The following is an 87491-nucleotide window of genomic DNA, read 5'->3' as shown; positions in this document are numbered from 1 at the left end:
TCATGATTCGGCTCCTGCTGGAGAACGAGGCGGATTGCCTCATTCGCCAACATAAAACCGCGTGACCGGCCTCGCCCTGACCTCCCGCGTCGGACCGGAGCCCTCTACCGCGCGAGCGGTTTCGTTCTTCGGCCAAGAGGCGTCATTCGACCCGACCGGTAACCGGCCACATAGCAGTGGCATCCGCCCCGCTAAGCGGCCACTCAACCGCCGGAGACGCACCTTGCTTTCTCTGCATACCGGCACCGTGTTTGACGCGACTTAGGACAACGGCGTCATGGGTTAGGTCGTCCCGCAACAACTTCGCGGATGTATCGCATCTGCGGCGGGAGAGGGTAGCGGTTGTCGCCCCCTGGCAATTGTTCCCGCGTTTTCTTTCGCGGGAACATTCGATCTCGAACTGCCGCGACCGACTCAGAAGCTTGCGCCGTCAGACCTGTACTGACCGTCGTAAGGGCCGGCCGGCAAGCCCTGTCCGGCTTTGTTGACCTAGATCGCGTTTGCCTGCTGAGCCAAAGGAACGTTTGTTACCTGCGTTCGCGGCTTGCGGCGAGTAGACCATGGTTTGTCTGTGGGTCCACAGAGTTTCTGCGGTGGTGCCACTCTTCAGCGCATAGCTGAGTTCGACTGTCACCGATGTCGCTAGAACCGCATACTTCGCATCCCACCGGATGATGGTGACGTACATGATCGAGTCCGCACCGAACATGGGTCATTTTTACATCGGCGCTAACACGAAAGGGAGGGCTTGCCTGCGCATATGACCGCAGCCTTCTCGACGCGACGGCACCAACTGCCAGATGTGGGTTATTATGTGGATAAACATGCGCATTGTTCGCACGGAGAACTCACCATGGCACATGCAGCAACAGGCGGGGCGCGCAAGGCGACGAATGTCACGCTGCCCGTGGACGTGTATGAACGGGCGAGAAGTCTCGGCATCAACTTTTCCCGCACCTGCGAGCAGGCCTTGCGCGAGGCGATTCAGGCCGAAGAAGGCCGTCGCTGGGCTGAGGAACACGCCGAGTTCATCAGGCACACGAACCAGTGGGTCGAAGAGAACGGACTTCCCTTGGCGCAATACCGGATGTTCTGATGGCGCGATTCGACGTCTATGCCAACAGCGGTAGAGGCCGCGCCAGTACACCGTATCTTGTCGACGTGCAAAGCGACTTTCTAGACGGTCTGTCGACCCGCGTCGTCGTACCGCTGATTCAGGCTGATGCTTTTCCGCCCGGGAAGCTCCCGGCGGACTTCTCGCCATCATTCGATATCGGCGGCATCCGGTGCATCCTGCATCCGGCGTTTGTCGCGGCCGTGCCCTTAAGCGAACTGGGGCCGAAGACCGGTTCGCTTGTCGAACACCGTGACCGGATCACGGCCGCGCTGGATCGCCTCCTGGGCGCTTACTGATTATTCTGGACGGTAGACACGCCGGGGCAGGACATTCCCGCTATCTCAGGCGGGGGAATACCAGAGTCGCCGAGCTGCGCCGTCTAGCTTGTCGAGAAGTGTGGCAGCGTGCGAGCACGGTGTTTATGCAACCGGCTGTTGCACAAATTCCCAACGGCGAAAGGCTTGCGCGCGCATGTACGCAGTATTGGCGCACTCTATCGCATCGAAGAGCACATTCGAGGCAAGCCGCCCGAAGAGCGACGGCGCATCCGCCAGGCACACGCCGTTGCGCTGCTTGATGACATGAAGCGGTGGGTTCGAGGCGACGCTTCTCACACTCTCAGCGAAATCGGACACCACCAAAGCGATCCAGTACTCGTTGAATCGCGATACCGCTGGATGCAGAGATAGCCTATCAGCACGACGGCGATCGACACGATCAGCAGTTTTCTCACTTGCTCTCCTGTTTCGATTTTGGTCGGAATCCCATACCGTTTACATCGGGTAGGTCTTGATGTTGATATCGGCTGCAGAGCGATGACGTGCTGATCGTACAGAACGCACAGGAATTGACTGGTTCCGAGACACGCGCGAAGGGGGTGTCTGCCTATATAACGGACGGATCCTGAGCGAAATCAGTGACGTAGTGCCATGCTGAAAAGCGTTCGTCGAGTTGTTTGCGGTAGAGGGCGGCGCAGTGGATGTCTTCGCTCGGCCTACGCTTGTACATCTCGCACCGACTATCCGTAGTACTTGGCATTCTCTAGCCACGCCGCTTAAAGCGCGTCGATGTCAGAAGGCTCGCATGCGCGTCGTCTATCTGAGCCAAGCCGCGCTCGATCAAACGCGGCTGGAGATAACTGAAGCTTAAGCGTACACGGGCTGCACCGCTCGGTCCATGGTGCTTTCCTTCGACGAGTTTCACATTGTGCTTCCGGCGCACCTCGCCGACCAATTCGGCGGAATCGACGCCTTCGGCAAGCGAGACCCAGAACGAAAATCCACCACTCGGAATCTCGTAATCCGGTTTGCAGAATCGGCAGGCCTGTAACAGCCTATGCATTGCGTCGCGCTTGCTCCGGTAGTGCGTCCTTAGGTGTTCGACGTGAGCGTCCAAAGACGACGACTGCAATAAGGCGAGCGCCATATTGCTGACAATGGGACTCACACCTCCATCGCATTTCAGGTGGGCTAGGCGGTCGACAATTTCCGGCTCGGCCAGCACCCAGCCTACGCGAAGCCCGGGGCCTGAGATTTTGGAGAAGCTATGCACATTGATGATGTTGCCACCCGCCTGCAGAATCTCGGGTGACGCGCCATCATAGGGCAACTCGCTATAAACCAGATCCTGCACCAGCCCCACGCCGTTGCGGGACAGTAGAGCCTCCACCTCGACCATATGCCGGTGTGCAAAGTATCGTCCAGTCGGATTGTGGAACGCCGGAGTGGTGTAGTACAACTTGGCTCGCCCCTTTGCGTGCAGCAATGCTTGTTCGAGCAGATCGAGGTCGACACCCGAGGAATCCGCACCTACTTGAACCACCGTCGCCCCCGCAATAGAGAAAATGCGCAACGCGCCGAGATAGGATGGGTCCTCGGTCAGCACGACGTCTCCTGGGTCGATAAAAGCATCGGCGAGCAGTTGCAGGGCTTGTGAAGCGCCGTTCGTCAGAATGACATTGCCACGCGCCATCCGGTACCTTTGGCCAAGCTGTCCGCGCAGTTCGGGAAGGCCATAGGCGTCGGTGTACTGCGGTAGGTCGGAGATGCTGACGCCCGTCTCGACGGAAAGCGGGTTCGGCCATTGCAAGCGGGCGAACGTCAAAGGATCGGGAAGCCCATAGGCGAAGTCGACTGTGTCCTTGCCTGAGGTGTAGTCGAATACCCCATAAGTGAGCGAAGTGCGACTGCGCATCGACATGACTGGCTCCATCGTTGGTTACGCGGCATCGACGGCGCGCTGGAAGCGCGATTGATATTGGCGGATGAACGAGTCGGCAATCGGCATTCCGAACGGCGGAAATTCGGCCGTTGCTCTGGGAGGCGTAGCCAATAGCGTGGCGTTTGCGCCGAGTGCCGGTGTCCAATTCTCGCCAAAGAACACGTTTCCATAGCGTTCGGCCAGCACTGGCATCACGGGATGGAGCATGCTCAGAAAGACGGATACGTGCACCGGCCGCCACGTTTCCGGGCTCGTGCCGAAGCCCGTCGCGACGAAGTATTCGTCAATCAGATCGAGGGCGTTCCAGAAGCGTACCTGGTCCATCGCGGTGATATAACGTTGGACTATGTCGTCGTGCGCCGGCGTAAGACCGCTTCCATCGACATTCGCCGAGTGCAGTGAATCGCGGCGGAGGGCGCTTTCCCACGCAAGGATGTGCGAAGCCGACCGGATCAGTTCGCCGATCTGGAAATCGTTATTGTTGGTGCCGAACGGCTTGGCAATCCGAGCGAGCGCATAGCGCAACACACTCGGGTCGACCTGCCGGGATACTTCATCTGCCCAGAGTGCATGGTCGCGGCTGGTCGAGAATTTCTCGCCCTCCAATTTATAGAAGTCCTGGATCGAATGATTTGCCGGAAGCGGGTAGCCGCGCGCAAGCAGGCTGCCAGTCACGCCGATGGTGTAGTAGAAGCGGTTATCCTGGCCCATGAAAAACAGGAGGCGTGTATCGGGGTCGCGCATCACGGTGTCGTAGTTGACCTCGTCGCGCGCGCACTGCAAGCGGATCCCCGTCTCGAAACACCAAAGCCCTTCGAACCACGTCATCAACGTTTGCCCCGCAATCTTCGCGGGTGCTTCAAGTGTCACACCCCGGTCGAAAATGCGCGACATAGGCAGCGGCCGCAATTCGTCACGCAACCATGCACGCGCTTTACGCTGGATCGTTTGATCCCATTCACTCCCCTTGATCGCATCGTCAAGCATGGCTGCCATGCGAGGGATGTCGAAAACCGCCTGTTCGATGGGGCGAAGCGATAGCGGTTTGCCGCACGACGTGTGGACTGGCGCTCGCAATTTCGAGTGCTGTTGCGCCAAACCGCAGTTTTCGCACAAGTTGCTGTCGGTGGACGCATCGCACGCGGGGCAGAGGCCGACGGCAAGCGAATCGGCCACGAACTCGTCACAGTTTTCGCAGTAGAGTTGATGGCCATCACGCACATCAATGTAGCCTGCAGCTTCCAGCTCGCGAAAGATCTTCAGACTGTTCTGCTTGTGCGTAGCGTCCGTTGTTCTGATGAAGACATCGGGCTCGATGTGCATTGCCCGCAAGCAATCCATTATCTCGTCAATATGCAACTGCGCGACTTCGTCAATCGGACGACCGAGCTTGCGCGCCTTCGCTACCATATAGGTGCCGTGCTCGTCCGCACCTGTGACGTGGTAGGCGCGGTGACCTCTCATGCGTTGAAAGCGAACGAAAAGATCGGTGAGCAGATAGACCCCGCCGATATGGCCGAGATGCAGCTTGCCGTTCGGGCAGGGCGGTGCGGGGCAAACGAAAAAAGTGCGTGTGTTCACGTTAGTCCCACCATATCGATAGAAATTTCAGGCTCGCCGCCGGATCGGCATTGCGAATCGCGTGCTCCTGATTCGGCTCGATATAGAGCAGCGTTGAATCTGCGACTGGCCGCGCCTGACCATTCACCTCGAAGACTCCCTTGCCTGAAACGAGTACCCACAGTTCATGCTCGGAATGGGAGTGCAGATTGACAGCGCCCGCCGGCACGACCTCAACAATCGACGTGCCGAACGCTGTTGTCAGGCCAGCGGGCAGATGTTCGAGCAGCCGGCAAACAAGAACGCCGTATTCCGGCTGCATCATGGATGGGTCAATCTGCTTTGTGTACACGCACATCCTCCGGTGAATTACATTAGGTGCGATAGAAAATGCCATTTGGCGGCTTCAGATCGTGGATATCCGATTCCTTGCCTTCGGGTGGGTTGTAGGCACGCTTCAGTTTGTTGTATTCCGTACGCGTGGGGCCACCAGTTGAGGCGCGCTGGAACACCAGATAGAGCGTGCGGCGCGAACGGTTACTTTTGTTGGGCTGCGAATAGTGCGGCGCGTAGTCGTCGAAGACGAAGATGTCGCCGGCCTTCCAGGGCACGGGTTCCCACTTGAACGTCTCGGCCACTTCCGGATGAATCACGCCGCCGGCGTCCATCGGAAACACACCTTTCTGATGGTTGCCCGGACTGAAGAACAGGCCGCCGTTGTCCGGATCGGAATCGTCGATGCCGATGGCGACCACGGCATGCACCATGCGTTCAGGAATGTTGTGCGGAATGTGATAGATGTCCTGATGCGGACGATAGCCGCCGCTGTCCGGGTACTTGAAGATGAGCAGTTCCTTGAGCATGCGGGTATCTTCATCGAGAAGCGATTCGACAGCCGTCTGGATACGCTTGTCGGCCAACAACAGATCGCGCAGCTCGTTGTTGAAGTCCAAAAAGTTCTCTACCTTTGAAACGATCCTGCGGTCGTCCTCGGTCTTCTCGAACCACATCATCCATTTGCTGTCGCTGATTTCCCAGCGCGAGACATCGTTGACCAGAGCAGAAATCTTTTCGCGGGTGACCGGATCGAAAAAGCCCTCTACTTTTAGATATCCATCTTCGTGCCACTTGGATTTTTGCGTTTCATTCAGCATACGAACCACCTCGTTAAGGAACGGAGTTTTCAAGGAGAAGTCAGGCGGCGAAATGCGCCTTCATTCGCGTGACGCCGAGTAGCACGACATTGGCGAGTACGGCGCCTAGCAGGGCGACGAGCATTGCATCGGCGCCGAAAACGTGAATCAGAACGCCACATAGGAAAGGGCATCCGAACAGACCGATGAAATAGGCAAGCGTAAAGATTTGCGAAGTCACCGGCACCGAAACGGCGTGGTCTCCGGCGAGGTTCACGGCCATGCCGTTCAGGGTCGAGTAGCTCAGTCCGTAGCCCGTGGCGAACAGCGCGGTAGCGACGATATAAAGCGTCGTGCTGCCGTGGTTCAACAGGAACAGTACGAGCGAGGCGCCGGTCAGCAAAAACAATGCGAGCGCCAGTCGCGCGGGCTTGATGCGTCCCATGGTTCTCGCGAGCGACAAGCGCAGTGCCACGCTGGTTATCGTGAACGTCAGGAAGAACAGGTCTGGCCTGAGGTTACGCGAGACGGCATAGGGTGTCTGGTAAGTCGCCAGCCCGGCGAAGACACAGGCTGCCAGTGCGATCATTGCGATCGGCACTGCTGTTGGTGCCCTGAGCAGGGCCAACGTGTCGGTCGCGGTAATGGCCACGCGCGTCATCGGCAAACAGGACCTATCCCTCATCGCCTCGCTGGCGATCTTGACGCAGACTGCCGCCACCGCGCATGCCGCAGCGAACAGAAGGTAGGCCAGCGCGATCGAGCCGGTATGTTGGGCGATCAGGCGGCTCAAAGGCGCCGCCATGCCTAGGCCGGCCATTTGCGTGCCGGAGACGAAGGTCAGGTACTGGATACGCGCGTTGGGGCACAGATGATGGATGATTTGCAGCGGCGCGAGTATGAAGAACACGGACCACCCAGCGCCCAACAGCAAACCGCCTGCATAGACGGCACGAATGTCCATTGGCGCAGCGGCGAAGCAGAGCATGCTGCCTGCCATGACGAGCGAGGCCAGCGCGATGGTCGGCATGACCCCGATATGCTGGGCTATGCGCCCAGCCACGCAGCAGCAGATCATGGTCGAGACCATGCCGCTCGAAATCACGGCGCCGGCGACATCGCTCTTTATGCCCAGGGATTGCAGGTACTCGGGCAGGAGAAAACTCGTCCCGTACGAAGCGGCGATCACCAGTGACGCGATCAGAAACGGAATGAACGCCCGTAATTGGAGGGATGCCGGCAAGTGCTCGGCGTGTGAGATCGCACGCTCGCCAGTCGATAGATAAATGGAGGAGCCAGTCATGCGCTTACGCCACTGCCGGTTGACGCGAGGCCTGAGGCGCGTCGCACAGTACCGATCCTGCTTCAGTCTCCTGATCCTCAAGGCTGTCGAGCAGTTGCCGGTCCGGAACATCCGGATAGAACGCACGACCTAGCAGACTGTTGATGATGCGGCTGTTCCTGTACGCCACCAGCGAAAGATTGACGCTTTGCAGGCCATGCTGCACGCGGCTTTGGTTTTGCAGATACACGGGACCGGGCATTGGCGCATCGAAGCGCACGGCGTAATCGGGATCGAGCGTTGGCAGACCGTCTTCACGGCTTGCGCCGTCGAGCAGCTTCTGAACGAATGGCAAATGGCGCGGCTGAAAACCGGTTGCCAGGATGATTCTGTCCGCGCTTATGCCGTTGCGCTGCGACGTGACGAGCGAGGTCAACCCGATATGCCAGCGACCGCTGCGGCGGGTGATCTCGTCCATTGTCACCGAAGGCAACAGACGAAAGCAGTCGGCTAGCGTGCCATGGACGCTGCGTTCGTACAACGCTTCATAGAGGCGGTTGCACAGGCTGGCGGAGATGCCGTCGCTGGTGAGCTTTTCGCTTTCGACAATGGCCCGGCGCTGCTGGATCGGCAGCGTGTGAAAGCGTTGGCTATAACTGGGCATGTATGCTTCATTGACAAATGCGTTGTCGTCCATCGCAAACAGATTGGCGCGCGACGTCGCCCACGTGATCTTGTCGGGACCTGACTCGGTCAGCATGTGCTCGACGACTTCCGCGCCGCTCTGCCCGCCGCCCACCACCAGCACATGTTCGTCTTCGCTGAACGGTTTCCGGTTAAGGTAGTCGTCTACGTGATAGACCGTCTCGCCAACCACCTGCCGCGCACATGCCGGCACCTTGGGTTCGACGCCGACCCCGACCACTACCGCGCGCGCATGATAGGTGCGCGCGGTAGTGGTCACGCAATAGCCCTTATTGCAAGGCCAGATATCGATCACCTCCTCGCCGAATCGAAGCGTGTCCAGGCATTGCGCGACCCATTGGTAATAGTGGGTGAACTCACGTCGCGACGTGCTGTTTCCACCTTTATTCACGAAACTGTACAGGCGTCGATGTACAGCGAGATAGTTGAGAAAGGAATATGGGCTTGTGGGATTCACCAGGGTCACACAATCCTTGAGCGGCGACACCTGGAGTTGACTTTGGGGCAGCATGAGCCCCGGATGCCAGGAGAATTTGATGCGCTTCTCAAAGAAGAGCGCTCGCAAACCGGTCGGCTGAATGAGCGCCGCGAGGCTTAGATTGAACGGTCCGATACCAATACCGATGACGTCTAGCATGTCCATAGGAACTTGTTCCGCCGTTAGAGGGGAATTGGCCAACCGATATAGTGCAGCGCAATTCCCGTGGACTAAGGTTGAGGCGGTGGTGCCGGCGTACTGCGTAGCCGATGCCCGCTGCAGGAAAACGAAAGCCGTAGATGACGATCGCTTTTCTTCCCAATGGCGGCATTCTGACCAGCACTATGCTTGGTTTGACATTACCTCGGGCCGCCTGAGTGAATCATACGAGGAATTGAGAAGCTGAACACTTTGAACATACGCAAACCTTGCGGTGCGTCAATTGTCCACGCGGCGTTGTCGGATTCAGACGCCGGATCACCCGCAGTCCAAAGAGAGTTGTCACGTTGCTCAGTGGTTCGGATAACATCCGGGACTCAGAACATCGAATCGGTCTATCGTGGTCATCGCTTCCGGCGATCGTCATCAATCGTGTCGTGCGACGGTGAGGCCGGTTGAAAAAAGTGGACGCCAACATTCCGTAAAATTGAGGAATGGAGGCATTGATGAACCGAATCCCAAGGCTGTGTACACGAAGGAATTCCGTGAAGAAGCAGTAAAGCTGGTAATAGCCGATGGCCTCGGCGTGTCCGAAGCCGCGTGTCGATTGTCAATTTCGATGAAGACGTTAGCAAACTGGATTCTGCTGCAAAGGACGGCAAGCTGGAGAATGTTGGGGAGCATCAGAGACCACTGACAGAGGTTGAGGCCGAGCCGGGGCGGGTCAAGCGGGAATTGGCCGAAGTAAAAATGGAGCGCGATCTGTTAAAAAAGTTCGCAATGTACTTCGCGACGGAGTCGCGGTGAAGTACGGCGTAACTGAACAGATGCGACAGCAATATCCAGTGCGTTTAATGTGCCGCTTCCTGGGCGTGTCCAGCGACGACGAATTCAACGCACGACCCCTTGGGGCCGGCCAGATACAGCCATCCCTCATCGGTCGCGACGGACCTGTTTACGGAGAAGTAGTCGGCTATGCGATGAGCGAGCGCATGACAAAACAGCTGGTAATGCGTGCGCTTTTTCGTGCCGTCGCGTCGCACTTATCACCGGCCAGTCTAATTCAGTATACGGACCGCGGCAGTCAGTACTGCGACCATGCCTATCAGAAGCTCCTCAAACAGTCCGGCATGCAGGCATCAATGAGCAGACGCGGAAATTGTTTCGATAACGCACCAATTGAATCATTCTGGGGCTCACTGAAAAATGAGCTCGTCTATCATCGCAAGTTCGCGACCCGCGACCAGGCCCGCAACGAGATCACTGAATACATCGAAATCTTTTACAACCGGCAGCGCACACAGGCGCGTCTGGACTATCTGTCGCCGGCCGCTTTCACGCAGCGATTCCATTTGAGTAAAACCGCTGCTTAACCCGTTGGCGTCCACGAATTCCGACAGACCTCACAGTTGGTCAGGTCGGCCTGTCGCACCAACGGGTGCTTCAGGCTGATCTGCTCTCGCAGCGGCTGGCGGAGAAATCTTGTTTCGGCACAGGCGTCTTCGGACGCATCTGCACCTCGTCGAAAAATGCAGGATTTACGCGTCAATATGCCAGGTTCCCGCAATTCCAACGACACCATTTCGGCCCCAAAGCCATGCCATATAAGGCTCGCCGGATTGTTCAGGCTCGACTGATTAGCCGCCGATTTTCAACTTTAATCTAGAAGGTCGTTCGCATTCCGAATCTAAACACGCGTGCCGTGGAGTTGGGGTATGCCGGTTCCCCGTAATATAGGGCTTGCCCCAACGTGTAAGCGGACCAGTTTTTATTTTTTGTTTGTGCGTACCCGATATATATACTGGTGTTTTTCAAAAGAGAATAAAAAACACCTAGTCCTACAATGTACGAATTTTTTGACTGAGTAATTCCATTCGAGGTGTCAATCAATTTGATAACTTGTGCCATTAATACGGTCGAATGGGTGATTTGGTAGCTCGCCCCAAGATTGGCAATTGCATACCGCAACGAATTATTCAACGATGCTGCGCCAGTTATGATTGAATAGTCATCTTTAGTGTATCCGAGATACACTCTTACCGGCCCAATCGCATAGTTACCGCCGACACCCCATGCTTTGTAATATCCCTGATCCAATCCGTCTCTCTGATAGACATATCCGGCATGAAACGTTACGGGGCCATTGGTGTAATTGATTGCCCCGCTAAAAGTTGTTCCGCCACTTGTAGATTTCGCAACACCGCCGAGACCGTACATCAACCCAACCGAGAATCCATAAATCTTCGGAGATGAGTAAAGAACGGAATTATTAACGCGGCACGTAATGACCTCGGTAAGGAGCGTAGCTTGGACGGTACCATTAGGCAAAGTGCGATCAACGCCCCAGATGCTCCCTCCTAAGCCTCCCAAAAAAACGTCGTTGTCACTCATAGCAAGAAACTCTGGCGAGTATTGACGACCAAAAGTTAAAGTCCCTTCAGGACCTTCGAAGCCAATATACGCTTGCCGGCCGAAAAGTGCACCGCCCTGCTGTATGGTGCCGGCATTAGGCGCGAAACCACTCTCAAGTCTGAAAATAGCTTTGTAACCGTCGCCGAAGACTTCGCTACCCATAAGGCCAAGTCGCGATCCGAACGTGCCGCCATTCGACATTTTAGTTAAGGTTCCTCTGCCCTGATTTGAGATATCAATGAGAACATCTAATGCTCCATATAGCGTAACGCCACTCTGCGCTCGGCTTGAATCGCACGCTAATCCAAAAAATACTCCCATCACCACTGCGTATACCAATTTTATCATTTGGAAGCCGAATTTCTTTTTGCTTCTGATGAGCCAATATCGTGGTCATTGAACAAATCCGACAGAAAGTGGAGTTGGATGGAGTAACAGCCAAATCTATGCCATGCGCACTCCGTTACTATCTTCACGCCTCGATAACTGAGAATTGGGAATCCAGGCCCGGCATGATTCTCCAAGTTGCAGTCGTGAGCCGGGGGGCACCGGGCCTGGCGGGGCAGGTGATCGCTAATAGGAGTTCAGCCGGAACATCGTTAGGCCATCCAGTACGTGAATGCGGAGACTTGCCGCCGATGTTGCAGACCGAGCCGTGCGACGTGCGAAGCCCGCGATGCATGAAAAGCCAACAACATCGCTTAGTCGACCCATTCATGAGCGTTGACGTAGGCAAAGGTCACCATCACCCCGTAGCCCTCGGCCGAACCCGAAAGCGTTGGTACAGTAAAGCGCTGGCCCGACGATGAGGCCAAGCTGTGCACTCATCTCCGAACTGAAGACGTTCGGTGAACTTTTGTTCGTCGTAGATCACCCTCACCATCGAAGCATTGTCCGTGACAGTCGCTCCTGACCTTGGTGTCCTGGTCGCATCCTTACCAGCCTGGCTATGCGCCGCATTGCCGACCTGCTCGATGGCAATGCCAAGATTGATGCGCTCAATGCCGCTTACACTGCGCTGCCTCCGACTGGCTGATGTACTGCTCGCCGAAATCACCATGCTGTGCGGCCGCCACAACCCACGCTGCATGCAGAGGTGTGGAAAGAGGACGCTCGGTTCATCGTCAAGGCCGAGCCTCAAGGGTTCACTCCAACTACAGGCTCCGGTGGCTCAATACGGATGCACCACGCAACGAACTGGAAGATGCTTCGGGCCACTCACGAAGCTGGACGCAACGAATTCGATTTCGCCCGCCGGCTCAATAAGCCGCAACCTCGGGACCAGTTCCTCAAACAAGATGCGCATTTCCATGTTCGCGAGATGCTGACCCAAGCACACGTGGGCGCCGACGCCGAAAGCGAGATGCCGGTTCGGTTTGCGGTCGATATTGAATGCGAACGGCTCAGGGAAGACTTGCTCGTCACGATTTGCCGAGCCATAGCAGAGCATCAGCCAATCGCCCTTGCGGATTGTCCGACCCCGGACGTTGGTGTCGGCAGTCGCTGTACGCATGAAATGACGCACCGGCGATGCGTAGCGAAGGGTTTCGTCGATAAACTGCGGAATCAGCGAACGATCCGCCTGTAGTCGCGGCAGTAGCTCAGGGAAGCGGCTCAACGCCCACATCGCGACCGATATGGACGACGAAACCGTATCATGTCCTGCTGCGGCGATGATCACGTAATAGCCGAGACGGGTCGCTTCATCGATAGGCTGTCCATTGATCACCGCGTTGGCCAGCAAGCTTGCGATATCGTTACGTGGGTTCTTCCGGCGGTCTTCGGTCAGGCGGTCGAAATAATCCTTGAAGTCGGCCACAATGGACAGCAGAGCCTTGCCCATCGCACCGCCCGCATCGCCTTGGCGCTGCACTTCGCGCTTGTATTCGGCATCCTCGCTTCCGAACATCTCCTGAGTCAGCGTCAACATGCGCAGGGAATCCTCCTGCGGAACGCCGAGAATATCCATGATCACGTTCAGTGGGAAATGCAATGCAAAGTCATTCGCAAAATCGATCACTTGCCCGCTGTGATGCAACAGCTTCGCGATCGTCATATTTGCCAGCGATCGAATGCGGTCGTCAAGCTCGAGAATGCTGTTCGGCATGAACCACGACTGTGTCAGCGCACGTAGACTCTTGTGCTCGTCGCCGTCGACGTGCACGAGCGATCGGACGATGTTTGGACTACCGGTGGTGGAAATGACATGCTCAATCGACGCTCTTGGCCTGCAGACGACAGAATAGTCGCCGTTGCGGAACAAGACATTGTCTCGTGAGATCATGGAGACGTCGGCGTGTTTCGTGACCACCCAGAACGGATCATGTCCGTCCGCCATTGCACGCCCGACAGGGTTGTTTGCACGCGCCCAAGTATAGGTTTCATGGAGACGATTGAGGTTGGTATAGGACTGCGGATCAACCAGATGGTTTGCTATGTCTTTCGGTAAGTCGTAATTTGGCATGCTCATGATATTGATAGTGCGGTTTGTTGGTGGACGGGCAGCACCGTCCAGGCAAGAGAAGGGCGCCACTTTCCGCCCCATTTCGCTATTGGGCTCCCCGCGGACTCAATGACTGGTCTCAATTTTTGACGGCCGCTCGCTCGCGTGTACTGAGATCCTTTCCACGGGCTTTGAAGTAGCATTCATGTATAGAGCTTGCTGTCACCCGATATCTGCAGAACGGTCCCCCGTTGGCGTAGGCACTGCAGCGTTCGCATCGGTAATGTGGGTGAACTGGCGTGACGGACGTCGATATCCGCCCGTCGTATTCCTTCATACTATCCGCGGTCTCCCTGAGTACCCTTAATCTAGGTCAACTCTTCTTGGTTAAGTGATCGCTCAGGTGGTCCTTGAGGGCTACTGTTTGTCGGGCCAGTACGCAACAATCTGAGCCGGCCCCAGAGGAGGCGAGGCTTGAGCAGTTTGTGTTCGTGACCAAATGCGCTGGCGCATCGAGCGCGACTATCGGGACCTGAAACAGGAGTTTGGGCTCGGTCACTACGAGGGGCGTGGCTGGCGTGGCTTTCACCACCACGCCAGACTGAGTACCACTGCATATGGGTTTATGATGGCTCAGCGACTCAGGATAGGATCAGATGAAGGCGATAAAAAAACTTCCTTGAACGCACGCTGCCTGTCCTTCCCCCGGATTACATCCCACGGGGCAGTCGAGCGCGCACAACGCCACGTTCCTGATTTGTTACCACGTTGCGTATTCTGCTTGGACTACGCCTCATACAAAGATGGCACTCTTCCTGTGCGGAAATAGAATACACAACTAATTATATGATGCAGTAAGACTTAAGCCTGATGCGATCGGTTTTTTCGCTTCGTTCGCTCCCGCACAAACAGTCTTTTCGTCGAATTGATTGAACATCTACTGCAGCCGCTTCATCGATGCAGATACCCGGACGTCGGGTGTGGACGTTTGCATTCGTAGCCCATCTGGCTGTCACTGTCAGCTTGAGACCGCTGCCAGATAGAATGTCGGGATGAAGAAGAGCAAATCACCGTACCACGGCTTTCATTTCCCGGCGGCGATCATCAGTTGCGCGGTTCGTTGGTGTTGATATGACTTTGCATGTCAGTCACGACATTGGTTTTCAGGTTGTTGCATCGACGCATGAATTTCCTGAGGGCGGCGCAGCAGTATGTCTCGACGGTGGATCACACTTCTATGAGCGAAACTCTGTCAAGACCGCCTATGCCAGAGGTCGGGTGCACATTCGTCAGTTCGCGCACATCTCGCCGAACAGCATCGCCTGGTGACCGAGGCGTTGGGGCGAAGTGGACCTCCTGAATCTTCCAGTGTTAGCAATCGTGGGGAAGATGGCGTATCGGAGAAGCCGGAAGCATCTACCAGGTGACGAACTAAACGGCTCGCTCCGGACCGAACTCGGCCAGATGTTATCTATGGCCGGAACCTGTCCGTGGCCATCGAACTCAACAACCTGGTAAGGCCGCGTAGCTGCCGGCGTGGTCGCCCGTCGATACGCGGCAGCCCTTTAAGGTGCGAGGCGCCGGCAGCGCCTGCTGCCGTGCCGAAGCCGCTCAAAAATTCCACCTTTACGCGCGGTGACAGCGACCGGATAGCGCGGTTTGAGTTGACCCGGTTCGACGGATAGACTGGCAGTCGAGTCTAATGCGGTGCACGCCCGAACAGGTCACCTCGGTGAGCGTTGACATGTCGCCGGCGTTCATCAAGGGCGTGGGCGAACATCTGCCCAATGCGCGGCTGATATTCGACAAGTTTCACGTCGTCGCCCACGCGTCCAAGGCGCTCGATACGGTCCGCCGCCAGCAGCAGAAAGCCGATTCGGAACTCAAGGGGATGGGCTGGACGCTGCTCAAGGACGTGAACAAACTGAATCTGGCGCAATTGACCGACCTCGAGGCGCTGGTCAGGCAGTACGCCACCAAACGCACCGCCCGCGCCTAGCTGTATCGCGAGCAACTGCGCGAGATTCTCGAGCGCAAGCAAATCCATGTTGTTTCCGCGATGTTGCGGCAGTGGTGCACCAACGTCATGCGCTCGAAAGTCGAGCCGATGAAGGACGTGGCACGTCTGATTTGCCGGCACTTCGATGGCATCGTCGCCTGGACTCAGACCCGCCAGACCAACGGCTTCATCGAGGCCATCAAGGCTTGTTTCAAGCTGCCAAGCGCAAGGTTCGCGGTTACACGCGCTTCACGACGATGCTCACCGTCCTCTTTCTCATCGCCGGCAAGCTCGATTTCTCCAGCTTCAACCCGGATGCCTCGTAAGCCCCGTTACCCACTGCATTTTGAAAAGAGCCAAAATTTCCGAGGATGGCATCGAGGTTCCGCGGGTCGATGAGCAACCTCCGCCCGGGATAAGTGCTTGCGAAAATCGAGCCAAGGGCGGCCTGCTGATCGTCTTCGGACCGTAGCGATAGAGCGAGCTGCCGGGACAATTGACGGCGTCGTACTGACCACTGAGCTGCAACGTCAGCGATCTTCGAACGGCGACGTAGCGAAAAGTGTTTCGTCGACTGACGGCGACAGACCAGTCCTGGTCAGTAACAAACCATCGCACCACACACGTTCGACGCGTCCCCACGCACAGGCAGAAGCAGCGTCCGGGAAGAATCCTCGTCCGTGATAGTTGGCGCTCGTGTTGCAGAGCAACGGAATACCCGTCAGTCTTTCGTATTCGACCAGAAGTTGCGCCACCGGATGCTCGGAAGTTCTTGAAATGGTCTGCAATCGGGCAGATCCGTCGAGATGCACGATGGCAGGGATTTTTTCTCGCCATTCCGCGCACGTCTGATGATCGAACAACATATAGGGATCAGGGCTCCCCGGGCTAAAAATGGTCGGCGCACGATCCTCAAGGCAAATTGGCGCCACGGGACGGAAGTGCTCTCGAAACTTGATGTCGTTGAGATGATCCTTCATTGTGTGCAAAGTCGCGGCGGCCAGAATGCTTCTGCCCCCCAATGCTCGTGGTCCGAGCTCGGCTCGGCCGGCAAGGAAAACGACGGGCTTGCTACTGGCGAGTATGCTGGCGAGTTCTGCAATGGAGCAAGTAGACGCCGTCCATCCGGGCGGTACTTGGCAACCTTTTAAGGCCGGTCCGCTATATACCGACCACTCCAGCGGCACGAAGCCCTTCTCGGCTGCCAGCGCGCAACAAGCGGCGCCAATCGCCGACCCGCTATCGTTGGGAAACGGCGGCACCCAGATTGCGTCGAACAAACCGCTCGCGCGCAGGGCGCTGTTCCATTTGATATTGAGTCCGCATCCGCCAGCGATGCACAAATTTTTCGGGCCCGCAATCGAATGGCGCTGCAGCGCGATACCCATTTCATGAACGAGAAGACGCTCGAGGAATACATGGAACGAGGCGAGTACGTCTTCGGGCGGCTTGGCTTCCAGTCGCAGCGCGCTTGCTTCGAAGAACTCTCCCACAGCCGCTAGTGACGCGTCCGCGCTGTGGATGTTCTCGCGATAAGCTTGCGCACACTCCGTGTCGCCAGCAAAGCGTGCCTGATAAAGCCCGCGAAATACCTCAACGATATCTTCGTCAACGGAGCCCAGCGCGATGTAAGCCATCAGCTTGCCGGCCACACCCAGATCCCACCGGGCGCCGCCCGGCTTCTTATAAGGACCAAAGTGATGACCCGCCGCAGCATAGATGTGACCTATCACGGGGAACAGGCAGTCAACATGGCGGGCGTGGTGGCGTTCTACATGATAGAGGCGTGGGACGATGCCACCATCCCACACCAAACAGAATGCAGGTTGCCCGCTTTGGGCAAAGGGACTGGTGCAGTACGCGGAGGCCACATGGCCTGACACGTGAGGATAGCTTTTATAAGGAAAGGACTGGCCGCCGACAAGCAGTCCGGAGCCGTCGAGCGAAGCGAGAAGATCATCGGCTCGGCGTTCGGCATAAGGGGCCCCTTTCAGGCTGACGGGAATCGACCCACTGAGGACCCGAAACTCCGACTCGACTACTCCGTCCCAGCCGTCGATGACAAACTGATCGATATCGTGCGCATCGAAACCATGCTCGGCCAATGCGATCGCGATCGCGTCGAGGTCGTCGATCGCCTGATACCGCGGATTGTTGTCTAGCTTTTCCTGCTCCACGCAAAAAACCAGTTTTCCATCCTCGACAAGGGCGATCGCTCCGTCGTGCGTCAGTTTGATCCCACAGATGCGCATAATATCTCCCGGCCTAAGGCTGGTAAGTTGGTCCACACGAAGGCGAAGCCGCGTTTCGAAAACAGGCGAGCAGACAGTCTTCATTCGACGACTGACCGACGCACCTCAAGCGATCGATTTCAACCAGCTCTTCTTCCAGGATGGCTATGACCGTCTCGGCTCCGGCAATGTGGCCCCATCGCCGGCAATTGGCGTCACGTGCCGATCCGAAAACCAGCTGTCCAGCGGGCGCAAGCATCCGTGCTAAATTGCGGACAGCCGCGCGCACCTCGGCGCTGCCGTCGAGGTAATAGAGAACCTCCGCCACCACGATCAGATCGAACTGTTGCTCAGTCGAAAAATGCTGGACATCGGAGACGATCCAATTGATGTGTGGTGAGTCCATCATGCGTTCGCGTGTCCTGGCAATTGCGCTTGGCACGATATCGATCACGGTGAGCCGTTGGCAGTGCGGTGCCAATTTTTCCGTGAAGGCTCCGCCTGCGCATCCGACTTCGAGCGCATTTGTGACGGATCCCTGCGAAAGTGCCATCCGAAGCATTTGCCTGTGGCGCTCGTGCTCAAAGGGATTGCTGTCGAGCCGCCATGGATCGTCTGCGTCCAATTCCCGACGCAGCAATTCGAAGTTCGTTTGATGTGTCAATTCCGTCTACCTTTATGGTGCGCCGCTGCAAGTGTCCGGACCTTGGGCCGGGACTGGTGCTCCGTTGAAAGCCGGCGTGTTGGTACAAGAACTGCACGGCGGCCAAACGCTATTGTTTAACGTTCTGGAAAAATAGCTCGCGAGTGCTGTTACCTAGTTTCAGACCTTCAGCAACTCATTGGAGGCGCGTCGTTACCGTGACAACGCCCGTGAGGGATGTAGCCGAACCCGACGCTGTTCCCACAATCCGCGCAGCTCCTTGACGAGGGCTTCACGTCGAGTCTGCTCAGGCGTAATTGAATCGAGAAGATGTCCGAGCACGGCTTCGCCTTCGATCCGCATCAGCAGATCGAACAACTCATGTGAAATACGCACACTGTCATAGTTGGAGCCGCCGGTGCGAATTTCGCACACCGTCTCCTGACGATCCAGCGCTGTGTGAGCGCGGACCCGATAGAGCGATGCATAGGGCGGCAGTGAAACCGCGAGCGCAGTCCAATGTTCCTGCGTTGCGAGCCGCTTTTTGACGAGGAACGGCCCGACCACAAGTCCATCCAGCTCTGTCGTCAGAAATGTGGCAATTGCGTCTGCAACCGAATCTACGATCGGCTCAGCGTTGTTATTAAAGGAAGTATTGAGCAGAATTGGGATTCCTGTCCGCTTTTTGAACGCATTAATAACCTCCCAGTAGGCGGGATTGGTCTTGCGCGATACTGTTTGCAGCCGCGCTGTACCGTCAATGTGCGTGATGGCGCCGAGCAAGGCACGCTTGGAGTCGCGCACGCGAACTACAAAATTCATAAAAGGGAATTCGCGGGTGCCCTCTGGGAGGTCAAAAAATTCGCGCGCATCGTCCTCGAGCACTGATGGCGCGAACGGTCGGTAACCCTCACGCTTTTTGACCATGGCGTTGATCCGGTCCTTGTTTGCCACCGGCCTGGGATCGGCAAGAATGCTGCGGTTGCCAAGCGCGCGTGGCCCGAACTCCGAACGACCCTGCACCCAGCCGATCACGGCGCCATTGGCCATCCAGTCCGCTGCTCTGCCTGCCACGTCATCACTGCGTTCAACGTCGAGGTGTCCGGCCCACGCATTCAATTCTTGCTCCACGACCAGATCGCTCCCCAGATCGGGCCCCCAATAAACCTCCTGCAATCGCTCACGCGGCGCGGGCCGACCGAAGTCGTTTGACATCATAAGGGCAGCGCCTAATGCGCAACCGGCGTCATGCGCTGCGGGCTGCACGAAGATGTCTTCGAAAAGTCCCGAATACAGCAGCTTACCGTTCATGGTGCAGTTATGAGCTACTCCTCCGGCTATACACAGCCGCTTCATACCGGTGACCTCGCGATGATGGCGGAGAATGTGAAACACGATCCGCTCCAGCGCTTCCTGCAATGAAGCACCCACATCTCGATGCTGCTGTGTGAATGGCATTCCCTTTCGCCGGACCTGGATGCTGCGGAGCAACGTCGGACCGATGTGGTCCAGGTGGACGCGGTACTCACCGTTGGCGGACAGTTGATAGAATTGCTCGAAGAGCCCGCGATAGGGAGCGGGATCCCCATAAGGTGCAAGCCCCATGACCTTGTATTCGTCGAACAAGCCGTAACCGAGATACCGGATTGTTTCGAGATAAAACAGCCCTAGAGAATTATGCTCTGAGAAAGTCGCGAGTTGCGTAATTTCGGTTCCAGATCCGAGCGCCAAGAGCCCCGAGAGGAAATCACCGCCGCCATCGACCGCGAGGATCAGACTTTGCTCGAATCCAGACATCGCAAACGCGCTCACGGCATGCGCCAGATGGTGACTCACGAATGAGACTCGCGAAGGATCGACCTCGGTACCGAATTCCCGCATTAGTAAGTTACGCAGAAACAGCTTGGCATCCACCGGAATGGAGATGTTCGGCTGGGACAGGAACAGGCGTTCGAGCATGACGTTGCAATAGGCCTCGGTAGCGTAAAACGCGATGTGGTCGATATCGCTGAGCTGAATCCCTGCGGATGCGAGGCAGTATCGAATTGAACTGCTCGGGAACTTGTTAGAGTGCTTGATCCGGTTGAGGCGCTCCTCTTCGACGGCCGCTATTACGCGTCCGTCCCGGACAAGCACCGCAGCGCCGTCGTGCAGAAATGTGTTCGGCAGTTCGAGTGAATTTTCATGAACTTTGTCTAGCCCGCCGCTCACTCCTAAGCACAGCATGTCTCTCTCCTTCATCGTGGTAGGAAGCCCCTACTGGCAAGACTCGAACCCCTACCACCTAAGTAAGGTAGGGTATCGCTCGCCGCTGCGAACACCGGTCAGACGTCACCAGCCCCAAAGAATCTCGCGTAGGGTCCGTCTGCAAAATGGCGCCGCAATTCATGAAAATTCTGTACCGTTTGGTCCAGGGTCGCGTTTCTTGGCGCTGAAGGATGGCGCGACCAGAAAGCTGAAGCTCTGGAACCTCGAGGAAATCCCCAATCGTTGCCAAACATGCGGCGGGTTCGCGAGGAGGGCTCCCGATGCATGTGATTGATCGACAACTGCTGCAACGTCATTTCCTCGGCTTCGCTCAGTTCCACGACACACTTCATCCACTATCCCGGCACCACGAAGGCGCCAGCAGGTTGCGAAATTGAAACGGATCTACCAGGAACACTATCCTCCATGCCGTACAATTCGTAAAATCGATTGTTTTGATGGAACACATCTACATTATGGATAACTTGAGATCATGCGTTTCAAGGGCCTCGATCTAAATCTCCTCGTCGCGCTCGATGCTCTGATGACCGAGCGTAACCTCACCGCGGCGGCACGCAGCATCAACCTGAGCCAGCCGGCCATGAGCGCGGCCGTCGCCCGGCTACGCGCCTATTTCTGCGATGAACTATTTACGATGAGGGGCCGGGAACTTGTCCCAACACCGCGTGCAGAAGGGCTCGCTGCGCCAATCCGGGAGGCTCTGGTGCACATCCAGCTCTCCGTTATTTCCCGGGACGTCTTCAACCCAGCCAAATCGGATCGCCGCTTCAGGATCATCCTTTCCGATTTCATGACAGTCGTATTTTTTCGAAAGATCGTGGAGCGTATTGCACGGGAAGCTCCCGCCGTCAGCTTCGAGTTGCTGCCACTTGCCGATGACCCCGATGAGGTTCTCCGGCGCGGCGAAGCCGATTTTCTTATCTTGCCGGAATTGTTCATGTCGAGCGCGCACCCTAAAGCGAAGCTGTTCGAGGAGACGCTCGTGTGCGTAGGCTGCCGCAGGAACAAGCAGCTATCAGGGCAGCTCACATTCGAGAGATATATGTCGATGGGGCACGTTGTGGTCAAGTTCGGACGTACGCGGCAGCCCTCCATCGAGGAATGGTTTTTGCTTGAGCACGGTCTCAAGAGACGGGACGAGGTCATCGTGCCGAGCTTTAGCATGATCCCGCCTATGCTATTAAACACTGACCGTATAGGGACGATGCCCTTGAGGCTGGTCAAGTATTTCGAAAAAACGATGCCTCTGCGGATCGTCGAACTTCCGCTGCCACTTCCCGCATTCACCGAGGCCGTCCAATGGTCTGCCCTTCACAACAGTGATCCGGCAAGCAATTGGATGCGGGAGATAATATTGCAGGAGGCGTCACGCATGACTCCTCCGCGTGAGACCACGCGAAGACCAATCCACCCAAGTTAGAAAATGGCATTTTTCAGCAAGGTTTTTGCGGCATGGATTTGTGGGGTTTCGAGGGTTTTGTGGCGATATAACGTATATCGTCACACCACGCCTGATTCAGCACGGTGACGGCAAACGCCTGATCGAGCAGGTTCGGCGCGATCGGCAAGCTGTGTGTCAATCTGGTTGTTGCTTGAATGGCGCCGCGGTGATGGACAACGCTGCAACTGCGCGATCGCTGGGTGCTGAAGATCATCATTAATGAAGTCTATCGCTCACAGTACGCGTGCGGTGTGCCACGGGGACTGTCGCCGGTCGACGCTAGCGGCCGTTATGTGATAGAGGTTTCTCGGACGGTTGTGAGTGATCGCGATGGTTCGGCAGCCTGCCACCACTCCGTGCACCGAACTCACGACTTAACGCCGGACTTCCACGGCCAGCGGGCGCTGGTTTCAACATTTTCTCGGTCCTTCTGGATCTGCTCGCCGTTGAGCCTGGCTTCGCTGGGGGCCGCAACCTGGTTCGTCGAGATTCGGTCGGCGTCGGCTTCAGTCGATGCCGCATGCACCTCCTCGCTAGCCCTCAACAACGGCAGGCCGACGCCAAACCGCGAAACTTCGCCCTTTAACGCGGCGATATCCGCCCGCCATGTCTCCGCGTTACCGACAAGCAGACTGCGCTGGACTGTGGAAGTGAGACGCTTGCGATTCAACTCAGGCGCCAGCTTCACTCCCTACAGGGAACAAATACTTGGTAATTTGTTCCCGAGTATGTTCTATCTCGATGACATCGGTAATCAGCCCATTAATTTTCAACAGTTCGGGGTTTTCAATCTCGTCGGTCAGTTTTCGCATTATTGATCTGGTGGTCTCATCAGATTCAGACATTACTTTCTTCATCGTGTCCGGGCTGAAAACCCCGATGTGGGCCTGCGGATACGCGAGTACTGCCACAGGGTCAAATCCAGGACCACACATGGCGTACACGCCTCCCGTATACGCTTTTCTGGCAACGAGCAGTAACTTTGGTACCTTGCATCGAACATGTGCTCTGAATAATTCCGCTGCAGCCGAAAATATGCCACTATTTTCAGCTTCTTTGCCGATCATAAATCCCGGGATATCGGCAATGAATATGATTGGCATGTTGGTTTTTGCGGCAATATTTATCATTTTTATCATTTTTGAGGCGGATTTCCGATAAATTGCACCTCCATTATGTCGGGGGTTGTTGGCAATAATTGCAGCGAAATTTCCTTTGATGCTCGCGTAGGCGGTCAACACTTCCTCCGCGTATTCGGCGCTTATTTCCGTAAAGCTGCCTTTGTCGATAAAGGAATGCAGCAAATGATGCATATCATAGGGTGCGCGATGATCTGATGGAATTAATTTTTCAAAATCAGCCGCGTCGGGTTCTTCATATTCAAGACCACGGGGTGCCTTGCCTTTGAAACTTCCGTGCAGTAATTTTCTTATGCACTCGAATAAACCTTCTTCATCTTTGAATACCAGCTGAACCGAGCCCGAGCCCTTGCTGTGAACGTCTGTTCCACCTAGCGAATAGAGATCGGACTCCTGGGCCAGCATTGCCTTCACCATATCCGGACGTCCCATACATAGAGCGCCTTTCTCAGTCATCAACACCAGGTCTGCAAGCATCAACGGTAAAGCAAGTGGACCTGAGGTCGGACCGAGTATGGCGGAAATTAGGAAATTCCCTTCTGCAAATTCGGCGAGGGATGCACTGACCCTGCCCATTCCAAATGGGGATAAAAGTAGTCTGGCCATGTCCGGCGAGAGCACTTTCGTGGTGTCGAAACTGCCTGTCCCTCCTGCCTTGTCCTGAATGTAGATTAAGGGGGCGCATTTATCCCGGGCCTGAGTTACTGTGCTGATGATCTGCTCGGCAGTGCGCCACTGTCCGCCTCCCTGAAATTCACAGTCCCCTCCGCGATTCATGACCAGAAACGTTTTTACCGAATTTATGGTCCCTTCGCCGCAGATGAAATGACTTTTTGCGGCAGGTTGACGGTCAACAAAACTATCTGCGTCAAAGAGCACGTTTATTCTTTTCAACGAAATTTGCATTAGCTATCTGCCTCCTGGCAATGCGTATGAATGTTTGCTGTTATCGGTGCCGTGCGTCTGTGCGGTGTTGAATAGCAGCCTCATTTTCAGGAAGCCAAAATGTCTTCTATAGACGTTGCTGCGGCCAGAAGACGGCGGTCCTGACCCCGCGCGGCGTCAATACTCAACCCCACCGGTAATGCATCATCGGGAGCAACTGGAAGGGTGATAGAAGGTATCGCGGCGTTGCTGGCCAGGTCGGTGTTACGTATCACTTCGGCAAACAGTCCCGGCCTGCTGGCATCGCTCAGATGAGGGACGCTACGCGGAACTGTCGGGTACACGAGAAAATCGATGCCTTGAGTGCTGAACAGCGAGTCTATTTGTAGACGTAAGACGCCTATATTCTGGATCGCTGATGAATAATCTGCGGCAGAGATAAGCTGTCCACCAAGATTGGCGTGAATGATGTCGCGGACAATTTTGTCGCGAATGTTATCAAATACGGCATTTATCCTGTTTCCCCATCCTAGGGAAAGCAATGTGCGGGGAAAGTCCGTGAAGAATTCGTAAACCGGAATGGTGAAGGTTCCGGTTCTATTCAGGTCAGCAACAACCGCGTCATCCAGTTCAACGCACTGGAAACCAGCGCGGGTCAATCGCTTGACGGCATGCCAGCAATACTTTCGGACATCATCCTCCAGGTCAGTCCACATGGAGGCCGGAAGGCCTATTCGGCCGCGAGTATTTTTCTGTTTTGTCGGAAGGTGGCTATCGGGGGACAGCAGATCATACAGAAGCAATGCATCTTTCGCCGTCCGCGTCAGAAGGCCCGGCGAATCCTTCGTGCGAGAAACTGGAATGATTCCGGCCGAAGACCAGCGACCACTTGTGGGCCTGAAGCCGGTGATACCACAGAAGGCGGCCGGTATCCTTACGGAGCCGCCGGTGTCCGTTCCGATCGCCATCGGAACGATACCGGCTGCCACGGCAGCGGCACAGCCGCCACTGCTGCCACCAGCCAAATGCCCTGGAGCCGCTGGATTTCCGACCGTTCCCCATTGAGGATTGACCGATGTGATACCAAAGCTGAGTTCATGCATGTTGTTCTTGCCGGCAACGACAGCACCGAGCGATCTCAGCTTTCTGACAACAAGCGCATCGCGCGTGGCTATACAACCTTCCATCCCCGGTGTCCCGGCGGTGACAGGGAGCCCCTTAACACAAATATTGTCCTTTAAGGAAAAGGGAATGCCGTAGAGCGGTGCGCCTTTCAGGGCATCATTCGCTTTAGCGAAATGCGCGTCCGGGTCGCAAGCACGGATGAAGCAGTTGAGCTTTTTCAGATGCGCATCAGCGCTGAGTGCACGCTCCCGAATTTCAGCCGCAGAAAGTGCACCGGTACGTATGCCACCGCAAAGCGATTCCACAGTGTTTTTCGAAAACATAAAATTTCCACGAATAGGAGGTCATCGTGTGCGATATCAGTAACGATAAGCACTGCGGATCTCGTCAAGAGGATTGCCCGGTAAAAGATTTCCTCCTGCGCTGCGTATGACGGCGCAGGCGCTATTCACAGCCGTCTGCACAGCTCCCTCAATCCACCCTCCGGTAAAAGAGCAGCCACATCCTGCCAGATAAAGGCCGGAATCCCATGCGGGATCATTCGCGGTCTTGAACTGAAAGAAGAGACGCTGCGAGTAAACATCTTCGCCCGGATAGTTGAGCTTAAAGGCACCCGAAGAATGCGGATCGGTCAGCCAGTCATGGTGCAGGACGCTACGTTCATAGTCATCATCGGCGGGAACAAGGTGGCGCGCAAGTTCTGGATGGAATGTTGCAAGGTCGTCAACAAAGCACTCACACCGCTGTTTTTTGTCGGGAACACTCAGTAGCTTGTGAGCGTCATCCTCCCAAGTGTAACTAAGCAGAACCACACCCTGACCATCTGGCTTATCGGGTTCGTAATCAAGGCAATATACTCCTCTCGCAAAACTGTCAGACTGGATGGTGACTGGCAGGTCTTTCGTGATCCAGAACTTGTCGCGGGTGAGCATGAACAGCTTTGAGGAACCCGTAAGATGCGTTTCCCTGACGGCTCGTGAAACGTCGCGGCTGAGAAACGTTTCGTCGTCGGTCAGGCAATGAACCATCTGCATTGCCCTGTTGTTGCTAGTGACGATTACTCGGTCGAAAACCAATGCCTCGTCTTCATCAGTTACCAGCTTTATCTTTCCATTTTCTTTGTAGATGCGACCCACGCTATTGAAGCGAACCCGTTCAGCAACGGAGCGCCCTGCGATCTCCGCTTCCGCCAGGCGCTCAGCCAGTGTAGAGATTCCGCAGGAAATCAGGCGTTGATCATCCAGATAGCCGTTAACGACCAAGCGCAGTATTTCGGTGAATCCGGCCTGATAAACAGGTAGGAAACCGCCGGATCCTATTCCCAGAGAGCCAAACAGCTCAAAGTCATAAGGCCTTTCCCAAGGGACGCCTCCGGGGGGGCGAGGACCAGTGAAAATCGCGACAATGGCGGCATAGAAAGAACTGTCACGGAAGACATCGAGCCACGTTTGCCATGCTGCACGCGCTTCCTGAAAGCGATGTGACTTCAACATGACCGTGATTTCTGCCGGCGCTACAAGAGATGTGCCATTGATCACGCACCCATCCTGCAAAAAGGCCCTCCAGCCTTCATGAACGTGCCTGAACAAAGGCGGCGGCGAATCCCCCGCCGGCCAGGTATGGCGAGTGCCGCGATAATGCAATTCGGTATCAACCACTCCTGGATCGGGGAAAGACGCGGTCGTGGAAATGCCGTGTTTGTTCAAATAATGGAAAAGACCGGTTGCACTCGGAGGGACCCGCATTGCGCCCATTTCAGCAATTAGGTGCGGGTAGCGCGGATCAAATACTTGTGACCATATTCTTCCTCCAATGCGATCGCGGGCCTCAAAGACCGTAACGTCGTTTACGCCTGCCCGCATCAGTTCAGTGGCCGCCACAAGACCGCTGATACCGGCCCCTACGATGGCAACGCGCGGAGTTGGGGTGCGTGATGAAAAGGAGCCGATCCCCCCTTCAGACTCGCAGAGCTGGAGGAACGGCGCGTAGTCATACAATAGGTCAACAGTCGGTGATGGACTTTGTGAAGATGCGACATGATTCTTCATGGATTTTCTCCTTTATGGTGATGCATCCACCTGAGGAACGATCATGGCTGGAAATAGCGCAGGGACCTCTTCCGGCGGCGATTATCGGGACGCGGACTGTGCGAGCAAGGCTTCCACGACGTCCAAGCCTATGCAATCGATCGGGTCCAGCCTGCGCAGCTTGGCGATCAGCTTCAGTGCAACGGCGCGCTCACCGCGCCGCACGCTAATGAACGCGAGTGCCTTCAGTGTGAAGAGCCAGAAGCGGCCCGGACCAGGAATGGTGAAGTCGGTGTCGCCCGGCTGTACCGCACACCAGTCGCTGTCGAGCGACGCTTGCCGGGCGGCGACCGCCAAAGCCTTGGCCGCGACCTCCTGCGCCTCGCCAAGTTCACCCCGGTTCGCATGGAACTTATACAGCAGATAGTAGGGTGGCAGGCAGCGCGGGTACGACAGGACCGCAGTCCACAACGCGGCGGCCACATCGTCATTGCTGCCGCCGCGGGTTCTCTCGATCAGCTGTAGCACGGGGGAGGGAACGTTGCCGCCGAAGAGATCGGTCGATTCGATCCCAGTAATGAGATTCATCAATTTGCTCCGATATGGTGAGTGGTGAGGCGTCCGGCCGCTTTTGCGGCGCGCGGAAGCCGATGTGACGATGGATGTGTTTGTCTACGCGAACCTGAACTGGATGCGATGCCCGCCGCGCGGACACGCCCATTCGAGGTTGTGATGGTCCGTGCACAGAATGCGGCAACTACGGGTCAATGTTCAGCTCGGTGCAGTCGGCGGTGAGGCCGGTCAAGAGCGTCGTTGCGACAGATCCGGCGAGATCCCGGGCCATCGAGGTTGCACCGAGCAGCAGAATCTCGGAGCGGTACTTGTTGACCGGGTCGGTCAGCCCCTTCGTGAACGGTTCGTTGCGATAGCCGAGCGACACAGGGTCGTGAATCACATACGCTTTGTCCGCGCCGAAACTGAACGCCTCACTGGCAAACTGCTCAAGCGGCTCGTCGGTACCGCCGAGCACGGCCACAGCGACACGAGTGCCGAGTTTGTCGGCGGGCTTGCGCGCCTCACCGGGCAGCTCCCACGACACGCTATGCACGTGGCCGCGGTCGTGCTCGAGAAAGACCCAGACGCCCTGGTAGGCTTTCAGACGTTCGGGCAGATCGAGGTTACGGCCGGCGGCCCGATTGACCGGCGCGGCCGGCTTCTTTTCCGAGGCAGCGGGCGAGTTCATGGGGCCCTCTTCATCAACAGGTCCGCCTCCAATGTCGGATGGCGAGCGAATATCTTGTGCACGAGTTTCAGCGACACGTCGCGCAGGCTGGACGCTTTGAAGACCTTTTGCTCCGCGGGCGTGGATACAACGAAGTCGTTGTCGGCCTTCTGCAGTAAGCATCGATAGACGGCGAGCACGGCCGTCGCGTTGTTACGCGGCAGTTCTTTCTGTTGCTCGATATACTGAAAGAAGCGCTTGAGGATGTGCAGGCGGCTCACGTTCACCACCTTCTCGTCGAATGTGATGTCGAAGAATTGCAGGAAATCCTCGGCCGACGAAAGGTGACGCAGTTGTTCGATAACTTCTTGCATGTCGTTATTTCTATTGGACAAGTTTGGCCGCCATAACCACACTCACGACACCTTCACCCGCGTGCTGTGGGCTTGGGTCAGGAAGCGGCGCAGATCGCTTGCATTCGGCGCCTGCTTGTGCTGCGTGACGAAAGAGCGGATGCGCGCAAGCAGAAGCGGGATGAGCCGCTCCGACACGCTCACGCCTAGAGCGTCGTAGGCCTCACGCACACTTTGAGATCCAGAATGTTTCCCGAGTATCGTCGACCGGTGCCGGCCGAGCTCTGCTGGATCGAATCCCTCGTAGGTCGTGGGGTGCTTCGCGAGGCCGTCGGTGTGAATGCCCGACTCGTGAGTAAAGATGCTCCTACCGATGATGCTCTTGTTGAAGGAAACTGCGCGGCCTGAGGCTTGTTCGACCAACGACGAAATGTCGGGCAGCGCTCTGGTGTCGACGCCAGTGTCTCGTCGCAGCAGGTGCCGCGCGCCCATCACGACTTCTTCCAGCGCTGCATTGCCGGCGCGCTCACCCAACCCGTTGACGGTGGTGCTCGCATGGGTCGCGCCGGCCCCAAGGGCGGCCAGTGTGTTGGCTGTGGCGAGCCCGAGGTCGTCGTGCGCATGGATTTCGATCTCCAGATCGACGGCGACGCGCAGCGCTGCAATGGCGTAGAAGGTCTTAAAGGGGTCCAGGATACCGACAGTGTCGGCAAAGCGCACGCGCTGGGCCCCGTGCTGCTGCGCGCATTGAGCCACTTCTATGAGAAATGAGGGATCCGCGCGCGAGGCGTCTTCCATGCCGAGGGAAATCTTGGGATGGTTTTTCGCTGCCTCGTCGACGACGCGTGCGATCTGCGCTAGTACCCAACTGCGCGACTGCCGCAGCTTGTGTTGCAAATGAATATCCGAAACGGGAACCGAGAGATGAACGATATCGGCATCGCAGCGCAATGCCGCGGTGAGATCCTCGTCGGTGAGGCGCCCCCAAACCGTCAGGCGGGCGTCGAGGTTCAGGTCGACGATTGCAGCGATGCACGCCATTTCGTCTTCGCCCATGGCAGGAATTCCGATTTCGAGTTCGGCCACGCCGGCTTGCGACAGTGCGGCGGCGATCGCGCATTTTTCCTCGGTGCGAAACGCGACGCCGGCGGTCTGTTCGCCGTCACGAAGTGTCGTGTCATTGATGATCGGATTGAGCATGTCAGGTCTCTTGAGTTGTCGGCGATGGATCGCAAGCGTTGTGCCAAGCGAGCATCTACAGTCGGAGCACAATTTGCGGAATGTTGACCGGCACAATGTCGGGTTATGGCGGTGCATCGTCCGATTGTTCGTGTTGCGAATGTTACGTTCCGGACACTGCGGTTCCGCGCTGGAGGTGGCTCGATCGGTTCCATCCGCTAGTGGACAGAATGTCGGACTGATGTCGGTGGCGTCCCGCAGCGTTTTCGGAATTTCCGGTAGCTCGGCATCCCGATACGCGTCGCCGACAAGCGGGTCTGGCAATGCCAGCTTCTCGTCGATGCCCGCAAGACCTGCCGCGATCAGGGCCGCAAAAGCGAGATACGGATTGAGATCCGCACCGCCAATGCGGCACTCCACGCGGACGGCGTCCGAGCCTTCGCCGTAAAGGCGGAAACCGACCGTCCGATTGTCTTGGCTCCGTGCGACCTTGGTCGGCGGAAACGTACCGATCTGGAATCGCTTGTAGGAGTTGATGTGGGGCGCCAGAAAGAGGGTGATGTCCTTCGAATATTTCTGCAGGCCTCCAAGGTAATGGTGCATCAGATTGAGACGTTTATATGCGGATGCGGTACGAACGCTTTGCCGCGCGGCAACGTTTCACAGGGGAATCTTCCTGTCCGTGCAAAATCTGGCGGTGGGCGAGTGCCGAGCTGCTTGCGGTAGGGCTCAGCAGCTCCCAGTTTTCACGGAGTCGACGGATGCACAAATCGTTAGTCGGTAAGGGATTTCGATCAACCCGGTCAACCAGGTGTCGCTCCGGTTGCTGGCGCTCAACTGACCCATGGCCGCGCCGATCGCTGGATTTTGCATTTTCAATGCAAGCTTCGTGACCTCGTCTGAGCCGATTATCGTGTCCGAGTCGACGTTAAGCACCAAATCTCCTACGAGCGGCGTATCGAGATTCGCAGAACCATCATCAACCACATAGACGCGCAGTTTTCCGGCGTAGTCCTGGTTTGCAATGGACTCCAGGCATGCCGAGAGCGTGCGCGGGTCCTCGTTGAAGCAGGGAACGATGACATCCACGCGCGGCAGAGTGTCGGAGTCGACCAGGCCGTCCGACAGCGATGACACGTTTGTCGACTGAGCATAAAGCGCCTGCGTGCTTTTATAGACAGTCGAGAGCAGCGCATAAAACGGGACAGCGACAGTGCTAGTTGCGGCAAGCATGTTCATAGGGTGTCTGGTTTGTCCGGTTAGGTTGAGGAAGCGATCGGATTGCAAAGCCCCGGTCATGCAATGCTGGAATCATGAGGGAAAGCGCCGTGAGGGTCTGCTCGCGCCGACCAGCGTGAGTGCATCGTCCCAGCTCATCGGGAGGGCATCCGTCGTGCAAGAGCACAATTGCACCCGGCCGGACAGAGGCCAGCACCGCACTGACAATCGCGTCCACGCCGGGACGAGACCAGTCTCGCGGGTCTACCGACCAGTGGAGGGGCGCCAGACCAGCGCTCGCTGACGTAGTGAGCACTGCTTCACTCCACATGCCATACGGGGCACGCATATACCGCAGCGAAGCATGGGGGCTCGCCATCCTGATGACCCGGCTTGCCGTTAGTATTTCCTGTTGCACTTCGGTGGGTTCGCATCTGGACAGGTCCGGATGAGTCATCGTGTGGTTTGCGACCTCGTGCCCTTCTGCGATCATCCGTCGGATCAGCTTCGGCTGGTCCGCTGCGTACGCACCGATGACGCAGAAAGTCGCTGGCACCCGGTGTTCCGCCAGCACATCGAGGACGTCCGGTGTGCAAAGTGGATTAGGGCCGTCGTCAAACGTCAAATAAACGCTGCGACGTCCGGTGGTGTCAGCGCACTCGCTGCGCGCTTCGGATAAGCAGTGCCTCACAGCTCTGGCCCGTTCCGATCAATTATCGTTCCGGTCGGCCAATCGCTCATTGACCGTCCAATCGGTAAGACGACAATGAGCACGTCCTCGATGCGCGTGGGCGGCCTGTCGAGATGCACTTCTCGAAGGGTCGACCTCACGCGAACTCCAGACACAATAGTCGCCAGACCGGGTCGGCCGAGCAGCCTTGCAATATGTTGCCGCAACGCGAGGCGAACCGTGCCGAAGCCGAATGGAACGTCAAGTTCCTGCAACACGGGATACATCACGCGCATTAATTGAGGGATTCCGAGTCCCTCAAGATCCGGACGTACCGCGTACAGTCCTAGTTCGGCCACTAGTAGATCGACTGCGCCAACCTTGATGAAACGACGCAGTGCGCCGACATGAGCCGCTACGCCGCGCGCGTCGTAGCCGATTGCACGGACCTCTGGCCTCGCACCAGCCCAACTGTGATTGCCTTCGAATGGTTTTGCATTAAACGCCCCGGTCGGTCCGTAGGTCTTTCGGAAGAACTCGGACAGTTCGATGTGGTCGGCGAGTCGCAACTCATTTTCCCAAACCAGCCTCCACCGCACCTGAGAGCGCATGGAGAGAGGTCCTCTATCTGTGGACACGGCCAAATTCACGACTGCCTCCTATGCGCCGTCCGGCCTTTGAGGATGGACCTGACACACGCGAAGGACTTGCTGAGAAAGCGGTGCGATTTCAAGAAATCATCTGCACTCTGGAACAGTTCTGGGATGAAGCCCGAAGAAAAGAGTATTTCCGTCAACACTTCACGGACCGATTGAACCTCTTCCACGATGGAGATTACATCGAGTGCGCGTGCCTTTCGCACCGGATCTACCAAAGACTTCCCCCGCATCTTCCGCACGATCTGACCGCGATTGACACGAGGTCCATTTAACCGGGTCGCTGAAGCATTTGGCACCTGCAATCGGCTGCTCCCGATTTGTCGCGAAGCCCAGCCGAAGTCGAGGGTTGCCTCAACTGTACGAAGGTAAGCGGCCGATATAGAAAGGGTTTGGAGAACTATGCGAAGTTTTGCCGGTAGTAAGCGCCTACGCGACCTGCCAGACGCTTGTCGCGTCGTGTCGGCGCGATCCAGCTTGCCCACGCCGCCAAAGACCGTGCCCGCATTGGACATGTGCCTCGGTTGATGCTCGGCGTACCCCTGAGGATTTTTCTCGGCGTCAGGGCAAAGATCGACAACCATCTTGATATGCCCAAAGTCTATTTCTCCGGCCCGACGTTTTGCTACAGTATTCATGAGAGCGTCCACGAGAAATTGACTTGAGATTCGGTGCCGTATCCGTCGAGAAAGTTCAGCGAGTTCGGGATCTGCGATTTCCTTCGTCCAGGTGATGAAGCGTCGCCAGTGGTGCTTCATGTGCCCACCGTTATGGCCGCCCATCGGGCCGGACACGCCGCTGTTGCGCCATGCGTGAGCCAGTCACAGATCGACTGCCCGCTTACGCCGAGTTGCTCGGCGGTGAGCTTGCGCTTGATCCTGTGTCCGAGCGGCGACAGGGCCGCCGCTCGCGTGCGCGAGTCCCGATGCATGTGATTGATCGACAACTGCTGCAACGTCATTTCCTCGGCTTCGCTCAGTTCTACGACACACTTCATCCGCTACCCCGGCACGACGAAGGCGCCAGCAGGTTTGCGAAATTGAAACGGATTTACCAGGAACACTATCCTCCATGCCGTACATTTCGTAAAATCGATTGTTTTGATGGAACGCATCCACACTATGGATAAGTTGGGATCATGCGTTTCAAGGGCCTCGATCTAAATCTGCTCGTCGTGCTCGATGCTCTGATGACCGAGCGTAATCTCACCGCGGCGGCACGTAGCAAGGCCCAACTCAACGTCGTTCGCTACACCGATGACTTTATTGTGACCGGTATGTCGAAAGAAGTGCTCGAATTCGAGGTGCTTCCGGCGCTCAGGCAGTTTATTGCCGCTCAAGGTCTGGAGCGCTCGGAAGAGAAGACCCGGATCACGAACATTGCAGACGGTTTCGATTTCCTTGGCCAGAACGTGCGCAAGTACGACGGCTACTGGCCCAGCGCCTGTGAAGATACTTGGGGTTGCCAAAACAATAGAGGTAGTGAGGATGGCTGGCACCTGGAGCCCGGAGGGGCTTTTTTTTGCACTTGAAACGTTACGCTAACGCAGCCATGACTTACCAAACCAGATTAATCGGACCGATAGGCTCGGATCTGACGATCTGAAAACAGTTTCCCTACGTCCTCGGCCAGTTCAAGACGGACATTTTGTCGCCCGGCACGGAAGCGCTTCTTGTGCCAAATATCCCGCTGCGCCGGGCGGGCACGCCCGAAGCGGTCGCAAAGATAGATCATCTTCGTCCTATGCTCGGATGCGGCGAGTTATCTCACGGGCACCGAGGCAGCAATCAATGATGGACGACACCTGTAATCGGCTGCACCTGGAGTAGACAAATCGCAGTTGATTTGAGCGACATCAATGGAACTCGCGTTCCTAACGGAATCCACGCAGCGAAATCGCAAAAGCAGAAAATAAGTACATCAAGGCACTACAGTTTCACCGTCCTTCCATGAAAGGGCATTATCTTTTGAAGTCAGCCCGTGAAATTGGGCGCTAGATCGAGGATGATATGCAACACAATGCCCGCAAATCCGAACAAGGTGACGGGGAGCACGGTCCCCACAACGGGGACGTCGTCATGCTGCATATCGCTTCCGTACGCGAAAGGCCTGGCTCAAAGTCCGAGACGGACCACGCGGTCCCTATTGTGCAGTGGCACGAGAGCGTGCTTACCGGCATTTTCGAAATATCGAAGGTACTCACCGCCCCCTACCGGCTCGAAGTCACGTTGGCCAACGTCATCGATCTCCTGCAATCGTTTGTTCAGATGCGGCTCGGTATCGTCTCTCTCTTCGACGATGATGGCGTACCGGACATTACCGTTGGCGCGGACTGGAGCGAAGGCAGCGATGAGCACTACCGGATGCGCCTGCCGCAGAAGGCAATTGACCAGATCATGGCGACGGACAGGCCGCTCGTCGCCGAGAACATAGCGGTGCATTCGGGCTTCAGTGCTGCCGACATGGGCGTGCTCGGTGCCTCCGACGACATGCGAGTATCGTTCATTGGCGTCCCTATTCGCATCGACGCGAAAGTCATAGGCACGCTGACCATCGACCGCATCCTGGACTATGGGTCGAACTTCCGGCTCGATTACGACGTGCGGCTGCTTACCATGGTCGCCAACCTGGTGGGGCAGACGGTGAAGCTGCATCGCTTTTTCAAGAGCGACCGCGAGCGATTGATGGCGGGGAAGGACGGGCTGCAAAAGCCATTGTCCGAGCTCAAGCACCCTGCAGGTGAGCGTGAGAAGTTTCAGATCGAGGGGATCATTGGCGACAGCCCGGCGCTGCGCGGGCTGCTCGCGAAGATCGCGGTGGTAGCCGAATCGAACAGCACAGTTCTGTTGCGCGGCGAATCCGGTACCGGGAAGGAGCTGGTCGCCAAGGCCGTTCACGAGCTGTCGCCGCGCGCCAAGCGGCCCTTCATCAAGCTCAATTGCGCGGCGCTCCATGAGACGGTGCTGGAATCCGAATTGTTCGGTCATGAGAAGGGTGCCTTTACCAGCGCCTTCAATTCGCGCAAGGGGCGCTTCGAGCTCGCCGACAAGGGGACGCTGTTTCTGGACGAGATCGGCGAGATCTCGGCCTCGTTCCAGGCAAAGCTGCTGCGCGTCCTGCAGGAGCAAGAATTCGAGCGCGTCGGCAGCAACCAGACCATTAAGGTCGATGTTCGCGTGATTGCCGCCACGAATAAAAACCTGGAAGAGGCGGTGGCAAGCAACGAGTTCCGTGCCGACCTTTATTATCGCCTCTGCGTGGTTCCCTTGCTGTTGCCGCCGTTGCGTGAAAGGCGCAGTGATATTCCGCTCCTCGCCGTTGAGTTTCTCAAGAATTTCAACAGCGAGAACGGCCGTACGCTGACCTTCGATGCGAGCGCGATTGAAGTATTGATGAACTGCGGTTTTCCCGGCAATGTCCGCGAGCTCGAGAATTGCGTGCAGCGGAGCGCGACCCTGGCGCCGGGACCAGCGATCGTGAGAAACGACTTTGCCTGCTGCCACGGCCAGTGCCTGTCCGCGATGCTGTGGAAGAGCCGATCGGACGAAATTGCGCTGCAGCCCGGGCGAATCGTACCAGTGCCCGTGAAGCCGGCTACGCCGCGGGCTGACGCTGTCACGTCGGGCGCAGTTGCGGTCCAGCCTGTCGGCAGCGAGCGGGCTCCGTTAGCGGCTGGCGGCGCAGTCCTCGGAAGTGATGCGAAGATGACCAACCGCGAGCGTCTCATCGCCGCCATGGAAAGATCCGGCTGGGTGCAGGCAAAAGCGGCGCGGCTGCTTGGACTGACGCCGCGCCAGATTGGCTACGCGCTGAGGAAATACGGTGTCGAGATCAAGCGTCTCTGAAAGTACTGTCGGACTTGCGGCGTGTCGGGGCCGCGACATCGCGACTGAGGCGAATGGCTCGGAGAAGTCAAATCTGGATTTGGCGCGGACCTTGGCACGATCACGATCGGAAGCGGCCCCCGTGTCGGTGCTAATTCGGTAAGCGTCGAGAACAGCACGTTCGACCTTAGGGGGCGGCGCACGGTCGACTGCTGCCACGCCGCCGGCTGCCAGAATGTCGCCGGCCAACGATGCGATGGCGGCCTGTTTGGACATCGTGTGTCTCCTCGACGGACCGTTGCAGCAACACTTCCACTACGCCGAAGCCGAGCTGATCCGCCGGATCGAGCTGCCGTAGTTGTGCAATCAACTGTGTGGCGGTTTCGCGTTCGCCGCGCCGCAGGCCGATGAAGGCGAGCGCCTTTAGCGTGAACAGCCAGAAGCGGGCGGGACCGGGCGCGTGGAAGTTCGCGTCGCCGGCTTGTACCATCTGCCAGTTCTCATTCAACCCGGCGGCATGCGCAGCTGCTATTGGTCCCAGATGGGCCGCGCGGCGGCGGCCGGTTCTCGGTGCAAGCAAACACATGTCGTTCTGGTCTGGCAATGACGATGTTCCTCAACCGAACTTGAACAGGATGCCGTGACCACCGCGCGGGTAGTCCCACTCGATATTCTGGTGGTCGGTACAGAGGATGCGGCAACTGCCGCATTCGAGGCAGCCGTCGGTGATCAGCGTCACCGCGCCGTTGCCTTCGGCCTTGTAGCACGAGGCCGGGCAGACGAAGGTGCAACTCTTCGCGCTGCATTCGCTCTGGCAGACGTCGGCATCCTTGATGTGGACGTGCGGCCGTCCTGCATCGACGCGATAACGGTTCTGGAACAGCTTTTCCTCTACGTTGACGGGTAGGGTGTTCATCGGAAGGCCCTCAGGAGTTTGTAGGCGTCACCCACGATGCCGGAAAGCGAACGGGCTGTGCGGAAGTTCGAAAAAATCTCGCGCTCCTTGCTTTTCTTGTCCTTACCGTCGACCGTGATCATCGTGCGCGCGGCGCGCGCCATGAGGTCGGGGTAGGTCGTGAAGAACTGCGGATTCTGGTGCAGCACGGCCGGCATGTCGCGGTACTTGTGCAGGTCTTTCATCACGAAGCTCTGATCGAGCGCGGCCTTGTAGGCCTTGAGCGTGCCGGCGCGGTAGCCGTGGCCCGCGGCTTTCGCGTGGATCACCGTTTCGGCGGCGAGGCGTCCCGTGGTCATCGCAAGATTCGATCCTTCTCGGTGCGCGGCGTTCACGAAACCGCCTGAATCGCCAACGATCATCCAGCCGTTGCCGTAGACCTGCGGGATTGCGTGAAAACCGCCTTCGGGAATCAGATGCGCGCAATACTCCTTCATCTCGCCGCCCGCAATCAGCGGTGCGATCGACGGGTGCTGCTTCATCTTTTCGAGGAGCACGTAGGGGCTCGTGCGGTTGGGGTTTTTCTTGAAGTCGCTCAGCATGCAGCCCACGCCTATGGTGAGCGATTCCTTGTTGGTATAGAGGAAGCCAGTGCCCATCATGCCGTCGGTGATCCTGCCGACCATCTCGATCACGACGCCGTCGTCCTCGCCGACGTTGAAGCGCTGGCGGATCGTCTCCTCTGGCATGAAGAGAATCTCCTTGACGGCGAGCGCAACGTTGCCGGCCCCGATCTCTCCATGAAAGCCCGCCTTGCGCGCGAGCGTCGAATTCACGCCGTCGGCGAGCACCACCACGTCGGCATAGACATCGCCGTGCTCGCGGTCGCACTGCACGCCGACCACCACGTCGCCGTCCATGATCAGTTCCTTCACCGTGGTCTCGCAGAGCAGCAGTGCGCCGGCTTCGCGCACTTTCGATGAAAACCACTTGTCGAACTGCGCGCGGATGATCGTGTAGCGGTTATAGGGCGGCTTGTTGTAATCCTCGCTGCGCACATGTGTACCGACAAACGACGTATCGTCGAGCATCCACATCCGCTGCTCGATGATGTGGCGCTCCAGCGGCGCATCGTCGCGGAAGTCCGGGATGATCTCTTCGAGCGCCTTCGCGTACAGGATCGCACCCTGAACGTTTTTGCTGCCCGGATATTCGCCGCGCTCGATCTGCAGCACTTCCAGACCTGCCTTGGCCATCGTGTAAGCGGCAGCGTTGCCGGACGGACCGGCGCCGACCACAATCACATCGAACTGTGAAGGTTTTCTCATCGTGATTCTCCTCAGGCAGCCTGCTTGCGGCGCCGGCTCAAATGCTCCACAAAAGCCTGCTTCAGCGCGGGCAACACTTGCAACGCATTGCCGACAATCCCGTAGTGTGCGAAATCGAAGATGGGTGCGTTCGGGTCGGTGTTGATCGCCACGATCACATCTGCGCTTTCCATGCCCACGCGGTGCTGGATCGCGCCGGATATGCCGGCGGCGATGTAGAGCTTGGGCCGCACCGTCTTGCCGGTCTGTCCCACCTGGCGCTCCCCCTCGACCCAGCCGGCCTGCACGCATGGCCGGGTCGCACCCACTTCGCCGCCGAGCACGTTCGCCAGATCGAACGCCAGCTGGAAGTTTTCCGGACTCTTCAACCCCTTGCCGCCGCTCACAATCACATCGGCATAGGGCAGGTTGATCCGGTTGCTGCTCGCATCCGGGATAAAGTCGAGCAGCCTCGTGACGATGTCCGTCTCGATCATCCCCAGCGTTCCATGGACGATGTTGCCGGTGCGTTCGGCGTCGCGCAGCGGCATCGGCATCACGCGCGGGCGCACCGTCGCCATCTGCGGACGGTACGCGAGCGTCATGATCGTGCACAACAGCGAGCCGCCGAAGGTGGGGCGCGTCGCCGCCAGCGCCCGCGACGCGGGATCGATGTTGAGTTCGGTGCAATCGGCGGTCAGCCCGGTCAACAGGGTCGTCGCCACGGAGCCGGCGAGGTCGCGGCCCGTCGACGTCGCGCCCAGCAGCAGGATCTCGGGCTGATGCCGGTTGACGAGGTCGGTCAGCCCTTTCGTGAACGGCTCGTTGCGATAGCCTTGCAAGACCGGGTCGTGGACGATGTACGCATCGTCCGCGCCGTAAGTGAAGGCTTCTGCGGCGAACTGTTCGAGCGGTTCATTTGCGCCACCGAGCACCGCGATGCCCACTCGGCTGCCGAGCGTGTCGGCCAATTTGCGCGCCTCACCGAGCAGTTCCCACGAGACGCTGTGCACGTGTCCACGGTCGTGCTCGATAAAGACCCAGACGCCTTTGTAGGCCTTCAGGTGTTTCGGCAGTTCGAGATTGCGTCCTGCGCGGCCGGCGGGTTTCTTCGCGGGGGCGGCGGGTGCGTTCATGAACCCTCCTTCATCAGCAGGTCAGCTTCCAGGGTAGGATGGCGCGTGAAGATCTTTTGCAGCAGGTTCACCGACACGTCGCAAAGACTCGATGCGTCGAGGTCGAGCATCTCCGCTTTCTCGCTGCGCGGCGTCGGTCCAAAGACTTTGCTGACCACTGTCGGTGAGCCCTTCAGGCCGATCTTGCTGAGATCTTCGATGCCGGCCTGTTCGCAGTTCCATTTGTGCACCGGATAGCCGGCCGCATGAATCATCGCGGGCAGCGTCGCAAAGCGCAGTTCGTTGGTGTTCTCCAGCATTGTGATCAGGCACGGCAGCGCAGTCCTGAGCACGTGCACGCCGCCCTCGGCGCGGCGCTCGACGGTGATCGTGCGCGCATCGAGAGCGGTCTCGACGATGCGCGACACGTAGGTCAGCAGTTGCAGTCCGAGGCGTTTGGCGATACCGGGGCCGACTTGCGCGGTGTCGCCGTCGATCGTCTGCTTGCCAGTGAACACGATGTCCACCGCCTGCTCCTTCGCGATCTGCTGGATACCCGCTGCCAGCGCGTACGACGTAGCGAGCGTATCCGCGCCAGCGAATGCACGGTCGGTGAGCAGCACGGCGTCGTCCGCGCCGAAGCTGATGCACTTGCGCAGCGCTTCCTCGGCCTGCGGCGGGCCCATGCAAAGCAACGTGACCTTGCCGCCGAAGCGGTCCTTCAGTCGCAGCGCCTCTTCGAGTGAAAACAGGTCATACGGGTTGACGATCGCCGGAACACCCTGGCGCATGATCGTGTTGGTGACCGGATGAACGCGGATCTGCGTCGAGTCCGGGACCTGCTTGATGCAGACGACAATGTGCATGGTCTTAACGATGTGCATGGTCTTGCTCCACCTGTCAGGCAAGGGTGCGCGCGGGCAGCGACGCGCGCAGACTGTCGAGTGAAACGTGCTGCTGCCCATTGGTGTCCCGGAACACCTTGAACACTTTTTCCTGCGCCGGCGTGGAGGTGACGAAGTCGCCGTAAGCCTTCAGCAGCAGCGCGTGATATGACGCGAACAGGGCGGGTTCGTCGCCTTCCGGCAGCGCGTCCTGTTGCTGGATGTACTGAAAGAAGCGCTTGAGGATGTGCAGTCGACTCACGTTGACGACCTTCTGGTCGAACGGAATGCCGAAGAACTGCAGGAAGTCCTCGGCTGAGGACAGCGCCTTGAGTTGCTGGACAAAGCTTTCCATCGCGTTTTCTCCTTGCAAGCGGATGAGGATAGGTGTGGACAGAACGTCGGCTCGGCGAAGTACTTGTCGCAGGCGCCGCTGGTGGCGCACGGCGTCGTCGTGCCCGACTGTTCGGGTTTCGCGACGCACTTCGTGAAGCCGACCACAGCGCCGCTCATGACAATTCTCCGACGGTGTAGCGCACCTCGATCAGGAAGCGATACAGGTCGGCGGCGCTGGGCGTTTGCTTGTGCTGGGCGGCATGGTGGCGGATCCGGGTCAGCAGCAGCACGAGCAGTTTTTCACTGACGGCCAGGCCGAGCGCGTCATAAGCCCGGCGCACGCTTTGCGAACCCGAATGCTTGCCGAGCACGACCGAGCGTTCGCGACCGAGTTCGACGGGATCGAAGCTCTCGTAGGTCGATGCATTCTTCGCGAGCCCGTCTGTGTGGATGCCGGACTCGTGCGTGAATACGCTGGCCCCGACAATACTTTTGTTAAGCGCGACCGGGCGTCCTGAAGCCCGTTCGACAAGCCGCGAGATGCTCAATAGCGCGGTCGTGTCGACGCCGGTGTTGCGACCCATGATATGGCGCACGCCCATCACGATCTCCTCCAGCGCGGCATTTCCGGCGCGTTCGCCGAGACCATTGACAGTGGTGTTGGCGTGGGTTGCGCCGGCGCGCAGTGCGGCAAGGGTGTTCGCGGTCGCGAGCCCGAGGTCGTTGTGCGCGTGGACTTCGATTTCCAGATCGACCGCGTCGTGCAATCGCGCAATCGCTTCATAGGTCGAAAATGGATCGAGGACGCCGAGCGTGTCCGCAAAGCGGATGCGTTGCGCACCGCACTGTTGCGCGTGCCGCGCCACGTCGGCAAGGAACGAGGGGTCCGCGCGCGAGGCATCCTCCGCGCCCAGCGAAACCTTGCGGCCGCTTTTGACGGCGGCGCTGATCACGCGATTCACCTGCGCGAGCACCCACGAGCGCGGCTGGCGCAATTTGTGTTGAAGTTGGATATCGGACACGGGAATCGACAGGTGAATGATGTCGGGATTGCAGCACAAGGCCGACGCCAGGTCCGCGTCGGTGAGACGGCCCCAGACCATCAGATCGGCGTCGAGATTCTGTGCGACGATGGCCTGGATGCAATCGATTTCCTCGGCACCCATCGCGGGGATACCGATTTCCAGTTCGGGTACGCCGGCGCTTGAGAGCGCCTCGGCAATCGCGCATTTTTCGGCAACCGTGAATGCGACGCCAGCGGTCTGTTCGCCGTCGCGCAGTGTGGTGTCGTTGATGATCGGATTCGACACGGGAAGTTGTCCTTTAGGCATTTGATCATACGGTTTGCAAGTACTGCGCCATGCACGGTTAGTGCGAATAGACGCTTGCCGCGGGGCTTTCCGGTGTTCGCTGGCGCTGTGATGAAGCGGTTCCAACGAAGACCTGTCGCGAATGTCCTGTTTCGAACAGCCAGGTGTAGCGATGAACACGGCGCTGCAGAAAGCGATGCGCGATGCGATGGGCGTGGTCAGCCAGGATGTGCGGATGCGGTCGGCGCGATGCAAACGCTGTAGGGATTGGCTATCCATCGGCTATCCAAGGCCCCACGCATTGTCGAACTGGTTGTTCTCCTCGTCGTCGGGAGGCGCCAGTCAGTGAGATTTCATGATTGCCTCACACGGAAAACGAACTGCCGCAGCCACAGGTGCTCTGCGCATTGGGGTTGTGAATGACGAAGCGCGAACCTTCCAGACCGTCTTCGTAGTCGACGCGCGCGCCGGGCAGGTATTGCTGGCTCATCGAATCGACCAGCAGCGTGACGCCGTCCGTGACGATCTGCACGTCGTCGTCCGCCACCTGGTCGTCGAACGCGAAGCCGTACTGGAAGCCCGAACAGCCGCCGCCGGACACGTACAGCCGCAGCTTCAGGTTGGGATTGCCTTCTTCCTCGATCAGCGAGGCCACTTTCGCAGCGGCCTGAGGCGTGAATTCGAGTAGGTCGGGCATGACGCCGGGTGTGGCGGAAGCCGATTGGGTGAGCGTTTCCATGGAGGTTCCTCTCAGGCTTGAATGGACTCACTTCGGGTTAGACGAGCAGGTCGGTTGCTCGGCGAGTTACAGGTCGTCGGCTGCTGCGCCTCGAATCGTCTGGCGCGAGCGAAAGTCAGACACGGCCGCCTTGATCGCGTCCTCGGCGCGAGAATCGAGCAGTGGATCTCGACCGGCGGCAATGGCAGTTCCTCGACGATCTGATGCGTGCACAACGTCCCCGAACGCATGCCGCGCTCGTGGACGCCGCCGTGCATTTGGCACGCGATCCGCATGCGCGTCCGGAGCCCCACGAGGTCCAGACAATCTCGTGCGGGTCCCCGTTGACGAGCGAGCTGACCTGCTCGCGGGCCAGTTCCACCGCTTCTTCGCCGACCCAGCCATAGGCATGCGAACGGCTGGCGGGATTGCCGTACATCTCGGTCAGGTAAGGCAGCATGCGTCTGATCACGCGCGGATCGACCGGCGTGGTGGCGGCATGATCCAGATGCACCGGGTTGGCGCCGCGCGGATGGAGGCCGGTACTCACGCGTTGGAAATCCGACATCGCAGGCTCCTGAAAGCGGGGTAATGCGACCTTCAGGGCAACTTCCATGCCAATGGATTTTCACGCTCTAGTGGCCTCTTTCAACTGGGCCGCTGTTGTTTCGCTGTTGTTTTTGTGTCGATGCGCCCGACGAGTGAGGATTGCCGCCGTTCTTTTTGTCGGATTTGTCGTTACGCGCGCGGGATTGACACGCGCGATGGCTGAATCGTCAGGCGTAGAAATGCGCTTACTTCAAACGCTGTGTCTTTGGGTCGATCGTGCGCCTTGCGCTGGTACATCGAAAGCGCGCAGCGCACGACGGGGAAGTCAACGGTGAACATTCAGGCAAGCGTTGGACGGCAAGCGTTGGACGGCGTCTACGAGGTGAGCAAGACGCTGGTTTCGTCGCTCGATGTGGCGAAAGCCTTCCGCGAGTCCCTGAACTATCTTGTGCAGACGATGGAGTGGCGGCGCGCCTTTGTGGTGCTGGCCGAACCGGAGGGGCAACTGCGCGGCCTGAGCGCTACGGGTCTTTCGCGTGACGAGCAGCAGCGGACGATTACACGTTCGCGACATCGCAAGCCGGGGAAGCCGGAGGGTGAACGCGAACGATTGATCTGGTTTGTGCGGGTCCATCTCGCTGGTTCGGAACATGCTGTCCGGGTCGTGTGAGATTTGTCGCAACACCGACACGACGCAACGAGATTGTAGGGATACGTCGCGCGCCGGGATCAAACAGAACTGCGAAATATATCCTAACCCGTTGATTCCTGGCGTTCTTGTCGAGTGGCATGGATCTGGCTCTATGGCTTGCGCGCGGCCGCCGTTGGTTGCGAGGAGATATCCATGCAAGCGAGTTCAAATGCGAGCGACTTGCCCGCAGCGGCCTATATCAGCATTGGGCAGATTAAACCGCTCGGCGTGAAGATCGAAGACCCGTCCACCGGTGGCGGCTGCGGCACGCACGGTGGCGAGGGTAAGGCCAGCTGCGGCGCGTCGGGTAGTCTCGACGACATGCCGCCGGACATCCGGGAGAAGGTCAAGAATCACCCATGCTACTCGGAAGAAGCCCATCATCACTATGCGCGCATGCATGTGGCGGTGGCGCCGGCTTGCAACGTCCAGTGCAACTACTGCAACCGCAAATACGACTGCGCGAACGAGTCGCGTCCCGGCGTGGTCTCTCAGAAGCTAACGCCGCAACAGGCAGTGAAGAAGGTCGTGGCGGTCGCAAGCGAGATTCCACAGATGACGGTGCTTGGCATCGCCGGTCCCGGTGATTCGCTGGCGAGCCCGAAGAAGACCTTCGAGACGTTCCGGATGCTGCAGGAACAGGCGCCGGACATCAAGCTGTGCCTGTCGACCAATGGCCTGGCGTTGCCCGACCTCGTGGACGAAATCTGCAAGTACAACATCGACCACGTGACAATCACCATCAACATGGTCGACCCGGCGGTGGGCGAGAAAATCTATCCGTGGATTTTCTGGAAGCACAAGCGCGTGACCGGTTACGAAGCAGCCCGCATCCTTCATGACCGGCAGATGAAGGGTCTCGAGATGCTCACCGCACGCGGCGTGCTGACCAAGATCAACTCGGTGCTGATTCCCGGCATCAACGAGGAGCACCTGATCGAGGTCAACCGCGACGTCAAGAAACGCGGCGCGTTCCTGCATAACATCATGCCGCTGATTTCGGAGCCCGAGCACGGCACTCACTTTGGCCTGAGCGGCCAGCGCGGACCGACTGCGCAGGAACTCAAGGCCGTGCAGGACGCCTGCATGGGCGGCGCCAACCTGATGCGTCATTGCCGCCAGTGCCGCGCGGATGCGGTTGGCCTGCTGGGCGAGGACCGCAGCGAGGATTTCACGCTCGACAAGATCGAGCAGATGGAAGTGGTCTACGACCTCGACCGCCGCCGTGAATACCAGCAGCGCGTCGAAGCCGAGCGTCAGGCGCAGCACGACGCGAAGCAAGAAGCGCTGGCTGTCTCTCGCGAGATCGACGTCGCCGACGACATGAAGGTGCTGGTCGCGGTCGCAACGAAGGGCGGCGGCCGGGTCAACGAGCACTTCGGCCACGTCACGGAGTTTCAGATCTTCGAGGTCTCGGCGGCCGAAGCGCTGTTCGTCGGCCATCGCCGGGTGGACCTGTATTGCCGGGGCGGTTACGGCGACGACGAGCAACTACCGTCGGTCGTGCGCGCGCTTCGCGACTGCCACGCGGTGCTGGTCGCGAAGATCGGCGCCTGCCCGAAAGACGAACTGGCGCAAGCGGGCATCGAGCCGGTCGATCAGTACGTCGGCGAATTTATCGAAACAGCGGTGCTTGCCTGGTTCAACGACTACCGCAGTCGCATCGCCAGCGGCGCCATCGAGCACCGGGACCGCGGCGATGCTTCGATCCGCCAGGGTGCTTACACCTCGTCAGCCTCAGCGGCGTGACAACCCACACCCTTCCAGACAGGACAACAGGAGAGCCTCCATGCCTCTGAAGATTATCGCGTCCACCTGTACGGGATGCTCGGCCTGCGAACCGGAATGCCCCAATGTCGCGATCAGCGACAAAGGCGGCGTGTTCGCGATCGACCCCAAGAAATGCACCGAATGCGAAGGCCACTTCCACGACCCGCAGTGCGTCGCCGTGTGTCCCGTGGACGGCTGCATCGTTCAGGTTTGAGTCTGGCTCGTGGCCGGGCCGGCCATTCATCTATCAGGAGACTACGCATCATGCTGTCCAACGTAACTGTTACGAGCGCCGCCGAGAAGTTCATGCGTCGTATCGTGCGCTTTTCGGGCCTGCCGGCTGGGGCCGGCTTTCGTCTGGTGGTGAGCGCCGGCGGCTGTTCCGGCTATACCGCGAAATTCACCGCCGAGCCGGCGCTGCAACCAGGCGAACAGGAACTCGACATCAACGGCCTGCGCGTATTCCTGCCGGCTGAGAGCCGGCTGATGCTCGAAGGCATAACGATCGATTTCGCCGACACGCCAACCCAGTCCGGCCTGATCTTCTTCAATCCGAACCAGGCCGCTTGTGGTTGCAGCAGCAGTGCGGAGTCGGCGCCGCCGGGCGTGGCGACCATCGATGTCAGCGCGATTGGCCGTGGGCGGCCGCCGCTGCCGCGTCAGATCTCCTGAAGAGGAGCGATGGCAATGGAGTCCGGCGACCGTGCCCTCGACGACGTAATGACCGCGTTTGCGCAGAGCGCGATTGGCGGCGGCTTGCCGTCGGGCGTCAATGCATTGATCGCCGAGGCGGGTCGATTGCGCGAGCGCCCCGACGAGGCGCTCGCGCTGTTGCAACGCGCCCGCGCCGCCGCGCCGCGCCATCCGGTGCCGTTGATCGCGCTGTACCGCTTTTACTTCTACGGCCATCAATTGGCGCAGGCGCGTGCGATCGGCGAAGACGCGCTGGCGGTCGCCCGCACCGCGCTGGGCTCAGATTTCGGCGACGAACCACTTGCGGCCGCGATCGTGACCACGCGTTATGACGCGGCCGCGCGTTTTTATCTGTTCACGCTGAAGGGCCTCGCGTACCTCAACATGCGTCTCGGCGACTTTGAAGAAGCGCGCATGCTGCTGCGCGAATTGCGCCGGCTCGATCCCGAAGACCGGGTGGGGGGCGCGCTGCTTTCGCAAGTCTTGGATCGTCATGAGACCGGCGTCGGGTCCGACGATGTAATGAATGCGCTGAGTGCGTATCCGACGCGCGGCTGGACAGGGACGCAACCATGAGCGTACAGAACGTGCGCGAAGAGGTGCGCGCGCTCGCGCGGCAGCGCCGGCAGTCGGGCGAGGTCGCTAACCTGATGACCACCGGACAGACGCAACGATCAGCAGGAGTGAAGCATGGCTGACATCAACCGCGACGACGACCTGATCGAGGTCGCGTTTCCCCCGCGCTTCAACTACGGCGAGCGCGTGATCGCACGCGCGGTGATCCGCAACGACGGCACCTACAACGGCAAGGACATCGGCGAAGTGCTGGTGAACAAGGGCGAGATCGGCTACGTCACCAGCATCGACACCTTCCTTCAGCAGTTCTATATCTACGCGGTGTATTTCGTCGAGAGCGGCCACCGTGTCGGCATGCGCGCGAAAGAGCTATGCACGCTCGACAACCTGCCGGACGACGTGCTGCAAGGCTTGGGCGAGCGGGCCGAAGCGCTGCACAAGATCGGCACGCGGGTCCAGCCGGAAACGTCGCAACCGCAGGAGCCGTCAGCATGAGTATCGAACCGGTTCAGCCTGCTTATCAGTGGGGCATGCGCGTGATCGCGCTGGATGACCTGTGCAACGACGGCAGCTTTCCGGAGCGCGGCCAGGACGATTGTCTGGCCGAGGCGGGTACGGTCGGCGAAATCGTCAACGTCGGGCAGGTGGTTGAGAGCGGCGAGCCGGTCTATCTGGTGGAGTTCGGCAACTGTGTCGTCGGATGCACGGAGAATGAAATTGCGCCCGCACCCGCCGGCCTGCTACCCGAAGAAGGAGCCATGTCATGACGGTTCAGGCGAGCGCGCCAGAAGCGGCGCCGCCGCGCGACGGTTTGCGCGCGGGCCGCCCGTTCGACCTGACCCAGCGCCAGATCGAGCAAGCGTTGCGCGAGCGTACCCGCTACCGCTATGTGCTGCCGCGCGTGCTGCGCGACGGGCAGGGGTTCCGTGTCGAGAGCCCGTGCTGCTCCCGCAATGTCGACGCGAATGGCGGGCTGATCGACATAGCCTGGCTCACGCGCGATGAAGACGGTATGTGGCACCTGAGCGCGCGCGATCATGCGTCGCACCGATGGATGCCCCAGCATGAGAGCACCGATCTGGCCGAGCTGCTGGATACGCTGTGCATCGATCGCGAATGCGTGTTCTGGCCGTGAAGCAAACTAACGGAGCCGGGCGACGATCTATCTCGACCACAACGCGACCATGCCGCCAGCCTCCGCCGTGGCAGGCGATGCTGTCCATCCTGACGGATGTGTGGGGCAACGCGTCGTCGCAGCATGCCGTCGGGCAGCAGGCGAAGGGCACGCTCGCTGCGGCCCGCGCGACGATCGCGCGAGCGCTCGATTGCAAGCCCGCAGAGTTGATCTTCGCCGGCGCAGGCACCGCGTCGGCCCGGCACCAGCTACCTGCGCTTCGGCGAGCTTCCCGCCGAGGTCGTGTTGCAGCGGTGCGGCTGTCGCTCGGCGAAATCACTACGGCGCAGGACATTGAGTACGTGCTCGCCCATCTACCGCCGTTGCTTCGTCCACTGCTGGAGGAAGCAGCGCATCCCGCTTGAAGCTGGTTTGAACCTGTCATCAATCTCCGGAGTCCGCAACCATGAAAGTCATGATCCGCAAGGACAGCAAGGGCGCGCTGAGCGCCTACGTGCCAAAGAAGGACCTGGAAGAGCCCATTGTCGCGATGGCGCAGCCCGGGATGTGGGGCGGTCTCGTCACGCTCGCGAACGGCTGGCAGCTCGAATTGCCCGCGATGGCCGACGATACGCCACTGCCCATCACGGTCGAAGCGCGGCGCATTGCTGGCGTGGAGGAGTGAGATGAGCCTGAACGCCGAGCAATTGGACTTCGCGGCGGACCTGCTCCGCACGGCACCGACGCTACGCGACGCTGCCGCGCAATGGCACGAACGTTATCCCGAGGTGCGCACAATGCATGTCAGCGCAACGGTGATGCGCGACGAGACAGCAGCGCTCCGGTTCAGTGTGCGCAGTATCTATTTCGCGATATCGGCCGGGTATTACAGGACCATCACGCAGCGGCCTGAAGAGGCCGATGCGTTGATCCTGACTGAGGACAAGGCGCATGGAAATCGATGAGATCGCGCTGAGCGAACCAACTTGCGCGGCGCGCGAGATCGATCTCGTCAACGCGGTGCTGCAATCCTCGCGTTGGAGCGACGGGCCGATGCTTGATTCGTTCGAGCGCGCGTTTGCGGGCTGGGTTGGCCGGGAGTATGCGGTCGCGGTCGCGAGCGGCACGCTCGCCACCTGGATTGCGTTGCGCGCGACGGGGATCGGCCCGGGAGACGAGGTGGTCTGCGCGTCGCACACCTGGCATCAGGTGGCGCAGGCGATCACGCTGGCGGGAGCCGTGCCGGTGTTCGCCGACATCGACTACTGGAGTGGTTGTCTGAGCGCCGAAAAAGCCGCGCAGAAGATCGGCCCTCGCACGCGCGCGATCCTCGCCGGCAATACCAACGGCCACCCGGCCGCGTGGGCGCTGCTGCGCGAACTGGCCGACGCGCAGCGCTTGCGGCTGATCGAAGACAGTACTGAGGCGTTGGGCTCGCGCTACCGGGGCCGCAACGTCGGCTGTTTCGGCGACGTATCAGTGTTCGACTTCTCCAGCCCGTCCGCGCTGTGCACAGGAACGGGCGGCATGCTCGTCACCGACGATGACGAACTCGTCCATGAACTGCGCTATCTGCGCGAGCGGCGCGTCACGGACCGCGCGTCCGTCTCGGTCGGCTCGCGGGTGCCGCTGCAGGCGGGCATCAGTGATCTGACCGCCGCGCTCGGTCTCGCGCAACTGGCCGAACTCGACACGCGCCTCGCGCAGCGAAAGCAGGTCGAGACCTGGTATCACGAGGAGATGCAAAGCTTCGAAGGGATCAAGCCGGCCTACGTGGCCGAGGACGTCGAAGAAGTGCACTGGATGCTCTATGTTGTGCATTTGGGCAAGCGTTTTACGCAGAGCGCGCGCGCCCAGATGATCGACGACATGAAATCTTGCGGCATTGAGACGGTGGCCTACAGCCATCCGCTGCATCAGCAGTTCCACTACATGAACGCGGGCGATGCGATCGGCCGCAAGAGCGGCATGTTGCCCGACACCGAGCGCATCGGCGATCGCGCGCTGGCGCTGCCGCTGCACACGCTACTCGACACCGACCAGGTCAAGTACATCGTCAAGACGCTGAAAGACACCGCGACCAACGTGGGCGCCGGCGCCGCCATTTATCTGTGAGGCTGCCCGACGAACCGACGCGTATGGAGGCGCGCTTTCCCGAAGAGCAGGGCATCACGTGCATCGCGATGCCGCTGGGCGGGTTCGCCGAAGCGTTGGTGGATGCCTTGCAACCCGCACTGGCCGCGTGAAGCGTGGCCGCTATCCATCGTTCTTTATCCGTAGCCCTTTATCAAGATCGCCGTCATGACCACATTGACCGTACTGCCTTCGGGCAAGACCTACGGCGTTGCCGCCGGCGCGACCCTGCTGCAGGCAACTCGGCCTCGCGCTGGCGCGCGTACTGCATGCGCAGGACGTTTCCGTCGTGGTCATCGAAGCGCGCGAGCGCGAGGAGGGCGGCCGTGCTGACGCAATGTTGCGAAGCCACGCGTCGAGATACGGGCAGATGCCCTTCGCGCGTTCCAGCAGGCTGTCGGCGGTGGCCTGATCCAGCGTGCCGGCCATCAAGACGGTGAGACTGAGTGCCATCCCGTAGGCGCCCTCGAGGTTCATATACATCGACAGCGCGATTCCCCGTTGGGCTCAGCGCAGCAGCTTGCGGCGCTCGGCCGGCGAATAGTTGCTGAGGTGCCCTTCGCGCGCCGCCTGACGCCGCGCGCGGGAGATGATCGCGCGGCTCTTGCCGGGCGAGGCCGGCGCGCTGACCTGCTTGTCCAGCGCGGTGCCGCCGCATTGCGGGCAGACGGGCGTGTGGCCGGCGCGCACCAGCGTTTCGAACGCGTGGCCGCAGGCCGCGCAGCGGTAGTCGTACAGGGGCATAGTGATCAGATCTCCGTTTCAGGTGGATGGGGCGCAGCGGATCGCCCGTTGGTGCGAGCTGTGGTCTGTCATTGCGCGCTCGCTAGAACTTCATCCCGACGCCTATTCCCAGTACCAGTGGGTCGATGTCCAGCCGGCCCAACGAACTATCGCCGAGCGAGACGTCCGTGTGCATCCAGATCTTCTTGATATCCGCGTTGAGAAAGACGGTCTTCGTGATCTGCACGTCGACGCCAGCCTGCACCGCCGGACCGAAGCTGCTGCGTGACACCTGGATGCCTACGGGGCCCGCGCTCAGGCCGTCGTTGTAGAAGTACGTGTAGTTGACCCCCGCGCCGACATACGGTCGGATCATGCCAGCATGGTTGAAGTGATATTGCAGCAGCAGCGTCGGTGGCAGCACGTTCACGCCACCGAGATCGCCGAGGTCGGACGTCACGTGGTGCCGCGAGGTGGCGAGAATCAGCTCGATGCCGATCGCGTCGCGGATCATATAGGTCAGGTCCAACTCCGGCACGAGTGCGTTATTGACACCCACGCCGAGCGACGACAACGTGCCGCTGGTGTGTACTTCGGGCTGGATCGAGATGGCACGCAGACGCACGAGCACGTCACCGGCGTGGATCCCATCCGCCGGCACCTGGCCTGCCATCGTGCTTCCGTTCGCGCTTACGTCATCCGCGTATGCCAGCACTTCGAACAAACCGGTAGTGCACAGGCTTGCCACGATCATGACGGCCTTAATCATGTGCTTCATCGCTTTCCCCTTGTTGACGTATGCGGGGAATTGTCGACGCGCAAATCAGGGCTGCCCTTGCGCAGGATCAACCGGTCCCGATCCCGAAGTCAAGATGCGACATCGGGTCACGCGTAGGAATGTCGAGATAGCGGGAGCCTTGAGGCCGGACTGGCTGCAGCCGCCGAACGGCACGCAGATCACTCTGCTACTTCTGCGCATGCAACAAGGTCATTACGCACGACCATGGCTGCAGCGCCAGATATCTGAGCTACCTCGTTCGTGAGATGGACCTGGTCGCGTCACATCTCGGACCTGACCGGCGAACCGTGCAGCTGCATCTGGGAGATGGAACGCCGACCTTCTTCCCTGTTGCCGAACTCGAAGAGCTTGTCCAGCAACTGCAGAACCGCTTCGCGTTCTCGATCGACGCAGAACTTGCGATCGAAATTGATCCGCGAACCGTCAGCACCAAAACGCTTTCACCACTCGCGCGCCTCGGCTTCAACCGAGCGAGCTTCGGCGTACAGGACTTTGCTACCGACGTTCAGCAGGCTGTCAATCGCATCCAGCCACTCGATGTGGTGGAACGCGCACTCAGCGGCGCACGCGATGCGGGATTTCTCTCAATTAACGTCGACCTGATCTACGGTTTGTCGCAGCAGACTGTCGCCTGATTTAGCCCGCGCACTGCGTCAGTGCACCGCACCCCGCCGCTTTGTTCGTCCTTGATCGACATCAATCACAAAGCTGGCCGGTTGTCGGACCATGATGCTGCGAGTGTGATGCCGCATGCGTCAAGCCAGCTTCAGGTCAAAAGTGCCACAACCCGGACTTAACCACTATGACAGACAGAAAAGCCTTAAGGAAACGGTCGATAGCCATCGTCACGACATTGAGCGCCTGTCTATCGGGATGTGATCTGACTGTGCTTGATCCAAAAGGGAGCGTCGGCGCGGCCGAGAAGTCGCTGATCGCCACCGCCACGTGGGCGATGCTGATCGTCGTGATCCCGGTGATCCTGCTGACGCTGTTCTTCGCGTGGCGCTACCGTGCGTCGAACCGTCACGCGGTCTATGCACCCAAATGGGCGCACTCGACGGCGATCGAGATCGTCGTCTGGACTATCCCCGCCTTGATCATCCTGTACCTCGGTATCCTGACGTGGCGCACCACGCATGAACTCGACCCGTACCGGCCGCTGCAGTCGAGCGTGAAGCCGATCGACGTCGAGGTGGTCGCGCTCGACTGGAAGTGGCTCTTCATCTACCCGGACCTCGGCATTGCGTCGGTGAACCAGCTCGCCGTGCCAGTCGATACGCCGGTGAATTTCCGGATCACGTCGGACTCGGTGATGAACTCATTCTTCATCCCGCAACTCGGCACCCAGGTGTATGCAATGGTCGGCATGCAGACCCGTCTGCACCTGATCGCGGATGCACCGGGAAATTTCGAAGGCATGTCCGCCAACTTCAGCGGCAAGGGATTCACCGACATGAAGTTCCGCACGCTCGCGACGAGCGCCACCGGCTTCGACGCATGGGTGCGGAAGGTCAAGGCTTCGCCGGACCGCCTGAGCATGGACGAATACGCCGAAGTCGCGAAGCCGAGCGAGAAGCAGTCGGTACGCTACTTCTCATCGATCGACCAGTACCTGTTCCGCAACATCGTTGCCCGATACAACAACGGCAACGTCACGGCCTTCCGCGACGCCGCCTGTCGCACGCAGACCACGGAGTAAGCCATGTTTGGAAAACTCACGCCCGGCGCGATTCCGTTCGATCAGCCGATCATCATGGGCGCGGCCGCGTTCATGGCGCTCATCGTGCTGGCGGTCATCGTCACGCTCACGAAGCTCGGCCGCTGGAAGTGGCTCTGGACCGAGTGGCTGACAAGCGTCGATCACAAGAAGATCGGCATCATGTACATCATCGTCGCGGTGCTGATGCTCGTGCGCGGTTTTGTCGACGCCGTAATGATGCGGCTTCAGCTCGCGATCGCGTTTCACGGCCCCGGTTACCTGCCGCCGCACCACTACGACCAGATATTCACCGCGCACGGTGTCATCATGATCTTCTTCATGGCGATGGCGCTGATGGTCGGCCTCTTCAATCTTGTCGTGCCGCTGCAGATCGGCGCGCGCGACGTCGCCTTCCCGTTCCTGAATTCGCTGAGCTTCTGGATGACGGCGATCAGCGCGATCCTGATCAATCTGTCGCTCGTGATCGGCGAGTTCGCGCAGGTCGGCTGGCTCGCGTATCCACCGCTGTCGGAGCTGCAGTTCAGTCCCGGCGTCGGGGTCGACTACTACATCTGGAGTCTGCAGCTCTCCGGCGTCGGTACGCTGATTACCGCAATCAACTTCTTCGTGACGATCGTCAAGCTGCGCGCGCCCGGCATGACGCTGATGAAGATGCCGGTGTTCACGTGGACCGCGCTGTGCTCGAACGTGCTGATCATGGCAACGTTCCCGATCCTAACCGTGACGCTCGCACTGCTCGGCCTCGACCGCTACGCAGGCATGCACTTTTTCACCAATGAGCTCGGCGGCAACGCGATGGTGTACCTGAACCTGATCTGGGCGTGGGGCCACCCGGAGGTGTACATCCTCGTGCTGCCCGCGTTCGGCATCTACTCGGAAGTGATCGCGACCTTCGCGAAGAAACCGCTGTTTGGCTACAGAACGATGGTCTACGCGTCGTGCGCGATCACGGTGCTCGCATTCCTCGTGTGGGCGCACCACTTCTTCACGATGGGTTCCGGCGCGGACGTCAACGCGTTCTTCGGCATTATGACGATGGTCATCGCGATCCCCACGGGCGTGAAAATCTTCAACTGGCTGTTCACGATGTACCGCGGTCGCATCGAGTTCACCGCACCCGTGCTGTGGACGATCGGCTTCATGGTCACGTTCACGATCGGCGGCATGACGGGCGTGATGATGGCGATCCCGGGCGCGGACTTCGTGCTGCACAACAGCCTGTTCCTGATCGCGCACTTTCACAACGCGATCATAGGCGGCGTCGTGTTTGGCTATCTCGCGGGCTTCCATTACTGGTTCCCGAAGGCGTTCGGCTTCAAGCTTAACGAGAAGCTCGGCAAGCGGGCGTTCTGGTGCTGGTTCGTCGGCTTCTACGTGTCGTTCGTGCCGCTCTACGTGCTCGGCTTCATGGGCATGACCCGGCGCCTGAATCACTACGACAACCCGAGCTGGCATCCCTGGCTGTTCGTCGCCGCATGCGGCGTGGTGCTGATCGCACTCGGTGTCGTGCACCAGATCGCCCAGGTCGTCGTGAGCGTGATCCATCGCAACGAGCCGGAATACGGCGACCTGACGGGCGACCCGTGGAACGGCCGCACGCTCGAATGGGCCACCTCGTCGCCGCCCGCTGTCTACAACTTCGCGCGCATACCGGTCGTCCAGCAGCTCGACGCATTCGCGCACATGAAGGAAAGCGGCGCAGCAAATGCCGCACTGGCGCATTACGAGGACATCCACCTACCGTCGAATACCGCGGACGGGTTCCTGATCGGCGCATTCAGCCTCGTGCTCGGCTTCGCCGGCGTCTGGCACATCACGTGGCTCGCCGTGCTGGCCTTCCTCGCGATCGTCGCCGCGCTGATCGCGCGTAGCTTCCGCGACGACCATGGCTACGTGATTCCGGCGTCGCGCGTGCGCGAAATCGAAGCACGACGCGGCAGCGCACCCACCCCGGCCGCCCTTGAATTACCCGAATCCGCGGAGACCTGATCCATGACGCAAGCTGCATTACTCGTCCATCACGGCAGGTCGAGCGCTGACCACGGCCCAACGCCCACCGTATTCGGCTTCTGGCTGTACCTGATGACCGACTGCATGCTGTTCGCGTCGCTGTTCGCCGTGTTCGCCGTGATGGCGCACCAGTTCGCGGGCGGCGCGTCCGGACGGGACCTGTTCGACATCCCGGGTGTTGCACTTCAAACCGGCGCGCTGCTGCTGAGCAGCACCACCTACGGCTTCGCGATGCTCGGCGCGCAGCGCCAGGGGCGTGGTGCCGTGATCGGCTGGCTCCTCGTGACGTTCGTGCTTGGCGCGCTGTTCCTCGCGTTAGAGCTGCGCGAGTTCTCGCACCTGGTCGCCGACGGTGCTGGGCCCAGTCGCAGCGCCTTCCTGTCGTCGTTCTTCACGCTGGTTGGCACCCACGGCCTGCACGTGACAGCCGGCCTCGTCTGGATGGCCGTGCTCGTCGTGCATGTCGTCCGCTCGCCTGAACTGTCCGGTCGCGACCTCACGAGTCTGACGTGCCTGAGCCTCTTCTGGCACTTCCTCGACATCGTGTGGATCTGCGTGTTTTCGTTTGTCTATCTCGGGAGCATGCTCTAAATGGTCCATTCACACTCGACGTCCACGACCGCCTCGCGTGGTGACGTCGCCGGTTATATCACCGGTTTCGTGCTTGCCGTGGCGCTGACTGCTGGCTCATTCTCGATCGTCACGCAACGGTTGCTGCCGTCCGGCTCCGCGATTATGGCGCTCGCGTTGCTGGCGTTCGTGCAGATCGTCGTGCAACTGGTGACGTTCCTGCATCTCGACCTGTCGCGCGGCCAGCGCTGGAACGGGCTGGCGTTATGCTACACCGCGCTCGCCGCGCTGTTCCTGATCTTCGGCACGATCTGGGTGATGCACAATGTCAGCATGAACATGATGTCGCGCTGACTCGCCACCAGCGCGAAACGGTCTGGTCACATCATCGCGGACACGGCATGCAGCCGTCGGCCGCGTGCGTAGTATTGTGCTGCACCGTTCTACCGGTCTTTCTTCATGAACAGTCCGAATCACCCCGTTCCCGCCAATGAGCCATTGCCCCATCGCAAGGTCATCCGCTCGTGGCTGACACCGTTCGCCGAACGCCGCACCGCCTACGCGCTTCTGCTGCTCGTGTTCGACTACGTTTTGCTATTGTGTGCGCTCGCCGCGAGCGTGTTCGCGCACGGGTTCGTGCTGAAGACCGTATTCGGATGCATGGCGGGCTTCGTCATCGGACGGCTCTTCGTCATCGGTCACGACGCATGTCATGAGAGCCTGACCCGGCACCGCACGCTCAACCGCTGGCTGGGCCGGATCGCCTTCCTGCCGTCGCTCACGCCGTACAGCCTGTGGCAAGTGGGTCACAACGTGGTGCATCACGGCTACACGAACCTGAAAGGCGTCGATTTTGTGTGGGCACCGCTGACGATCCAGGAATATCGCGCCTTGAGTGGGCCACGGCGCGCACTGGAACGTATCTATCGCAGCGGCTGGGCGCCCGGTCTCTACTACATGATCGAAATTTGGTGGACGAAGATGCTTTTCCCGTCGCGGGCCGCCATGCCGACGCGGCGCCCCGTGTTCTTCCGTGACTGCACGCTGGTATCGGTGTTCGCACTGCTGTGGATCGGCGCGCTCGCGTGGATCGCTCGCGCGACGCAGCGGGGGGTGGTCCCGTCAATCGCATGCGGGTTCGGGGTGCCGTTCCTGTTCTGGTGCGCGATGGTGGGTTTCGTCGTGTACGCGCACCACACGCATCCGCAAATCCGCTGGTATGACGATCGCGCGAAATGGGGGCGTTCGGATCCGTTCGTATCCACGACGGTGCACTTGACCTTTTGCTGGCGTGTTGGCGCGCTGTTTCATCACATCATGGAGCACACCGCGCATCACGTCGACATGAGTCTCCCTCTATACGGGCTCGTCGGTGCTCAGCGAACCCTCGAAGCGATGCTTCCGGAACGGATCGTCGTGCAGCGGTTTTCGTGGCGTTGGTACTTCGACACCGCACGAAACTGCAAACTATACGATTTTTCGACTGATCAGTGGACCGATTTCGCTGGTCGCGCGACGCACGTTCCTTTTACTAATTGAGTTCGTTACGTGCGGCCACTTCAGGTCGCGTTCAATGCAATTTGAATTTAATAGCGAGGGTAAAAATGCCGGATATCAGCGGAAATGCGACAGCAATTGGCGATGCAAACACTCAGCAAATGCGTGCTGCCCTGACCGTTCAAACCTATGCAAATAGCGTTCTCGAACAGCCCCAGGTGGATTTTTCTGGCATCGACGGTCTGTCGCAATACCAGACACAAATCAACGACGGGCTCACCACCGCGAAAGGCCATGCGATCTATTATCTGGACACGCTGCAGCCCAGCCTGATCGAAAACATGGCAAACATCGACAACTACTACCAGCTCAACAAAGCACTACCGGCGACGCTGCCGGCAGGCTCGACTGTTGCTGAGTGGACAGCCGCCCTCACGGCGGTGCAGCAGGAGTCGGTGAAATACCAAGGCGCCGCGAACCAGATTGTCACCAACCTCCAGACGCTTGGCGGGAATCTAACGACGGACTCAGCGGACTTCACAACCACCGTTACCAATATGAATAGTGCGGTTGGCGGAGCAGACGGGATTCTCGCCACCATCATAGGGGAACTCAGCAAAGCTCAGGCAGAAATCGACGGCGCAATCGCCGGAATCGTTCTGAGCGGGCTGACTGTCGTAGGCGGCGTATTTGTCATCTGCGTAGGGGCGATCGCTGAGTTTGTCACCGCTGGCACGTCTACCACTGCAGTCATCGGCGGCATTGGCATTGTCGTGGCGGGAGTCGGCGGTGAAGCCGGCTCGGCAGCCGTGCTCGTCGCAGCGAATAAGGCGAAGGCGTCGCTGCTCACCGAACAAGCGGACCTGAAGGAAGAGGTAAAGCTCGCTACGGCGATTAGTGGCGGCTACACATCACTTTCTACGCAGGTCAATGGTGCCATTACTGCAGCATCGGCGATGGCAAACGCGTGGGAAAGCATCACATCTGATCTGGGCGACATCATCGCCGATTTGAACAACGGGATTTCGGGTGCGGACGAGATCCGCACCCTGTTCATAAACGCGGCAAACGGCGAAATCAAGACGCTCCTGGCGGACATCCAGACGGTCAAGGGCCAAATGGCTGGCGTAACCGTGCAATCGGCCGCCGCGCATCAGACCGTAAGCGATCTCATCGCGAAGGTCGCCAATCTGCCCGCCTCAGCAGGAGTGGCGTAACGCGATCCGCTAGCCCGTGCGGCCTCCGTCGGGATTGATTCCAACGGAGGCGGCCCCGTCATACCACAACGAAGGAAAGAGACAACATGGGTCCTTTTTCACAGACTTTGGCCGCCCTGAACAGTAGTGTCTCCAAATTGCGGTCCATCCAGGAATTGCCCGGCGACGCGGTGCCAATTCAGAACTCCGTCTGCAATTCTCTTATCGGCATTCTGAAGGACGCCGCTCCTTTTCAGACGGCCCTGCTCGGCTATACCGGTTCGGCAATCACCGCGCTGAATGGTGCGCTCGCTGACCTTAAAAGAGGTGCAAGTCCGGGCTCGATAGCCAAAACTGTCTCGGACGTCGCTGCCACCATCAGTACGTACCAACAAAGCGCGACATCACTACTCACCCAATCGAACGCTGCCGCGGCTCTCATGTCGTCGTCGTTTACGCAGCTAGCCCACGTCGAAGGCTCTATCCAGAGTCAGATGACGACTTTGCAGGCACAGGAAGGCGCGGCACGGGGCCAATTGGCTGCCGCACAAAAGCGTTACTACTATCTCCTTGCACTGGGGCCATTCGGTCTACCGGGCCTTGCGGCTGCGCTTGGTCTTTATCTCAAATGGAAAAGCGATGCTGCCGCGATTCAGAATCGCATCAACTCGCTATCGAGTCAGATCGGCGTGCTGCAGGGTTTGGTCACGGCGTGCAAGACATTGGCCACCGCCGAGGCCTCCAGCCTTAGCGACCTGACAAATCTGAAGACCGCGATCGATGACACTGCCGCAGACTTCACCGTGATCATTAACGATCTCAATCAGGACCCGTCTCCCTCCGTCGTTGAGCTTCGTTTAACCACTTGTATCGCAATGCTCGGCGTTCTACAGGCCGACGCTTCCTGATAGTTCGAAGCTTTCGCGCTGCTCAATCGGTGGCGGAAGCCACCGATGAGTGGCAGCCAGCGTGCCATACTGAACGCATCTCAAGATGCGCCACCGGGGCTCGGGGTGAACATACCGTGTTTACGCCGACCGAAAATTCGGCCACATGTAGGGATCGCGCCGACTGAAAATTGAGCCGGGCAATCAACCTATCCTGCTAGTTTTTCTGGCAGGGTGTTTGGGGATGATCCCGATGACGATGATTGGCAAGGTGCGGCGGATGTTCCACCGCCAGAACAAGTCGGTACGCGAGATAGCACGTCTCACAAGCCTGTCGCGCAACACGATTAGTAAATATCTGAACATGGATGTTCAGGAGGAGCCGAAGTATCAGCGGCGCTCCCAGCCGACCCGGTTGACGCCGTTTCATGAGGCGCTGGTGCAGGCGCTCAGTGTCGACGCGCGGCGGTCGAAGAAGGAGCGGCGCACCGCCTGGATGCTGTTTCAGGAGATCAAGGCGGGCGGCTACGACGGCTGTTACTCGCGGGTGACCGATTTCATCCGGGGCTGGCGGCAAGGCGAAGGCAAGGCGGTTTCGAAATCGGCGTTTGTGCCGTTGCGATTCGAACTGGGCGAGGCATTCCAGTTTGACCGGTCCGAGGAAGGACTGGTTGTCGGCGGCATTTACCGCAAGCTGCAGGTGTCGCACATGAAGCTATGTGCGTCGCGGGCGTTCTGGCTGGTTGCCTATCCGAGCCAGCGGCACGAGATGCTGTTCGATGCCCATACGCGCTCGTTCGCGGCCTTCGGCGGGATGGCCCGCCGGGGCATCCACGACAATATGAAAACGGCCGTAGACAAGGTTCACAAAGGCAAGGGTCGCACAGTAAATCCGCGTTTCGCAGTGATGTGCTCGCACTACCTGTTCGATCCGGACTTCTGCAACGTCGCCAGTGGCTGGGAGAAAGGCGTCGTCGAGAAGAACGTGCAGGACAGCCGTCTGCGCATCTGGATTGAGGCGCGTGCGCAACGCTTCGGCAGTTTCGCTGATCTGAATGCATGGCTGGCGACCCGGTGCCGGTCGTTGTGGGATCAGGTGAAGCATCCGGACTATCGTGACCTGAGCGTCGCCGACGTGTTCGAGCAGGAGCGCGCCCATCTGATGCCGATGCCGACACCGTTTGACGGTTACGGTAAGACTCGCTAACAAAGCCTGTCATCCGAAAGCAGGCAGCAGTTGCAGCCCGAGGTCGGCTGCCATGTCGAGCGCGCTGCGGCCATCCGGTGCGCACAGTTCTGCGTTCGCCCCATGCGCAAGCAGCATCTGCAGGACGTCGAGGCGAGCGCTCGCGGCTGCCTGCATCAGGCATGTGATGTCGTCGTCGTTCACATGGTCGATCGGCGCGCCGGCGTCGATCAGCCGCAGGATGGTCGCGGGGCCGCCGTGCAGGCACGCGAACCAGAGCGCATGGTTGCCGTCGTCATCGAGCGCGTCGGCGCGTGCGCCGAGTGCGAGCAACGCTTCGACCACCGCGTCCTCGCCATGCTGCGCGGCGCGCATCAACGGGGTTTCGCCGTTCACGCAGCGCGAATGCGGAGCAGGGAAGCCGTGGTACGCCAGCCAGGTGGAAAGTGCGGCGGGCACGATCGTTTCGAGTTGTGCATCGGGGTTCCGGACAACGCGCGAGGCCAGGCGTTCGCGGACGACGAAAGCAGTGTCGGTGTGCATGATCATGGTCGCGTTCGGGTGCAAGGGAACATCGGTTGGCGCAGCCACGCGGGCGGCGGCCGCAGGGACCCGAGCCTCAGACGGGCCGGTTCTCGTTGGGGTTGCGCACTGGCCCCATCAATTCAAGTCCTTCGCTGTAGGTGATCGTCTCGAAGGTCACGTCGAACTTGATGGCCGCGTCCGCTACCGCATCCAGCTTGCCGCCTGAGTCCTTTTTCTTCAATTCGTTCTTTTCGAGGTACAGCAGTTCGAGCATCTCGTTGTAGACGGTGGACTCGAGAATCGGCAGCACATAGAACATCGCGCCCTTGTACGGCACCTGATATCGCTTGCTCAGGTCGATGTTGTCGCAAAACAGAAAGTACTTGCCATCCGCCGAGAGCGTGTCGCTGAGCACCTCGGCCACGTCCTTCAGATGCTCGAAGCTCAACAGATACCCGGCGAAGAACGGCAAGTGCTTATGGCCGATCGTCGCGCATGCCATTACCTGATCGCAGGTCAGCTCCGGCGGCCGCGCTTCGTCGGCGAGCTTTGGGGCAAACCGCAGCGCAAGTTCGCCGCGGAAGCCGACCCGGCCGAACTTGTTCGTCAGCCCCTTGAGAACCGGGTTGAGCAGACGGCCTTCATGTTCGAGACGGGCGAACGCGGTGTCGTCGATCTCCTTGTGCGCAAGCGTTTCGGTCATCACAGATCCTTGGGTTAAACAGCGTTGAAGAGGGATTCACGTCTGCGTATTGCGCATCCGGTCGGCGATTTTGAAAAACGCCTGCATCAGTTCATCGCGTAGCACCGGATCGACACCCGTCTCGTCGAACGCGGCGCGCATGCAAGCTAGCCACGCATCCCGTTCGGCGGTGCCGATCGCGAATGCGGCATGACGCGTGCGCAGCCGTGGTTGGCCGCGCTGTGCCGAGTACCGCTTGTCGGCGCCGAGCCATTCGCACAGATACAGCACCAGCACGGCCTTCGTCGAAGACAGGTCCGGGTGATGCATCGCGCGAATGCGCTGCGCGTCGGCCCGCGTATCCATGTGTCGATAGAACGCATCGACCAGGCGGATGACGGCGGTCTCGCCGCCTAGACGGTCGAAGTGCGTCTCGCGCGGCACCGGTCGCGAAGCTTGGGTGGCTGGTGTGTCCATGGCGCGATCAACGCAATAACCGAACCAGGCCGCAACCCGGCGATTGTCCGGCTGCACGCAGGCCAATGCGACAGAAATCGCACGACAAACGCGCCCGAATGGTTTCATTGGCGACGAAGTTCGCGTGGTTTGTCGCGAAATCGACAAGACAGAAGAGGAGTCCGCAAAAGTCCCGAACCAACCGCCGCAGCGCGGCGGGGCGGACGCGTCGCAGTACCGCTGGTGACGTGGCACAGAAGCTGCGTTTGGAGTCCAGCGCGGACACAGGTCCGGCCGATGCGTGACTCGATATAAGAAGACCCATACAGGCACGACAGGCTGACATGGTCGCGGTTACGCAACCCTGATTTCAACCCTTCTTCCTGAATGGAGAAATGCAATGTCTAAACTTCGGCAAATCGCGTTCTACGGTAAAGGCGGTATCGGCAAGTCGACCACCTCGCAGAACACCCTGGCAGCCCTGACTGAACTCGGGCAGAAGATCCTGATCGTCGGCTGCGATCCCAAGGCGGACTCTACCCGCCTGATCCTGCATGCAAAGGCGCAGGACACCATCCTGTCGCTAGCGGCCGAAGCCGGCTCGGTGGAGGACCTCGAACTCGAGGACGTGATGAAGATCGGTTACCGCAACATCCGTTGCGTGGAGTCCGGCGGTCCGGAACCGGGCGTGGGCTGCGCGGGCCGTGGCGTCATCACGTCGATCAACTTCCTCGAAGAAAACGGCGCCTATGACGGCGTGGACTACGTGTCGTACGACGTGCTCGGCGACGTGGTGTGCGGCGGTTTCGCAATGCCGATTCGTGAGAACAAGGCGCAGGAAATCTACATTGTGATGTCCGGCGAAATGATGGCCATGTATGCGGCCAACAACATTTCAAAGGGCATTCTGAAGTACGCGAACAGCGGCGGTGTGCGGATCGGCGGGCTCGTGTGCAACGAGCGTCAGACCGACAAGGAACTCGAACTCGCCGAAGCGCTGGCGAAGATGCTCGGTTCGAAGCTGATCCACTTCGTGCCGCGCGATAACATCGTGCAGCACGCCGAGCTGCGCCGCATGACGGTGATCGAGTTCGCGCCCGAATCCAAACAGGCGGAAGAGTATCGCCAGCTCGCCACCAAGGTGCACAACAACGCGGGCAACGGCACGATCCCGACGCCGATCACGATGGATCAACTGGAAGACCTGTTAATGGAGCACGGAATCATGACGTCCATCGACGAATCGCAAGTCGGCAAGCCTGCAGCGGAACTGACCGCCTAAGCGAGCGCCGCTGCGCGCGGCCCGGTGTTCTTCTTCACGCGATGAACCGGGCCGTGCCGGCTACCCGCTGCCAGGCTTGATACTCACCCTATGGAGCATTCCCATGAGCGTCACTGTTGAAGAGCGCAAGGCCGCGAACAAGGCCCTGATCGATGAAGTGCTGAAGGCCTATCCGGAGAAGATGGCCAAACGGCGCGCCAAGCATTTGGGCACCTTCGAGGACGGCAAGCCCGACTGTGGCGTGAAATCAAACATCAAGTCATTGCCGGGCGTGATGACGATTCGCGGTTGCGCGTACGCCGGCTCGAAGGGCGTGGTCTGGGGGCCCATCAAGGACATGATCCACATCAGTCATGGTCCGGTCGGTTGCGGCCAGTACTCGTGGGCCGCGCGTCGCAACTACTACATCGGCACTACCGGTATCGACACCTTCGTGACGATGCAGTTCACGTCGGACTTCCAGGAAAAGGACATCGTCTTCGGCGGCGACAAGAAGCTCGACAAGATCATCGACGAGATTCAGGAACTGTTTCCGCTGAATAAGGGCATCTCGATCCAGAGTGAATGCCCGATCGGCCTGATCGGCGACGACATCGAGGCCGTCTCGAAGACGAAGAGTGCGCAGTATGAAGGGCACACCATTTTGCCGGTGCGCTGCGAAGGTTTTCGCGGCGTCAGCCAGTCGCTGGGCCACCATCTGGCTAACGATGCGATTCGAGACTGGATATTCGACAAGGCCGATCCGGACAAGCGGCCCGAATTTGTTTCGACGCCTTATGATGTTGCGATCATCGGCGATTACAACATCGCCGGCGATGCCTGGTCGAGCCGGATTCTGCTCGAAGAGATCGGCCTGCGCGTGATCGCGCAATGGTCGGGCGACGGCTCGATCGCCGAGCTCGAGAATACGCCCAAGGCCAAGCTCAATTTGCTGCATTGCTACCGCTCGATGAACTATATCAGCCGGCACATGGAAGAGAAGTACTGCATTCCGTGGGCGGAATACAACTTCTTCGGCCCGTCGATGATCGAGAAGAGCCTGCGCGAGATCGCCAGCCACTTCGACGACACCATCAAAGCCAACGCGGAGAGGGTGATCGCCAAGTATCGTCCCCTGGTCGATGCGGTGAACGCGAAGTTCAGAGCGCGCCTGCAGGATAAGACCGTGATGCTGTTCGTTGGGGGCCTGCGTCCGCGCCACGTGATCGGCGCCTACGAAGACCTCGGCATGAACGTGGTCGGCACCGGCTACGAATTCGGCCACAACGACGACTATCAGCGCACCACGCACTACGTGAAGGACGGCACACTGATTTACGACGACGTGACCGGCTACGAGTTTGAGAGGTTCGTCGAACAGGTCCAGCCCGATCTGGTCGGCTCCGGCATCAAGGAAAAGTACGTGTTCCAGAAGATGGGCGTGCCGTTTCGCCAGATGCACAGCTGGGACTATTCCGGTCCATATCACGGCTACGACGGCTACGCCATTTTCGCGCGCGACATGGACATGGCCATTTCCAGCCCGGTGTGGGGGCTCGCCAAGGCGCCCTGGAAGAAAAACCCCTAACGCCGGCCACCGGACTGATCACCGGACGGCAGGCCATTGAATTGAATATCAGGAGCATCCCGTGCCCCAATCCGCAGACCAGATTCTCGACCAGGAACTCCTGTTCCGTGAGCCCGAGTACCAGAAAATTTTTCGCGCGAAAAAGGAAAATTTCGAGTTCAACCATTCAGACGAGCAGGTCAAGCAGATCGTCGAGTGGACCAAGAGCGAAGACTACCGGCAAAAGAACTTTGCACGCGACTCGCTCACCATCAACCCGGCCAAGGCCTGCCAGCCGCTCGGCGCAGTGTACGTGGCCAACGGCTTTCACAAGACGCTCAGTTTCGTGCATGGCTCGCAGGGCTGTGTAGCGTTTTACCGCTCGCACTTCTCGCGTCACTTCAAGGAGCCGACCTCGTGCGTCAGCTCGTCGATGACCGAGGACGCGGCGGTGTTCGGCGGCATGAACAACATGATCGACGGCCTCGCAAATGCGTACAACCTGTACAAGCCCGACATGATCGCGGTCTCCACGACCTGCATGGCGGAAGTGATCGGCGATGACCTCGACGCGCTCATCAAGAGCAGCAAGCAGAAGGGCAGCGTGCCGGAAGACTACGACGTGCCGTTCGCGCACACGCCGGCCTTCGTCGGCAGCCACGTGACCGGCTACGACAACGCGCTGCTCGGCATCCTCAGGCACTTCTGGGACGGCAAGGCCGGCACAGCGACGCCGCTTGAGCGCGTGCCCGACGACAGCGTCAACTTCATCGGCGGCTTCGACGGCTACGTGGTCGGCAACATGAAGGAAATTCGCCGCATCTTCGATCTGTTCGGCGTGACGGTGAACCTCATCTGCGACCCATCCGAAACGTGGAATACGCCGACCGACGGCGAGTTCCGGATGTACGAAGGTGGCACGACCAAGGAGGAAGTCGAGCGCGCGTTGAACGCGAAGGCGACCTTCGTGTTCCAGGAATACTGCTGCGAGAAGACCAGCAAGTTCATTGGCGAGCATGGCCAGGAAGTGGTGGTGCTGAACTCGCCGGTTGGCGTCGCGGGCACCGATCAGTTCCTGATGGAAATCTCGCGCGTGACCGGCAAGCCGATTCCGGCGCAACTGGAGAAGGAGCGAGGCCAGCTCGTCGACGCGATGGCCGACAGCCAGGCTCACCTGCACGGCAAGCGCTTTGCACTCTACGGCGACCCGGACCAGATGCTGGGCTACACGCGGTTCCTGCTGGAACTCGGCGCCGAGCCGGCTCACGTGCTGGCGACCAACGGCAACGAAACCTGGGCTGCGAAGGTGCAGGCGCTGTTCGACGCGTCGCCCTACGGCGCCGGCTGCAAGGTGTATCCGAAACGCGATCTGTGGCACATGCGCTCACTGCTGTTTACCGAGCCGGTGGATTTCCTGATCGGCAACACCTACGGCAAATATCTGGAGCGCGATACCAAAACGCCGCTGATACGCATGGTGTTCCCGATCTTCGATCGCCACCATTACCATCGCTTCCCGACCTGGGGCTATGAAGGTGCGTTGCGGGTGCTGGTCACGCTGCTGGACGAGTTCTTCGAAGCGCTCGACGCCAACACGATCGACGTGGCGAAGACCGACTACAGCTACGACATCATTCGCTGAGAGAAACGTCCATCCATCAGGAGCACGTCATGTCTGCTTCGCTCAATGCCCAAATCGCCGAAGTTTTCGACGAGCCGGGTTGCGACAAGAATCAAGGCAAGAGCGAGAAGGAACGCAAAAGGGGCTGCACGAAGCAGCTTTCGCCGGGTTCGGCCGCAGGCGGGTGCGCGTTCGACGGCGCGAAGATCGCTTTGCAGCCGGTAGTGGACGTCGCACACCTCGTGCACGGGCCGATTGCCTGTGAAGGTAACTCGTGGGACAACCGGCACGCCGCTTCGTCCGGTTCGCAACTCTATCGCACCGGCTTCACCACCGATATCAACGAACTCGACGTGGTGTACGGCGGCGAGAAGCGCCTGTTCAGGAGCGTGCGCGAAATCATCGCGAAATACGATCCGCCCGCAGTGTTCGTCTACCAGACCTGCGTCACTGCGCTGATCGGCGACGACATCGAGGCAGTCTGCAAGCGCGCCACCGAACAATTTGGCAAGCCGGTGATTCCGGTCATTTCCCCCGGTTTCGCCGGGCCGAAGAATCTGGGCAACAAGCTTGGCGGCGAGGCGATCCTCAACTATGTGATCGGCACGCGCGAGCCCGAGTACACGACGCCGTATGACATCAACGTCATTGGCGAATACAACCTGTCGGGCGAACTCTGGCAGACCAAGCCGCTGCTCGACGCGCTGGGCATCCGTATCCTCTCGTGCATCTCCGGCGACGGGCGCTACAACGAGATCGCAAGTTCGCATCGCGCCAAGGTCAACATGATGGTCTGCTCGAAGTCGATGATCAACGTCGCGACAAAGATGCAGCGGCGCTACGGCATCCCTTACTTCGAGGGCTCGTTCTATGGGATCGGCGACATGAGCGACACGCTGCGCCATATCGCCAGCCTGCTCGTGCAGCAGGGCGCGCCGGACGATCTGCTCGAGCGGACCGAGCGCCTGATCGCCGCCGAGGAAGCGCGCGCGTGGGAGCGCATCGCGCACTACAAAGCGCGCCTTACCGGCAAGCGGGTGTTGCTCATCACAGGTGGCGTGAAGTCTTGGTCGGTGGTTTCTGCGCTGCAGGAAGCAGGGCTCGAAATCGTCGGCACCAGCGTCAAGAAGAGCACTAAGGAAGACAAGGACAAGATCAAGGAGATCATGGGCGACGACGCCCACATGATCGACGGCATGACGCCGCGCGAGATGTACGCGATGCTCAGGGACGCGCGGGCCGACATCATGCTGTCGGGTGGCCGCTCACAGTTCGTCGCATTGAAGGCCCGCATACCGTGGCTCGACATCAATCAGGAACGCCACCACCCTTATGGCGGCTACGAGGGGATCGTCGAACTGGTGCATGAGATCGACCGCGCGATCTACAACCCGGTGTGGCAACAGGTGCGCATCCCTGCTCCGTGGGGCGACGACGGGGGAACGCCCGGTGTGGTCCAAGTGCAAGCCGTGCGCCCGCTGTCGAGCGCCGCGGGGTGGGGGCGATGAGCCTCGAACCCGGTATACCGACCTGACGCCCCCGAACTCGAGAACATGCCATGGCCGATGTCGTTGAATCTATGAAAGCCTGTGCGGTCAATCCGCTCAAGATGAGCCAGCCGCTGGGCGCGAGCCTCGCGTTCCTTGGGCTCGATGCCTGCATGCCCGTGATGCACGGCTCGCAGGGCTGCACGTCGTTCGGCCTCGTGCTGCTGGTGCGCCACTTCAGGGAGGCGATCCCGCTGCAGACGACAGCCATGGACGAAGTCACCGCGGTGCTCGGCGGCTACGAGAACATCGAGGCCGCGCTGCTCAACATCCGCAAGCGCGCTGCGCCGAAGGTCATCGCGATCTGTTCAACAGGTCTCACCGAGACCGAGGGCGACGACGTGGACGGCTATCTCGTTACCGTGCGCAAGCGCAAGCCCGAACTCAACGACACCGAGATCGTCTATGTGTCGACCCCCGACTATGTCGGCGCATTCGAAGACGGCTACCGGCATGCGATTACCGGCATCGTCAACGCGCTGGTCAAGGCGTTGCCAACGGTGGCCAATCAGGTGACGCTGCTGCCCGGCAGCCATCTGTCGCCTGGCGACATCGACGAACTGCGCGAGATCATCGAAGCGTTCGGCTTCGATGTCATCGTGCTGCCCGACATTTCCGGCTCGCTCGACGGCCATATCGCGCCGGACTGGCGCGGCACCACACTGGGCGGTACCACGCTCGCGGAGATCCGGGCCGCGGGCGCATCGGCATTGACGATCGGCGTGGGCGAGCAGACGCGCGACGGCGCCGAGGCATTGCATGCTATCGCCGGCACACCGTTCGAAGTGTTCGGGCGGCTCACCGGACTGGAACCCAACGATCGTCTGCTGCAATTGCTCGCGCAGCGCTCCGGACGACCCGTTCCCGCGAAATACCGGCGTCAGCGCAGCCAATTGCTCGATGCGATGCTAGACGGCCATTTCTACACCGGAGGCATCAAGGTCGCGATCGGCGCAGAGCCCGATCTGCTGTTCGCGCTCGGCAGCATGCTGCACGAGATGGGCGCGCAGTTGCGCTGCTGCATCAGCACGACGCGATCGCGCGCGCACGCGTTGCTGCCCGCTGATCAGGTGGTGATCGGCGATCTCGAAGACATGGAGCGCGCCGCGGCGGACTGCGACCTGCTGATCACCCATTCGCACGGCAGGCAGATGGCCGAGCACCTGCAAAAGCCGCTCTTCCGGATCGGTTTTCCGGTATTCGACCGGGTTGGAAACGCACATCGACGCTACGTCGGCTACCGCGGCACGATGAACCTGATCTTTGAGATCGCCAACCTGATGATCGAGCAGATTCCGCATCACGATCCGGGCGACTGGCCGCTGCCGCAGGCCGCTATCGATCTGGCCGCGCGCGATCCGGCGCGCGAAGCGAACATTCCTGTCGTCGCGGCCGGTGCTTGACCCACCTAAAGGAGCACACGGCATGAAGATCGCGTTCGCCACCCAGGACAGGCAGTTCGTCGATGCGCATTTTGGCTGGGCGAGGAGCATCGTCACCTACGACGTCACACCGGACGGCTACCAGTTCGTCGAGGCGTTCGACTTTGGTGGCAAGCTCGAAGAGGACGGCGACGAGGACAAGCTCGCGCCCAAGCTCGAAGCCGTCAAGGATTGCGCGATCCTGTACGTCGCCGCAATCGGCGGCTCGGCCGCGGCTCGAGTGGTTGCGCTGAAGATTCACCCGATCAAGGTGCCGCGGCCCGAGTCCATCGAGGAGACTCTCGGCAAGTTGCAACAGGTGCTGAAGGGCACGCCGCCGCCGTGGCTGCGCAAGGCGCTGGCGAAGGATGGCGAACGTGTATACGACTTTGAAGACGATGAGGTATCCCATGGCTGAAACATCCGCAATTCCGTCCAAGGCCAGCGACGAAATGCTGCTGGTCGCACCGTTCGTGCAGCAGCTCGTCAAGCAGTTGCGCGCGCAGGACACCCACGGCGTGTGGGACGGAAAGACCGACCTGCAACTGCTCAAGCCGTACATCCACACGCCGGAGGAACGCCGCGCGATTCCGATCATGGGCGACCCCGACCCCGAAACGCTGTGGCGGCTCGAGCTTTTCTATAGCGCGATTGCGGTGGCGATCGAGCGTGAGACCGGCCAAATGGTTTCGCCGATGATGAAGATGAGCCACGAGGGCTTCGGCCGCATGGTGTTGATCGCGGGGCGGCTCGTTGTCGTCAACACGCAGTTGCGCGACGTACACCGGTTCGGCTTCGCTTCGCTGGAGAAGCTCGCCCAGGCGGGCGCAAAGCTTCTCGACGAAGCGGTCGAGGTGATCCGGATGTACCCCGCCGTCGCACAGTACGGCGCCTGAAGGAATCGCGAGGGGACCGAGACGATGAGCACCGATGCCGATGAACTCAAGGCGCACCTGAAGAAACTCAACGCGCAAGCGACCCGGGCGAAGTTGGACCTGCACGACCTCTCAGAGGAACTCCCGACCAACTGGGAGAACATTCTCGCTGTCGCCCAGCGCTGCCATGACGCCCACGCCGCGCTGATGGCAGCCCGCAAGGCTGCCGCTGCGGCAGCGGCCTGAACCAGCGAAGCCATGGAGCCACATCATGAGCGATACCTTCAGCGTTACGCTGCCGAGCGGCGCCACCTGGACGCCGACGTTCGTCAACAGGCTCGACGAAGAAAAATGCATTGGTTGCGGACGTTGTTTCCGTGTCTGTCCGCGTGGCGTGCTGCAACTCGTCGGGCTTAACGAGGACGGCGCGCACATCGCACTGGACGGCGACGACGAAGACGACGACGAGTACGAGAAGAAGGTAATGATTATCGTGCATCGGGAACTGTGCGTCGGCTGCACCGCGTGCGCGAAGATCTGCCCGAAAAAGTGCTACACGCACGCGGCGGCCGTTCTCTGAGCGATGCCGCGATGGACGCCTATGCAACCCTGATGGCGTGTGCGGTGGATGCGGGCGATCCCACCGTGCTGGCACTGGCCGGCGTGCTGTCGAGCGGGTTCGAGCACCACGGCGTCGATGTGCTGCCGATGCGCGGACTGGACGCCGATCAGACGCGCCGAATGCTCGCGCGCTGGTTCCCGGGTGCCGGGCCGGCGCTCGGTCTTACGTGCGTCTTGTCGGCCGCCACGATGCCGCGTGACGACGAACTGGAAGACCTCGTGGCATTGCTCAATCACCATGCCGATCCGCGCGCTGGCCCGGCAGACGAGGCGAACTGCGTGGCCCATGCATTGGCCTGCGCGAGCCTCGGGCAAAACCACCTTTGGCAAGACCTGCTTCTGCCGTCGCGGCGCGAGTTGTCCGCATTGATCAGCCACTGGTTTCCGCGGCTGGCCGCGAAGAATACGCATGACATGAAGTGGAAGAAGTTCTTCTACAAGCAACTGTGCGAGCGCGAGGGCCTGTCCATCTGCAAGGCGCCGAGTTGTGGCGTCTGTTCGGACCACGCGCTTTGCTTTGGAGCGGAGTAGGCAGCACGCGTCGGTCACCGCTTCGATTGTGTCGCGTCGCGGGTGGCCGACTTCGTGGTCGAGTCCCGCGGCGGGCTGCTGTATTACGGCGAGCGGCATGCGCATCTGCAGGCGGGCTCCGGGCCGCCGTTGCTGCTTGACGAAGAGGGCCGCGAACCCTGGCTGATTCAACTTTGGCACGCGTTCGACGACGTCGGTTTCCCGCCCGCGCTGCGCGCCGACTTCTGGGGCTGGGCGAAGCCGCTGTCCGAGCATCGGCTGGCGCCGCACGCGCGTCATGCCGGCCGGACGCGCTACACGAACGACGCGGTGCGTAGCTGGTTTCTCACCCCGGCAGCGGGCGAACGGTTCGCGGGCCATGTCACGAGGCGCTCTCCATGAGACCCATGCCGCCTGCCGTTGCCGTAACGGTGCGATCCGAAGCGCAGCCCGTCATGAATCAGAACCGCGGCACATGCCTGTCGCTGGAGCGCGCGCGGGCACATGTCGCGAGCCTGCGGCACGAGTTGTTCGCGGTTGAGCAGGCGCTGCTCGACGACCGCGCATTGACGCGCGCATTGAGCGGGCGTCGATGGGTTTATGTGGGCGGGCGGCCAAGCATCAACGCCGTGCTGCGTGCGCTGGTGGAGGCGGCCGGAGGCGAGTTCGTTCATCACACCGGGACCATCGACGACGATAGCCGTGCCGAAGGCTTCGAGGCTTTGCTGTCAGGCGCCTACCGGGTGCTGTGCCCGTTGGATCTGATCGACCCGGACTCGCTGGTCGCGCTGCGGCGATTGTGCGCGCGTCACCGCGCGCCGTGGTCCGCTTTGCGTTCGTCGAGCGTGACGAGCTTCATCGCGGGCGTGTTGCGGGCTCGGCCTGCCCAGCCGCACGGCGGCGTGGTCGCAGCGTCGCGGTTCTGCCTGAGGCATGGCTGACGTCGTCATGACTTTACGTACCGCGAGATGTGGGCGCAAAACTTGCCTTTGACGTGGCCTTTCCACGAGAGGGCCTGCCATGTCGGATTCCGCACAACGCTACGGCCTTTTCCTCAACGTCGAGAACCCCGACGGCGACGCGCGCGATGCGCTGACGCAAACCGTGCGTAATGCGCCGGCTGCCCAAAAGTTCGGCTGCCACGAGGTGTGGCTCGCCGACCATCACTGGCATTAAGACATGAGGCGTCGACGTAACAGCGCCACCGACAGGAAGAACGGCAACACCGTGCAAATGCAGAGAGCGCCAGTATGCACGGCAACACTGCCCACCGGGCGTCCGAGCATCGCGGGACGGATAAGGTCGACGGAATGTGCGAGCGGCAAGAAGCGCGCTACGTCGCAAAAAACGGCAGGTAGCTTACTGATCGGGAAGATCACGCCGCTCAGGAGCACCATGGGCGTGAGAACGAGCGTTTGATAGAACACGAAGTAATCGTGACTGGGTGCAAGCGCCGTGAGGATCATCGCCAGACTCGCGAAGGCGAGGCCAGTCAGGGCGATGGCAGGCAATGCATAGAGAATGGATGACCACGCTGCATAACCCAGCACGGTGGCTACCACCATGACGGCGATGCCGGCAAAAAAGGCCCTGGTGGCGGCCCATGCCAGTTCACCGAGAACGATATCGCCGAGCGTGAGCCGTGTACACAGGATCGCTTCCCACATGCGCTGAACATGCATGCGAGAGAAAGCTGCGTAAATCGTTTCGAAGGTCGCGGAGGTCATCGCGCTCGTGGCGACCATACCCGCCGCGAGAAACGCGATATAAGACGCGCCGTCGACGCGACCTACCATTATCCCGAAACCAAAGCCGAGGCCGAACAGATAAATCATAGGATCGGCAAGGTTACCGAGAATCGAGGCAAACGCGACTTTTTTCCATGCCAGATAGTTGTGGCGCCACACTGCAACCCAGTTCCACACGTTCGCGGGCAGGGCCGCTGCATAAAACTCTCTCATCGTTCACTCCTTCATCCCGCGCCCGGTTAACTGCAAAAAGACATCCTCGAGATTTGCTGGCCGCTGTAAAAGGCGCAGCGCCGCGCGCCCGCGCAACTGTACACACACCCGTTCCGGATCGGACACATAGCAGAAGAGGGTCTCACCACTGACCTCGATACGCTGCGCGTGCGGCGCGATCAACGCGCGCAGCTCATGCGGATTGCCGCCGTGGACCTCGACCACGTGGCTCCCGATCTGTTCTTCGATCAGCACGCGAGTCCCGCCTTCGGCGATTTTTCGCCCCTCCTCCAGCACACATAGTCGGTCGCACAAGCGCTCCGCTTCTTCCATGAAATGGGTGGTCAAGAGGATCGTCTTGCCGCGCGCCAACAGGGAACGCAGGCTTTCCCAGATCAGGTGGCGCGCATGCGGGTCGAGACCCGTTGTAGGCTCGTCCATGACCAACAACTGTGGATCGTTGATCAGCGCGCGTGCCAGCATCAGCCGCCGCTTCATGCCGCCGGATAGTTCGGTGACGCGCGCATCGACCTTGCTTTCGAGGCAAGCGAATTCGAGCAGCGACGGCACGACCGCTTCAATTTCACGTGTGCTCATGCCGAAGTAGCGCCCAAACACCAGAAGGTTCTCGCGCACGGTGAACCCGGGCTCGAGGTTGTCGAATTGCGGCACCACGCCAATGCTCATACGTGCCGAGCGAGCGCGCGCCGGCACTGGCTCCCCGAGCACGATGATCTTGCCTGCGTCGGGCGGCGTCATGCCGAGAACCATACGCACCGTCGTGCTCTTGCCCGCGCCATTTGGCCCTAGCAGACCGAAGCACTCTCCAGGCGCGACGCTGAACGACAATCCGTCGACTACGATCTTGTCGCCATATGACTTCCTTACGCCGGTGAAGCTGATTGCTGCTTTGGACATGGAGATAAGAAGGAAAATTACGCACTCGTCTTAGAGAAAAAGAAGCCGTTCTGCTGCCGCGGCCCGATTGAAAACGCCCTGGTCGATAGAAGATCCTTGCCTGCCACGCGCGAGAGTTACTGACAATGGAGTACCAGGATTTCGGTGAATGCACTGGCGTTGGGAAGACGACAATCGAGCCTTTGCGTGAGACGATCGCACTCAAGCGGACCAGTGCCGATGGTGGGCGGTTCTGGGTTGGCGCAATACTCGAGATCTATATGTACGATTAACTAATCGCCATCGAATGCTTCGTCAGACGTCGCTAATGTTGAAGACTCGCACGCGTGATCCTGCCGACGGCGTGGAGTCGCAGATCTTGACGCTGAAGTCGCGTTCGGCTTTGTAACCGGATTCGGAGTATCGACCTGTTTTTCACGAACGTTCGATACGTTCCCTGCAGAGCCACGGGACAGCCAATCGCTATTGCTCAATGTACACAGCGCATAGACTTTCAGGGGGAGCAAGAGAAAGAGGTTAATGGGTGTGTGAAAAGAAAAGCCAAGAAATCGAACCTGGCGAGCGCGAACCGATGCCACGCTACAGCGGATCATGGTCGATGATGCGATTATCAGGGCAGTCCACCACGGCACTGTCGCTGTCAATGCGAGCTGCGCGAGACCCGCTAGTAGCGATAAGCCGAGAAATAGCGAGCCCAGATTGTGTCCGATCACGTCCAGCGTAAGGTAACGATCGAGACGAGGCAGCAGGCGCAGCGAAAGCAACGTGTCCCGATACGTACTGCGCGCCCAGCGCAGTTGTTGGCGCAGATACGCCCCCAGTCTGTCTGGAACGACTGTCGCCGCAATGGCGTCGTGAACGTACACGGTCCGATAACCTGCCGTCAGCATGAGAATCGTCAGATGACGGTCCTCGCCGAAGTCGCTCGGCTTCCCGCGAAAAAGTTGCGTCTCGTACTGATCTAGCAGCAAAAGGAGCGCGGACCGGCGGTACATAGCACATGGACCGCAGCAACACATAACAGCGCCGAAGCGAGCCTGTGCGGCGCGTTCTTCATTGCAAGCCAACCAGTACTCCATATCGATCAGACGGGTCAACCAGGTGTCGCTGCGGTTGCTGGCCGTCAACTGCCCCATGGCGGCGCCTATCGTCGCGTCTCGCATTGTCAATACGAGCTTCTTGACGACATCGGGCGCCAGCGTCGTGTCCGAGTCGACGTTGAGTACCAGTTCCCCGGATGAAGAGCGTATCGCGGCGATCTGTGCCTTGCGCTTTCCCATATTTTGGGGGAGCGTAATGAAGTTGAATCTGGGGTCGCGCGTGTGCGCATCGTATACCGGCCTCACGGCGTCGAGATTCGCAGAACCATCATCAACCACATAGATGCGCAGTTTTCCGGCGTAGTCCTGGTTTGCGATGGACTCCAGGCATGCCGAGAGCGTGCGTGGGTCCTCATTGAAGCAGGGAACGATGACATCCACGCCCGGCAGAGTGTCGGAGTCGATCAGGCCGTCCGACAGCGATGACACGTTTGTCGGCTGAGCATAAAGCGCCTGCGTGCTTTTATAGACAGTCGAGAGCAGCGCATAAAACGAGACAGCGACAGTGCTAGTTGCGGCAAGCATGTTCATAGGGTACCTGGTTCGTCCGGTGAGGTTGAGGAAGCGATCGGATTGCAAACTCCCGGTCATGCAATGCTGGAATCATGAGGGAAAGCGCCGTGAGGGTCTGCTCGCGCCGACCAGCGTGAGTGCATCGTCCCAACTCATCGGGAGGGCATCCGTCGTGCAAGAGCACAATTGCACCCGGCCGGACAGAGGCCAGCACTGCACTGACAATCGCGTCCACGCCGGGACGAGACCAGTCTCGCGGGTCTGCCGACCAGTGGAGGGGCGCCAGACCAGCGCTCGCTGACGTAGTGAGCACTGCTTCGGTTCACATGCCATACGGGGCACGCATATATGGCCCGAGTAAATCGAGAAAATTCGGTATGAAAAAGGTATTGGTACTGTCGTCAAAGGTTAAGTAGACGTCGCGACATCCGGCGCGATTGTGGCACTCGTCGCGCGCCGCGGATACGCAATTGAGGACCTTCACAGCTCTGGACCGTTTCGTTCAATTATCGAGCCAGTATGCCGATCCACGGTCGATAGTCCCAACCGAAAGGCTGCGACGGGCACGGTTCCGGTAAGCTTAGGTGGCGCGTCGAGAGATACATCTAAAAGTATGATCATCATGGAGACACGTCTAAACATTGTCGTACTACTTATAAATTTGAAGTATTCGATCAATCAACTTCGATTCCGATTTCCGCAACGAGAGGCTTCACTGTGCAACACAAAAATTGATTTGTAAAATCGATTGCGTTGATGCCTTGCATCTATAGCGTGGATATGTTGAGAAATGGGCTTTAAGGGTTTCGATCTGAATCTGCTCGTTGCGCTCGAGCGCATACCGACGATGCCGGCTCATCGGACAACCATGCGCAAAATCAAGGAAGTACTCCGCCTGAAGTGGGCATGCGATCTCACGCACCGCCAGCGTGCAGGGCGTCCTCAGCGTCGGTCTGGGGACGATCACGCAGTATCTTCAGCTTGCCGCAGCGGCAGGACTGGGCTGGGCGTCGGTCGAACATCTGGAAGAAGACGAGCTTGAGCGTCGCGTCCTGTCGCTCGCGTCGTCACCTTTGCGGTACTCGACTGCGAAAGTCATATCAGTATCTGGTCGTGGTCATGCGCAGATTGCTCTGTCACAAAGGATCATTTAGGCGCGACACGACAGGTAGAGCACACTTGCAATGATTATGACCGTTCCGAGTGCTACCTGTAGAGAAATGACCTCCCCCCAAATCAAATAGTCGAAAATGATTGCCCATACAATGCTAAGGTAACCAAATGAGGCGACGATTGGGGTGGCTACAGTCGCGACTGCGATCGTTAGCATAAGTTGCGCTACACCTGCAGTCAGCCCAAATAGAACCATGTACCCGAAATCCCTTAGATCTGGCGTTACCCAAGCGACGGGAAGTGACACTCCGCTAACAATCGTCGCTATGATTGTGTAATAGAAGACGATTGTCGCTGGCTCGTCAGTTCGCGAGAGTCTCTTGACCTGGATGACTGAACCGGCGCTAAACATAGCACTCAGCAGAATCAGAATCATTGCGCGCAGCGACGCACCATTGGCGCTAAATGGTGAGGAAGCCACCGCGACTCCCGCGAATCCGGACATCGACGCTATCGCCGTAGGTAGACGAAAACGCTCACGCAAGAACACGATGCCGAAAAAGCAGACAAAGATTGCTTCGGTCTCCTTCAGCGTTACAGCGGTTGATAAAGGCAGATATGGCACGCCGGCAATGAAAAATCCTACTGCGGCAAGCCCTGTGACGGCTCTGATGAAATGACCGCCTAAGCGATATATCGTGAGTTCCTTCCATTGAATGCGGCGAGTCCCGAACACGAACGCGGCGGGAATTAATCCGGATAGCATCCGAAAGAACATCATCTCGTTCGCCGGATATCTTGCCGGAATGAGCCTCGCAACCGCATTGCTTATTGCGAAGAGAAGAATCGCGTAGAACATGAACGCAATCCCGCGCAGCTTTCTAAATCGTGTGCGAAAAAGCCGATTTTCGGTTGCCAACTTGTAGCCAGACTGCTCCGATGTCTCAAAAGAATCGTGACTTATATGAGGATTTCTTAACGTGACACGATTCAAACCGACATACCGCAGAAGGCAGAATTTCGTTGTGCGCGTCATCACGAAAAGTTTTCTCATGTTGCGAAGGTCCCGCGAAAAAGGAGTGCCAGCGCGATCGCGTGTGGTAACGAAGCCCACACGGCGCATATCGGCTAACTGTCGGGGCCATTTCAGCGTGGACGGAATTGAGCCGCGTTACGGGACGTCGCGGTTTGTCGAAATATCCCAGGTCGGATAGCTGTCTGCATGCAGCTTTCGCACCATGTCGGCCTGAAAGCTCGAAATCCCCGGTGAACGAACTTTTGGCGCATTTCGCGAAATTGCCTCGGCTGATATGGCCGACGTCGGATTCCCGACAAACGGCGCGCGGTTTGTCGCAAGCGGTGCCTTCGTGTCCCGTCCTGGCGCGCGATTGGGTCTGTAACACTTCACGACGGATGACCCAGTCGCGCAGCGTCGGCTACTACGCGACGACAAATGGAATGAACGCCCCTACGTACAGAGTGGGAGGCTCTATTGGAGGTGTTCGCGGGCCTACGGCACCAGGGCGCCAAATTGAAGATCATTGAGATGTATCCGTCAGCGGAACTCGTGTTGTAAGAAGCTCGCACCAACATACCTACGCGATCCGAGTGCCAAAACACCGTTTTGGCCTTATAACCTTTCCGCACAGATGATTGTTCAACGGTGGTTAATACGCATTGCCTTACAAACACGTCGAGATTCGGACAGATCTAACTCAAGATGCTGGATTTGTAACGTTCGCGACATGATCTGCACTGGACGAGGAATCGCGTCTTGTTCTCCTCACCACATTAACCGGTATATGAGCCGTTTAAAGAGGTGGCCTCGTTCCGCGGTGGCACGTTCGTTGCGTGCCGTCGTCGTGCTAACGCACAACTATTGATCGGCGTTCAGCCTTGCATGACGTCGCAATATTGGGTGGCGTCACAGAAAACTTCTGTTTGTTTATGCGGAGAGGACATGCCATTAAGGTTTCCAGTTTCAATCATCGGTGCCGGAAATTGTGGATGCGCTTTCGCGGCCGATTTGGCTAGTCGTGGATTCGAAGTTCTCCTTTACGGGAAGCCAGATCATCGTCGTAATATTGATGCGATCCGAGCGAACGGTTGCTTGTTGGCTAGCATGGCTATCACGGGTGAGTTTTATCCGACTGTAACTACTGATATGGATGAGGCCGTAAACTTCTCGCGTTTTCTCGTGATTGCTGTTCCAGCATACGCGCATGACGATCTCATTGGTGATCTAAAAGGTTTCGATTTGAGTCGACATGTCATCATAGTCAATAATGCCAATTTTTTTTCCCCAATGGGTTCAAGAGAGCTAAACCCGCAGGCAGTTCTGGAGACAAATTCCTCGCCCTATGCGTCGTCGGTCAGGGACGGCGAAGTCCGGATCACTGGAATTAAGAATTGTTTGCCGATTGCTGCTTTTTCGAACGCCATGGATGAGAAACAGTTATCGCAAATCACCGCAATCTTTCCGGAAAGGCTCTTGTGGTGGGATAACATTTTCGCAATTGGAATGCAGTCGAATAATGGTGTCATCCATCCTGTCGGGGGTATTTTAAATACGGGATGGATAGAAAGTACAAAAGGAGATTTTTTCTTCTATCGTGACGGGATCTCACCCTCTGTCGGAAGGGTCATAGAGGCGTTGGACAATGAGCGATTGAAAATCGGAGAGGCTTTCGGTTTTCGACTGCCGACAGTCCTCGAGGAAATGATCGGCTTTTACGGCGGAGATTGTGCCAACTTCTCCGATTTCGCTTTCCAATCGAAAACTCATAACTCCACGAAGGTCAAAACGCCTAATCGTATGCAACATAGATATATATGTGAAGATATTCCATATATCCTGGTCCCGTGGTACGAACTCGGCGCCAGAGTGGGCATAGAGTCTCGGGCAATCAAAGCCGTGATTGAAATCGCTTCCTCCATCAACGGCGTTAACTATTTTCAAACTGGCCGTAATCTGAAGCGCCTCGGTGTAGACCACATGTCGAAGGCGGAGCTTTTGCGATTCGTAGATAGCGCGACTTTCCGATTGCCGTTAGCTTCGGCTACCAAGAAGTGACAGGATCCATCGGGTAACTTGAATCGCCTTCGGAATCGTGGAGGCCGCCTGGTTTAAGTCGATACCGGCTGCAACAGTATTGTTGAATTGCCGGTAGTAGTTTGCTTCAGCATCGTCAGGCGGGGCGGGATATGGTTGAGCCGTTCCATCACCCTATGGCAGTTGGGCGCCGAAGAAAGGGCCGACGCAGGCACGCGCTGATGCGACGAACGCGCGCCTACATGTGCAAGCGCAAACACACTCGCAGGAGATCACCGCGGAGGGCCGGCATGTGGGTGCGCTTGTGAGGACGCTCTCCGCTTCTGTAGGAACCGGGCTGGCGCAAGGCGCCGCCCAACAGGTTCGCTCGGAACGTGGACGAACGTCAATCGAGCGATATCTGGCCCGGTTTAGAATTTATGACGCAGGCCGACGCGCGCAACCACCTGATTGCGATTCGACGATACGTCATCGGCCACCGGCACAAAGGCGAAGTCGAGGGCGCTGCCAGTACGGTCACCACCGACGTGCTGATACGCACTCTGTACATAGACGTCCGTGCGCTTTGACAGTGAGTAATCAGCCATCAGCCCCGCAGTTTCGTAATTCGGCTGTAGCTTTCCAGTGGTGGCGTTGAAACCGCTCAGGGTGTACGTATACATCGCCCCGACGAAGAAGGCTGGCGTGAACTGGTACTTGCCGTTGATTTCGAAATTCTGGTAACGCAGGTTGGAAAGCGTGCCCGAGGCTGGCGTAATCTTGCCGACGTATCCCGAAGACACCGGATCGGCGACGAAGGTATTCGAATACGAGATGCCCACGTTGGCCGAACCGAACGTGTAGGTTGCCCCCGCGCCGAAGATGCGCAGCTTGTTCCCCAGAAAATTTTCATCCGCAGCGGGATTGTTCCCGATTGCACCACCGGCGGTGGACGACTGGTTGTTCGCCTGCAGATAGGCGGCTTCCAGCAGCAGGCCGCCTATGACGTATTGGACGCCCATGCTGTACGCGCGATTGTTGGCGAAGTTGGTGTCGTTGCTAAAGCTGTACGTGCCGCCAAATCTAAAGCCGGCAATCTCGGGGCTTGTGTACTTGACAGTATTGTTGACACGGAAGGTGTTGTCCGTGTTGTCGTTGTCGTACGGATGGGAGAACATGCCCCCGCCCCATGTGCCATTCGCCGTCGTTTGAGCCAGATAGTTGACGACGGAGTCGTACTGTCGACCGAGAGTAACCGTCCCGTATTGGTTGGATGCGACGCCGACCCACGCCTCTCGCCCAAACATCAGGCCACCCTGACCGAGCTTGCCATTATTGACATTAAAGCCGCTCTCCAACTGGAAAACTGCCTTGAGACCGCCGCCGAGATCCTCCGCTCCCTTCAAGCCCCAACGACTCCCTTGGACCGTACCGCTCTGGAGCTCGAACAGCTTGTCGCCACCGACGTTATTCGTATAGTTGATTCCTTCATCGATCAGACCGTAGAGCGTCACCGTACTTTGGGCCATTGCGGGAGCTGCGGCGGCTGACATCACGAAAGCTGCAAAAATTTTTATTTTCATTGAGGTTTCCAAACCTTATATTGTGGGTCTCGATGCTTTTTTATGCGCAACCTTGGGTCGGGCACGCGGTCTGTTTTGCTGGGCAGTTGACGTCGATTAACTGCCGTAAATGTCGAACGTGAAGTACTTCTTTGCAATTCGGTTATACGTCCCGTCCTTGCGGAGACTGTCGATCGCACCGTTGATTGCTTCGAGCAGGGCCCTGTCACGCTTTCTCACACCGATGCTGACGCCGGGACCGAAGATGGCGGCGTCGTGGACGGCCGGACCTCGCGCGAAACCGAAATCACGACCCTGCGCAGTATTCAGGAATCCCGACTCAGCCGTCGGCCCCGAAACCAGTGCCGCATCGAGCCGCCGACCGCGAGGTCATTCCATACCTGGTCTTGCGAAGGGTAGGGCACAATGTCAACTCCATTCGTCCAATGCTTCCGTGCATAGGCTTCCTGTGTGCTTCCCTGCAAGACTCCGATATGCTTTTCGTTGAGCGATTTGGGCATTGCCACCAGAGCCGAGCCGCCCCTTACAACCAGCGCTTCGAAGTTGGCGTATATCTTGTGGCTGAAACCGATTGCCTTCGCGCGCTTCTCGGTCTGCGACATTGACGAATTGATCGCGTCGAACTTGCGGGCCTGCAACGCGGGAATCATGCCGTCGAACGGGTTTTCAACCCGGACGCACTTCACCTTGAGCTTCGCGCAAATTGCATTACCCAGATCGATGTCAAATCCAACGAGCTCGCCACTCGAGGTTGTCGACTCAATTGGCGGGTAAGCGCTGTCGACTCCGAATTAAGTTCCTTTCCATCGTACGCGAATGCCGCAACCGGAATGGACGTTGCGCACAGGGCGACCAGCAGCGTTTTAGTCTTCATTTTGGTTTCTCATAAACTCCAGGTCGGATTTGCGTCATAGTACTTCTGCTTCTATCGCGTCGGTGGCGTCGGACTCGGACGCCCATCGAGCGCCGCGCCGGATGTAATGGCATCTAGGTTGGAACGGCATAGCCGTCGACCACAAGCCTCTTGAGGGTGTCGATTTGAAGCGGTCCAATCGCGGGAAGAATGTCGTTGTCCGCCACAAAGTCCCGACCGTAACAAGCGCCGAGAATTACCACGCCGCCCTCGTGCAAGGGTGCTCTCACCCCAGCCAGGTCGGCGAGTCGAAGCGTCGGTACCAACCCGAACGGCACGTCTTCGAGCACGTAGCGCGTGGCGATGTCTCTCGGGCCGAGCGGATCACTCCCTTGCCGGACCAGTTGCTCCGATATTGCCGAAAGTGAGTCACCAACCACGCCAAAGGACAGCCTGCAATGATCAAAGGTCGTTCTCACTGACTTTCCGAATGCTGCTGCGATGGTAAGTCTCTCTTGGTCTAGAGCCTCAAGGAGCCTCCCGACTGTCGGTGTCAGATTGGAGTTTTGGCTCCAGCTTTCGCCCTTCTCAATACGGGTCAAGTTGGCTAGCGCAATACCCATGTGATCTTGCGGATTAATGTTGCTGAGCGTCAGCGTCAGCATGTCGTCCTTCAGTGCGAACCGGTCTCCGAAGAGTGAAACGCAAGTGGTATGAATCCGGTGGATGTGGCGGCTTGGAAATGCAACCATGTCGACCTTGGCGCGGATCGTGCCTACCGTGATAGCTCTCGCAGACTGAGTCTTGCACGTTAGCACCGTGGTGCTCCAAGCTGCTATGGGGATGACGAGCCCCCGCGCCGCAAGGCGCCGGGAAATGTAGAGAGCGGCAAATGAAAGATGAGCGCTGATGATTACGCTATGGTGTGCGCGGATATGAGGGATGATGCTGTCGAGGACGAATCGGTATCCGTAGGCCGGCAATGCCAAAATAATGACATCGGCGTCGCCAACATCTTCCGCTTTCCCGCAGACTTCCAAGTAGAACTCTCCCTCGACCGCTCCCTTCACGTGAAGGGGGAGTCCAGCAACGAAGTCTGCAGTCCGGGCTCCCGATGGAGACCAAACTTTCGGTTTATGTCCATTCTGTATGAGATACGCCGCATAACCCAAAGCGATTGCGCCGGCTCCCACGATTGTCACTTGCATGTACCTTCTACCTTGGAATAGTCCACTGGCCGTGCACGACCTGGGCGGTTATGTACTAAATTTCTCAGCCCAAGCCCGAACCCATCGTCTTTAGGAGAGGGCAAACGAAACGTCACGTAGACGTTCTTCGCATATGAGATAGCATCGATCTGCAAAACTACATTGAGTGTGGTGGGTTTTGGTGCTCAATGCGATGCTCTTACGTGCGAAAACACTATCGGTTGCAAGACAAGCGTTTGTCCTTGTAAAGGCTTTTATTGGCTGCATCAAACTGCGGCAGAAAAGGCACGTTCCGTCTTATCCAGTGAGAAGCAAAGCTAATGGGGCTCAGAATAGAGAGGCAAAAATCTCGTGTCAAAGTCCGGTTTGATCGTGGATGTATTCTGGGAGGTTATGGGTGCGGAGCTGCCTTTAGGGAAGCGAGCAACTCAGGCAGTTCACCTCGCACCTTTGCTCCAAGCCATTTATCTTCATCGTTTCAGCAACGTCTGCAGCTTCGTGATCTCCCGCGCTGGACGTCGAGATCAGTGCATCATTCGGTACGCTGCGCGTGGAAAGGGGCTTCGGTCCCGGAAAAAAACGGCATCCCGTCCGTAGTGCACCGACATATCCTCGCCTTTTTCTGGCGTTTATGCAGAGACGATGTACTCGCCAATAGACCCTGCATTTCGTTAAATGCTCGGGAGAAATCAATGCAGCGCTATAACCTTCTGGAATGTTGACGTTTGAAAATCGGACTTTGATTTTTCGACGAGACGCGCCTAACATGTCTCGTCACTCGAGTGAGCATCGGGAGGGTTGGCTGTAGCATCAGCGCGTAATTGTTATTAAGGACGGTCGGGCGTCGCAGATCGGCGTAGATGTTGCCAGAGGTGGTCGGGTTCGGGTTACTTGCGAAAAGCGGCATTCCGATTTTTCACGGCAAGTACTCGCATGCTCATTGACAAAGCTTCGAGTCCCCTTGGAGACGTTACGACCTGTCCGTCGTATCCGTGGCGACGACCAGGGGCTTCCATCGGATCCCTGGGCGGTCGCACGCGGTGCAATCATTTTGAACATGGATTTGTGCGTTACGCACGTTTGGTCGGTCACATAATTCTGGAACGTCATGAACAATCCTCCGCCTGATGACGAGCTTTCTCTGCAGCAAAGCACGATTCATCGTATTGCATCTTATGTCGTCGAAGCTCGCGGTAGGCGGGTGTCCGGGGTTGCCAGGGAATCTGCGCTAAAACGCATCCTCGACCTCTTATGCGCGGTGGGGGCAGGGGCTAGCGAGCCAGGTGCTGTCGCGATTCGCGCGACAGCATGTAAATATCTGGGATCGGGCGATATACCGATGTGGTTCACGGGAACGGGCAGTTCGGTCGTCGGTGCTGCGTGGGCGAATAGCGCGGCTGCGTCGGTGCTAGATCTCGACGACGGGCATCGACGCGCGCGCGGGCACCCGGGCGCGGCGGTCATTCCGGTGGCCTTTGCGGTTGCGGCTGAAATGGGAGCCGGGCTGGAAGATTTGATTGCGTCAATTGTCATCGGTTATGAAGTCGGCGTATCGATCGCTGCGGCCCGTACAACATACGGTACGACAGGTACGTGGTCATCCTACGCAGTTGTCGCAACTGCCGCGGCCTTGAGGTGTGCCTCGTGTAGTGTAGTCGAGCATGCGTTGGCTATCGCAGGCGAAAGCGCGCCCAATTCGTCGTTCATGAGCGCGCCACCGCTCTCCTTCCCAACACCGGAGAGCAGCGACATTAAGGAGGGCATACCATGGTCCGTAGTGACCGGGATGCTCGCGCTCGATCTCGCAGAAGGCGGGTTCACCGGTCCCCGGAACATACTTGACAGCGGTCTGCTCTATAGGTTTGCCGACGTATCGCCCCTCGGGGAGTCTCTGCATATCTGCAACGCCTACTACAAGCTCTATTGCTGCTGCCGGCACGTTCACCCACCCTTGGAAGCCACCCTGAGGCTGATCGAGCAATATCGACTCGACGCGAAGGCGATTGAGGCGATCGACATCGAGACGTACGGCGGCGCGCTGCGCATCGCGAATCAGACCTGCCCAGCGACCCTTGTTGACGTTCAGTACAGCATCCCTTATTGCGTGGCCCTCGCCGCCCTCGCGGGACGAGAGTCGCTTTTGCCCCTCACGATAGACTGCTTAACTTACGAGGGAGTGAGCGCACTCGCCAACAAGGTCTCGCTAACGGTCGACGCCGAAATTGATAAACAATTCCCTGCCAGAACACTCGCGCGAGTCACGATCGTGTGCGGGGGACGTCGGTATGTATCGGAGGTTACCGAGCCACGCGGCGAAGCCGGTGACTCCCTCTCTTGGGAAGAACTCAAGGCAAAGTACGTTGCGGCGACGCGGTTTCACGCCACTGGTGCGCAGCAGGAGCAACTGCTCGCCGCGGTTGAAGAACTGCGCTCAAAAGCTGACCTGGAGCCGTTAAAGGCCTGTATGAGTACTTCGTTCGAAAATAGTATTGCGCGTGCCGAATGCCTAAGAAGCTCTAATAATATGATTTTTGGGGGGGATAACTTCAAGCATTGAGGTTAGCCTCATCATCGTTTCGGTGATGAAATGCGTGCGAATCGGCGAAGACATCCGGGAGAAGCTCGACTACGCACCGGGTGTATTTACGTTAGAGGGACATATCGGGGGCAAATGGTATGCCGCCTCGGCTACAGCGGTGCGAGCTTCGTGCGCTTTACCGCCGGCGAAGACGCGCGTATCGGCCGGTGGCTTACTACGCTTCGCGCAACTCAATAGGCAAGACCCGCACGCAATCTCAAGGACATCCTCACGCGCCTTGCCCACGAGGGCCAGCCCATCGCCGCATTATTGCCGCATCGCTGGCAGCCCGAGGCAAGCCAGCGCCTACCTCGCCCGTCAAGAGATCATTGGTCGCTTATGACATTGGTAGGTAAGCACCTCACGACGGCCGTCCGCAACGCGGCGTTCGCATGAGGCATGATGGGGAATCGGGCTACATGATTTTCACTGGCTAGCAATCAATCGGCAGACGCCGCTGGGCCAGCCTGCCGAGCCAG

General features: G+C 58.9%; 84 protein-coding genes and 14 pseudogenes. 48 read left to right on the top strand and 50 right to left on the bottom strand.

Features of this window, described 5'->3' with window-relative positions; all coding sequences use genetic code 11:
* Positions 1–430 precede the first annotated feature (430 nt).
* Positions 431–709, bottom strand: a complete 279-nt coding sequence (locus F6X40_RS26230; RefSeq protein ID WP_260336618.1) for a DUF799 domain-containing protein — start codon at positions 707–709, stop codon at positions 431–433.
* Between the two features lie 144 nt (positions 710–853).
* Here F6X40_RS26230 and F6X40_RS26225 point away from each other — a divergent pair, with 144 nt between their 5' ends.
* From F6X40_RS26225 to F6X40_RS26215, 3 genes and pseudogenes are all read left to right on the top strand, one after another.
* Positions 854–1096: a type II toxin-antitoxin system CcdA family antitoxin gene (locus F6X40_RS26225; protein ID WP_184033180.1), complete on the top strand. Its 243-nt coding sequence runs from the start codon at positions 854–856 to the stop codon at positions 1094–1096.
* Positions 1096–1413 (top strand): CcdB family protein, encoded by a 318-nt coding sequence (locus F6X40_RS26220; RefSeq protein WP_184072256.1) that lies wholly within the window; start codon positions 1096–1098, stop codon positions 1411–1413. Before F6X40_RS26225 ends, F6X40_RS26220 begins: the two co-directional genes overlap by 1 nt.
* A gap of 177 nt (positions 1414–1590) precedes the next feature.
* A pseudogene (locus tag F6X40_RS26215) lies at positions 1591–1783 on the top strand (transposase); the annotation flags it as partial.
* A gap of 375 nt (positions 1784–2158) precedes the next feature.
* On the opposite strand, the gene F6X40_RS26210 reads toward F6X40_RS26215, so the two are convergent.
* The 6 genes from F6X40_RS26210 to F6X40_RS26185 are packed head-to-tail and all read right to left on the bottom strand — an operon-like array spanning position 2159 to position 8660.
* Positions 2159–3316 carry a PLP-dependent aminotransferase family protein gene (locus tag F6X40_RS26210; protein WP_187629771.1) on the bottom strand — a complete coding sequence of 386 codons (1158 nt, stop codon included), beginning with the start codon at positions 3314–3316 and terminating at the stop codon, positions 2159–2161.
* 18 nt (positions 3317–3334) lie between these two features.
* The gene (locus F6X40_RS26205; RefSeq protein ID WP_187629770.1) at positions 3335–4918 is read right to left on the bottom strand and encodes a class I tRNA ligase family protein; all 1584 of its coding nucleotides are present in this window, start codon (positions 4916–4918) and stop codon (positions 3335–3337) included.
* A 1-nt stretch (position 4919) separates the two neighbouring features.
* Positions 4920–5294, bottom strand: coding sequence for a cupin domain-containing protein (locus F6X40_RS26200; protein ID WP_262421551.1), 375 nt, complete (start codon positions 5292–5294; stop codon positions 4920–4922).
* Positions 5272–6051 carry a phytanoyl-CoA dioxygenase family protein gene (locus F6X40_RS26195; RefSeq protein ID WP_184072262.1) on the bottom strand — a complete coding sequence of 260 codons (780 nt, stop codon included), beginning with the start codon at positions 6049–6051 and terminating at the stop codon, positions 5272–5274. Before F6X40_RS26195 ends, F6X40_RS26200 begins: the two co-directional genes overlap by 23 nt.
* A gap of 40 nt (positions 6052–6091) precedes the next feature.
* Positions 6092–7333, bottom strand: coding sequence for an MFS transporter (locus F6X40_RS26190; protein WP_187629769.1), 1242 nt, complete (start codon positions 7331–7333; stop codon positions 6092–6094).
* A gap of 4 nt (positions 7334–7337) precedes the next feature.
* The gene (locus F6X40_RS26185; protein ID WP_187629768.1) at positions 7338–8660 is read right to left on the bottom strand and encodes a lysine N(6)-hydroxylase/L-ornithine N(5)-oxygenase family protein; all 1323 of its coding nucleotides are present in this window, start codon (positions 8658–8660) and stop codon (positions 7338–7340) included.
* Between the two features lie 500 nt (positions 8661–9160).
* On the opposite strand from F6X40_RS26185, the pseudogene F6X40_RS26180 reads away from it, so the two are divergent.
* Positions 9161–10027: pseudogene (locus tag F6X40_RS26180) on the top strand (IS3 family transposase).
* Between the two features lie 289 nt (positions 10028–10316).
* On the opposite strand, the gene F6X40_RS26175 reads toward F6X40_RS26180, so the two are convergent.
* Positions 10317–11387, bottom strand: coding sequence for a porin (locus tag F6X40_RS26175; RefSeq protein ID WP_262421550.1), 1071 nt, complete (start codon positions 11385–11387; stop codon positions 10317–10319).
* Positions 11388–11685: 298 nt separating this feature from the next.
* On the opposite strand from F6X40_RS26175, the pseudogene F6X40_RS42595 reads away from it, so the two are divergent.
* Positions 11686–12136, top strand: a pseudogene (locus F6X40_RS42595) (transposase); the annotation flags it as partial.
* Between the two features lie 101 nt (positions 12137–12237).
* Here the strand turns inward: F6X40_RS42595 and F6X40_RS26170 are convergent.
* Positions 12238–13536: a cytochrome P450 gene (locus F6X40_RS26170; RefSeq protein ID WP_187629766.1), complete on the bottom strand. Its 1299-nt coding sequence runs from the start codon at positions 13534–13536 to the stop codon at positions 12238–12240.
* Between the two features lie 469 nt (positions 13537–14005).
* On the opposite strand from F6X40_RS26170, the pseudogene F6X40_RS26165 reads away from it, so the two are divergent.
* Positions 14006–14265: pseudogene (locus F6X40_RS26165) on the top strand (IS701 family transposase); the annotation flags it as partial.
* A gap of 958 nt (positions 14266–15223) precedes the next feature.
* Positions 15224–15834, top strand: a pseudogene (locus F6X40_RS26160) (transposase); the annotation flags it as partial.
* Positions 15835–16038: 204 nt separating this feature from the next.
* On the opposite strand, the gene nodU reads toward F6X40_RS26160, so the two are convergent.
* From nodU to F6X40_RS26145, 3 genes are all read right to left on the bottom strand, one after another.
* Positions 16039–17760, bottom strand: coding sequence for a nodulation protein NodU (gene nodU / locus F6X40_RS26155; RefSeq protein WP_187629765.1), 1722 nt, complete (start codon positions 17758–17760; stop codon positions 16039–16041).
* Between the two features lie 13 nt (positions 17761–17773).
* The gene (gene nodS / locus F6X40_RS26150; protein ID WP_184072273.1) at positions 17774–18403 is read right to left on the bottom strand and encodes a nodulation methyltransferase NodS; all 630 of its coding nucleotides are present in this window, start codon (positions 18401–18403) and stop codon (positions 17774–17776) included.
* Between the two features lie 192 nt (positions 18404–18595).
* Entirely contained in the window at positions 18596–20608 is a 2013-nt protein-coding gene (locus F6X40_RS26145; protein WP_187629764.1) for a carbamoyltransferase, read from the bottom strand.
* A gap of 514 nt (positions 20609–21122) precedes the next feature.
* Between F6X40_RS26145 and F6X40_RS26135 the strand changes: the two genes are divergently transcribed.
* On the top strand, positions 21123–22070 hold the full coding sequence (locus F6X40_RS26135) for a LysR family transcriptional regulator (protein ID WP_187629763.1): 948 nt from the start codon (positions 21123–21125) through the stop codon (positions 22068–22070).
* A 58-nt stretch (positions 22071–22128) separates the two neighbouring features.
* On the opposite strand, the pseudogene F6X40_RS42590 reads toward F6X40_RS26135, so the two are convergent.
* The 15 genes and pseudogenes from F6X40_RS42590 to F6X40_RS26065 all read right to left on the bottom strand — a co-directional run.
* A pseudogene (locus tag F6X40_RS42590) lies at positions 22129–22245 on the bottom strand (IS3 family transposase); the annotation flags it as partial.
* Positions 22246–22458: 213 nt separating this feature from the next.
* Positions 22459–22761 carry a hypothetical protein gene (locus tag F6X40_RS26125; RefSeq protein ID WP_184072280.1) on the bottom strand — a complete coding sequence of 101 codons (303 nt, stop codon included), beginning with the start codon at positions 22759–22761 and terminating at the stop codon, positions 22459–22461.
* 1 nt (position 22762) lies between these two features.
* Complete coding sequence (locus F6X40_RS26120; RefSeq protein WP_187629761.1) at positions 22763–24136, bottom strand: carboxyl transferase domain-containing protein; 1374 nt, start codon at positions 24134–24136, stop codon at positions 22763–22765.
* Positions 24137–24222: 86 nt separating this feature from the next.
* Positions 24223–25563, bottom strand: a complete 1341-nt coding sequence (locus F6X40_RS26115) for an amidase family protein (RefSeq protein WP_187629760.1) — start codon at positions 25561–25563, stop codon at positions 24223–24225.
* 36 nt (positions 25564–25599) lie between these two features.
* Entirely contained in the window at positions 25600–27288 is a 1689-nt protein-coding gene (locus F6X40_RS26110) for an NAD(P)/FAD-dependent oxidoreductase (RefSeq protein ID WP_187629759.1), read from the bottom strand.
* 81 nt (positions 27289–27369) lie between these two features.
* The gene (locus F6X40_RS26105) at positions 27370–27855 is read right to left on the bottom strand and encodes a hypothetical protein (RefSeq protein ID WP_187629758.1); all 486 of its coding nucleotides are present in this window, start codon (positions 27853–27855) and stop codon (positions 27370–27372) included.
* A 172-nt stretch (positions 27856–28027) separates the two neighbouring features.
* Positions 28028–28510, bottom strand: a pseudogene (locus tag F6X40_RS26100) (electron transfer flavoprotein subunit alpha/FixB family protein); the annotation flags it as partial.
* On the bottom strand, positions 28507–28863 hold the full coding sequence (gene nifW, locus F6X40_RS26095) for a nitrogenase-stabilizing/protective protein NifW (protein ID WP_260336620.1): 357 nt from the start codon (positions 28861–28863) through the stop codon (positions 28507–28509). The pseudogene F6X40_RS26100 and the gene nifW (F6X40_RS26095), both read right to left, overlap by 4 nt.
* 42 nt (positions 28864–28905) lie before the next feature.
* Entirely contained in the window at positions 28906–30042 is a 1137-nt protein-coding gene (gene nifV / locus F6X40_RS26090) for a homocitrate synthase (protein WP_222946166.1), read from the bottom strand.
* Between the two features lie 234 nt (positions 30043–30276).
* Positions 30277–30624, bottom strand: a pseudogene (locus F6X40_RS41910) (glutamine synthetase); the annotation flags it as partial.
* A 126-nt stretch (positions 30625–30750) separates the two neighbouring features.
* The gene (locus F6X40_RS26085; RefSeq protein ID WP_187629756.1) at positions 30751–31260 is read right to left on the bottom strand and encodes a glycosyltransferase; all 510 of its coding nucleotides are present in this window, start codon (positions 31258–31260) and stop codon (positions 30751–30753) included.
* Positions 31238–31930 carry a chitooligosaccharide deacetylase NodB gene (nodB, locus tag F6X40_RS26080; RefSeq protein ID WP_184072291.1) on the bottom strand — a complete coding sequence of 231 codons (693 nt, stop codon included), beginning with the start codon at positions 31928–31930 and terminating at the stop codon, positions 31238–31240. The genes F6X40_RS26085 and nodB overlap by 23 nt, the downstream gene beginning before the upstream one ends.
* Positions 31927–32520, bottom strand: coding sequence for a NodA family N-acyltransferase (locus F6X40_RS26075; RefSeq protein ID WP_187629755.1), 594 nt, complete (start codon positions 32518–32520; stop codon positions 31927–31929). The genes nodB and F6X40_RS26075 overlap by 4 nt, the downstream gene beginning before the upstream one ends.
* 35 nt (positions 32521–32555) lie before the next feature.
* The gene (locus F6X40_RS26070; protein ID WP_187629754.1) at positions 32556–33323 is read right to left on the bottom strand and encodes a hypothetical protein; all 768 of its coding nucleotides are present in this window, start codon (positions 33321–33323) and stop codon (positions 32556–32558) included.
* Positions 33320–33562, bottom strand: a complete 243-nt coding sequence (locus F6X40_RS26065) for a hypothetical protein (RefSeq protein WP_184010439.1) — start codon at positions 33560–33562, stop codon at positions 33320–33322. Before F6X40_RS26065 ends, F6X40_RS26070 begins: the two co-directional genes overlap by 4 nt.
* 231 nt (positions 33563–33793) lie before the next feature.
* On the opposite strand from F6X40_RS26065, the pseudogene F6X40_RS41900 reads away from it, so the two are divergent.
* Together F6X40_RS41900 and nifA are read left to right on the top strand one after the other, a co-directional pair.
* Positions 33794–34096, top strand: a pseudogene (locus F6X40_RS41900) (reverse transcriptase domain-containing protein); the annotation flags it as partial.
* A gap of 478 nt (positions 34097–34574) precedes the next feature.
* Positions 34575–36410, top strand: a complete 1836-nt coding sequence (gene nifA, locus F6X40_RS26055; protein WP_187629753.1) for a nif-specific transcriptional activator NifA — start codon at positions 34575–34577, stop codon at positions 36408–36410.
* A 166-nt stretch (positions 36411–36576) separates the two neighbouring features.
* Here nifA and F6X40_RS43595 read toward each other — a convergent pair whose 3' ends face one another.
* The 9 genes and pseudogenes from F6X40_RS43595 to F6X40_RS26010 all read right to left on the bottom strand — a co-directional run.
* On the bottom strand, positions 36577–36993 hold the full coding sequence (locus tag F6X40_RS43595) for a hypothetical protein (protein WP_410452546.1): 417 nt from the start codon (positions 36991–36993) through the stop codon (positions 36577–36579).
* Positions 36994–37005: 12 nt separating this feature from the next.
* Positions 37006–37305, bottom strand: coding sequence for a ferredoxin family protein (locus F6X40_RS26045; RefSeq protein WP_187629752.1), 300 nt, complete (start codon positions 37303–37305; stop codon positions 37006–37008).
* On the bottom strand, positions 37302–38612 hold the full coding sequence (locus F6X40_RS26040; RefSeq protein WP_187629751.1) for an FAD-dependent oxidoreductase: 1311 nt from the start codon (positions 38610–38612) through the stop codon (positions 37302–37304). Before F6X40_RS26040 ends, F6X40_RS26045 begins: the two co-directional genes overlap by 4 nt.
* A gap of 11 nt (positions 38613–38623) precedes the next feature.
* Positions 38624–39727, bottom strand: a complete 1104-nt coding sequence (locus tag F6X40_RS26035; protein WP_187629750.1) for an electron transfer flavoprotein subunit alpha/FixB family protein — start codon at positions 39725–39727, stop codon at positions 38624–38626.
* Positions 39724–40572, bottom strand: coding sequence for an electron transfer flavoprotein subunit beta/FixA family protein (locus F6X40_RS26030; protein ID WP_184072391.1), 849 nt, complete (start codon positions 40570–40572; stop codon positions 39724–39726). The genes F6X40_RS26035 and F6X40_RS26030 overlap by 4 nt, the downstream gene beginning before the upstream one ends.
* Positions 40573–40606: 34 nt before the next feature.
* Positions 40607–40945 (bottom strand): nitrogenase stabilizing/protective protein NifW, encoded by a 339-nt coding sequence (gene nifW, locus F6X40_RS26025; protein WP_187629749.1) that lies wholly within the window; start codon positions 40943–40945, stop codon positions 40607–40609.
* 154 nt (positions 40946–41099) lie between these two features.
* Complete coding sequence (nifV, locus tag F6X40_RS26020) at positions 41100–42236, bottom strand: homocitrate synthase (protein ID WP_187629748.1); 1137 nt, start codon at positions 42234–42236, stop codon at positions 41100–41102.
* Positions 42237–42600: 364 nt separating this feature from the next.
* Positions 42601–42975, bottom strand: a complete 375-nt coding sequence (erpA, locus tag F6X40_RS26015) for an iron-sulfur cluster insertion protein ErpA (RefSeq protein ID WP_187629747.1) — start codon at positions 42973–42975, stop codon at positions 42601–42603.
* Positions 42976–43267: 292 nt separating this feature from the next.
* Positions 43268–43522: pseudogene (locus F6X40_RS26010) on the bottom strand (aminotransferase class V-fold PLP-dependent enzyme); the annotation flags it as partial.
* Positions 43523–43786: 264 nt separating this feature from the next.
* On the opposite strand from F6X40_RS26010, the gene F6X40_RS43295 reads away from it, so the two are divergent.
* The 14 genes and pseudogenes from F6X40_RS43295 to F6X40_RS25945 all read left to right on the top strand — a co-directional run.
* Positions 43787–44173, top strand: a complete 387-nt coding sequence (locus tag F6X40_RS43295; RefSeq protein WP_316251850.1) for a hypothetical protein — start codon at positions 43787–43789, stop codon at positions 44171–44173.
* 174 nt (positions 44174–44347) lie between these two features.
* Positions 44348–45943: a nitrogenase cofactor biosynthesis protein NifB gene (gene nifB, locus F6X40_RS26000; protein WP_187629746.1), complete on the top strand. Its 1596-nt coding sequence runs from the start codon at positions 44348–44350 to the stop codon at positions 45941–45943.
* A gap of 40 nt (positions 45944–45983) precedes the next feature.
* Positions 45984–46178 (top strand): 4Fe-4S binding protein, encoded by a 195-nt coding sequence (locus tag F6X40_RS25995; RefSeq protein ID WP_187629745.1) that lies wholly within the window; start codon positions 45984–45986, stop codon positions 46176–46178.
* A gap of 50 nt (positions 46179–46228) precedes the next feature.
* Entirely contained in the window at positions 46229–46636 is a 408-nt protein-coding gene (locus tag F6X40_RS25990; RefSeq protein ID WP_116117469.1) for a HesB/IscA family protein, read from the top strand.
* A gap of 15 nt (positions 46637–46651) precedes the next feature.
* Positions 46652–47233: a hypothetical protein gene (locus F6X40_RS25985; protein ID WP_184072317.1), complete on the top strand. Its 582-nt coding sequence runs from the start codon at positions 46652–46654 to the stop codon at positions 47231–47233.
* Positions 47230–47355 (top strand): hypothetical protein, encoded by a 126-nt coding sequence (locus F6X40_RS42585; protein WP_260336622.1) that lies wholly within the window; start codon positions 47230–47232, stop codon positions 47353–47355. The genes F6X40_RS25985 and F6X40_RS42585 overlap by 4 nt, the downstream gene beginning before the upstream one ends.
* Positions 47348–47728 (top strand): nitrogen fixation protein NifZ, encoded by a 381-nt coding sequence (locus tag F6X40_RS25980; RefSeq protein ID WP_184053466.1) that lies wholly within the window; start codon positions 47348–47350, stop codon positions 47726–47728. The genes F6X40_RS42585 and F6X40_RS25980 overlap by 8 nt, the downstream gene beginning before the upstream one ends.
* On the top strand, positions 47725–48000 hold the full coding sequence (locus tag F6X40_RS25975) for a nitrogen fixation protein NifZ (protein ID WP_027193759.1): 276 nt from the start codon (positions 47725–47727) through the stop codon (positions 47998–48000). Before F6X40_RS25980 ends, F6X40_RS25975 begins: the two co-directional genes overlap by 4 nt.
* Positions 47997–48368, top strand: a complete 372-nt coding sequence (locus F6X40_RS25970; RefSeq protein WP_184072322.1) for a hypothetical protein — start codon at positions 47997–47999, stop codon at positions 48366–48368. The genes F6X40_RS25975 and F6X40_RS25970 overlap by 4 nt, the downstream gene beginning before the upstream one ends.
* 77 nt (positions 48369–48445) lie before the next feature.
* Entirely contained in the window at positions 48446–48772 is a 327-nt protein-coding gene (locus tag F6X40_RS42580) for a hypothetical protein (RefSeq protein WP_262413377.1), read from the top strand.
* Between the two features lie 41 nt (positions 48773–48813).
* A complete protein-coding gene (gene nifT / locus F6X40_RS25960; RefSeq protein ID WP_007177241.1) occupies positions 48814–49032 on the top strand; it encodes a putative nitrogen fixation protein NifT in 219 nt (72 codons plus the stop codon).
* 1 nt (position 49033) lies between these two features.
* Positions 49034–49312 carry a hypothetical protein gene (locus F6X40_RS25955; protein WP_187629744.1) on the top strand — a complete coding sequence of 93 codons (279 nt, stop codon included), beginning with the start codon at positions 49034–49036 and terminating at the stop codon, positions 49310–49312.
* Positions 49299–50462, top strand: coding sequence for a DegT/DnrJ/EryC1/StrS family aminotransferase (locus F6X40_RS25950; RefSeq protein ID WP_187629743.1), 1164 nt, complete (start codon positions 49299–49301; stop codon positions 50460–50462). Before F6X40_RS25955 ends, F6X40_RS25950 begins: the two co-directional genes overlap by 14 nt.
* Before the next feature lie 2 nt (positions 50463–50464).
* Positions 50465–50593: pseudogene (locus tag F6X40_RS25945) on the top strand (SIR2 family protein); the annotation flags it as partial.
* Positions 50594–50603: 10 nt separating this feature from the next.
* On the opposite strand, the gene F6X40_RS25940 reads toward F6X40_RS25945, so the two are convergent.
* The 3 genes from F6X40_RS25940 to F6X40_RS25930 form a co-directional block, all read right to left on the bottom strand.
* Positions 50604–50963: a hypothetical protein gene (locus tag F6X40_RS25940; protein WP_187629742.1), complete on the bottom strand. Its 360-nt coding sequence runs from the start codon at positions 50961–50963 to the stop codon at positions 50604–50606.
* A gap of 24 nt (positions 50964–50987) precedes the next feature.
* On the bottom strand, positions 50988–51224 hold the full coding sequence (locus F6X40_RS25935) for an FmdB family zinc ribbon protein (protein ID WP_090811320.1): 237 nt from the start codon (positions 51222–51224) through the stop codon (positions 50988–50990).
* Between the two features lie 82 nt (positions 51225–51306).
* Positions 51307–51981, bottom strand: a complete 675-nt coding sequence (locus tag F6X40_RS25930; RefSeq protein WP_187629741.1) for an OmpW/AlkL family protein — start codon at positions 51979–51981, stop codon at positions 51307–51309.
* A 164-nt stretch (positions 51982–52145) separates the two neighbouring features.
* Between F6X40_RS25930 and F6X40_RS25925 the strand changes: the two are divergent.
* The 9 genes and pseudogenes from F6X40_RS25925 to istA form a co-directional block, all read left to right on the top strand.
* Positions 52146–52637: pseudogene (locus F6X40_RS25925) on the top strand (radical SAM protein); the annotation flags it as partial.
* Between the two features lie 167 nt (positions 52638–52804).
* Positions 52805–53701: a ubiquinol oxidase subunit II gene (gene cyoA / locus F6X40_RS25920; protein ID WP_262421549.1), complete on the top strand. Its 897-nt coding sequence runs from the start codon at positions 52805–52807 to the stop codon at positions 53699–53701.
* A 3-nt stretch (positions 53702–53704) separates the two neighbouring features.
* Positions 53705–55711, top strand: coding sequence for a cytochrome o ubiquinol oxidase subunit I (gene cyoB / locus F6X40_RS25915; RefSeq protein WP_187629740.1), 2007 nt, complete (start codon positions 53705–53707; stop codon positions 55709–55711).
* Between the two features lie 3 nt (positions 55712–55714).
* Complete coding sequence (gene cyoC / locus F6X40_RS25910; RefSeq protein ID WP_187629739.1) at positions 55715–56323, top strand: cytochrome o ubiquinol oxidase subunit III; 609 nt, start codon at positions 55715–55717, stop codon at positions 56321–56323.
* A complete protein-coding gene (gene cyoD / locus F6X40_RS25905) occupies positions 56324–56656 on the top strand; it encodes a cytochrome o ubiquinol oxidase subunit IV (RefSeq protein ID WP_184072336.1) in 333 nt (110 codons plus the stop codon). It begins immediately after the preceding gene.
* Between the two features lie 105 nt (positions 56657–56761).
* On the top strand, positions 56762–57841 hold the full coding sequence (locus F6X40_RS25900; protein WP_262421548.1) for a fatty acid desaturase: 1080 nt from the start codon (positions 56762–56764) through the stop codon (positions 57839–57841).
* A gap of 65 nt (positions 57842–57906) precedes the next feature.
* A complete protein-coding gene (locus tag F6X40_RS25895) occupies positions 57907–59016 on the top strand; it encodes an HBL/NHE enterotoxin family protein (RefSeq protein ID WP_187629738.1) in 1110 nt (369 codons plus the stop codon).
* Positions 59017–59102: 86 nt separating this feature from the next.
* Complete coding sequence (locus F6X40_RS25890) at positions 59103–59903, top strand: hypothetical protein (protein ID WP_187629737.1); 801 nt, start codon at positions 59103–59105, stop codon at positions 59901–59903.
* A gap of 232 nt (positions 59904–60135) precedes the next feature.
* A pseudogene (gene istA, locus F6X40_RS25885) lies at positions 60136–61074 on the top strand (IS21 family transposase); the annotation flags it as partial.
* A 24-nt stretch (positions 61075–61098) separates the two neighbouring features.
* On the opposite strand, the gene F6X40_RS25880 reads toward istA, so the two are convergent.
* The 3 genes from F6X40_RS25880 to F6X40_RS25870 all read right to left on the bottom strand — a co-directional run bounded on the left by F6X40_RS25880 (position 61099) and on the right by F6X40_RS25870 (position 62752).
* The gene (locus F6X40_RS25880; RefSeq protein ID WP_262421552.1) at positions 61099–61611 is read right to left on the bottom strand and encodes an ankyrin repeat domain-containing protein; all 513 of its coding nucleotides are present in this window, start codon (positions 61609–61611) and stop codon (positions 61099–61101) included.
* 76 nt (positions 61612–61687) lie between these two features.
* Positions 61688–62296: a hypothetical protein gene (locus F6X40_RS25875; RefSeq protein WP_184072344.1), complete on the bottom strand. Its 609-nt coding sequence runs from the start codon at positions 62294–62296 to the stop codon at positions 61688–61690.
* Positions 62297–62332: 36 nt separating this feature from the next.
* A complete protein-coding gene (locus F6X40_RS25870) occupies positions 62333–62752 on the bottom strand; it encodes a group II truncated hemoglobin (protein ID WP_026226291.1) in 420 nt (139 codons plus the stop codon).
* Between the two features lie 379 nt (positions 62753–63131).
* Here F6X40_RS25870 and nifH point away from each other — a divergent pair, with 379 nt between their 5' ends.
* The 13 genes and pseudogenes from nifH to F6X40_RS25805 all read left to right on the top strand — a co-directional run bounded on the left by nifH (position 63132) and on the right by F6X40_RS25805 (position 73330).
* Complete coding sequence (nifH, locus tag F6X40_RS25865; protein ID WP_018423167.1) at positions 63132–64013, top strand: nitrogenase iron protein; 882 nt, start codon at positions 63132–63134, stop codon at positions 64011–64013.
* Positions 64014–64116: 103 nt separating this feature from the next.
* Positions 64117–65580: a nitrogenase molybdenum-iron protein alpha chain gene (nifD, locus tag F6X40_RS25860; RefSeq protein WP_133667172.1), complete on the top strand. Its 1464-nt coding sequence runs from the start codon at positions 64117–64119 to the stop codon at positions 65578–65580.
* A gap of 61 nt (positions 65581–65641) precedes the next feature.
* Positions 65642–67201: a nitrogenase molybdenum-iron protein subunit beta gene (gene nifK, locus F6X40_RS25855; protein ID WP_187629735.1), complete on the top strand. Its 1560-nt coding sequence runs from the start codon at positions 65642–65644 to the stop codon at positions 67199–67201.
* A gap of 29 nt (positions 67202–67230) precedes the next feature.
* The gene (gene nifE, locus F6X40_RS25850; RefSeq protein WP_187629734.1) at positions 67231–68688 is read left to right on the top strand and encodes a nitrogenase iron-molybdenum cofactor biosynthesis protein NifE; all 1458 of its coding nucleotides are present in this window, start codon (positions 67231–67233) and stop codon (positions 68686–68688) included.
* Between the two features lie 50 nt (positions 68689–68738).
* Positions 68739–70130: a nitrogenase iron-molybdenum cofactor biosynthesis protein NifN gene (gene nifN, locus F6X40_RS25845; RefSeq protein WP_187629733.1), complete on the top strand. Its 1392-nt coding sequence runs from the start codon at positions 68739–68741 to the stop codon at positions 70128–70130.
* A 22-nt stretch (positions 70131–70152) separates the two neighbouring features.
* A complete protein-coding gene (gene nifX / locus F6X40_RS25840) occupies positions 70153–70566 on the top strand; it encodes a nitrogen fixation protein NifX (RefSeq protein ID WP_184072356.1) in 414 nt (137 codons plus the stop codon).
* Positions 70559–71044 carry a NifX-associated nitrogen fixation protein gene (locus tag F6X40_RS25835; protein WP_184072358.1) on the top strand — a complete coding sequence of 162 codons (486 nt, stop codon included), beginning with the start codon at positions 70559–70561 and terminating at the stop codon, positions 71042–71044. The genes nifX and F6X40_RS25835 overlap by 8 nt, the downstream gene beginning before the upstream one ends.
* A gap of 24 nt (positions 71045–71068) precedes the next feature.
* The gene (locus F6X40_RS25830) at positions 71069–71269 is read left to right on the top strand and encodes a CCE_0567 family metalloprotein (RefSeq protein WP_105512102.1); all 201 of its coding nucleotides are present in this window, start codon (positions 71069–71071) and stop codon (positions 71267–71269) included.
* 25 nt (positions 71270–71294) lie between these two features.
* A complete protein-coding gene (gene fdxB / locus F6X40_RS25825) occupies positions 71295–71603 on the top strand; it encodes a ferredoxin III, nif-specific (RefSeq protein ID WP_187629732.1) in 309 nt (102 codons plus the stop codon).
* Positions 71604–71614: 11 nt separating this feature from the next.
* Positions 71615–72175 (top strand): nitrogen fixation protein NifQ, encoded by a 561-nt coding sequence (locus F6X40_RS25820; protein ID WP_187629731.1) that lies wholly within the window; start codon positions 71615–71617, stop codon positions 72173–72175.
* 3 nt (positions 72176–72178) lie between these two features.
* Positions 72179–72556: pseudogene (locus F6X40_RS25815) on the top strand (hypothetical protein); the annotation flags it as partial.
* 53 nt (positions 72557–72609) lie between these two features.
* Complete coding sequence (locus tag F6X40_RS25810; protein ID WP_262421547.1) at positions 72610–73095, top strand: DUF2325 domain-containing protein; 486 nt, start codon at positions 72610–72612, stop codon at positions 73093–73095.
* Between the two features lie 79 nt (positions 73096–73174).
* Positions 73175–73330: a hypothetical protein gene (locus F6X40_RS25805; RefSeq protein ID WP_262421546.1), complete on the top strand. Its 156-nt coding sequence runs from the start codon at positions 73175–73177 to the stop codon at positions 73328–73330.
* Here the strand turns inward: F6X40_RS25805 and F6X40_RS25800 are convergent.
* From F6X40_RS25800 to F6X40_RS25780, 4 genes are all read right to left on the bottom strand, one after another.
* Positions 73327–74115: an ABC transporter permease gene (locus F6X40_RS25800; RefSeq protein ID WP_187629730.1), complete on the bottom strand. Its 789-nt coding sequence runs from the start codon at positions 74113–74115 to the stop codon at positions 73327–73329. The two genes, F6X40_RS25805 and F6X40_RS25800, sit on opposite strands and share 4 nt — an antisense overlap.
* 3 nt (positions 74116–74118) lie before the next feature.
* Positions 74119–75033 carry a nodulation factor ABC transporter ATP-binding protein NodI gene (nodI, locus tag F6X40_RS25795; protein ID WP_187629729.1) on the bottom strand — a complete coding sequence of 305 codons (915 nt, stop codon included), beginning with the start codon at positions 75031–75033 and terminating at the stop codon, positions 74119–74121.
* A 272-nt stretch (positions 75034–75305) separates the two neighbouring features.
* Positions 75306–76664: a chitooligosaccharide synthase NodC gene (gene nodC, locus F6X40_RS25790; protein ID WP_187629728.1), complete on the bottom strand. Its 1359-nt coding sequence runs from the start codon at positions 76662–76664 to the stop codon at positions 75306–75308.
* Positions 76665–77796: 1132 nt separating this feature from the next.
* Positions 77797–78813, bottom strand: coding sequence for a DMT family transporter (locus F6X40_RS25780; RefSeq protein WP_262421545.1), 1017 nt, complete (start codon positions 78811–78813; stop codon positions 77797–77799).
* 906 nt (positions 78814–79719) lie between these two features.
* Here F6X40_RS25780 and F6X40_RS25775 point away from each other — a divergent pair.
* Positions 79720–80832, top strand: coding sequence for an NAD/NADP-dependent octopine/nopaline dehydrogenase family protein (locus F6X40_RS25775; RefSeq protein WP_187629727.1), 1113 nt, complete (start codon positions 79720–79722; stop codon positions 80830–80832).
* A 389-nt stretch (positions 80833–81221) separates the two neighbouring features.
* Here F6X40_RS25775 and F6X40_RS25770 read toward each other — a convergent pair whose 3' ends face one another.
* The 4 genes from F6X40_RS25770 to F6X40_RS25760 form a co-directional block, all read right to left on the bottom strand.
* A complete protein-coding gene (locus F6X40_RS25770) occupies positions 81222–82373 on the bottom strand; it encodes a porin (protein WP_187629726.1) in 1152 nt (383 codons plus the stop codon).
* Between the two features lie 96 nt (positions 82374–82469).
* Positions 82470–82619 carry a transporter substrate-binding domain-containing protein gene (locus F6X40_RS43590; protein WP_184072404.1) on the bottom strand — a complete coding sequence of 50 codons (150 nt, stop codon included), beginning with the start codon at positions 82617–82619 and terminating at the stop codon, positions 82470–82472.
* Positions 82620–82678: 59 nt separating this feature from the next.
* Positions 82679–83137, bottom strand: a complete 459-nt coding sequence (locus F6X40_RS25765; RefSeq protein ID WP_410452547.1) for a transporter substrate-binding domain-containing protein — start codon at positions 83135–83137, stop codon at positions 82679–82681.
* Positions 83138–83360: 223 nt separating this feature from the next.
* Entirely contained in the window at positions 83361–84434 is a 1074-nt protein-coding gene (locus tag F6X40_RS25760) for an NAD/NADP octopine/nopaline dehydrogenase family protein (protein WP_187629725.1), read from the bottom strand.
* Between the two features lie 1108 nt (positions 84435–85542).
* Here F6X40_RS25760 and F6X40_RS25755 point away from each other — a divergent pair.
* Positions 85543–86991, top strand: coding sequence for an MmgE/PrpD family protein (locus F6X40_RS25755; protein ID WP_187629724.1), 1449 nt, complete (start codon positions 85543–85545; stop codon positions 86989–86991).
* Positions 86992–87491: the final 500 nt, after the last annotated feature.

This window comes from Paraburkholderia sp. UCT31, from assembly GCF_014397655.1.
GTDB classification, from domain to species: Bacteria; Pseudomonadota; Gammaproteobacteria; order Burkholderiales; family Burkholderiaceae; genus Paraburkholderia; species Paraburkholderia tuberum.
Note: the sequence above shows the minus strand (reverse complement) of the source record. Positions and strands in the feature narration are given on the sequence as shown.

Excerpts from the sequence above, each read along its gene's own strand:
- F6X40_RS25950 (WP_187629743.1), top strand. The coding sequence starts at position 49,299 with ATGGAAATCGATGAGATCGCGCTGAGCGAACCAACTTGCGCGGCGCGC.
- F6X40_RS25780 (WP_262421545.1), bottom strand. The coding sequence starts at position 78,813 with ATGAGAAAACTTTTCGTGATGACGCGCACAACGAAATTCTGCCTTCTG.
- F6X40_RS25930 (WP_187629741.1), bottom strand. The coding sequence starts at position 51,981 with ATGAAGCACATGATTAAGGCCGTCATGATCGTGGCAAGCCTGTGCACT.
- F6X40_RS26135 (WP_187629763.1), top strand. The coding sequence starts at position 21,123 with ATGCGTTTCAAGGGCCTCGATCTAAATCTCCTCGTCGCGCTCGATGCT.
- F6X40_RS25835 (WP_184072358.1), top strand. The coding sequence starts at position 70,559 with ATGGCTGAAACATCCGCAATTCCGTCCAAGGCCAGCGACGAAATGCTG.
- cyoD (WP_184072336.1), top strand. The coding sequence starts at position 56,324 with ATGGTCCATTCACACTCGACGTCCACGACCGCCTCGCGTGGTGACGTC.
- F6X40_RS25890 (WP_187629737.1), top strand. The coding sequence starts at position 59,103 with ATGGGTCCTTTTTCACAGACTTTGGCCGCCCTGAACAGTAGTGTCTCC.
- nifW (WP_260336620.1), bottom strand. The coding sequence starts at position 28,863 with ATGCAAGAAGTTATCGAACAACTGCGTCACCTTTCGTCGGCCGAGGAT.
- F6X40_RS25875 (WP_184072344.1), bottom strand. The coding sequence starts at position 62,296 with ATGACCGAAACGCTTGCGCACAAGGAGATCGACGACACCGCGTTCGCC.
- F6X40_RS26040 (WP_187629751.1), bottom strand. The coding sequence starts at position 38,612 with ATGAGAAAACCTTCACAGTTCGATGTGATTGTGGTCGGCGCCGGTCCG.
- cyoC (WP_187629739.1), top strand. The coding sequence starts at position 55,715 with ATGACGCAAGCTGCATTACTCGTCCATCACGGCAGGTCGAGCGCTGAC.
- F6X40_RS26220 (WP_184072256.1), top strand. The coding sequence starts at position 1,096 with ATGGCGCGATTCGACGTCTATGCCAACAGCGGTAGAGGCCGCGCCAGT.
- F6X40_RS25870 (WP_026226291.1), bottom strand. The coding sequence starts at position 62,752 with ATGGACACACCAGCCACCCAAGCTTCGCGACCGGTGCCGCGCGAGACG.
- nifT (WP_007177241.1), top strand. The coding sequence starts at position 48,814 with ATGAAAGTCATGATCCGCAAGGACAGCAAGGGCGCGCTGAGCGCCTAC.
- nifH (WP_018423167.1), top strand. The coding sequence starts at position 63,132 with ATGTCTAAACTTCGGCAAATCGCGTTCTACGGTAAAGGCGGTATCGGC.
- F6X40_RS25880 (WP_262421552.1), bottom strand. The coding sequence starts at position 61,611 with ATGCACACCGACACTGCTTTCGTCGTCCGCGAACGCCTGGCCTCGCGC.
- F6X40_RS25975 (WP_027193759.1), top strand. The coding sequence starts at position 47,725 with ATGAGTATCGAACCGGTTCAGCCTGCTTATCAGTGGGGCATGCGCGTG.
- F6X40_RS25900 (WP_262421548.1), top strand. The coding sequence starts at position 56,762 with ATGAACAGTCCGAATCACCCCGTTCCCGCCAATGAGCCATTGCCCCAT.
- F6X40_RS26210 (WP_187629771.1), bottom strand. The coding sequence starts at position 3,316 with ATGTCGATGCGCAGTCGCACTTCGCTCACTTATGGGGTATTCGACTAC.
- F6X40_RS26105 (WP_187629758.1), bottom strand. The coding sequence starts at position 27,855 with ATGAATCTCATTACTGGGATCGAATCGACCGATCTCTTCGGCGGCAAC.
- F6X40_RS25995 (WP_187629745.1), top strand. The coding sequence starts at position 45,984 with ATGCCTCTGAAGATTATCGCGTCCACCTGTACGGGATGCTCGGCCTGC.
- F6X40_RS26070 (WP_187629754.1), bottom strand. The coding sequence starts at position 33,323 with ATGAAGCACCACTGGCGACGCTTCATCACCTGGACGAAGGAAATCGCA.
- F6X40_RS26230 (WP_260336618.1), bottom strand. The coding sequence starts at position 709 with ATGTTCGGTGCGGACTCGATCATGTACGTCACCATCATCCGGTGGGAT.
- F6X40_RS26035 (WP_187629750.1), bottom strand. The coding sequence starts at position 39,727 with ATGAACGCACCCGCCGCCCCCGCGAAGAAACCCGCCGGCCGCGCAGGA.
- F6X40_RS26110 (WP_187629759.1), bottom strand. The coding sequence starts at position 27,288 with ATGAAGAATCATGTCGCATCTTCACAAAGTCCATCACCGACTGTTGAC.
- F6X40_RS25940 (WP_187629742.1), bottom strand. The coding sequence starts at position 50,963 with ATGTATATGAACCTCGAGGGCGCCTACGGGATGGCACTCAGTCTCACC.
- erpA (WP_187629747.1), bottom strand. The coding sequence starts at position 42,975 with ATGGAAACGCTCACCCAATCGGCTTCCGCCACACCCGGCGTCATGCCC.
- F6X40_RS25895 (WP_187629738.1), top strand. The coding sequence starts at position 57,907 with ATGCCGGATATCAGCGGAAATGCGACAGCAATTGGCGATGCAAACACT.
- fdxB (WP_187629732.1), top strand. The coding sequence starts at position 71,295 with ATGAGCGATACCTTCAGCGTTACGCTGCCGAGCGGCGCCACCTGGACG.
- nifX (WP_184072356.1), top strand. The coding sequence starts at position 70,153 with ATGAAGATCGCGTTCGCCACCCAGGACAGGCAGTTCGTCGATGCGCAT.
- F6X40_RS25760 (WP_187629725.1), bottom strand. The coding sequence starts at position 84,434 with ATGCAAGTGACAATCGTGGGAGCCGGCGCAATCGCTTTGGGTTATGCG.
- F6X40_RS26075 (WP_187629755.1), bottom strand. The coding sequence starts at position 32,520 with ATGCGCTCTCAGGTGCGGTGGAGGCTGGTTTGGGAAAATGAGTTGCGA.
- F6X40_RS26120 (WP_187629761.1), bottom strand. The coding sequence starts at position 24,136 with ATGCAAATTTCGTTGAAAAGAATAAACGTGCTCTTTGACGCAGATAGT.
- cyoA (WP_262421549.1), top strand. The coding sequence starts at position 52,805 with ATGACAGACAGAAAAGCCTTAAGGAAACGGTCGATAGCCATCGTCACG.
- F6X40_RS25755 (WP_187629724.1), top strand. The coding sequence starts at position 85,543 with ATGAACAATCCTCCGCCTGATGACGAGCTTTCTCTGCAGCAAAGCACG.
- F6X40_RS25800 (WP_187629730.1), bottom strand. The coding sequence starts at position 74,115 with ATGAGAGAGTTTTATGCAGCGGCCCTGCCCGCGAACGTGTGGAACTGG.
- F6X40_RS26175 (WP_262421550.1), bottom strand. The coding sequence starts at position 11,387 with ATGGGAGTATTTTTTGGATTAGCGTGCGATTCAAGCCGAGCGCAGAGT.
- F6X40_RS25770 (WP_187629726.1), bottom strand. The coding sequence starts at position 82,373 with ATGAAAATAAAAATTTTTGCAGCTTTCGTGATGTCAGCCGCCGCAGCT.
- F6X40_RS26195 (WP_184072262.1), bottom strand. The coding sequence starts at position 6,051 with ATGCTGAATGAAACGCAAAAATCCAAGTGGCACGAAGATGGATATCTA.
- F6X40_RS25775 (WP_187629727.1), top strand. The coding sequence starts at position 79,720 with ATGCCATTAAGGTTTCCAGTTTCAATCATCGGTGCCGGAAATTGTGGA.
- F6X40_RS26065 (WP_184010439.1), bottom strand. The coding sequence starts at position 33,562 with ATGAAGTGTGTCGTAGAACTGAGCGAAGCCGAGGAAATGACGTTGCAG.
- nodI (WP_187629729.1), bottom strand. The coding sequence starts at position 75,033 with ATGTCCAAAGCAGCAATCAGCTTCACCGGCGTAAGGAAGTCATATGGC.
- nodU (WP_187629765.1), bottom strand. The coding sequence starts at position 17,760 with ATGCGCATCTGTGGGATCAAACTGACGCACGACGGAGCGATCGCCCTT.
- nifV (WP_222946166.1), bottom strand. The coding sequence starts at position 30,042 with ATGCTCAATCCGATCATCAATGACACGACACTTCGTGACGGCGAACAG.
- F6X40_RS26190 (WP_187629769.1), bottom strand. The coding sequence starts at position 7,333 with ATGACTGGCTCCTCCATTTATCTATCGACTGGCGAGCGTGCGATCTCA.
- nifE (WP_187629734.1), top strand. The coding sequence starts at position 67,231 with ATGTCTGCTTCGCTCAATGCCCAAATCGCCGAAGTTTTCGACGAGCCG.
- nifD (WP_133667172.1), top strand. The coding sequence starts at position 64,117 with ATGAGCGTCACTGTTGAAGAGCGCAAGGCCGCGAACAAGGCCCTGATC.
- F6X40_RS26170 (WP_187629766.1), bottom strand. The coding sequence starts at position 13,536 with ATGAGCATGCCAAATTACGACTTACCGAAAGACATAGCAAACCATCTG.
- F6X40_RS26085 (WP_187629756.1), bottom strand. The coding sequence starts at position 31,260 with ATGAACATGCTTGCCGCAACTAGCACTGTCGCTGTCCCGTTTTATGCG.
- F6X40_RS25810 (WP_262421547.1), top strand. The coding sequence starts at position 72,610 with ATGAATCAGAACCGCGGCACATGCCTGTCGCTGGAGCGCGCGCGGGCA.
- F6X40_RS25985 (WP_184072317.1), top strand. The coding sequence starts at position 46,652 with ATGGAGTCCGGCGACCGTGCCCTCGACGACGTAATGACCGCGTTTGCG.
- nifN (WP_187629733.1), top strand. The coding sequence starts at position 68,739 with ATGGCCGATGTCGTTGAATCTATGAAAGCCTGTGCGGTCAATCCGCTC.
- nifA (WP_187629753.1), top strand. The coding sequence starts at position 34,575 with ATGCAACACAATGCCCGCAAATCCGAACAAGGTGACGGGGAGCACGGT.
- F6X40_RS25805 (WP_262421546.1), top strand. The coding sequence starts at position 73,175 with ATGTCGGATTCCGCACAACGCTACGGCCTTTTCCTCAACGTCGAGAAC.
- F6X40_RS25980 (WP_184053466.1), top strand. The coding sequence starts at position 47,348 with ATGGCTGACATCAACCGCGACGACGACCTGATCGAGGTCGCGTTTCCC.
- F6X40_RS42580 (WP_262413377.1), top strand. The coding sequence starts at position 48,446 with ATGCTGTCCATCCTGACGGATGTGTGGGGCAACGCGTCGTCGCAGCAT.
- F6X40_RS26200 (WP_262421551.1), bottom strand. The coding sequence starts at position 5,294 with ATGGCATTTTCTATCGCACCTAATGTAATTCACCGGAGGATGTGCGTG.
- cyoB (WP_187629740.1), top strand. The coding sequence starts at position 53,705 with ATGTTTGGAAAACTCACGCCCGGCGCGATTCCGTTCGATCAGCCGATC.
- nifW (WP_187629749.1), bottom strand. The coding sequence starts at position 40,945 with ATGGAAAGCTTTGTCCAGCAACTCAAGGCGCTGTCCTCAGCCGAGGAC.
- F6X40_RS26030 (WP_184072391.1), bottom strand. The coding sequence starts at position 40,572 with ATGCACATTGTCGTCTGCATCAAGCAGGTCCCGGACTCGACGCAGATC.
- F6X40_RS26185 (WP_187629768.1), bottom strand. The coding sequence starts at position 8,660 with ATGGACATGCTAGACGTCATCGGTATTGGTATCGGACCGTTCAATCTA.
- F6X40_RS26115 (WP_187629760.1), bottom strand. The coding sequence starts at position 25,563 with ATGTTTTCGAAAAACACTGTGGAATCGCTTTGCGGTGGCATACGTACC.
- F6X40_RS25830 (WP_105512102.1), top strand. The coding sequence starts at position 71,069 with ATGAGCACCGATGCCGATGAACTCAAGGCGCACCTGAAGAAACTCAAC.
- F6X40_RS25820 (WP_187629731.1), top strand. The coding sequence starts at position 71,615 with ATGGACGCCTATGCAACCCTGATGGCGTGTGCGGTGGATGCGGGCGAT.
- F6X40_RS26225 (WP_184033180.1), top strand. The coding sequence starts at position 854 with ATGGCACATGCAGCAACAGGCGGGGCGCGCAAGGCGACGAATGTCACG.
- F6X40_RS25955 (WP_187629744.1), top strand. The coding sequence starts at position 49,034 with ATGAGCCTGAACGCCGAGCAATTGGACTTCGCGGCGGACCTGCTCCGC.
- F6X40_RS26145 (WP_187629764.1), bottom strand. The coding sequence starts at position 20,608 with ATGCTGTGCTTAGGAGTGAGCGGCGGGCTAGACAAAGTTCATGAAAAT.
- F6X40_RS26045 (WP_187629752.1), bottom strand. The coding sequence starts at position 37,305 with ATGAACACCCTACCCGTCAACGTAGAGGAAAAGCTGTTCCAGAACCGT.
- nifB (WP_187629746.1), top strand. The coding sequence starts at position 44,348 with ATGCAAGCGAGTTCAAATGCGAGCGACTTGCCCGCAGCGGCCTATATC.
- F6X40_RS42585 (WP_260336622.1), top strand. The coding sequence starts at position 47,230 with ATGAGCGTACAGAACGTGCGCGAAGAGGTGCGCGCGCTCGCGCGGCAG.
- nodC (WP_187629728.1), bottom strand. The coding sequence starts at position 76,664 with ATGAACATGCTTGCCGCAACTAGCACTGTCGCTGTCTCGTTTTATGCG.
- F6X40_RS25970 (WP_184072322.1), top strand. The coding sequence starts at position 47,997 with ATGACGGTTCAGGCGAGCGCGCCAGAAGCGGCGCCGCCGCGCGACGGT.
- F6X40_RS25990 (WP_116117469.1), top strand. The coding sequence starts at position 46,229 with ATGCTGTCCAACGTAACTGTTACGAGCGCCGCCGAGAAGTTCATGCGT.
- F6X40_RS25935 (WP_090811320.1), bottom strand. The coding sequence starts at position 51,224 with ATGCCCCTGTACGACTACCGCTGCGCGGCCTGCGGCCACGCGTTCGAA.